The organism is Dyella sp. GSA-30 (genome assembly GCF_027924605.1).
Lineage (GTDB): Bacteria > Pseudomonadota > Gammaproteobacteria > Xanthomonadales > Rhodanobacteraceae > GSA-30.
Genome location: NZ_AP027042.1, coordinates 2,868,875 through 2,984,217 on the forward strand (window position 1 = coordinate 2,868,875; position 115,343 = coordinate 2,984,217).

The following is a 115,343-nucleotide window of genomic DNA, read 5'->3' on the forward strand; positions in this document are numbered from 1 at the left end:
CTCAGGTCGATGGCGGGTCGTTCAGGATCTGGCCTACATCGATGACATAGAGCCCCCCTTGCGGAAGAGCATCGTTCTGAGCATGCAACCAGGGCGGCGACGCCTTGGCGCCGACCAGATAGCTCTGCCATCCGTCGTGTTCAGGCGTGGTGCTCTGACCGTTCACATTGAGGTTGTAATCGAACGGCACTTCGATCGTCCACGAGCCATCGGCCGAGGTGGGCTTCGATGCCGGAGGATCGAATGTCCACTGTGCCACTGCCTGTTCCGAAGCACTTGCGAATGCCTTACGCAGCAAATCCCTGTTGACCGGATCCACGTCGTTCTTGAAATTGACCTGCTCCGTGAATGCTTCGGTCACGTGCCCGTCGGCTGCTACATGTGCGGCGACATACGTGTTTGCCGCGGTCCGATAACGCACGGCGACATCCGGGTATTGCGGCGGGACGCGTTTGCTTCCGGCGTTCTTGGAGCCGCTCTTTTCGCTGGAAAATGTAGCGTGGTCGAGATGTACTTGCAGATTGCCATCGATTTTTTGCGCGACCACCGTCAACTTCATGCGCGCCTGGACATTTTGTGCGACGCCATCGACGACGACCGGCGAGAAGCGCCACGTCTGCGAGGTTTGACGAAACAGGCTGTCGATCCCACCAGGGAGTTTTTCGGGGTTATCGAACGTATACGAGCTGATATTGCCCTTGGCGTCGACGGTAACGTGTCCGGACAGGATCAACCGGGCTTCCAGCTTGCCGTTTGCGGCAGCGACAGCGAGCGGAATAGCTAATGCCACCGCGCATGCTGCGCGCCGGAGCTGCAATCGATTCATGCTGTTTTCCCCTGTGCGGCCACTGCGGCCGCCAGCAAGTATGCCCCAGGTGACCGCCGCCGCTGCATATAGTCAGGTAGGTAGCGGGATGAGCGGCGCTCATGCTGCACTCGCACAAAGGCGCGATGCCAATCCCGCTAAAATGAGCGGCTACCCATTGATGCATTCCCTGGAGCCCCCCTCATGGATTTCAGCTTTACCGAAGACCAGCTATCGATTCAGTCCATCGCCCGCGACTTCGCGCAGAAGCGCATCGCACCCGTGGCGGCGGAGCTGGACGCCAAGGGCGAGTTTCCGCTCGACAATATCCGTGAGATGGGCCAGCTGGGCCTGATGGGTATCGAGGTGCCTGAGGAATACGGCGGCGCGGGCATGGATCCGATCGCCTATGTGCTGGCGATGATCGAGATCGCCGCGGCCGATGCGGCCACCTCGACGGTGATGTCGGTGAACAATTCGCTGTTCTGCAACGGCATCCTTAAACACGGCAACGAGGAGCAGAAGCAGAAGTACGTGCGCGCGATCGCTTCGGGCGAAGCCATCGGCGCCTATGCGTTGACCGAGCCGCAGTCCGGTTCCGATGCATCGGCCATGCACACCCGCGCCACCAAGAACGCCAAGGGCGACTGGGTGATCAACGGCAAGAAGAGCTGGATCACCTCCGGCCCCGTCGCTCGCTATATCGTGCTGTTCGCCATCACCACGCCGGGCATCGGCGCCAAGGGCGTGTCGGCCTTTATCGTCGATACGCAGTTGCCGGGTTTCCACGCTGGCAAGACCGAGCCGAAGCTGGGCATCCGCGCATCGGCCACCTGCGAGATCGAATTTTCCGATTACGTCCTGCCGAAGGAAAACCTGCTGGGCGAAGAGGGCAAGGGCTTCTCCATCGCCATGGGCGTGCTCGATGCCGGTCGTATCGGCATCGCTTCGCAGTCCGTCGGTATCGCACGCGCGGCCTATGAAGCCACGCTGCAGTGGTCGCGCGATCGCAAGGCATTCGGCCAGCCGATCGGCACCTTCCAGATGACCCAGGCCAAGATCGCCGACATGAAGTGCAAGCTCGACGCGGCGACGTTGCTGACGCTGCGCGCGGCATGGGCGAAAGGTCAGGCGGAAAAGAACGGCGGCCGTTTCGGCACCGAAGCGTCGGTGGCCAAGCTGGTCGCATCGGAAGCGGCGATGTGGATCGCCCACCAGGCCGTGCAGATTCACGGCGGCATGGGCTACTCGAAGGAGATGCCGCTGGAGCGTTATTTCCGCGATGCGAAGATCACCGAGATCTACGAGGGCACCAGCGAAATCCAGCGCATGGTGATCGCGCGCGCTGAAACTGGGCTGCGCTAAGGTTTCGATTTACTTCGACGCCCGGCCACCTTGGTGGCCGGGCGTTTTGCTGTGTGCATGTCGCGACCTCATGGAGCCTCGAACAACCTCAGCCTCCATCGTTGTCCCGGCGAAAGCCGGGACCCGGCGCCTTATGCTTCAACGTGTGGAAGACGCTGGGCCCCGGCTTTCGCCGGGGCGACGGATAGGAAAGGGTTTTTAGAGATCGACTGAAATCGCTCTCACAAAAGCGCTATTAGTGCAGCTGCACGCTAACGACCTGTTCTTGCGTGCGATAGATGTCTGGAAAATAACGCTGCAGGTTCACGACCTTCGGCGCATCGTTGACCACGATATAGCGATCGTCCGGGTGCAGGCGTGCATAGTCCTGGTGATAGGCCTCGGCCGGATAGAAGGCCTTCAACGGCACCACCTGTGTCACGATCGGATCGTCAAAGGCCTTGTCGGTGCCCAGCTGTGCGATATAGGCCTTGGCTACGCGCTCCTGTTCGGGCGTGTTGAAGAAAATCGCCGAACGGTATTGCGTGCCAACGTCGGGACCCTGGCGATTGAGCAGCGTGGGATCCGTCGCAACGGAGAAGAACACCCGCAGCAACTGACCGTAGCTCACCTGCGCCGGGTCGTAGATGATCTTCACTGATTCGGCATGGCCGGTATCGCCATCGCTGACCTGATCGTAGGTCGCGGTGGCCGCGCTGCCGCCGGAATAACCGGACCACACGCGCTTCACACCTTTGACATGCTCGAATACCGCCTCGACGCCCCAGAAGCAGCCACCCGACAGCACAGCCACTTCTTCGCTATGCGTCTTGGCCAGAGGGGTATCGGTCTGGGGGGCTAGCAAAGCGCCCGATTCATGGCTGATGGCAGGCGTGCTGCAAGCCGCGACACCTGCGGCAATCAGTAGCGCGGCCAGGGGTTTGAGCGTAAACGACATAAGCGCACTCCGGCTGGGGACGGTGGGCAGGGTTGCCCCTGTATCACCTATTCGTCGTGCACGCCGGGAAGGTTACGCCGCTTCCACCACGTAGATCGTGATGTCGCCGACCTGCACGGTCTGGCCCGCGTGGATCTTGCAGGTCTTGCGCAGTTCCTGCTCGCCATCCACGCTCACGGCGCCGCTGGCGACGATCGCTTTGCCAGCACCGCCGCTGTCGCACAGGCCGCTGAGCTTGAGCAGCTGATTGAGTTCCACGTAGTCGCGGTCCAGCTCGAAATCCAGTTCCATCAGGCGTCGGCCTCGTCAAAAGCGCTTTCGGGCAATGCGACAAACGCAAAGAAGGGGGTCTGGTTGTCGAACCAGTGTTCCGCCGCCTCGTCGAGCACGTCGAGCAAGGTATCGAAATCTTCTTCGCTGGCGTCGCGCAGGGTTTCGCCGTGCACGATCAGCAGCAGATAACCGGAGGCTTTCAGCCAGGACAGGTCGCGCAGGCTGTCGGCGAGTGCATCCCAGTTGTCGCCGAAACTCTCGGGGAAATGCAACGCATCGTTGAGATGCCGCATCAGCGAGGTCTTGTCGGTGCAGCCATGCAAATCGATGTGCAAGCTGCGCAGCGGATATTTGCCGGCCGCCTTGTCCAGCGCAGCGATGTCGTCCTGGGTAACGAAAAACACGCCGCCGCGCGCAGGATCATTCAGGTCGATGTCAAACGAAGCGCTCATGCGTGCACCTGGAAACAGCGGAAGCTGCGGTAGTGGTCGTCAGTGTAATAGTAGATCGTTGGCGGCGTGCCGCCGGTGATGATGCGTCGTGCGCCGCGATCCGGGCTGCCGGGCGTTTCCACGGTGTATTCGTGGTAGTAGCTATTGGCTTGTTGCGGCAGCAGGTTTTCGCGGTTGCCGAAGACCACGCCATCCTGGCGATGCGGGAACGGGCCGTTACTCTCGATCAGCTTGATCGTCTGATAAGCCTCCTGCGGAAGGAACATGGGCAGGACAGGGCAGGCACTCGTTTCGGCGCTGGCGGTTCGTGATGGTGGTTGCGCCGTATTGAGCTGGCTGGGGTGCCGGTTGGGCTGCAAATAAAGCCAGCCAACGACCAATACCAGGATGATCAATGGAAGAATGCGGTTGACGCGCATGGATAATCCTTATCGAGATGACTTAGGCGGCTGCATCGACGCGTTTTTGCAACGCCATCGCTGCGGCGGGGTTTCGATGTTTTGCCGCACTGATAAAAAACACGAACACATCGCGCGGCGCGGTTTTTGGCGTGGCCTCGGTCATGTGCGGAAGATCTGCATTGTCTTCGCCGCCTGCCCAGCGTTCGGCACGTGATGCCCACGCATCGAGATTGTTGTCGGCATAACCGGTAGCGATCTTGTCCTCGCTGCGCATCAGCCGTGCATAGGTGAAATCCCCGGTGATATCGGCCAGCGAAGGATAGTCGGGTGAATCGGTGAACACGGTCGGGATGCGGTGCTTGCGCGCCAACGCGACGTACGCTTCGCTGAGAAAGCTGGGGTGGCGCACTTCAAGCACGTGCCGCAACAGCTCGCCTTCGAGCTTGGCCGGGAGCAACGCCAGGAACGCGTCCAGGTCGTCGGCATCGAAGGGTCGCGAGGGTGGAAGCTGCCACAGGATCGGCCCCAGCCGGTCCCCCATTTCCGACAGGCCGCCTTCGACAAAGCCGCGAATGCCTTTCTCCGTATCGGCCAGGCGCTTGCCCTCGGTGACATAGCGTGGCGCCTTGAGCGAAAACACGAAACCCTCGGGTGTTTCCGACGCCCAGCGTGCATAGGTGGCCGGCTTTTGCGCGCCATAGAACGTGCCGTTGATTTCGATCGCGCGCAGGTGGCGGCTGGCGTACTCGAGTTCGCGCTTTTGCGTCAGGCCGTCCGGATAGAAATTCTTGCGCCAGGGTGCATAGGTCCAGCCGCCGATACCGGCGCGTATCGGGTGAGTGGCGGCAACGCTGGCGAACAGATCGCCTTTGGGGGCACGAGTAGGCATCGGAAAGGTCGTGACAAGCGGCGCACCATGATGCCACGCCCGGCCCGGCGTGACTTCAAGCACGCGCGGCAGTCGCGGGCGTGGCGCAGCTTATGGCGGGCTTGCCGTCCCCCGTCCACACGAATGAGGATCGATCATGCAGCGCATCAGGGGTGTGTTGTTGGCCGTCTTGGCATATAGCAGCGCAGCGGCAGCCGCGCAGACCGCGACGCCGGAAGTGTTCGCGCCGGGCGTCATCTCCGGGCCGGCGAGTGAGGATTCGGCCGCGTTTTCGCCCGATGGAAATACCCTCGTCTTTGATCGCAGCACGGGCCAGAACCAGATCGTTCTGGTGACCCATCGGGTGCACGGGCAATGGCAGCCGCCACAGATCGCACCGTTTTCGGGGCGCTGGCTGGACCACGATCCGGCGATGTCGCCGGATGGGACCTTCGTGGTGTTCAGCTCCAATCGGCCCGACACGCCGGATGGCAAAGCCCTGGACGCGCAGTTGTCCAACGGCAAGGTGTCGGCCGGCTGGGGCGGCCGCTTGTGGAAAGTCGAGCGGCATGGCGATCGTTGGGACGAGCCGGTGTTGTTGCCGGCAACGGTGAATCAGGGCACACGCACCTATTCGCCAAGCATTGCCGCCGATGGCAGCCTGTATTTTCAACGACCGGTCCCAGGCGGCGGGCAGGGTGCTTTCAAGTTGTATCGGTCGGTTTATCGGGATGGCGCGTATCAAGAGGCCGAGCCCTTGAAACTCGGCAACAGCGATTCGCATGAGCTCGACCCGGCCGTTGCGCCGGATCAATCCTTTATCGTGTTCGACGCCAACTATGCCGGTAAGGACGATCCGGATCGGCTGTACATAGCCTTCCGCGACGGCGACGGCTGGAGCAAGCCGATCGATCTGGGCGACGAGATCAACCGCGGTTCGCCATGGGGCTCGCATCTGGGCGCCGACCATCGCACGCTGTATTTCAGTAGCCCGCGCACGACGCGCGTGGTTTATCCGCGTGCGGTGGGTCAGGCCTCGCAGGACCTTTCGCGGATGCAGACCTGGGACAACGGTAACGACAACCTGTGGTCGGTGTCGCTCGCGCCCTGGCTGGATGCGCACGCCTCCGGGGGCTGACTTCCGGCGCTGGTGCCGGGCCGCATTTAGCGAGATAGTTCCGGCTTTGCCCAAAGCTGGAGCCAGCGATGTCCTATCGACCCTTGTCCCCGCGCCTGCTTGGCTGTTGCGCCTTGTTCGTGTTCGCCACCAACGTTTTCGCGCAGACGCCAGCCAGCCAACCCGTGTCGCCTGCTGCGACTGCCGATGCAGCATTGCCGGCACAGCTGCAGGATTTCGGTGCCTACGTGGACAGCGCGCGCAAGACCTTCGAGGTGCCCGGCATCGCCGTGGCGATCGTCAAGGACGGCAAGGTGGTCATGGAGCGGGGCTTCGGCGTGCGCGAAGTCGGCAAGCCGGAGCAGGTCGACGCGCATACGCTGTTTGCGATCGCGTCGAACACCAAGGCCTTCACCGCCGCATCGCTGCAGATGCTGGCCGAGCAAGGCAAGTTGAAGATGGACGATCGGGTCACCGATCATCTGCCCTGGTTCCAGATGTCCGATCCCTATGTCACGCACGAGATGCGTATTCGCGATCTGCTCGCGCATCGCAGCGGCCTGGGCTTGGGCGCAGGCGATCTGCTGTACTGGCCGCCGACCTCGTATACGACCAAGGAAGTGGTCGAGCGTCTGCGCAACGTGCCGCTGGCGACCAGCTTCCGTAGTGCCTACGCGTACGACAATATTCTGTTCGCGGTAGCGACGCTGGTGATCGAAAACGTCTCCGGCCAGAGTTACGCGGATTTCCTGCGCAATAACATCTTCAAACCGGTCGGCATGGACGAGACCCTGGTCGATATGACCTATCTCAAACCGGGCATGGATGTGGCGATGGGCCACGCCAAGTTCGACTTCAAGGATCTCAAGCCGGTGCCGCCGATGGCCTGGTCGAATAATCCCGGTGCAGGCGGCATCTACTCCAGCGTGCACGACCTGGCCAAGTGGATGAACGTGCAACTGGCCGGTGGCGTGCTGCCATCGGGCGACGGCAAGGAGCAGCGCCTGTTCAAGCAGAGCAGCCAGGACCAGATGTGGTCGATGCTTACGCCGATGAAGGTCAACAAGCCGCCGGTGCCGGAACTGGAAAGTCTCAAGCCGAATTTTGCCGGTTACGGTGAAGGCTGGTTCCTGTCCGATTACCACGGTCAGCGCCTGGTGTGGCACACGGGTGGCTGGCCGGGCATGGTCTCGCGCGTGACCCTGGTGCCGGAGTTGCACCTTGGTGTGGTGGTACTGACCAACCAGGAGTCGGGGGCTGCATTCAATGCGGTGACTTATCGCGCCCTCGATGCCTACATGAGCGGCAGCAAGACCGACTGGGTCGCCGCTTACGATAAGGCGGTCAAGAAGGCGGAAGGTAACGCGGACGACAGTTGGAAGAAGCACGAGAAAGAGCGTGACAAGAACGGCAAGCCGTCGCTGGCGCTGGCGAAGTATGCCGGTACCTATCGCGACCGCTGGTATGGCGATGTCATCGTCAGCAACGAGGGCGGTAAATTGCGCATGCGCTTCTCCAAGACCGCGCAACTGGTCGGCACGATGACGCCGTGGCAGCACGACAGCTTTATCGTGCGCTGGGACGATCGCGCGCTCAATGCCGATGCCTTCGTGACGTACTCGCTCGATGCCGACGGCTCGATTCGCGACGTGCGGATGGAGCCGATTTCGCCCTTGACCGACTTCAGTTTCGACTTCCAGGATCTGCGCCTGGAGCCGGTGAAGCCGGAAGCGCCCTGAGTGCCACGACGGCCATTCGCATGAACTTGCGAAATGGCCGTCTGGCGGTTGAATGACTTCTTGCGCCGCCGTGTCGGCTCGCGTGTTTTACAGGCATAGTCGCCGCCGCAAGCGTGCATCAGACACGCTTGAGTGTGACCTCGCTTCGAACGCGGCAGACCGCGTCGATAGCGTTGGCACGACAGACGAATGCGTTTGGAGGGAGTCGACATGAAATCGTTTGGATGGATGGCCGCGTTGCTCGTATGCGCTTTGGCCGGCGCACCTGCATTTGCCCAACAATCCGCGGCGCCTGCCGGTTCCACCGGCCAGTGCAACGACGGCACGTATACCGATCACAACGGCAAGCGTGGTGCCTGCGCCGGTCACAAGGGCGTCAAGGAGTGGTACACCGCAGCGGCTGCTGCGGCCCCGGCAGCTGCGGCTCCCGCGCCGACAGCGGCCCCCGCGCCAACGCCTGCGCCGGCAGCTGCCCCCGCCCCGGCTCCGGCACCCAAGGCGGCCGCAACGCCGCACGCGCCGGCAGCTCCCGCCGGTGCCGCTGCACCGGGCGGTGGTCCGGGCATGGTGTGGGTCAACGACAGCAGCAAGGTTTATCACTGTCCTGCTGACAAGTGGTATGGCCGTACCAAGAAGGGCGAGTACATGAGCGAATCGGACGCGAAGGCCAAGGGCTTTCATGCCGATCATGGAAAGGCTTGTAGTTGATTGAGTGGGGCTAAGAGCCCCCTCACTCCAACCCTCTCCCCCGGCAAAGCCAGGGGAGAGGGGGCAAAAGCACGTAGTACTGAAGACTTGCCTCATTCGACCCCCTCTCCCCTGGCTTTGCCGGGGGAGAGGGCTGGGGTGAGGGGGCGCAAAGCGCGATGCGAAGCGAGCCGTCAGCGAACCTGCCACGGATCGTAACTACCAAACCACCACAAATGACCTTCCGGGTCGCTGCACGCGTAACCGGCGCCGCCGTATTCCTGCTCGGCGTATTCATCGATGATGACCGCGCCGACCGACCTGGCCTGTTCGTAGTGCGCCTTGACGTCCTTGACGATGACGCAGGCGCATTGCGTTTCGCGTCCGGCCACCTGATCGGGCTGCACAAAGTGACGGCCAAAAGGATTGTCGCGAACCTCACTGAGCATGATCATGCCGCTGCCATAAATGAGCTGTGCGTGCACGATGACGCCGTCTTCTTCATACACGGCGTTTTTCTCGAAACCGAACGCCTTGCATAGCCACTCGATCATGGCCCGCGCGTCGCGGTAGCGCATGGAAGGAATGATGGTGCTGCCTTGGCTGGTCATGAGCACGCTCCGGTCTGAAGAATCAGGTTTTCTTGCTGTCGTCCCCTGGCGCATCGTCAGTGCCGACGACCGTTGACGCTTCGGATTTCTCGACGGTCTGTCGCACGGTGTGAATCACCATGTCCTGCGGACTGCTCAAGGGAATCGCCGCTTCGCGCAGCTTGTTCAACAGCTCGAACAGAATGTCGCTCTTGACGCCACCGGCATCGCGCGGGCTTTTTACATAGCCGGTGCACACGAAGGTCATCGTGCCGCCGTCGAGATTGTCCAGCGTGACGCTGGGCGAGGGTGTTTCGAGCGTGGCCGGATGATGGCGAAATACGTCCAGAACAAGCGTTCGCGCTTTGCTGGCATCGGTGCTGAGCGGTAACGACAGCTGCAGCTGCACGCGGCCCTGCGCATGCCCCAGCGTCACGTTGCGCACGTTCTGGCTGATGAACTGCGAGTTGGGCACGATCATCGTCGAGCGGTCGCTCATCTGGATTTCTGTGGCACGCACATTGATGCGCCGGACATCGCCTTCGACACCGCCGCCAAGGCTGACCCAATCGCCCACTTTCACCGGTCGCTCGGCCAACAGGATCAGGCCGGAAATAAAGTTCTGCACGATGGCCTGCAAGCCAAAGCCGATACCCACCGACAGCGCGCTGGCGACCCAGGCGATGCTTTGCAGGTTGAACTTGAGCGCAGCCAGGGCAAGCAGGAAAACCAGGATGCCGCCGACATAACCCAGCAGGGTCACGATCGAATTCTGCATGCCCAGTTCGAGCGACGTCTTGGGCAGCAACTGGTTGCTCAACCATTGCTTGATGCCGCGGACTACCAGCATTCCGAAGAACACCACCAGCACGGCGTTGAAGATGTCTCCGGGAACGATCGGCAACGAACCAATATTGTTTGCGCCGCTAAACAGCTGCAGCACGCGCCCGCTCAGCTCGGAAGGGCCGGCACCGTAGCGGGAGAACACCAGCGAGATCGCTAGCAGCAAAAGCAGGGCGCGGCATATGCCCGAAAGAATCGTCGCGGTCTGTTCCAGTCGCTCGGCCGAGAGGCCAAAGGCTTCCTGCATGCGCTGGCCGGTGCGTTCGGTCGGCGAAAACAGCGTTTCGAACACATCGTGGAGCAGGTGCGAAAACAGATACAGCGACAGGACGATGACGCTGGTCCAGACGATCTGTCGCGCTACCACCCACGACAGTGCGAAGTAGCCGCTGAGCACTGCCAACCAGCACACCAGTACGCCCGCAAAGGCGGCAAAGACCAGCAGGCCAACCCATAGGGGACGTCTGGCCGGCGTATCGCCGGCGGCCAGCATGACGCGGCGGGCGTGGCCCATGCGCAACAGCACCGCACCAATCAGCGAAGCGATGATCAGCGACAGCGTGCCGTTAGTGATGACCACGGCAGCCAGACCGGCGCCGATGTCCTTGTTGATCTGGTCGACCGTGCCCATGACAAAGACGGCCGCTGCCAGCAGCCACGGGAACGGGCGCAAATGTTCGGCGGTGTCGTCAGACACCTGCGGCATGCGCCACGATGGACGCTTCACGCTTAGCAGTGCACGCCCCAGCCCCGCGACGTATGCGCAGAAGCAGACCAATCGCACCAGGGCATGCAGGAGATTCTGTAGATCCTCGCTCAGCAGATGGTTCCAGTTGAGCGAGAGATAGGCCAGATAGGCGGCAAAACCGACGCAGGCCAGTGTGATCAGGGTAATGATCGTAGCCAGCGTGCTGCGGCGGAGATGGCCTTGCGGGAGGTGCTTGGCGCCAAGGCGAATGAACAGTTTCTCGATCAGGCGGCGGGCGACCAGCAAGCCGATCGCGGCCAGCAGGCACAGTACGAAAGGCAAGCGGTTGGGTGGCTGCCACGCCTGACGTATGGCCGCGCCGAGGTCACGGCCGAGTTGGCCCAGTTCGGCCATGTCGCTGGGGAGGTCGTGGGCCAGGCTCGACCAGAAACTGCCAGTGAGCGGCGACGCGGTGCGTTGCGACAGCTGTGCCTCGAAAGCGTCGCGCTGCAACGCCGAGATCGTGTTGAGCACTTGCACGCTGTCCAGGCTGGCTGTATTGGCCTGCTTGATCTGGCCGTCGACATCGGCCTTGGCGGTGTTCAGATCCTTGCGCTGGCTGGCGATCTCCGGAGCTTCGGGCGGTGAGCCCTTGGCCGGCGGCGCACCGAGCACGGTGAGCTTGGCCTGCAGGCTGTTGCTTTGCGGAGTCAGTGTGCTGGTCAGGTCGGTCGACTGCTTCTGGATCGTCTGTACCTTGTTGCGCAGCTCGATCAAGGTTGCATCGTCGGGGCGTTCCTTCGCCGACAGCTGCTGCTGGATATCGGCCAGTTGATCGTTCAATTGATCGGCCGTCGGCGGCGCGGGCGTGCTCGCGGACGCGGCGGGAGCATCCGCAGCCAGGGCGTTCTCGACCAAGGCCGTGGGGGCGGCCAGGATGAGCGTGAAGACGAGCAGGAATCGAAGTAGCAGGCGCATTTCGGGGATGATCCCGGGCTCGGTGGATGGGGTCAATCGTCACGGACGATTTATGCCGGTCCTGTACGATGCTGCGTTCAGTCTACGGCCCCTGCACGGAAGAATATGTCTTCGATTCCATGGCCCGAATGGGATGGCGATGTCGCCAAGGCGCGTGCCCTGCAAACCCAATTGGCAACCCAGGTCGTTATCGAAGACGATTTTGGGCCGCTGAAACACATTGCCGGAGTCGACGTCGGTTTCGAAGCCGGCGGCGCCATCACGCGCGCTGCGGCGGTGCTGCTGGACGCGGCCAGCCTCAAGCCGGTGGCTAATGTGGTGGCGCGCCTGCCCACGCGGATGCCGTATATCCCCGGGCTGTTATCGTTTCGCGAGTTGCCTGCAGTGCTCGACGCACTGGCCGGCCTGCCGCAGACGCCGGACATGGTCTTTGTCGACGGGCAGGGTATTGCCCACCCTCGCGGCCTGGGCATTGCGGCGCACCTTGGCGTCACCATCGGATTGCCAACGATCGGGGTAGCCAAAAGCATCCTGGTGGGCAGTCACGGTGAGCTGGGCGAGCAGCGTGGGGCGCGTGCCGACCTGGTCTATCGCGGCAAGCTGATCGGGACGGTGCTGCGCAGCAAGCAGAAGGTGAAGCCGTTGATTGTTTCGCCCGGGTATCGGGTAAGCATGGCTACGGCTGCCGATCTGGTTCTGAAATGTTGCACGACGTATCGGCTACCCGAACCGACGCGCTGGGCGGACAAGTTGGCGTCGCGGCGTTAGAAAGCCTTGTAGGAGCAACTTCCGGAAACCTCGAATAACCTCCGTTTTTCCTATCGTCATCCCGGCGCAGGCCGGGACCCAGTGGCATCAGTTTTCGGTTTTCGCGATAGAGCTGTCTTTTGCGGGTTCTCGCGACAACCGACCGCAAGGCCACTGGGTTCCGGCCTGCGCCGGAATGACGAGTAGGAGGGGTTATTCGAGGTTCCAGGAAGTCGCTCCTACGGGTTCCCTCTACACTACGCCTTCCCCGACACCAGGCCTCCCCCATGATTTTCCGCTGGTTCGAATCCCTCATCGACGCCTTCAAGGAACCCGTCGACGCCATGCCGCCCAAGTCGGTATGGCGTTTCTATGCGTTCTATCTGCGCCAGGTGTGGCCGATCTTCGCGGCCACGATCGTGGTGGGCTTTGGTGTGGCGTTGGTCGAAGTATCGTTGTTCGGTTTTATCGGCAACATCGTCGACATGGCCAAGGGCGTGCCGAGCAAGGATTTCTTCCGCCTGCATGGCAACCAGCTGCTGTGGATGGGTTTTGTTGCGCTGATAGCACGGCCCGTATTGATTGCCCTGCATGATCTGCTGGTCAATCAGACCATTCTGCCGAACCTCACCGCGCGCATCCGTTGGCAGAACCACCGCTATGTGATGCGGCAGAGCCTGGGCTTTTTCCAGAACGACTATGCTGGACGCATCGCCAACCGCATCATGCAGACGGGTGCATCGCTGCGCGAATCGGCGGTGCAGATCGTCGACGCGATCTGGTACGTGGCCATCTATACCGGCAGCGCATTGGTCATGTTTGCGCAGGCGGATATCTGGCTGGCCCTGCCGCTGCTGCTTTGGCTGTTTGCCTATGTCGGCACACTGGCATATTTCATTCCGCGTACCAAGGAACGCTCCTGGAAGCAGTCCGAGGCACGTTCCAAGTTGATGGGCCGCATTGTTGACGGCTACAGCAATATCCTTACGCTGAAGCTGTTTGCGCATACCGAGCGCGAGGAAGGCTACGTCGCCGATGCGATGCGCGAGCAGATGGAGAAGCTGCGCCGCATGACGCGGTTGACCACGGCTATGGACAGCACCATCACCACCTTGAACGGTTTTCTGATCGTCGGTACCTCGGCTCTGGCTATTTGGCTGTGGAGCGAGGGCAAGGTGACGGTGGGTGCGATTGCGCTGTCGACCGGCCTGGTGATCCGCATCAACAACATGTCCGGCTGGATCATGTGGGTGGTCAACGGCATTTTCGAAAATGTCGGCACCGTACAGGACGGCCTGGAAACCATTTCGCAGCCGCGCGCCGTACAGGACCGCGCGGATGCCGTGCCGCTCACGGTCAGTCAGGGCAGCGTGCGTTTTGAAGAGATCCATTTTCACTACGGCAAAGCGTCGGGCGTGATGGCCGGTCTCGACCTGGCCGTGCGTCCCGGTGAAAAGATCGGCCTGGTCGGCCCTTCGGGTGCGGGCAAGTCGACCCTGGTCAATATCCTGTTGCGGCTTTACGACCTCGAAGACGGGCGCATCCTGATCGATGACCAGGACATCGCCGGCGTGACTCAGGAAAGTTTGCGTTCGCAAATTGGCGTGGTTACCCAGGACACCTCGCTGCTGCATCGCTCCATCCGCGACAACTTGCTCTATGGCCGGCCCAATGCCAGCGAGGAGCAGATCATGGACGCGGTGCGCAAGGCACGAGCGGACGAATTCATCCCGCAACTGGTCGATGGCGAGGGCCGCACTGGTTTCGACGCCCACGTGGGCGAGCGTGGCGTAAAGCTCAGCGGTGGTCAGCGCCAACGCATCGCGATCGCACGCGTGCTGCTGAAGGACGCACCGATCCTGATTCTGGACGAGGCGACTTCGGCGCTCGATTCGGAGTCCGAAGCGGCCATCCAGGAGAGCCTGGAGGTGCTCATGCGCGGCAAGACGGTGATTGCCATCGCACATCGCCTGTCGACCATCGCGCGTATGGATCGACTTGTCGTGATGGACAAGGGCATCGTGGTGGAGAGCGGCACGCATGCGCAGCTGCTTGCCCACGGCGGTCTGTATGCCCGGCTATGGGCACGGCAGACCGGTGGTTTCGTGGCCGCGGTGGACGACGTCATCGCCTGAGCGCGCGTGCATCGCGTTGAGTTTTTCTTGCCCGCTGCTTCACGTGGCGCGGCGCACTGTGCGGCTACGTCCGATATAGCGGAGAGTCGTTATGCCCGAGAAGAGAACCGTCAAGCGTGCCCAGGCCGCCAAGCGCGCGGGCAAGGCACCCAGCACCCAGGCTGGGGAATTCGTGCATGAGGAAATCGAACACATTCGCGAGGGCAAGCACGGTGCGCGATCGGCAAAGCAGGCGATCGCCATCGGCTTGTCCAAGGCGCGCCGTGCAGGCGTAAAGATACCCAAGAAGGGGGCAGCAGCTAAAAAGACGTCGGCGCGCAAGCGTCCGGCGACAAAAAAAGCCGCACGCACATCGTCCGAGTCCACGGCAACGCGTAAACGGGCAGCCACCAAGGCCTTGAAGCGCGAGGGCAGCAGCAGTGTTTCAAAGACAGCGCTTTCAAGGCAGGCACGCAGCGCCGCCAGCAAGCAAACCGCGAGCAGTCGTTCGGCTGCGGCCAGGAAGGCCGCGCGTACAAAAGGCAGTGCAGGCCGTTCGGCCGCGGCGAAGAAAGCGGCGCGCACAAGAAAGCGTGCTTGATCAAATCGCGGTGTTACGGGCGTTATGAGGGCAGGACGCCTACAATGGCCACCTTGAATCCCAGGCCACCGCCATGACCGAACCCGTCCGCCTCGCCAAACGCATCGCCGCGATGACCCAGTGCTCCCGGCGCGAAGCGGAGATGTATATCGAAGGCGGCTGGGTGCGTGTCGATGGCGAGACGGTCGAAGAGCCGCAGTTCATGATCGGCGACCAGCGTGTCGAGATCGACCCGAATGCCGAGCTGGTTCCGCCGGAACCCGCCACACTGGTGCTGCACAAGCCCGCGGACATGGCGGCGGACCAGGCGCGTGCCTTGATAACCCTAGACAGTCATGCCGAAGACGACGCATCGGGCGTGCGCCTGTTGAAGCGTCATTTTGCGCGGCTGGAGTCGCCCCTGCCGTTGCCGGACAGTGCCAGCGGCTTGCTGGTATTTACCCAGGACTGGCGGGTCAAACGGCGTTTGGAAGAAGACTCCGAGCGTATCGAGCAGGAGGTGATCGTCGAGGTGGCCGGCACATTGGCACCCGAGGGTCTGGCACGACTCAACCACGGCCTCAGTTTCAACAATTACGCGTTGCCACCGATCAAGGTGAGCTGGCAGAACGAACGGCATCTGCGTTTTGCGTTGAAGCGTATTGCGCCGAGCATGGTCGAACGCATGTGCCAGGCCGTTGGCTTGCAGGTGTTGTCGCTCAAGCGTATTCGCATCGGCCGTATTCCGATGGCGCGGCTGCAGCCGGGACAGTGGCGGTATCTGGCGAGTACGGATCGGTTTTGAGTGCATGAAGATGGGACTACTGCGGCAGCTTTCCTACTCGTCATCCCGGCGAAGGCCGGGATGACGAGTAGGAAGTGGTTTTCCGAGGTTCTTACAAGACGCAAGGTATGATTGCCGCGGGTTTGTATGCGATCTTCAGCTCGCTCACTGCCGGAGGGGTTGTCCATGACATTCGTACTTGCTGCCTTGTTGATAGGTATGGTCGCCGGCCTGCGCGCCATGACTGCGCCCGCCGTAGTGAGCTGGGCCGTGCATCTGGGATGGCTGTCGGTAGGCGATAGCTGGACCGCCTTCATGGGCTGGCGCTTTACGCCGTGGATATTCACCGTATTGGCGGCGGCAGAACTGGTGACCGACAAACTGCCCACGACACCCAGCCGTAAATTGCCGGTCCCGTTTGCGGCGCGACTTGTATCGGGAGCGCTGTGCGGTGCCACGGTCGGCGCGGCCGGCAACATGATGCTCGCCGGCCTGGTGGCCGGCATCGTCGGCGCCGCGATCGGCACCTATGGTGGCGCATGGGCAAGAGCGCGTCTGGCAGCTACTTTCGGTAAGGATTTCCCCGCGGCGATCCTCGAAGACATCGTCGCCATCGGTGGCGGCCTCCTGATCGTGGCGATGCCGGCATGAGCCGCGCGTTCGACGCCATCATCGTCGGGGCTGGCCAGGCCGGACCGCCGCTGGCCGGACGTTTGACAGCGGCAGGCATGAAGGTCGCGTTGATCGAGCGACACCTGTTCGGCGGTACCTGCGTCAACACCGGCTGCATGCCGACCAAGACCCTCGTGGCGAGTGCGCGCGCCGCGTATGTGGCGCGCCGCGCGGCGGAATATGGCGTTGTTATTCAGGGCGATATCGGGATCGATATCCAGCGCGTCATCGGTCGCGGACAGACGGTGGCCACGCATGCGCGCGGCAATGTCGAACGCTGGCTCGAAGGCATGCAGGGCCTGACCGTGTTGCGCGGACATGCCCGTTTCGAAAGCGCCGACAGCTTGCGGGTGGGCGATGAGCTGCTGACCGCGCCACACATTTTCCTCAATGTCGGCGGCCGCGCATCCGTGCCGGACATGCCTGGGGTAGGCGAGATCGACTACCTCACCAATACGTCGATTCTGCAACTGGCGACCTTGCCCAGACATCTGGCGATCGTCGGCGGCAGTTACATCGGCCTGGAATTCGCGCAAATGTTCCGCCGCTTTGGTTCCGAAGTGACGGTCGTCGAACGCGAGTCGCGGCTGATCCCTCGCGAGGACGAAGACGTTTCCACGGCCATACGCGAGATTCTCGAAGGCGAGGGCATCCATATACGTACGGACGCCAACTGCATCGCGTTCGCGCAGCGCAGCGATGGTGTCGCCGTGCGCGTGGATTGCACCGCGGGAGCTCCTGAGGTGATCGCCGACCGCGTGCTGTTGGCAATGGGGCGACGACCGAATACGGACGACCTCGCGCTGGAGCGCGCCGGCGTCAAGACCAACGAAAGAGGCTATATCGAGGTCGACGACGAGCTTCGCACCAACGTGGCGGGCATCTGGGCGATGGGCGATTGCAACGGGCGCGGCGCGTTTACGCATACGGCGTACAACGATTTCGAGATCATCGCGGCGAACTTGCTCGATGGGCAGCACCGCCGTGTGTCGCAACGTATTCTCGGCTACGCGCTTTATATCGACCCGCCACTGGGCCGCGTGGGCATGACCGAAAGCCAGGCGCGCAAGAGCGGCAGGCCGTTGTTGGTTTCGAAACGGCCGATGTCGCGCGTGGGGCGAGCGGTTGAGCGTGGAGAGACGGCCGGTTTTATGAAACTGATCGCCGACGCGCAGACACAACGCATACTCGGCGCGGCCATTCTCGGTGTGGAGGGCGATGAGTCCATTCATGGCGTGCTCGACCTGATGAATGCCGATCAGCCGATCAGTACGTTGCAATGGGCGGTGCCGATTCATCCGACCGTGTCGGAGCTTTGGCCGACGGTTGCGAATGATTTGAAGCCGATCAAATAGCCTCGCCACCACAATCTAACCCCGCCATCACAATCATCGTCATCCCGGAGCAGGGCTTTACCACTCAAATCTAAATGAGATATATTCTCATTTAGATTTTCGCGGACCGGCATCTCCCGGTCCTGATTCGGCCGCCAGCCACCGATGCCTCGAGCGTCCTTGCCAGCAAGCCGCGTGCAGCTCCACACACGCCAGGGTAAAGGACCTTTTCTTTCATGCGTATCGCTCCGCTGGCCGCCATCATTGGCGCGCTGTTGTCATCTTCCGTCACTGCCTGGGCCGCTGAGCCGGCCGGGTTGTCCACGAGTCCCGATCAAGCTTCCAACCTGCCGCGCGTGCAGGTCACTGCCACCACGCCAAGCTTGCAACTCAATACGCCGGGCACGGTATCGATGATCGATCGCGTGCAGATGGATCGTCATCTGGTGCTGACCATTCGCGACTTGGTGAAGTACGAGCCGGGTGTGTCGGTGATCGGTACGGCGGGGCGCTTCGGTCTGGACAGCTTCAACATCCGCGGGCTGTCGGGCAACCGCACGCGCATCGAGATCGACGGCGTATCGCAACCGGCATCGTTCGGTGCGGATGTTGCCGGCGGCAGTTTTCGTGCCGGCCGCAACTTTATCGATCTGGACGATATCAAGCAGGTCGACATCATTCGTGGCCCGGCGTCGGCGCTGTATCCCTCCGATGCGCTCGGCGGCGTCGTCAGCTTGCGTACGAAAGATCCGGCCGACTATCTGCGTCCGGGGCGCGATCCGTATGTGTCGCTCAAGGAGCAGTACGACAGCAGCGATCGCAGCCTGACCAGTACGGCAACGTTGGCCGGCGGCGATGCGAAGAACGGCATCCTGTTTATCGCCAATCATCGCGAAGGCCACGAAACAGCGAACGAGGGCGATATCGGCGGCGCAGGCGCGACACGCACGCGTCCTGATCCGCAGACATATACGCTCGATAGTTTCCTCGCCAAATACGTGCATACGGCCCAGAGCGGACGCGCCGATCGCGTGACGCTGGATGGTTCGAACACGCGCACCAACACCAATAGCTTGTCCAATATCGCGCCTGGCGTGGGTTATTACCGCTCGCAGGACGAAAACCAGCGCATGCGTGCCAGTATCGGGCAGTGGTATCCGCATCTGGATAGCGCTGTTGCCGATACGCTGGAGTGGAATGCGTACTGGCAGAAAACGCGCACACGTACGGATACGCAAACCGACACCGCCGCCTATGCGCGCTTCTATGAAAACTTGCCTCTGCAGGAGAAAGTTTCCGGCGGCAAGCTGGTTGCCGTAAAGCAGCTGGGTGAGGGCAGTGCCGTCACCCAGACCATCAGTTACGGCGTTGAGTTATCGCGTACCGATGCAGAGTCGACAGCCGGCGGTTACGCTATCAGCAAGCGCACTGGCGCGATAAGCAGCAGCAAGCCGGCCATGCCCGGCAACTATCCGTTACACCTGATCCCATCCAGTCGCACCGATCGTTATGCCGCGTTCGGCCAGGACGAGCTGGGGTTCTTCGACGGCCACCTGACCGTAACACCAGGCGTGCGACTGGAACGCTACGAATACAAGCCCGAACAGGATGCGCTGTACGCCGCTTACAATCCCAGTTACGTCAAACGTGATTATGAAAAGAGCTATGCCTCGCCCAAGCTCGGCGTGGTCTGGCGCTTTACCGATGCATTGAGTGCGTACTTTGACTATGCGCGCGGTTTTCGGCCGCCGCTATACAGCGAAATCGCGGGTGCCTGGAACGAGCAGCCGTTTCCCGGTTTCAATATCGCGTTCCTGCCCAACGACAAGCTGAAAGCGGAAACCAGCAACAACTTCGAACTTGGCGTGCGCGGCAAGGGCGATATCGGCTGGTTCAGCGTTGGCGGCTACTACAACAAGTACCGCAATTTCATCTGGTCCGGCTTCGCCTTGCCGCCCTCGCAGATACCGTCGTGGTACCAGGCGCCGCCGGGGCAGAATCTACTGTTCCAGGCAGTCAATACGCGTCGTGCCTTCATCAAGGGCCTGGAGGCCAGCGGCAGCTTGCGGCTCGGCCATTTCAGCGACGCGTTGGACGGCTGGGCCGTGCGCGGCAGCGCATCGGTGGCAACGGGGCGCCTGATCGAGTCGGGCGATACGGGTTATAGCCCGCTCAATACCGTCGATCCGGCCAAGTTTGTCGTCGGCATCAGCTACGACACCGCTAAATGGGGTGCCGAACTCACCGGCACCGCCGTGCGTCGTCATACCCAGCTAAGCGACCCGACCGCATTCCGGCCGGCGGGCTACGGCACGCTCGATCTGTACGCGCACTACTCGCCGTTCGGCGAGGGCGCGATGACGAGCCTGGAGATCTATGCCGGCATCACCAACCTCACCGACCGAAAGTATTGGGACTGGGGCAATTTGAACGGCGGCGTGCTGGGCAATCTGGTCAGCGGCAATGGCTTCAACGATAGCGGTACCGGCGGCTTGCCCGCCGATCGCCTCACCATGCCGGGGCGTGCACTCAGCCTCGCCGCGAAAATCGCCTTTTAAGGATCGTCGATATGTTGAATGCATCCAGCAATACCTCATCGGGCGCCATGCTGCCGCCGAAACTCCGCGACGAATGGATGCGCTTGCGCGAACTGGAGCCGAACCTGCGCGCACGCGATCTGGCCGAGCGTCTGGGCGTGAGCGAAGCGGAGCTGGTCGCCATTCGCTGCGGCGATGGTGTCACCCGTCTGGAAGGGCCATGGAAGGACCTGATTCTTGCGCTGCCGGAACTCGGCCACGTGATGGTGCTCACGCGCAACGACAGTTGCGTGCATGAGAAGAAAGGCACGTTCGGGCATATCGATATCGGCGCGTCGATGGGCGTGGTGCTCGACGAAGCGATCGATCTGCGTTTGTTCCTGAAGCACTGGATATACGGCTTTGCCGTGCGCGAGGAGTCGCGTGGACGTTGGCTGCAGAGCCTGCAGTTCTTCGATGCCGACGGTTGCGCGGTGCATAAGATCTATCTGACCGATCAAAGCCATCGCGAAGCATGGAGCGGTCTGGTCGGCCGCTTCGCCGCGGGTGTGCAGTCGCCGTTGTTGGACCGACAGGCGGTCGCGGAACCGCTACCGCTGTTGCTCGACGATACACAGGTCGATGTCGCTTCGCTGCGCGATGCGTGGCGAGCGATGCGTGATCCGCATGATTTCTTCGCCTTGCTGAAAAAGCACAAGGTGACACGTACGCAGGCGTTGCGTCTGGTTGGCCCGGAGTTTGCGCGCCCTGTGGTCAATGCATCGATTCGCCATGCGCTCGAAACGGTGGCTGCAAGTGGTTTGCCGATCATGGTGTTCGTCGGCTCGCCGGGTGTCGTGCAGATCCATACCGGACCCGTGCACAACATCAAGCCGATGGGGCCGTGGCTCAACGTGCTCGACGAAGACTTCAACCTGCACCTGCGTGAAGATCACATCGTCGAAAGCTGGGTCGTCAAAAAGCCTTCGCCTGAAGGCGCCGTGACATCGCTGGAGCTATATGACGCCCGGGGTGGACAGATCGTGCAACTGTTCGGCAAGCGCAAGCCCGGCGTGCCGGAGCTGACCGAATGGCGCGAACTGGCCGACGGTCTGCCTGCCACGGAGGACGAGCATGTTTAAGCCATCGCTTTTGCTTGCGTTCGCCGTTGCCTTGCCGAGTATTGCATCCGCCGCTTCGCCCGGGCGTATCGTGTCGCTTGGTGGCGATATCACCGAAACGATCTATGCGCTCGATGCGCAGTCGTCGCTGGTCGGTGTGGATAGTACGAGCGAATGGCCTGCGGCGGCGCGGACACTTCCCGATGTGGGTTATGTACGCCAGTTGGCTGCCGAGGGTGTGCTGTCCCTGCGCCCGGAGCTGATCATCGCAACCCACGATGCCGGTCCGCCGCCAGTACTTGCGCAGCTACGCAGCGCGGGCGTTCGGATCGACACACTTCCCGTGACTTATGCGCCTGCCGAGGTGATCGCCAAGGTGCGCACCATTGGGCACCTGCTTGGCAAGGACAGTGCAGCGAGTCAGCTGGCTGACAAGATTCAGATCCAGTACGGCGAACTGGCGAAGGCAGTAGCCGGCATGCCCAGGCATCCACGCGCGATCTTCATGATGTCCGCCGGTGGCGGCAGTCCCTTGCTGGCCGGCAACGAGACTGCTGCGACACACGCGATCGTGCTCGCCGGCGGCGTGAATGCCGTCGATGGCTTTACCGGTTACAAACCGGTCTCCGCCGAGGCGATGGCCGCATTGGCACCTGACGTAATCGTGTTGATGCGCGAGCGCGCCGAAGCGCTCGGCGGCGTCGAAGGTGTGTTGAAACTTCCCGGGGTTGCGCTGACGCCAGCAGGCAAGGCACACCGCGTCATCCTGGTCGATGGTCAGGCGCTGCTCGGTTTCGGTCCGCGTAATGCGGGACAGGAACTCGTGCTGCAACGCGAACTGGCTGCGCTGAGCCGATGAGCAGCGTGGCCTTGCCGCACCTGCGTGTGGACCGTGGCCGCGCGCTCGCGTTGCCCGCGCTGAGTCTGCTGTTGCTTGCTACGGCGGTGATCGGCCTTGGCACCGGTGCGATTCGCATACCGGCATCGGGGGTGCTTGGCGCCTTGATGCGCGGCGTCGATGGCAGTGCATCGCAAGGCGACGATCAGATTGTCCTGATGTTGCGGCTGCCGCGCGTATTGATGGCAGCCCTGGTTGGCGCGTCGCTGGCATGTAGTGGCGCGGCCATGCAGGGCTTGTTTCGCAATCCCCTGGTCGAACCAGGATTGATCGGTGTGTCGGCAGGAGCGGCGCTGGGTGCGATCGGCATGATGGTGCTCGGCACACCACTACTGGCTGTGCTGCCTGCGTTTGCAGGTTCGCTGAGTGTGGCCGCTACTGCTTTCGTGGGCGGCCTTACCGCAACGATGTTGGTTTATGTGTTGGGGCGTCGTCGTGCCGGCATGGCTACCTTGTTGCTCGCGGGTGTGGCCATCAATGCCATTGCGATGGCCGGCGTGGGTTTGTTGACCTTCATGGCCAACGAGCGGCAGTTGCGCGATCTGAGCTTCTGGACGTTGGGCAGCCTGGGCGGCACGGATTGGCGACGTCTGGCCGCGGTCGCCTTGCCGATGCTGTTGCCGGTGTTGTGGTTGCCACGTTATGCCCGTGCCTTGAACGCTTTGTTGCTGGGCGAGACCGAAGCGGCGTTGCTCGGCTTTCATCCGCAACGTGTGCGTGTACGCCTGATCGTTCTGGTGGCACTGGCAACCAGTGCGGCGGTCGCGATGTGCGGTGTGATCGGTTTCGTCGGCCTGCTGGTGCCGCATGTCCTGCGGCTGGTCTGGGGGCCCGATCATCGGCTGCTGATGCCGGGATCGGCGCTGGCCGGAGCCAGTCTGCTGATTGCTGCCGATGCGGTGGCACGCATCGTGGTCGTGCCGGCGGAGTTGCCGATCGGCGTGTTGACTGCGTTGCTTGGCGGCCCTTTCTTCCTTTGGCTATTGATGCGCACGCGTATCGGCGAGGCACAGGCATGAACATGCCATGGGATTGGGGCGCCAACGAAGCGGCCGAGCAGGGCAGTGGGGTGATCGCCGTGCGCGGCGTGCATCTTTCGATCGGCGGCCGGCGTGTATTGCACGATGTTCATCTCAAGGCGCGTCCCGGTCGCCTGCTTGCCCTGGTCGGCCCTAATGGCGCAGGCAAGAGCAGCCTGCTAAGCGTCATGGCGGGTTTGCGTCGGCCGTCATTGGGCGAAGTGACTCTCGACGGCCGCTCGTTGCAGGCATGGCCCGCGCAAATCCTGGCGCGGCGGCGTGCGATGTTGTCGCAGAAGGTGCAGCTCGGTTTTGGATTCCGTGTCGACGAAGTGGTGATGATCGGACGCAGTCCTTTCGGCGAAAAGACGGGTGCGATGGATTGCCATCTGGTGGATGCCGCCTTGGGCGCGGTGCAGGCCAGTCATCTGCGCGAACGCAATTACCTCGAACTTTCCGGCGGTGAGCAGCAACGCGTGCAGTTGGCGCGCGTGCTGGCACAGGTAAGCGAACCGTCCGCTGCGCCGGCGTGGCTGCTGCTCGACGAACCCGAAGCCAGCCTGGACATAGCGCATCAACACCTGGTGCTCGGTCACGCGCGACGATTGGCGCAACGTGGTTACGGTGTCATCGCCGTGCTGCACGATCTCAATCTTGCCGCGCGTTACGCCGATGACGTTGCCTTGCTGGCACAGGGGCAACTCGTGCGTCATGGCAAACCGGAAGATGCGCTCGATTCGGCGGCGCTGTCGCGCATCTATGGCTTGCCGCTGCGCCGCTCCGAAGTGGCCGATATGCATGGCTGGTTGATCCATCCGGCCTGACCAGTTATTCGGAAACGGCTTTGTGTAGGGCTTTGAGGTGCAGACCAGTTTTTGTGCTGCGGCAGGGGTAGAATGGTCGGGATATCAAGGAGTTGAACATGAGCAACGGCAACACTGATCTCAACAAGCCCGGCCCTACCGAGGCCGTGCCGCCGACTACCCCGCATACCTCGCACAATGTGCTCGACACGATCGAGACGGCTGCGCTCGATGAGGTGCAGCACGAGGCTGCCTTGCGCGATTCCGCGTTGCGCGTGCCGCGCTGAAAAAGCCCCCCTCACCCCAACCCTCTCCCCCGGCAAAGCCAGGGGAGAGGGGGCACACTGAGGCAAGTTTGAATCGTGCGCGCTCTTTGCTCCCTCTCCCCTGGCTTTGCCGGGGGAGAGGGTTGGGGTGAGGGGGAGGCAAGAGGCGGTGCGAAGCGAGCCTGCATAAGCGCTATAAAAAACGCGAAGCTTCGGCACACTGAATCTCCAGTCCCCCAGATACGGATAGCAGTCACCGATGCGCAGCAACGCTCTTGCCGCCATAGGGCTCGCGTTATGCGCGGCCCTGTTCTTCACCATGACCTACGTACTCAACCGCAGTCTGGTAGCTGGCGGCGGTCATTGGGCGTGGGCGGTGATCCTGCGCTATCTCATTACGCTGCCGCTGCTTGCCCTGGTCATACCCTGGCAGGGCGGTATGGGCGATTTACCGAAAGAGTTGAAGCGCCATCCGCGCTCGTGGCTGCTGTGGAGTTCGATCGGTTTCGTGCTGTTCGGCATACCGCTGACCTGGGCGGCCAATAGCGGACCATCGTGGCTCGTGGCAGGCAGCTTCCAGACCACGGTGCTTGCCGGTCCCTTGCTTGCGCCTTTTATTTATCGTGACGAACGGCGTCGCCTGGCCTGGTCCAGTCTGGCGATTGGCGGCCTGATCGTGGCTGGCGTGTTTGCGTTGCAATGGGGTTATGCCGGTGGTTCGCTGAGCGCGAGCGACTGGCTCGCCATTGCCGCTGTCGTGCTATCGGCTTTTGCGTATCCCTTGGGCAATCGCATGCTGTTATTGCATCTCGAGCGAACTGGGACGCGGCTCAATGCGGTGCAGCGCGTCTTCGGCATGACGCTATGCAGTTGGCCGTTATGGCTCCTGTTTACGGTCGTCGCGTGGTTCGCCATCGGGCCGCCGACGGGGCGTGAAATCGTTCTGGCCGGCGGTGTGGCTCTGTCTTCAGGCGTGATCGCCACGGTACTGTTCTTCGGGGCTACCGACAAAGTACGCAGCGAGCCCACCGCGTTGGCAGCGGTCGAAGCGATGCAGGCCGCCGAGCTGCTGTTCGCCACGGTGATCGGTGCGACGTTTCTCCACGAAGCGTGGCCACATGGTTACTCGGCGATCGGAGCCGTCGCGATCATTATTGGCATTGCCCTGTTCAGCTGGATAAGTGGCCGCGATGCTGCCGGGCACGATCGCGAGGTGCGCGAATTGCGCAGCGATCGCGGGGCTTGATTTCGGCAGGGTAATCTTTAAATTAGCTGGCCAGCCGCTGCACAAAGAACGCGAGAATTTCATCGCGCGCCTTGCGGGTGGGTTCGCCTTCCTTGTCGATGAGGTGAACCGTCACGACGTTGTGCGGTGTCTGCACCACCTTTTCGAAAAAGGCCGGTACATCCTTGTTGGCGGCACTGTCGGGGAGAACGCGGCCGATAAAACGATCGCCCAAGGCTTCCTGGTAAGCAGCGAAGCGCTGCGCCTTGCAGAAACGATCTCCCTCGAAGCGATAGGCCATCACGGTGAGATCTTCCTTGTCCAGGCGCGCCTTCACGGCGTTCAGTTCGTCAGGGGCAATCTCCAAGCCTCCCGCATCGTCGAGCGGTAATGCCGGCTGCGATAGGACCGGCGCAAGCATCGAAGGCTCAAGCATCATGCTGAGCGCGAAGTTGCCGGAAAAGCACATCCCGATCGCGCCCACGCCACGCCCGCCGCACTCGTCATGCGCCAAGTTGGCCAAGGCTCGAAGCCATCGGGTTACCGGGCTCGAGCCGCCGGCACCAAATGCCCTGAACTCCGCGCTTACGCAAATACGCTTGAAGATGGCCTGGCCGACGTCCAGATCGATCGGCTCACCATCGCGACCATAGAGCGATGGCATGTAGACGGTGAATCCAGCTTCGCGTACCCAGCGTGCGAATCTCGCCACGTGCGGGCTGATACCCGGTATTTCCGGAATGACGATCACGGCCGGCCCGCTGCCCGAAACGTGGACCATCTTGGTGATGTCGTTCAGCGTGATCTTGCGTGGCGTGAAATCTTCGAGCGGATCGTAGGCATCCAACGGTCGTGTCTGCATGGCTTTCTACCTTGGTCAGGGGCTTGCATTTGACCGGTAAAGAGCGTTTGCTGGCAGTGTCCAATATGACTTCTTTCGAGCTAAATCAGCCAATGTTCGATTTCACGATACTTGTTCTCCCAGGGGCTTTCGCTTCGGGTGTGGGAGCGACACTGGACATTCTTTCGAGCGCGGCAGTGCTCGCGAATCGCGCCGGCTGCGCCGCTCCTCGATGGCGTGTCTGCTCCACGGAAAAGACAGTCCTGCTCAGCAACGGCCTCAGGATCGACGCGGCCGTTTTGCCGAAGAGGCCCCGGCCGGATAGTTCGATCTGGTTGGTGCCTGGCCTTGGCCTTAATGACGCCGATGCTGTGCTTAGCCGCTTCCTGGCGCCGCAAGTCGCCACGGCGATCAAGGCGTTGCGTGCTCAGGCCAACGCTGGTGGGACCATTGCGGCCTCGTGTTCGGCCGTCTTCCTCTTGCGTGAAGCCGACCTGTTGCCGGGCAAAAGGGTAACGACGACCTGGTGGCTCGGCAGTCTGCTGCAACAGCTGGAGCCGCGCTGCATGGTCGATGTCGATCAGATGGTCGTCGCCGACGGGACGATCGTTACCGCCGGTTCCGCCTTTGCGCACATCGATCTCATGTTTCATCTGCTTCGTACGAGATTCAATCCGTCGCTCGCCGATGCGGTGTCGCGTGCGATGCTTATCGACGGGCGACAGTCCCAGGCGCAGTACATCGTGCCGGCTGTACTTGCCCATGGCAACGATCTCGCAGGTAGGCTGGTCGCGCGTTTTGAGGCGGGGCTGCCGAACCCGCCCAGCGTGGAGGCGCTCGCTGCGGAGTTGCGCATGTCCAGCCGTACGCTTTCCCGTCACGTAAAAGAATCGACCGGGCGCAGCGTATCCGCGTTGTTGCAGAGTGTGCGCATCCATCGCGCACGCATGCTCCTGGAGACCAGTCATTTGTCGGTCGAACAGGTTGCCGAGCAGGTCGGCTATGCCGATGCCACCGCGCTGCGGCGCCTTATGCGGAAGATGACGCAGGCAACGCCAAGACAGTTCAGGCCCGTGGTATTTGACCACAAGCAAAAGGCCAGGCATGAATAGGCGGTGAGCCAGTTTTCACAGCCATGGGGATTATCTCAGGTGCTGTGGATATTTGGATCGAGTTAATCGCGGTGAATCGAATGGCCGTATATCGATATCACGCATTGTTTTAAACAAATCTCTGCCGGGTGCGCCGTGCTGCTTGCCGGACCCTTGTCTTTTTGTGCCATGATGCGGCGGCTAGGGGATACCACGTGAGGTGTTGTTCGAAGCATGACCAACAAGGGTGACAGCGCGCCGAATCTCCGGTTGCCACAGTTGGCGGCCGCCGAGCCGCGCGAGAATGCCCACGGCTTCGATGCCTTCCTGCGCGAGCATTACCGCAACCTGGTGACGTTTTTGCGGCGCCGCACGGCCAGCGAGCAGGACGCCGAAGACGCCGCACAGGAAAGCATGACCAAGCTGCTGCGCTACCGCGAGTCCGAGCCGTCCTCGGCCTGGAAGCAGTTGCTCTACCGGATCGCGGTCAACGTGGCGCATGACCAGTTTCGGGTTTCCTTGACGCATTACAGCAAAGACCATGTCACGCTGGATGGCCAGGATATCGCCGATACCGAGCATTCGCCGGAAGAGCGCGTGGCCTACCAGCAACAGGTGGCGCGGTTGAGCCAGGCCATCCTGGAGCTGCCGCCCAAGTGCCAACGGGTTTATCTGCTCAAACGTGTGCATGGCCTGAGCCGTGCGCAAATTGCCGATCGCTGCGGTATTTCGGTCAAAATGGTCGAAAAGCACCTCGCTACCGCGCTAGTCCTGTTGAAGCGCAAGGTAGGCGATTCCTCGGCACGCACGTTTGAGTGAACATGGAAGAAAGAATTTCCGACGACCAGCATCCCTCGACGGGCTCGCAGGACGAGGCCGAGCGCTGGTTCGTGCGCCTTTTGGAAAGGGACTGTCCTGACGGCTTGCGCGCGGACTTTGAGCGCTGGCGCGCGGCCGACCCGGCCCACGCCGCGGCCTATCGGGAAGTGGAATACCTGTGGAAGCAAAGCGGTGACGCCGTCCAGGATGCCGCGGTAGCCGCAGCAGCCCGCCGGGCGTTGCACCGCACGCCTTCCGAATCCTGGTTTGCGGGCCGCCGCTGGCTGTTTCCGGCGGTGGGCTTGAGTTTTGCCATCGTGCTGGCCCTGGTCGCCATACCTCGCTTCTCCGCTCCGTCCGAGCCGGCCGGGACCCACTACGCCGCCCTCGCCGGACAGCAGCGGACGGTGCAGCTGAGCGATGGTTCGACCATCCTGCTCAATACCGACACCGAGATTGTCGAGCGCTATGGCACCCAGGCGCGGCGCATCGATCTGCTGCATGGCCAGGCGCAGTTCCAGGTACAGGGCAACAAGGCGTGGCCGTTCGTGGTGCATGCCGAACACGGTACGGTAACGGCGGTGGGCACGCAGTTTCAGGTGCGTATCGATGGCGACACGACCGGTGTGATCCTGCTCAAGGGCAAGGTCGACGTGGCCACGCAGGCACCCAATGCCTCGCCGCAGGTCGTGTCCCTGTTGGCCGGGCAGCAGGTCGCGTTCGACCGTTCGGGGCGAATCGATACCGTGAAGCCGGCCGATACCGAGCTGGCCAAAGGCTGGACGCAGGGCAAGTTGTTCGCGCATGACTGGCGTCTGCCGGATCTGCTGGCGGAAATGAATCGTTACAGCGCCACGCAATTGAGCATCGGCGACCCGTCATTGCGGGACCTGCGAGTCAGCGGGGCATTCCGTACGGGCGATCAGGAGAATTTGATTCTCGCCCTGCAGGCGGGCTGGCAAATCCGTGCCGATCGCAGTAAATCGGGCCAGGTCGTATTGCGCAGTACGCGATAAAACCTGCCGCAATTCTCATTTTTCAACCAAAGCGGCCATCGGCCGCTTTTGTTTTTTAATCCAAGGTAGGCGTTTGGTTTTCTCGTCCGTCTTATCCTCATGTGACGCTGAGTACGCCAATGGCAATGGAGGGCAGGGGGACATTGGCGTAAGGGTTTCAGGGAGTCGCTGGATAGTTTTTTTGCGGTGGAGGGGTCGCACTAACGCGACAAAAAAAGCGATCGAGGCATGTGGCCGACATAGGCCGCATCGGTCTTGTTCGTCTCAAAAAATCCAAATGGGAGTTCACTGATGTCGAGCAGTCTTCGTATGTCGGGGTATCGCAAGGCACTGTTGCCGGCGGCGCTGTCGTTGGCCATGTTCACGATGTCGGCGCATGCCGCCGAGTCGTGGGTCGGCACGAACACGCACGCCAGCTTGCAGAACAACAGCAGCAAGGTATCCACGCTGGTCATGACGGGTCACCCGACCGTCGACGCCACGCAGATCATGCCGCTGGAAGCGAGCAAGCAATTGCACGTGATTGTCAGCTTGAACCACCGTAACGCCGACCAGCTGCAGAGCTTCCTGCAGGAAGTGAACCTGCCGGGCAGCCCCAACTATCACAAGTTTCTGACGCCGGCGCAGTTCAAGGCCAAGTACGCGCCGACCGATGCACAGGTGCAGGCTGTCGTGGCGCACCTGCAGAAGAACGGCTTCACCAACATCAGCGTGTCGCCGAACAACGCGTTGATCGAAGCCGACGGTACGCCGCTGAGCGCGAGCGCCGCCTTCAACACCAGCCTGAAGACCTTCCAGTTCAAGGGTGAGCAGCATTTTGCCAATGACACCGACGCCATGGTTCCGCAGTCGCTCGGCGGCATCGTCGGTGGCGTGCTAGGCCTGCAGGACGTCAACAAGCCGCACGTGATGTCGCACCGCCTGAGCGCGGATGCGATCAAGACCTTCGCTGCAGCCGGTCAGGTTGGCCACCAGCCGACCGACTTCGCGCAGATCTACAACGCCGGCAGCACGCCGACGGCTTCCAACACCGTGGTCGGCATCATCACCTGGGGTGACATGACCCAGACCATCGCCGACCTGAAGACCTTCACCACGGCCCACAGCTTGCCGACCGTCAACACCCTGACCGTCAAGGGCAGCACCGGTACGCTCGCCAACGACGGCGACGACGGCGAATGGGCGCTGGACAGCCAGGACATCATCGGTACCTCCGGTGGCGTCAAGCAGCTGATCTTCTACGCCGCCATCAACGGCGACAGCAACGATAGCGGCCTGACCGACGCCAACATCACCGCGGCCTACAACAAGGCCGTGTCCGATAACGTCGCCAAGGTCATCAACGTCTCGCTGGGCGAAGACGAAACCGCCGCGCACAACTCCGGTACCCAGGCCGCCGACGACCAGGCCTTCGCGCAGGCTGCCTCGCAGGGCCAGACCTTCTCGATCGCTTCGGGCGATGCCGGCGTGTACCAGTGGTCCAGCGACCCGTCGACCGGTGCGCCGGGCTACATCGCCAACTCCAGCGGCACGGTGAAGATCGACCTGACTCACTACAGCGTGAGCGAGCCGGCCACGTCGCCGAACGTCATCGCGGTGGGCGGCACCACGCTTTCCACCACCGGTACCACGGTGTGGGCCGGCGAAACGGTGTGGAACGAAGGCCTTGCACACGTGACCTCGAGCGCCAGCTCGAACGAGCGCCTGTGGGCGACCGGCGGCGGCGTGAGCTTGTTCGAAACCGCTCCGGCCTGGCAGACCGCCGCGCTCGGTTCGTCGGTGACCAAGCGCCAGGTGCCTGACCTCGCGTTCGATGCGGCGTCCGCCACCGGTGCCATCATCGTCGCCAACGGCCAGTCCGGCCAGCAGTACGGCGGCACCAGCCTGGCCTCGCCGATCTTCGTCGGCATCTGGGCACGTATCCAGTCGGCCAACAACAACTCGCTGGGCCTGCCGGCGCAGGACATGTACACCAACTTCGTCAACGACAGCACCCCGCTGCATGACGTGACCTCGGGTAACAACGGTTACCAGGGCCACGGCTACAACGCGGCTGCCGGCTTCGACAACACCACCGGTTGGGGCAGCCTGGATATCACCAAGTTCAACGCCTATGTGACCCAGTACTTCGGCGGCGGCAGCACGCCGCCCCCGGGTAGCCCGGTGGCGAACTTCTCCGATACCACCAGCGGCCTGACCGCGACCTTCACCAACACCTCGACCGATACCGGCGGCACGATCACCTCGTACGCCTGGACCTTCGGCGATGGCGGCACCTCGACGGTAGCCAGCCCCAGCCATACCTATACGGCGGCCGGCACCTATACGGTCACGCTGAAGGTCACCGACAGCACCGGTGCGACCAACACCAAGACCGGTTCGGTCACGGTGACCAGCTCGGGCGGTGGCGGTTCGACGCAGCTGTTGACCAACAGCGGTTTCGAGAGCTCGGCTTCGCCCTGGACGGTGAGCTCGGGTGCGTATTGCACCAACAGCACCTGCTCGGGTGAAACGGCTCATGGCGGTACCGGCTTCCTGTGGTTGGACGGCTATGGCTCGACCCACACCGACACCGCTTCGCAGAGCGTTGCGATTCCGAGCGGCAAGACCTCGGCCACGTTGTCCTACTACCTGCATATCGACACGGCCGAGACCACCACGTCGACCCAGTACGACAAGCTCACGGTGCAGGTGTTGAACAGCTCGGGCACGGTGCTGGCCACCCTGGCCACGTTCTCGAACCTCAATGCCGCCTCTGGCTACACGGTGCACACGGCCAATCTGACCCCGTATATCGGTCAGACCGTGACCATCAAGTTCACCGGTAAGGAAGATTCGTCGGCGCAGACCTCGTTCGTTCTGGACGATGTCACCCTGACGGTTCAGTAATTAGGATGGCTTGAATGCCGCCGGCGCACAGGGATGCGTGCCGGCCAAGGATGGATTTAAGCCCGGCCCCGATTGGCCGGGCTTTTTTATGGGTCCGCGCCATTCGCCCTGGATTATCTGGTATGGGGTAGGGCGGACGTGAGTCGGCCGCTGTTTTTGCCCCTGAGTCCATGCTCTACTTGGGTTGTTTCGACTCAAGTCATGGCATAGGTTGGTGAACGCGCAAGCAATCCCATGCATTGTTGGCTACGGCTATCCGGCAGGCTCCGCCGCTTGTCGTGCCATGGTGCTATGCGCGTTATAAACGGTCTGCGTGCCCTCCCGATCGCCTTGAGCTACGCCCTGATGCTGGGCGTCCCCTCGGCGGGATATGCCGCGTCCACGCAAACCCGCATTTACACGATTGCCCCCAGCAGTCTGCGTGGTGCGCTGGACACGTTGGCCGCACAAAGCGACGTGGAAATCGTCTATTCGCCCGAACTGGTGGCCGGCAAGACCACGCAAGGTATTTCGGGTCGCCTGACGACCGACGACGCATTGAGGCAACTGCTGGTCGGTACCGGCTTGAGCTGGAAAGCGGTCAACGAATCCACCATCGTGCTGCAGTTTGCATCCGCGCCGCACCACAATCTACCGCCGGCCAAGGCCGAAGTCGTCAAGCAGGAAGCGCCGCGCACGCTCGAGGTGTTCAATGTCAGCGGGTCGCTGATCAACAACGCGCAGATCCAGACCGCGACGCCGACCTACAGCATGAGCGCCGAAGCGATCAGCGCGCGTGGCTTCAACAGCATCGCCGAAGCGTTGCAGAACATTGTTCTGGCGACCGGTTCCGTGCAAGGTCCGCAGACCTCGGGCTCGTTCACGCAGGGTGCGCAAGCGGTCAGCTTGAACGGCTTCGGTCCCGGGTTCACCTCCATCTTGATCGATGGCAAGCCGATCGCGAGTTTTGGCCGTCTATACGACGGTACCAACAACTTCACCAGTATTTCGAATATCCCAATCTCGATGGTCGAACGCATCGACGTCATGCCCGGTGGCGCATCGTCGATCTATGGATCGCAGGCGGTCGCCGGTGTGATCAATATCATCACGCGACAGCATATCGACGGCGCGGAAGTATCGGTACGCGCTGGTGGCTATACCGGCGGTGGCGGTGCGAGTCAGCGGGTGTCCTTCGGCTATGGCCATGATTTCGACAAGCTCGACGTGCTGGCCATGTTCGAGTTCGACAACAGCCTGCCGATCTGGGGCTATCAACGCGCCTTGACCTCGGGCACGCGCGCCAATCCGAGCGGTTCGAGCACGGCCAGCCTGCAGGCGGGCATTCTCGACTACGGTACGCTCGATACGTTTACCGGTCGTGCGCAGGGTTTTCTCGATCCACCCGCGGGCTGTGCCGGCAACCTGTTCGGTGGCAGCAATATGCTGGCGAGCCATAACGGCAACGCAGGTCATTACTGCGGCTCGACCGATCTGTATGGCTATACGACCTACAGCAACAAGAGCCGTAGTTACGACGGCATGCTCAAGCTCAAATACGACGTCAGCCCGACGTTGCGTCTGTATGGCGACGTGCTGCTCGATTGGCAGGAACAGAAGTGGTTTACCGGCGTGGACGGCTGGTTTCCCGATGACTTGCCGGGCGGTGCGATCGAGGATGCCGATACCGGGCACATCCTTTATCCTGAAAAGATCTACGCACCGGAAGAAATGCCGCATGGCGCCACCGGCCAAATGGTTCGTCAGCGGGACTTGATGTACCAGGCGGACATCGGCGCGAATGGCCAATTCGGCGAATCGAATTGGGATTGGGATATTTACTACCTGCGTTCAAGCGACCGCACCCAGATCGTCGAGCGCCTGGGTATCGCGTCGCGCGTCGACGGATTTTTTGACAACCTGCTCAATCCCGTGGGCGTCGATCCTGATACGGGTTTTGGTTTGTATCGTCCCAACTACCCGGCATTCTTTGCGCCGTTGACACCGGCGCAATATGCAAGCTTTACCCAGGGCGTTGGCGAGTTCAGCAAAACCTGGGTCAACGATACGCGTGTCACCATCAGCAATACCCGATTGTTCCAGCTGCCCGGCGGCGATGCCGGCTTTGCCGTGCTGGCCGAAGGTGGCAACGAGGCGTGGTACGAACCGGTCAACCCATTGTTCGCCGATGACGAAATTTTCGAGCATGCCGCGACCGGCGGTGGTGGCAGGCGTTCGCATAGCGCGGCCGCGTTCGAATTGAATCTGCCAATGTTTCGGCAACTCACTGTCGATCTTTCGGGGCGTTACGATTACTACTCGTCGGATGACGCGGCAAGCAACAGCAAATTCACCTACAAGGCAGGCGTCGAATATCGGCCATTCGATAGCCTGTTGTTGCGTGGCAACTACACCACCGCATTCAAGGCACCCGATCTCTCGGCCATCTATCTGGGGCCATCCAACTATTACACCCAGGTCACAGACTACTATCGCTGCGCGCTTGCCGGCAGCCAGAGCTGCGATCGATTTACTACCGACGTGATGGGGCAGTCGCGCGCCAACCGTAATTTGCAGCCGACGACGGCGCAGAGCTGGAGCACGGGTGCGGTATGGTCGCCGATCGAGCGTTTCAGCCTGAGCATGGATTATCTGCATACGGCGGTGAAGGATGAGGTGATTGCGCAGGACACCGACATTCTTGTGCGGCAGGATGCGCAGTGCCTGCTCGGCCAGCTCGACAACAACTCGGCACAATGCCAGGCCATTACCAATCCGGTCGATGGCCAGGTTCAGCGCGGCGTCTTGAACGCTAATCTTCGCAACGCCGTGAGCATGTTGGCGGCGCCGCCGATCACCGGCATCACGACCTATTACGCCAACCTGGCCAACGAGGTCGTCGATTCGGTCGTGGCGACGGGGCGTTATCAATTCGTGCCTACGGGCTGGGGCAAGTTCGACGTGCAGCTGGCCTATAGCGACATGCTCAAGCACGACTACCAGATTGCTCCGGGGCAGCTCCCCATCGATGAGTTGACCAATCCCTTGTACAACGCCGGATTCAAAAGCATCGTCAACGGCACGCTGAGCTGGGTCAGTGTGGACAATCGCTGGAAAAGCACCTTGTACGGACGCCGTTACGGTGCGACACCGAATTTCAAGGCACAAAACAGTGGAGCGAACGCAAACGGCGCCAGCCGTCTGCATCCGTGGATCACCTTCAACTGGACGCTGGCCTACGAGCCGACCGACGATCTGTCGTTATCGCTATTGGTCAACAACATTGCCAACAAGATGCCGCCCAAGGATCGCAGCGACACGACGTATCCGTATTTCAACGTCGAGGATTACAACGTGTACGGGCGCGAGGTCCTGTTGCAGGCGACCTACCGGTTTGCCCGAGGCAGTCGTTAGCAGCGAAAACGCACTGTAGTTGCCATGTCATGAGCTCCGCTTCACGCGTGCATCGATAGTGTCGATCGTGCGTGAGGTCTTTCAGGATGCGAAAGTTCATTCGATTGCTGGGTCGTACCTTTCATGTCGCCATCGACGGCTTCGCCGACGACGAGCTGATGACGCGTGCCTCGGCGTTGGCGTTCTGGTCGGCGCTCTCGTTCGCACCGATCCTGGTGCTGACTTTGTGGAGCCTGTCGGTGCTCAAGCCGTCGTCGCAGGATCAGCTGGTCGCCATGCTGGCCGGCGTGCTGGGCAAAGAAGGTGCCGGTGCGATCAAGCTGGTCATGGACAACGCCAAGCAGCAGCCGCGGCTGGGTAATATCCTTGGCTTGATCGGTATTGGTGTGACGGTCTTCAGCGCATCGACGGTGTTCGCGCAATTGCAGTCGACCCTGAATCGTATTTTTGGCGTGCAGATCAAGGGCGGCACCCGCGAGGCGGTACTTAGTTGGCTGAGCATGCGTGCGCGTGCGATCGGTTTGCTGATAGGTATCTTCTTTTTGTTGATCGTTTCTTTCGTCGTCACGGCCATCATCCAGACCTTGCTGCCAGGCGACACGCTCGCCTGGCAGTCGATCGAGATCTGCGCCTCGCTGGTGGTGTTCGTACTGGCTTTTGGCGCCATGTACAAAGTGCTGCCCGATGCGAGCATTCCGTGGAAGGATGCTGCACGTGGCGCTGTGCTGACTGCGGTGTTGTTCGTTGCCGGCCAGTTTGTCATCGGGCTTTATCTGGATCACGCCAAAGTCGGCGGTGCCTACGGGCCGGCCGGCGCCGTGGTAGTGCTGTTGACCTGGATGTACTACGCCTCGGTGATCGTGCTGCTTGGCGCCGAGCTGACCCATGGCCTGGCCGTGGCACGAGGGACGCACATCGAGCCGAATCGCTATGCGGAGCGCATCGATGAACCGGAGGATCGGCAGCCTACCCAGGGCGACAACAAGGATGTCGATCGGCCGACGTAGCGAAGCGTCAAACTCAGTGGTGTAAACATGGCGGCCCTTTGCAATCCGGTTTTGCCGCGTGGGCTCGTCCTGCCACGAGAATCGCCGATAAAACGATAACGGAGCGGTGGAGTATCTTCATGAATTGATGGCCTTGATTCGGATGGTCATGTTTGTGTATGGACAGCCGTTTTACCTGGAATTATGACGATTTTTTGTCAGTGCATTTTGAGTTGAGTTTTATGCTTGTGCTGAAAACGATTTCGCGCTTAAAACAGTTCATTGGGCGCATCAACAAAATATTGCGAATCAAAAAATGTTATCTGGTTGGCCTTCTGTGTGAACTAATTTTCGCCGATGAATGGTTGCCGTAATGTTTATTATCTATATTCATGGGAGGGGGTAATTAATCATGAGGGATAGTGATGAAATTTCGTTTCCTTTCGTTAGGATTAGTAGGGACTTTGGCGCTGTGTTCGGCGGCTTCGCAGGCGCAGGATACGGGGGAGATCGCCGGCTTCTCGAAAACGGCCACGTATCCGTGCAACAACGCGCAGTTCTTGCAGGACCAGCAAAACTTCGAGAATGGTGAAATCTCCGCGGATCAGTTCGTTGACGTTTGCGGCGTAGTCACCGCGGTGCTTCCCGCCAAGCACACCCGCAGTGGCAATCACGGTTATTTCTACGTGCAGGTTGCCCAGGGTGTGACGATCGAAATCGTTTCCGACCTGGACCAGATGAACGCGCCGAAGTGGCCGTGGGTCATGGTGGGCGACAACACCTATGTGCAGGGTCGCTACTACTACGATAACGACTCGAGCCAGGGTATCGACTGGACCCATCACGGCACCAGCAGCTCCTGGCCGCATGCCGGTTACGTGGTCGTAAACGGTACCAAATACCAGTAAGCGTTCGGTCGAACCGCAAGGCGCCTGGGCTGCCTTGCGGTTCGATCACGATTCGTTGCCGATCGAAGTATGGATACCGCGGACTCGCTACGGTGCTGCCTTTCGGGCTGACCGCGCGGGTGCTACATGCTGTCGATGGTTGCGTTGAGTTGGGTATCCGCGCTTCTGGTGGGGACTGCCGTAGCCCCGATGGATACGACGTATCTGGCGTTGCCGCATGCATCCGGCCAGCGCGTGGCGTTGCATTGCATGGCGCCTGCGAAGCCGACCGGGCGGGGCGTACTTTTTATTCATGGTTCGAGTTTCCCGACCGGGCTTGCCGCCGGATTCGAATTCGCGCCCGGCGATTCGTGGATGCATTTCATGGCCGAGCGGGGTTTTCTGGCCTGTGGCTTGGATTTCCTGGGCTTTGGCGCATCGAGTCGTCCGCCGGCGATGTTGGATGTGGCGGAACATGCGCAGCCGGTCTTGCGAGCACAGGAGGCTGCGGACGATATAGCGCTTGCTGTCGCGCACATGAAAAGCGCCCGTGGCGTGCGCGAGCTTCATGTCATTGCGCATTCCTGGGGCACGATCCCCGCTGCGACTTACGCTGCGCAACACCTGACGGCGCTGAAGTCGCTAACCCTTTTCGGCCCGGTCGTTCCCGTGGCATCGCCCGAGAAAGAGGGGAGCCATGGGGCCTGGTTTTCGCTGACGGCGCAGCAGCGGTTGGCACAGCTTCGATTTGCCGACGTGGTTCCCAAGGGCAAGCACTTGCTCGAAACGGCCGTCGAGCAGCGCTGGGCCGCGGCCTATGCGGCGTCGAGCCCGCACGTGTCGGGCGATGAGCCGGACCTGATACGTATCCCGGAAGGGCCCAATGTGGATATCGCCGCGGCCATGTGCGGCGTCTATCCTTATGCAGCCGCCGACATCGATGTACCCGTATTCGTGGTGTATGGGAACTACGATGTCATCGTCGATGATGCCGGCGCGTCGGCATTCCTGGCGCGGTTTACCGCAAGCCCGATGAAGTGGCAGTTGCGCATCGACGATGGCACGCATGTGATGCATCTCGAACACAACCGTCGTTCCCTGTATGAAAGCGTCAATGCGTTTATCCAGGCGGCAGAAGCAACGCCGCCGTGAACGAACCTGCGAGGTAGCCGCCATGGACATCGAAGATCACGAGACCGGCCTGGCCCGCGTCGCATCGGCGATGGCCGAGCCCGCGCGCAGCCGCATGCTTTGCTGCCTGATGGACGGTTGTGCGCGTACGAGCACCGAGCTTGCCGTCGTCGCGGGTGTCGGGGCGCCGACGGCAAGCGCGCATCTACAGCGAATGAAGCGGCTGGGCCTGGTCGAGGTATGGGTGCAGGGGCGCCATCGTTACTATCGGTTGGCCAATCATGACGTGGCCCAGGCGCTGGAGGCCTTGATGGTGGTGGCCAATCCAGCAACTCCGCGTTTCGTGCCATCGACGCCTGCGCCGCTGCGCATGGCGCGCACTTGTTACGACCATCTGGCCGGAACCTTGGGCGTAGCGTGGCATGACCGCTTGCTGGCGATGGCCTGGATCGCCCCCGGCGCGGATGCGATCGACTATGTGCTTACCGATCTGGGCGTGCGCAAGGTAGCCGAGCTCGGCATGGACTCGGAGCTGTCGCCACGCCGCCGCTTCGCTTACCCATGCATGGACTGGAGCATGCGTCGTCCGCACGTGGGTGGCGCCTTGGGTGCCGCGCTGCTTGAGCTCGGGATCAGGCGCGGCTGGCTGCAGCGACAACTCGACAGTCGCGCATTGACGGTAACGAACAAGGGGCTGCGCGAACTGGAGTCGATCTTTGGAATAACGCAGCTGGCGGTTATGCCAGCGTAGCGCGTCGCTTACGGGATCTCACTTGGGGCGACGTATGGCTCGGAGTTTGCTGTTGGCGCCGTCGCCGCAGAAGAATCGGTTCGCGCCATCGGATTCGACGCCGGATACGCCGACGCCGGCCGGCATCTCCAGGATGTCGAGCGTTTCGCCGGTGAGCGGGTCGATGCGCCTCACGTCGCTCTGATCATCCTCCCAGCTGCCATGCCAAAGCTCGCCGTCGACCCAGGTGACGCCGGTGACGAAGCGATTGGATTGAACCGTGCGAAGGATTGCGCCGGTCTGCGGATCGATCTGATGGATCTTGCGCTCCCGATACTGCCCCACCCACAGCGTGCCTTCGGCCCATGCAAGTCCCGAGTCGGCGCCGCCGCCCGGTGCCGGAATGGTGGTCAGTACGCGACCGGTGGCAGGGTCGATCTTCTGGATGCGGTCTTCGGCGATCTGAAATAGATGCTCGCCATCGAAGGCGGTGCCCGCGTGCGCGGGAACATCGATCGAGCGCAGGGTCTTTCCGCTGGCGGGGTCCATGGCTTTCAAGCTGTCGCCGGTAGCAAACCACACGTGCTGACCGTCATAGGTCACGCCGTGCACGCGTTCGACACCCGGGAAGGGGCCGTACTCCTGGATGATGTTGGCTGGCGATCGTTTCATGGGTGTCTCGAGAACCTTTGGATGTGAGAGGACTTCTGAGGGCTGGTTTAATGTGCAAATGCGACTTCAGGGAACCTCCAAAAACCTCAACCTCTTCTAGTCGTCATCCCGGCGTAGGCCGGGATCCAGTGGCTTCGGTTTCTGGTTTTTGCGATAGAGCCGATGCTTGTTGGCTCTTGCGATAACCGATCACAAAGTCACTGGGTCCCGGCCTGCGCCGGGATGACGACTAGGAGGGCTTTTCAAGAATTCCTGCAGTCGCTCCTACAAGGTAGCCGGTCATTCGGGCTTCCCGTGCAACGCCATCCTAGTCGCCCGGTAGCGGAGCCGGGAGTAACAAGGTCGTCGCGAATCCTGGCAGGGGTGGCGTCATCCATCGGCGTGCACGTCCATGGCCGAACGACTGCACTTTGCCGGCTGCGGCCAGCGTATCGAGCGCTCGCTGCACCGTGCGCTGGCTGGCGCCGAGCGCGAGCGCCAAGGCCGAGCTCGACCAGGACTCGCCATCAGCCAGGAAAGCGAGCACAGCGGCGTGTTTTTCCTCGACCGGTCGCGCCAGCAAGACAACATCGCGTGCATGCCGCGGTGCCAACGCAAACCCTCGCTTTGTCGCGTTGATATTGGCCAGTGGCTCCAACATGCCGCGAAGCCTTCCGATTTCGACACGCAAGCGTACGCGATGCGTTTCATCGATGAGTTTTGCGCGAAAGGCCTGCTCTATAAGCGTCTCCCGCGACACGTCGCCCGGCCACGCTTCGCCCAGCATCTGGGCCAGCGCGAATAACACCGGGCGCGTGGCGAGCGACACCACGTTATGCGCATCGCGCACGATATAGCGGCATGCATCGACGACGAATGCTTTCGACGCCAGCAAGGTCTCGACCTCGTCGAGTAGTACGAGCCGCTGTTCGCCATCTGCGATCAGGCGCGCGGCGGGTGTATTCAGAACCAGTCGAGCGCTATCGACCTCTGCTGCCAGCGCGGGAATACCGGCGCGACGCGCGGCATGCGTCGCCCGATCGAGCGCGGCACGCGCGGCCTGAGCCTGTACGCGTCGCATGGCGATGCCTGCCAGGACCAGTTCGTGCGCGGCCATCAACGCGGGCGGGAAGGGCGTTGTATCCAGGCCGGCGAGCACGCGCTCGACTTCGTCGAGTTGGCCGATCAGCAAAAGCCGCCGCACCTGAAGATACTGCGCATGTGCGGCATTGACCCGATCGCCATGCTGTTCGAGTGTCACCCGCGCGGCATCGAGGGTTTTCGCCGGCCAACCAAGCTCACGTGAAGCCAGTGCAATCTCCGCCTCGGCCACGACACAGCGTGCGCGGGCCACCGGCTCTTTCGGGCCGAATGCGCGCGCGGCGCTACGCAGGAGTGTCTTCGCGCGCGTGAGATCGCCCAGTTGCGCCATCGCAATGCCGCGCAGCGCGAGTGCCGGCGCATCGTCACGCAGGGCGACGCGGTTCAGTGCGCCTAGTGGATCACCCGAGGCCAGTGCGCGCGCCGCGGCCGTGATCAGCGAGTCCATCGAAATCCCGACACACTTGTCACTCCCACTGTTCGATTGCCCGGGTTCAGTCTATCTCACGACCACCACCGCATTAACAGAGGAGAAGGCTATGACGACACATACGACCGGGACGCGTGAAGAATGGCTGGCGGCGCGATTGGAGCTGCTTGACGCCGAAAAGGAGCTTACGCGCCGCAATGACACGCTGGCGCAGCAGCGACAGGCGTTGCCTTGGGTGCGCATCGACAAGTCCTATCGATTCGAGACCGACCAAGGTGGCGCCTCGCTGGCGGACCTGTTCGGCGGCCGCTCGCAGCTCATCGTATATCACTTCATGTTCGGCCCCGACTACAAGGCCGGCTGCCCGTCGTGTTCGTCGATTGCCGACAGCTTCAATGGCATCGTGACCCACTTGCAGCATCACGATGTCGCGTTCTGGACGATGTCGCGGGCGCCCCTGGAAAAATTGCAGGCCTACAAGAAGCGCATGGGATGGACCTTTCCCTGGGCGTCGTCGAGCAGCGGTGATTTCAACTTCGACTTCAATGTGTCCTTCACCGAACAACAACAGCGCGACGGCGAGATCGAATACAACTACCAGCGCGGCGGGCACGCGATGGATGCCGCACCGGTGCCCGAACCGGTCGTGCAGTTCGCCGATACCTGTGGCACCGATCCAAGCACCTATGCACGCGACCGTCCCGGCATAAGCACCTTCGTGATGGAGGAGGGCGTCATCTATCACACGTATTCCACGTACGCGCGCGGCGTCGACGGTATCTGGGGCATGTATCAATGGCTCGATCGCGCGCCCAAGGGCCGCAACGAGACGGGTGTCTGGTGGCGGCGCCACGACGAATACGGCAACGGCTGAGCAGCGATGTCGGCCCGGCGCGATGAAAGCATGTTTTGGGCGGCGTGCGTGCTGCTGTTTGCCGCAAGCACGGCCGTCACGATTGCCGGGTGCACGGCGATGTCGGGCATGGGCACGATGCCGATGCCCGGCGAGTGGACGATGTCGATGACGTGGATGCCGATGAGCGGGCAGGGCTGGCCGGCGCTTGCCGCGTCATTCCTGGGTATGTGGACAGCGATGATGGCGGCGATGATGCTGCCGTCGCTCATGCCTGTCCTGTGGCGTTACCGTGGCTTGCATTCCAACCGACTTGCCGCGCTGGTCGGCATGGGCTATTTCCTGGTGTGGATCGTGCTCGGCGTGGTTGTGTTTCTGCTGGGTGCAGGGTTTGCAGCGCTCGCGATGCACCAGTCGACGGTGTCCAGAGTCGTGCCGGTCGCCACGGGTGTTGTCGTGGCGATGGCCGGCGCGCTTCAGTTCACCGCCTGGAAGGCGCACCTGTTGGCTTGTTGCCGTGACGTTCCGGCATGCGCGCGCGATATGCCGACGAACGCCGGCAGCGCGTGGCGAGACGGCCTGCGCCGCGGCATTCATTGCTGCTTATGCTGCGCTGGCTTCACCGCGGTGCTGGTCGTCAACGGCGTGATGGACCTTGGCGTGATGGCCGCCGTGACGGTGGCCATCACGGTCGAACGGCTCTGGCCGGCCGGCATGCGCGTTGCGCGAGCGGTCGGCGTCATCGTCATGGCCGCAGGGTTCGGCTTGATTGTGCGTGGCGTCGGCTGAGCCGGATTTGGCGACTTGCCAGGTGTAGTTGATCAGATCGCTTCGCTCAGATCAGCTGAACAGCTCTTCGAGCCAATCGTCGACAGCCTGGTAATAGCGAACCGTATGCTCCTGCGGCGGTGACGGCCTGGGATGGGTGGCGCGAGCACCTTGCTGGCGAGCTTCCCTGGGCGTTATCGCGAAGCGGCGTTGAAACGCGCGCGCGAATTGGCTGCTGTTGGAAAAGCCCAGTCGCAGCGCGATATCGGTAATCGATTTTCCGCCAGCGTTTACGCCCAGGGCAATTTCGCGATAGGCAGCATCAAGCCGCTTGTCGCGAATGATCTTGGCGATGCCGCCATCGGCGGCGAATATCCGATACAAGTGTGCTCGCGAAACTTGATGGCGTTGCATCAGTAGGGCAGGGCCGAGTTCGCGCTCGTAGAGGTTGGCTTCGATGAATTCAAGCAACTGCTGGCGCAGCATCTGCATCATCGGCGTGCTGACTTCGGGTGTTACCGCATAGCTATCCTGGGCCAGCCCCGCGATCAGCAGGCTGAGCAGCGACTGTTCGACGGCAAAGGCTTCTTGGTCGTTGAGATCGGATGCCGCTCGACACACGCTCAGAACAAAATCGGCAAGGATCCGTGTCAGCGGTCGCTCCGCCGGCATGATCACGCCATGCAGGCTCTTGCCGCGGTTTGCCTGATTCAGCGGCCCCCTTGGAAGTACCAACGATACGGTGGAACCATCCGTTGCAACGGTGGAAAAAGGCCGAGCCAGATCGAACAGGCAGATATCGCCCGAGCGCAGAAAGATCGGACGCCCATCGCACGTGCTCTCGTTCGAGCCGACCAGATACAACTGCAGCAGGTATTGATCGAACCCGATCTGCTGAGCCAGCTTGCGGTCGCGTTGGTACTGCGGTTGGTTAAATCTCGACGAGCCGACGATCATGCGGTCGGCCAGCAGCGAGCACGCGGCGTTTCAACCTGCTTCGTCGACACACGTATCCCTTGTCTCACTACTTTCCCCTGTCGCACACGCTCGAGACAGCGGCGGAGTTTATCCAAGCCGCTTACAGGAATAGTGATCGGCGACCTGTTTTGTAAATAACTGTCGCGTGACTAATGGCATATGTACGAGTTATATCTGATATTCAAATCAGGAATGCCGGAGACAAAATGACGAATCTGATGAGACAAGTCGGATATCGTCGTTACGCACCATCCCCATAAACTTTCCGAAAGATTGACGTCAGGAACGGGGGCGTAGCAATTCCGCGTGGTGAGGGCTTGCTTGGCAGCCAGCGCCCGCAGGCGTTCGCGCATGATCTTGGCTTTCTACTCGACAACAGCGATGCATGTCGCGTTGCCTGGGTAGGGAGCTGGCGTCCCCAGGGAATCGGGAGGCACAGGGTGCGGCGTTCTATTGCGTTTGTCTACGTAAGTTTTTACAGAATACCTGCCGTGCGGCAGCTCGCCGCCATATTCCGCGCAATCGCCTTCGCACACCTGTCGGGTGTCATTTGCCTGCGCGATGCACGCATCCGTCGCATGCCGCATTCGTGGTCCCTACACACCGCTTGCCTTGCATGAGCCGCTCCCGGGCGGATCTTCATGCAGCCATGTCTCCAGCCAAGTCCGTATTCGTTTGATATCCACAGGGGAAAGTGATGAACCGAGTATTCCGCATCGTCTGGTCCACAGCACTCAATACATGGGTGGTGGCGTCGGAACTGACGGGCAGGCACGGCAAAGGACGCGGACGTTCCAGTGCAGGCGGCACGGATGATCGCTCTTCATCGCGACTCGCACCGTTGACGTTGCGCCTGGGTATGTTGGCGGCGCTCGCGGCGTTGTACGCGCCCGCGACGTTGGCGACCGACCGTTACTGGGACGTCAATGGTGGCTCGGCGGGCAGTGGCGGTACCGGCACCTGGGATACGCTGTCGGCGTATTGGAATGCCGCGAACGATGGCGTCGCCGGTCCTTTTACCGCGTGGAACAACGCGGCGCTCGATAACGCCATCTTCGCCGGCACGGCCGGTACGGTGACGTTGTCGACGCCGATCACCGTCAATGCGCTCACTTTCTCGGTGAACGGTTACATTCTCAACGGCAGCACGCTCACGCTGGCCGGTACGACGCCCAGCATTTCGGGCAACGCTACGATCAACTCCGTCATTGCCGGCAATGCAGGGCTCACCAAGAACGCGGGTGGCATACTGCAATTGGGTGGAACCAACACTTTCAGCGGTGGCGTCAATGTCAATCTCGGCCAGCTGACTGTCGCCAGTGACGCTGCCCTCGGCAATGCAAGCAACGGCGTTGCCCTGGCCACTGGAACGACCCTCACCGCTACCGCACCGCTGGCCAGTAGCCGCGTGGTGACGCTGGGCGGCACTAACGCTTTCATTGCGGGTACCGGTGTCGGGTACGCCCGGTTTACGGGCGCTGGCGTGCTGGACGCCAGTAGTGGCGTCACCATGAGGAACGCTGCCAACGATTACACCGGTCAGACGGTGTTTTATAGCGGCGGTACCTATGGCTTCACGTCCATCGGCAATCTGGGTCAGGCCAGCTCACTGGGAGCGCCGACCACGGCAGCCAACGGTATCGTAGTCGTGAACGCTGGCGGTGGTCTGGGCGGCACCTTGAACTATGGCGGCACCGGCGACACGTCCAACCGAGGCTTCACCTTCGGCAACACGTCCAGCGGCGGTACGGCGCTGGTCAACATCGGTACCGGCACGCTGATCCTTAATGGCGACATCCTGCTGAGTGGCGCCAATACAACGGGCCAGAATTTCTCCGCCAACACGGCCGACATGGAACTGCTTGGGGTGATCAGTGCTCCCACGTCGTCGCGTCCAGTCACCTATACCGGTACGGCCGGGCACGCCATTACGCTAGGTGGCGCCAATACCTACGGTGGTCCCAACTTCATCACCACCATCACCGTGTACGCGCCCGTATTGGCCGATGGTGGCACAGCCAGCTCGCTGGGCACCGGAACTGCTGGCAACATCGTGTTGCAGAATGGCACGCTGCGTTATACGGGAGGCGTAACGTCCACCAATCGCATCTACAGCCTGGTTGGCGCCAGCACCATCGCCAACGATGGTACAGGCGGGTTATCGCTTACGGGCGCAGGTGTTTTCACGACAGGCGCCACGATAACCCTGGGTGGTAGCTATACCGGTACCAACAACTATGCCGGTGCCATCAGCGGCACCGGCAATGTGGTGATGAACGGCTCCGGCAACTGGGTCCTCGGCGGTGCCAATACCTACGTCGGCACGACCACGGTGCAAAGCGGCACGCTGACTGCAGGCAGTGCCAATGCGTTCGGTGCATCGAAAGGCCTGGTCGTCAACGGCGGCACGCTCGACATCAATGATCAGTCCATTATCGTGCCTACGCTGGCGGGCACCGGCGGCAGTGTGGATCTGGGCAATGGTTCGCTCACCGTCAATGCCACGTCGGGCAGTACGTCGTATGCCGGTAGCATTGGCGGTACCGGCAGTTTCACCAAGCTTGGCGCGAGTACGCAGACGCTGACGGGAGCCAACACCTACACCGGCGCCACCACCATCGGCGGCGGTACGTTGGCGCTGGACTTTTCCGTGGCAGGTGCGCCGGCGAGCAACATCATCAGCGGTAGTTCCACGCTCAATCTGAGTGGTGGCACGCTTTCCATCAAGGGCGGTACGGCAGCCAATACGCAGGCTTTCAATGGCCTCAACGTCACCGCAGGCAACAACCGCATCAGCGCGACCGCAGGCGCCGGCGGCATGGGAGTCTCGCTGGGCGCGATCAATCGCAGTGGCGGTCTGGTCGATTTCGGCTTCAATACCGGCACCACCATGACCACTACGCATGCGGACGGTGCGCTTGGTGGCTGGGCTACGGTCAACGGAACCGACTACGCGCAGGTGACCGGTGGCGTCATTACTGCTTTCACCAACTATGCGAACAAGGACGACGCCAGTCAGTGGGTAGGCGGCGACATCGTCAGCGATCAGGGCGGCAACCCCAACACACCGTATTTCGGGACGGTGAACGGTAGCGTCGCGCTGGGTGGCCTCAAATATGCCGCGGCCGCTGGCTCGATCGTGAATGTGAGCGCTGGCAATACGCTCAGCGTGGACGGCAGCATCATTGTGGCGCCTTCCACCAGCACCGCTTCGCAGACAATTCAGGGTGGATCCGTCACCGGTGGCGCGGGCGGCAGCCCGCTCGGAGTGCTGCAGAACAGCTCCGGCACCTTCAATATCAGTTCGACGGTGGTCGACAACGGCGGCGCTACCAGCTTTATCGTGGGCGGCCAAGGTACCGGCGCAGTGGCGCTCCTGGGCGCCAACACGTATAGCGGTTCGACCACGGTGAGCGGTGCCGTGCTGGCATTTAACTCCGTCGCCAATGGCGGCGCGGCAAGTGCGATCGGTGCATCGAGCAACGACTCGTCCAACCTGATTATCGAGAACGGCACGCTGCATTACACTGGCGCCACGGCCAGTACGGATCGCGGTTTCACCCTGGTCAACGGCGGTCCGTCGCGGACGATCCAGGTAGATGGCACCACTAACCTTACCTTCAGTGGCGTGGTTACCAGCCCGGACGATGCCGGCTTCACCAAGTCAGGTACTGGCACGCTGACGCTGTCCAATGCGGCCAATGATTTCGTCGGCCCAGTCACGGTCAGCAATGGGCTGCTGTCAACCGGCATATTGGCCCTCGGCGGCCAGACGAGCGGCATCGGCGCGGGCAGCAACGCCCCTTCCAGCTTGATTCTGCAAACCGGAGGCGGGCTGGAATACACCGGCGCCACGATGACGACCGATCGCGGTTTCACGCTCGCTGGGGGCACCGGTCATGTCGATGTCGACACTGCAGGCACCACGCTGACCGATAGTGGCACCGTGGTGGGTACAGGCAATTTATCCAAGGATGGTGCAGGCACTCTCGTGCTTTCCGGCGCTAACACATACAGCGGCGGCACCACCGTTGCGGCAGGCGTCTTGCAGGCCGGTTCCAATCAGGCTTTTGGCGTCGGTCCCATGACCGTCAATGCCGGTGCCACGCTGAACGTATCCACCTTTCAGCCCCAGGTAGCGGGGCTGAATGGCGCTGGCAACGTCGCGGTAGGCGCCGGCGGTCTACTGCAGATCAACGGCAACGGTACATTCTCGGGCAGCATCAGTGGCGTGGGTGGCGTGTCGGTCATCGCTGGCCACGCGCAGACCATGAACGGTTGTGGCAACAGCTATACCGGCCCAACCACGCTTGTGAACAGCACCATCACCACCGATTGCCTGGCGAACGGTGGCCAGCCCAGCGGCATCGGTGCGTCCAGCAGTTTGTCTTCCAATCTCATGATGTCCGGCTCGCTGATCTATACCGGTGCCAGCGTCAACATCGACCGCGGAATTCAGCTTACTGGCATCGCCGGAATCAACGTCAGCAATGCCACCACCACGCTGGGAATCAGCGGAGCGATCGTGGGTTCCCAGCAGTTGCAGAAGACAGGATTGGGTACGCTGGTCTTGAGCGGTACCAATGCGAATGCGAACAGTACTTACATTCGCGGCGGCACCCTGGTTGCTGGGACAACCAATGCCTTTGGCAGCGGTTACATGCTCCTGGACAACACCGCCGGCGTACAGTTGGACCTCAACGATTTCAATACCCAGGTCAGCTACCTTTCCGGCGGTGGTACCACGGGTGGCAACATTGACCTAGGCAACCTCAGCAGCACCACGCTCACCGTGACGAGCGGCAGCAATGCGGTGACCAGTGCCACCTACGCCGGCACCATTACCGGCAGTGGCAATCTGGTGAAAAGTGGCGCGGCCATCCAGTACTTGTCCGGTGCGGGCAGCACTTATACCGGCACCACTACCGTTAACGGCGGCACGCTCGAGATGAACGTACTTGCCGACGGAGGCGCTGCCAGTTCCATCGGCGCGTCAAGCAATACCGCTGGCAACCTCGTGCTCAACGGGGGCACGCTGCAATACGTGGGCGCAGGCAATACCACCAATCGCCTGTTCACTCTTGGAGCGGCCGCCAGTGCGCTGAATGCTTCTGGCACGGGTGCGGTGCAGTTCACCAATACCGCGGCAATCGCGTTCAGCGGCGCCGCCAACTCGGCGCAGACGGTTACGCTCACCGGCACCAGTGCCGACAATAACAGTCTGGCCTTGCAGATCACCGACAATGGCACGGGCAAAACGTCGCTCAGCAAGACCGGCACCGGCACATGGATCCTGCGCAACGCGGCCAGCACATATACCGGCGTCACTACCATCACCGGCGGTGTGCTTGGCGTGGATCATCTCAACAATGGCGGCCAGGCAAGCAGTATCGGCTCCTCGTCGAATGCCGCTGCCAATCTGGTGATCGGCAGCGGCGCGACGTTGCGCTACACCGGCACCGGCGACACGACCGACCGTCTGTTTACGTTGTCGACGGGGAGCAGCGTGATCGAATCGTCCGGTACGGGCGCGATCGTTTTCAGCAATACCGGTTCGGCAGCCTATGCCGGCAACGGCAATCGTACGCTCGGCCTCGGTGGCACCAATACCGGCAACAACACGATGGGTGGCACGATCATCGACGGTTCGGGTGGCATTACCACGTTGGCCAAGAACGATGCGGGCACCTGGTTGCTGACCGGTACCAATACCTACAGCGGCAACACCGTGGTTAATAACGGTCTGCTGCAGTTGGGTAACGGCGGCACCACCGGCTCGATTGCCAGCGCGACCATCATCGTCGACACGGCCGGCACGCTGGGCTTCGATCGCTCCGACACGATGACGCTGGCCGGCACCATTTCCGGCGCCGGCGACGTGGTGCAGTCCGGTACCGGTACGACGGTGCTGACTTCTACCGAAACCTATACCGGAGGCACGACGATCAGCGCGGGTACGCTGCAGCTGGGCAATGGCGGTGCGAACGGCTCCATCGTGGGTAACGTGGTCGACAACGGCACGTTGGCGGTCGATCGTTCGGACGTCTATACGTTTGCCGGCTCGATTTCGGGTAACGGCGGCGTGACACAGAGCGGTAGCGGCACGACGGTGTTGACGGCGGCCAACAGCTACAAGGGCTCGTCGACAGTGCAGTCCGGCATGCTGCTGATCGACGGCGATCAATCGGCCGCGACCGGCGCCACCGTGGCACAGATCGGCGGCACGCTGGGCGGCAAGGGTACGATCGGCGGCGATGTGGCGATTGCCGATGGCGGCACGCTGAGTCCCGGCGATACGGGAGCCGCCGGTACGCTGACCATCAACGGTAGCTTGGCGCTGAGCGGCGGTTCGGCGATGAACTACCAGTTCGGCCAGGCCAACGTGGTCGGCGGCACGCTCAACGATCTGACCGTGGTGCATGGCAACCTTACGCTGGATGGCACGCTCAATGTATCGGCCACGCCGGGCGGCAGTTTTGGCCCCGGTCTGTATCGCATCATCAGTTACGACGGATCGCTCAATGACGAGGGCCTGACGCTCGGCAGCACGCCGGCCGGCAGCTTCCAGGTGCAGACGTCGGTGGCCAATCAGGTCAACCTGCTCAACAGCAATGGCCTGTCGCTCAACTTCTGGGATGGCCCCAACGGCCACGCGAACAACACCGTCGATGGCGGCACCGGTGTCTGGCAGAGCGCTGCGGGCAATGACAACTGGACCGACCAGACGGGACAGTTCAATGCGCCCTATGCCAATGGCCAGTTTGGCATCTTCATGGGTACGGCCGGTACGGTGACGGTCGATGGCAGCCTGGGTGCGGTGACTAGTTCGGGCATGCAGTTTGCGGTGAGCGGTTACAACGTCATCGGCGATGCCATCACGCTCAACAGCGGAACGGCGATCATCCGCGTGGGCGACGGTACTGCGGCGGGTGCGAACATGACGGCGGTCATCGGCTCGGCGCTGATCGGCACGGGTGGATTGGAGAAAGACGATCTCGGTACGCTGGTGCTCGAGGGCACCAATACCTATACCGGTGGTACCGCGATCAATGGCGGTGTGCTGCAGGTATCGCGCAATTCCAGTCTTGGTTTTGCCGCGGGCACGCTCAGCTTCGATGGCGGCACGCTGCGCAATACCGGGGCATTCCTTATCGCGCGCGACATCACGATCAATCAAGGCGGTGCGACGTTCGATACCCAGGATGACCTGAATCTCACACACGCCATTGTGGGCGCCGGTGCGCTTACCAAGATTGGCTCCAGTACGTTGACCTTGGGTGGCGCCAATACGTACGCCGGCGGCACGGCCATCGATGGCGGTACGGTTTCGGTATCCAGCGATGCCAACCTCGGTGATGCCTCCGGTGCGCTATCGCTCGATGGCGGCACCCTGCTGAACACCGCGGCGTTCACGTCCGCACGCAATGTGACACTGGGCAACGGAGGCGGCACGTTCAATACGCAGGGCGACTTGACGCTGTCCAGCGCGATCGGCGGTACGGGCGCATTGACCAAGAATGGCGGCAGCGCGCTGGTTCTTGCCGCCAACAACACTTACACCGGTGGCACGACGATCTCGGGCGGCGTCTTGCAGCTAGGCAACGGTGGCACGGCCGGTTCGGTGATCGGCAATATCGTCGACAACGGTACGTTGGTTTTCGATCGGAGCGATACGTCAGCGTTTGCAGGGGCGATTTCCGGTAGCGGCTCATTGGAGCAACAGGGCAGCGGTACCACGGTGCTGTCGGGCGCCAATACGTATACCGGTCCGACGGCCGTTCGTGCCGGTAGCCTGATCGTCAATGGCGACCAGACGGCGGCAACGGGCGCGACATCGGTTGATGCCGGCGGCACGCTGGGTGGCATGGGCGTTATCGGTGGTGACGTCAATCTAGCCGATGGCGCCACGCTCAGTCCCGGCAATGTCGGCACGGCTCCGGGTACGCTGTCCATCAAGGGCAGCCTCGCCATGAGCGGCGCGTCTAACCTCAACGTCGACTTCGGTCAGGCCAATGTCGTGGGCGGTCCGCTCAATGACCTGGTGCAGGTGGGCGGCGATCTCACGCTCGACGGCAACCTCAACGTGTCAGTGTCCTCGGGCGGTTCGTTCGATCCGGGTATCTATCGGATCATGAGCTACGGCGGCACGTTGACCGATAACGGCCTGAGCATCGGTTCGGTGCCTTCGCCGGACTATTTCCTGCAAACTTCAATCGCGCAGCAGGTGAATCTGGTCAATACCAACGGCCTGAGCGTTAATTTCTGGGATGGCAACGGTGCGCGCGGCGACGGTCAAGTGCAGGGTGGCGACGGCGTTTGGCAGAACACCGCAGGTAACGACAACTGGACGAACCTCAATGGTTCGATCAACGCCTCGTACCAGGACAGCACCTTTGCAATCTTCGCTGGCGCGGCCGGCACGGTGACGGTCGATACCAGTTTGGGTGCGATCAACACCTCGGGTATGCAGTTTGCGACCGACGGCTACCGCGTGGAAGGCGACCCGATTGCGTTGGTAGGTACCGGCGGTAACGCGCCGGTGATTCGCGTAGGCGATGGCACGACGCTCGGCGCGAGCATGACGGCAACGATCGCCTCCGAGCTGCAGGGAACCGATGGTCTGACGAAGACGGACCTGGGCACCCTGGTGCTGGCCGGTGACAACACCTACACCGGCAATACGACCATCAGCGGCGGCACGTTGCAGTTGGGCGAGGGTGGTACGACCGGCTCGATACTCGGCGATGTCGCCGACAACGGTACGCTGGCCTTCAATCGTTCGGACGTCCATGCGTTCGACGGCCAGATCTCCGGCACGGGCGGTTTGACGCAGGTTGGCAGCGGTACGACGGTGCTGACCGGAGTTAACACCTATACCGGTGCAACCACGGTGCAGGGCGGCACGTTGTTGATCAATGGCGATCAGACGGCCGCTACCGGCGCGACGACGGTGCAGAGCGGCGGCACGATTGGCGGCACGGGCATCATCGGCGGCGACGTGACGATTGCCGATGGGGGCACGCTGAGCCCGGGTGCAGCAGCGGGAGCGGCCGGTACGCTCACCATCAATGGCAACCTGGCGCTTGGAGCGAACTCGACGCTCAACTACGAGCTCGGTCAGGCCGGCACGCCGGGCGGTGCATCGAACGACCTCACCGTGGTGCATGGCAATCTCACCCTGGACGGCACGCTCAATGTGGCGACTACGGCAGGTGGCAGCTTCGGTGCCGGTGTGTACCGAATCTTCAGCTATGACGGCACGCTGACCGACAACGGGCTTTCGCTGGGCACGCTGCCCGGCACGGATGTGTTCGTGCAGACTTCGTTGGCCAATCAGGTCAATCTGGTGAGCACGCAAGGACTGACGCTCAGCTTCTGGGATGGCCCAGGTCACGCCAACGATGGCGCGATCAATGGTGGCGACGGCACATGGCGACTGGCGGACAACGACTCCTGGACCGAGGCAACCGGCACCATCAATGCGCCGTATTCCAACGGATCGTTTGCCGTCTTCGGCGGTACCGCGGGTACGGTGACGGTGGATGACGCCAACGGGCAGGTGAGCGCATCGGGCATGCAGTTCCAGACCGATGGCTATCACCTCACAGGCGGCTCCATCGAACTGACGGGCAGCGCCGCTACCATTCGTGTGGGCGACGGCACTGCTGCTGGAACCGGCATGACTGCCACCATCGACTCTGCACTGACTGGCAGCGCCATGTTGGTGAAGGACGACCTGGGTACTCTCGTACTCACCGGCGCCAACACATACAGCGGCGGCACCGATGTCCACGCCGGTACGCTGCAGGTGGCAAACGACGGCAACCTCGGTCTGGCATCGGGCAGTCTCTCGATCGACGATGCAACGCTGCACACTACTGGCAGCTTTGCGACGAGCCGCACGATAGGACTGGGTGGCGCGGCCACCATCGACACCGATGACGGCACCACGCTCACGTTCAATAGCGGCATCGGTGGCATCGGCAGCCTCACCAAGACTGGCGCCGGTACGCTGGTATTGGGTGGCGCGTCGAGTTACAGCGGTGCCACCACGGTAAGCGCAGGTAGCTTGAGTGCGGCGGTGGATGGCGCGTTCAATGCATCGTCTGCATTTACGGTGCAACAGGCCGGCACGCTGGACCTGGGCGGCCATGCACAGACGGTGGCTTCGCTTACCCATGCGGGTACGGTGAATTTCGGCACCGCGCCTGGCACCACCTTGACGGTGAAGGGCGACTACGTCGGGCAGGGCGGTACGTTGAATTTCAACACTGCGCTTGGCGACGACAGCTCGGCCACGGATCAGTTGGTAGTTGCCGGCAGCACCTCGGGCAACACCACGGTGCACGTGAACAACGTCGGTGGTGCAGGTGCACAGACCACGCAAGGCATCAAGCTGATCGATGTGCAGGGCGCGTCCAACGGCAGCTTTGCATTGCAGGGCGACTACGTGTTCCAGGGCGACCAGGCGGTGGTTGCAGGCGCCTATGCGTATCGTCTCTACAAGGGTACGGATGCGAACCCGAGCGATGGCGACTGGTATCTACGTTCGGCCTTGCTCGACGGTTCGGGCACCACAACCACGCCGCCGCTGTATCAGCCCGGTGTGCCGTTGTACGAGGCCTATGCCGGCATCCTGCAGCAGATCAATGCACCGGAGAGCCTGTTCCAGCGCACCGGCAACCGCGTCTGGGCAGGTGACGAAGTCGCGGACAATATGAGTCCCGGCGAAGGCCTGTGGATGCGCGTGGAAAGTGGCGACCAGACGATCAAGCCGGACATCACCACCAGCGGTACGAACTACGACATCTCGGCCTGGAAGTCCGAGGCGGGTATCGACGCCACGGTGAGCGAAGGCGAAAGCGGCAAGCTGGTTGCCGGCGGCACGCTGCAATACGGTCGCTATCAGTCGAATGCGAGTTCCATCTACGGGCAAGGCCGGCTCAAGACCAATGCCTATGGCGTAGGCGGCTCGCTCACGTGGTATGGCGAGAACAACTTCTATGTCGACGGCCAGGTTCGCTGGACGAGCTTCGATACCGACCTGCGTTCAACCACGCTCGCGCAGCTGCTGAAGGACGACAACAAGGGCAGCGGCTACGTCGCGGGTGTGGAAGTGGGGCAGCGGTTGCGCCTGGGCGATCAATGGTCGCTCGTGCCGCAGGCGCAGGTGAGCTATGGCAATGCCGAGTTCGACAACTTCACCGATGCCTTCGGCGCACAGGTGTCGCAGAAGCAGAGCGGCACGACGACCGGGCGCCTCGGCGTGACGATCGATTATCGCCAAGCCCACCAGGGCTCGTACGGCTCAGTCGCGACGCACTTGTACGCCATTGCCAACTTGTACCGGACTCTCGGCGATGGTTCGCGCGTGGCCGTGGCCGGCACCGACTTCACCACCCGCAACGAGCGGCTTTGGGGCGGCTTTGGTCTGGGCGGCTCGCTGGATTGGGCCGACGGTCGTTACTCCGTGTATGGCGAAGTGCAGGCGCAGACGGGGCTGGATAACTTCGGCGACAGCCATGCGTTGAATGGCACGCTCGGGTTCCGCATGCGCTGGTAATGCAAGCGGTGGGAGCTGCGTATCGGCAGGTTGCGTCTGGCGGAGATCCGAATGGGCCGCCAGACGCAATCTGCCAGGGTAGCGATGTTGCCCGCAGATGAGGCCTTTATTCGCAACCGGGATATATTCCGTCTCACATGGCATGCCAGCCATGACGTGGGAATACATCATGATGAAAGGGATCGCGCTGGCCCTGGGGCTGGCATTCGTTGTGTGCGGATCATTTTCGATGTCCGCCGATGCGCCTGCACACAGTGCGGCACGCAACGAAAGCCTTTCGCCCTCGTGCAGGGGCAAGCCGGCCAAGGTCGACGATGCTGGCTTTGTCGTCATCGGCGGCATCGAGCAGTGGGTGACGGCCAAGGGAGATAGCTGCGCCAACCCGGTTCTTCTCTTCATCAGCGGCGGCCCCGGCAATCCCCTCAGCGGCATTTCCGATAGCGTCTACGGCGCTGGCCAGCGTGACTTCATCGTCGTTCAGTGGGATCAGCGCGGATCGGGCATGACCTATGGCCGCAGTCCGCCGGCGCCAGATGAAAAACTGACCATCGAGCGGATGGCGCAAGACGGCAACGAACTGGCTGCCTACCTTGCCAAGCGATACGGAAAGCGCAAGGTCATCTTGTGGGGCAGCTCCTGGGGCTCGATCCTTGCCGTGCACATGGTCAAGGCGCATCCGGAACTGTTTTACGCGTACGTGGGTACGTCCCAGGTAGTCAATTCGGTAGCGACCCAGGCGGCGAGCTATAAAAAGCTCATGGCGCTAGCTACAAAAGAAAACGACAAAGATTCGCTCGCCGTGCTCAACCAGGTCGGATCGCCGCCGTGGACCGATCCACGCAGTTTCGGGAAAGTGCGCCGGATCATTCGAAAATACGAAGCAAAGGTCACCTTGCCGCCGCCTGATAGTTGGCATCGAGCACCGGCCTACACGACCGCCAAGGCCGAAGAAGACTACGCTGCCGGCGAAGATTATTCCTTCTTGAATTTCGTCGGGATGCACGGCGACGGCATGCTGTCACACGTCGACCTACCGAAGCTGGGCACGGATTTCGCTATTCCGATGTTCTTTGTCGAAGGCGCACACGATCTGCTGGCACCGCCGGAGATGGCTGGTCAGTATTACGAGAGCATCAAAGCGCCAGAGAAAGGCTGGGTGCTGCTGGAGCATTCCGGGCATGACCCGAACCAGGAAGTGGTGGATGCCGAGTACAAGGTGCTTCGCGAGCGAGTTTTGCCGCTGACTCAAGGTAAATAGCGCGGGCGTTCTCGAATGGGGAAGGGGTTGACTCTGGACCTTGATCAATGGTCTAGACTTGGCTCCATGAACGCAAACCCCACTCTCACCATCGGTGCCGTCGCCAAGCGCGTCGGCGTGGCTATCGACACCATCCGCTACTACGAGCGCGAGGGCTTGTTGCCCGAGCCGGAGCGGAGGGCGTCGGGTTATCGCAGTTACGACGAGGGCGCGGTGCGGCAGCTGCGCTTTATTCGTCGCGCCAAGGATCTGGGTTTTACCCTGGAGGAAATTCGCGATCTGCTGGCCTTGTCCGCCGACCGTCATCGCGGAGTCAAGGCGGTAAAGCAGCGCGCGGAACAGCGTCTGGCGGCGATCGATGCACGGATCGCCGAGCTGACGCGTGTGCGCAACGGTCTGGAGCAATTGGTCGATGCCTGCCCGGGACATGGTTCGCCGGACAAGTGTCCGATCCTGCGTGCGCTGGTCGATGAGGACGTTGCCGAATGAGCGCTACGCACAGTTGCTGTGGTGCTCATCAACATGTTCCAGCGCAGGCGACCGATCCGATCTGCGGCATGACCGTCGATATAGCGACGGCCAAGCATACGGCTGATCACGCCGGCCAGACGTTCTATTTCTGTTGCGCGCGCTGCAAGGAAAAGTTCGTCGCCGAGCCGGATCGTTATCTGCAGCCCAAGCAAGATGAGGCCGAGTCCGCGCCTCCGGGCGCCATCTACACCTGCCCGATGCACCCCGAAATCGAGCAGGAGGGGCCGGGGCATTGTCCGATCTGCGGCATGGCGCTCGAACCGATGCTGCCAAGCGCGGATGCCGGTGACGATGGCGAAGCAGTGGCGATGATGCGTCGCCTGTGGATATTGATCGGCTTGACGCTGCCGGTAGTGGCCGTGTCGATGGGGCCGCATCTGTTCGGTTGGCACTGGCCCTCGCCGTGGGATATCGGTGCGAGTTGGGGCGAGGCGTTGCTGGCAAGTATGGTCGTGCTGTGGGGTGGTGCAAGCTTCTTCGCGCGGGGCTGGCACTCGCTGCGCCCATGGCGACCGAATATGTACACTTTGATTGCGTTGGGAACGGGCGTGGCCTGGGTCTACAGCGTGGTTGCATTGTGTCTTCCCGGTTTGTTTCCGCCGGGTACGCTCGATGCGCATGGTCGCGCACCGGTGTATTTCGAGTCCGCCGCGGTCATCGTCACGCTGGTGACATTGGGTGACGTGCTGGAAGCGCGCGCGCGTCGCCGCAGTAGCGATGCCTTGAAGGCTCTCCTGGGTCTTGCACCCAAGACCGCGCGACGCATCGATGCGCATGGCGAGCATGATGTGCCGCTCGATCAGGTGCGCCAGGGTGATCGGTTGCGCGTGCGCCCCGGTGAGAAACTGCCGGTCGACGGCGTCGTGCTCGAAGGGGCCAGTCATGTCGACGAATCGATGCTGACCGGTGAGCCCTTGCCGGTCGTCAAGGCGGTGGGCGATGGGTTGACCGGTGGTACGGTCAACCAGGAAGGCGCCCTGGTCATGCGTGCAGAAAAGGTGGGTGCGCAAACTCTGCTGGCGCAGATCGTCGCGCAAGTCGCGCAGGCACAGCGAAGCAAGGCGCCGTCGCAGCGCCTGGCCGACAAGGTGGCAGCCTGGTTCGTGCCGCTCGTGATCGTCGCAGCGTTACTGGCATTCGCGAGTTGGTGGTGGCTTGGGCCCTCGCCACGCTTCGTCCATGCGATGTTGGCTGCGGTCTCCGTGCTGATCATTGCTTGTCCCTGTGCGCTGGGCTTGGCTACGCCGATTTCGATCATGGTGGCCAGCGGCCGAGCAGCACGCGAAGGCGTATTGTTCAAGGACGCCGCGGCGATCGAAGCCTTGCGTGGCATCGATACGCTGGTGCTGGACAAGACCGGTACTTTGACCGAGGGCAAGCCGTCACTCGATCGCATAGTGACCTTGGGCCAGGAGACGAGAGACAACGTACTGGCCATGGCCGCGGCGCTCGAGCGTTCCAGCGAACACCCGCTGGCGCATGCCTTGTTGGCTGCCGCAGAACAGGCGAACTTGAGCTTGCCGGACGTGCAGGATTTCGAGGCGGTGGCCGGTGGCGGTGTACGCGGCAAGATCGACGGTCGTGTGGTTGCGCTTGGAAGCACGGCCTGGGTCGAGACGCTAGGTGCTGTGTTCAGTGATGACGCGCGTGCACAGGTCCAGGCATGTCGCGATGGTGACGCAACGGTCGTGGTGCTCGTTCGGGATGGGCAGGCGAATGCCTTGCTTGCGATCACCGATCGCATTCGCAAGAACGCTGTCGAGGCGCTCGCCTCGTTGCGTGATCGTGGCTTGCACCTGGTCATGTTGAGCGGCGATCACCTTGCGACGGCGCAGGCGGTAGCACGTCAACTCGGTATCGACGATGTGCATGCCCAGGTATCTCCAACGGGCAAGGCCGAAGTGATCGATCAATTGCGCAAGCAGGGACGTCGCGTCGCCATGGCTGGCGATGGCATCAACGATGCGCCGGCCCTCGCGGTGGCGGATATCGGCATCGCCATGGGCAGTGGAACGGACATCGCCATGCATAGTGCGCAGTTGACCTTGATGAAGGCGGATATTGGGGCGATCGGGCGTGCATTGACCCTGTCGCAAGCTACGGTGCGAAACATTCGCCAGAACCTTTTCTTCGCTTTTGTCTACAACGCCGTGGGTGTGCCGTTGGCCGCGGGTGTGCTGTATCCGTGGTTGGGTGTGACGTTGTCACCGATGTTTGCTGCCTTGGCGATGAGCTTGTCGTCTGTTTCGGTTGTCAGCAATGCGCTGCGGTTGAATCGGCAGCAGTAACCGCGATTGAAAAGAAGTTCTGGAGTGAACCTCCGTATCCATCGTCATCCCGGCGCAGGCCGGGATCCATTCCTCGACTCCTGCTTGTCAGGCGACATATGGCAAGCATCTGCGCAGAGGAATAGATCCCGGCCTGCGCCGGGATGACGAGTAGGAAAGGTTTTTAGGCTCCTTGAAGCCGGGTTTGCAGAAAAGACGCTTTTCCAGACTAGCCAGGCATGACGCCTGTCACTCCCAACACTTGACGTCCGCCGCTGCCGCCGCTCCCGCGAATTTCGCATCATTCTCCCAGCACCATGGGGGTGCGGGAGATACCGTCATGCAAACCGTCAACGACACACGCAGCACGTTCGATAAATACCTGCCGCTGCTGCTCGGCGTACTGGCCGCGCTCCTGGCCGGGCGTATGCTGAAGAAGATGTTCTGGACTGCATTTGGGATGTACTGGGCGCTGCGCGCAACGGGCATCCACTGGTAAGCGCCCGATGGCTTAAACTGCGCGCTTGGAGTCCATAGGGAAGCGCGCCGATGTCCGATACGCAAACGTTGATCGCCCAGTATTACGCCGCATTCAACAGCGGCGACTGGGCCGGGATGCTCCAATGCCTGAGCGACGATGTGGCCCACGATATCAATCAGGGGCCGCGCGAGCATGGCCGCGACACATTCGAGGCATTTCTCGCGCGTATGCAGCGCAGCTATCGGGAACAGCTCAAGGACATCGTGATCATGGTATCGGCCGATGGCCGCCGTGCTGCGACCGAATACGTGGTGCACGGCGAGTATCTTGCCGATGACGAGGGGTTGCCGCCGGCCAGGGGGCAGCGTTATGTGCTGCCCGGTGGCGCGTTCTTCGACATCGACGGCGGCCGCATCACGCGCGTGACCAATTACTACAATCTCAACGACTGGATTGCCCAGGTCGGCGGAGCATGAGCGTTCGCGTCGTCACCTGCGTCGGCTCGGCGGTGGCGCCGTATGTCGACGACCTGGCGCGCCTGCGCATCGAAGTGTTTCGCGATTATCCCTATCTCTACGAAGGCGATGACGCCTATGAGCGGCGTTATCTGGAGGCCTATGCGGCCTCGTCGCGCAGCGTGTTCGTGCTGGCGCTGGACGGTGCCAAGGTGGTGGGCGCGTCGACGGGTATCCCTCTATCGGACGATGGCGAGGCATTTCATCAGCCATTTCGAGCGCGGGGCATCGCAGTGGATGACGTTTATTACTTCGGCGAGTCCGTCTTGCAGCCGGCGTATCGTGGGCAAGGTCTGGGGCATCGCTTTTTCGACGAACGCGAGGCCCATGCGCAACATCTGGGTGGCTATGCGATGACCGCCTTTTGCGCGATCGAGCGTCCCATTGACGATCCTCGCCGGCCAACGGACTATCGCAGCAACGACATGTTTTGGCACAAGCGCGGCTACGAGCGGCAGGACGCGATGTTTTGCACGCTAAAATGGACCGAGCTGGGCGACAGCGAGCAGAGCGAACACCGGTTACGTTTCTGGCTGCGCCCGTTAACGGTTTGACGCAGAGAAGGCTACATGTCACGCACGCTTGCTCAATGGCTGGAGTATCAGGAACGCGTCAACGTACGCAGCATCGAGCTGGGTCTGGACCGGGTCAGCGAGGTATGGCGCCGTATGGGCGCGCCGCGCGTGGCGCGTCATGTCATTACCGTGGGCGGGACCAACGGCAAAGGGTCCACCGTGGCTTTCCTGGAGGCCATGCTGCGAGCGGCCGGCTTGCAGGTCGGCTGCTACACCTCGCCGCACCTGCTGCATTACAACGAGCGCATCCGTGTCGACGGCGCGGACGCCAGCGATGAGCGGCTGGTGGCCAGCTTCGAGCGGATCGAGCAGGCGCGCGGCGAACTGCCGCTGACCTATTTCGAGTTCGGCACGCTGGCCGCGCTGGATATCTTTGCCCGCGCCGGGCTGGATGTCGCCGTACTGGAAGTGGGGCTGGGCGGTCGTCTGGACGCCATCAATATCGTCGACGCCGATGTTGCGGTGATTACCACGGTCGATCTCGATCATATGGACTGGCTGGGTAACGACCGCGACAGCATCGGCCGGGAGAAGGCCGGTATTGCGCGGGCAGGGCGCCCGGCTATCGTCGGTGAGGATGCACCGCCCGCGGGCCTGCTCGATACGCTGCACGCTCTAGGCGCGCAGGTGCAGCGTGCGGGGATCGATTTTCGTGTACAGCGCGATGCAGACGGTTGGCGCTGGATCCACAGCGATGGCACGGTGCTGAACCTGCCCGATCCCGCACTGGCCGCGCCCGTGCAATACGCCAATGCCGCGTCCTCCATCGCTGCCCTGTACGCGCTGCCGGGCAACGAGCCGTGGCAGCACAGGGAAGTTTTTGCCGATATCGCGGCCAAGGGCCTTCGCCAGGTACAGATCGCCGCGCGGCTGCAATCGCTGGGTGGCGACCCGGAGCTGATCGTCGACGTGGGCCACAACCCGCAGGCCGCGCGCGCACTGGCGCAGTGGCTGAACCGTAGCCGGGGTGGTCGCGTGCATGCGGTCTATGGTGCATTGGCGGATAAGGATGTCGACGGCGTCATCGCCGCACTGGGCGAGCGCATCGCACATTGGCATGTGGCCGGGCTGGATCGGGACACGCCGCGCGGCCTTTCGGCCGACGCGGTGGCCGACCGTGTTCGTACCGTCCTGCCCGACGCAAAGGTCGACCGACACGAGAGTGTGGGTGAGGCGCTGGCTGCGGCGCGTTCGGTCGCGCAGCCGGGCGATCGGGTGCTCGCTTTTGGCTCGTTTTTCGTGGCTAGTGCAGTGCTGGCTGAATCCGCGTAACGGGCCACGGGCGGGGCCGGCGTGCATCCGGCTATAATCGCGCCCGTTGTGTGCCGGTTGCATTGGAGTCCGACTTGAAAACACGCCTGCTGGGAGCCGCCGTCCTGTTTGCCTTGGCGGTGATATTTGTTCCGATGTTTTTCTCCAGCAACCCGCCGGCGACCGGCGGCGACAAAGCGGTGGACCTGGCTATCCCGCCTGCGCCCGATCGCGACATGCAGACCAAGACCATGAGCCTGACGCCTGGCGTGGCGCCCGGCAGCAGTGCAGCGGCGGCGCCCAAGCCGGCGGTGTCCGGTACGGCCGTGCCGGCCAGCTCCGACCAGTTGGCTACCGTGAATATCGGTTCCAACCGCCCGCGCGATGTGGAAACCGACCCGCAGGCCGGACAGAAGCCCGAGCCCACCACGGTGACCCGTCCCGGTTCCGCGCAGCCGGTGATCCCGGCACAGACCAAGCCGGCCAATGAGCCGGCGGTCAAGATTCAGAAGCCAGGTGCGCCGGCCGCAGCCGCACCAAAGCCGGCCGCGCAGGCGCCGGTGATCCCGGCGGCGACGCAGCAGGAGGCGCCGGCGACCGCGGCACATGGTCATTTCATGCTCAACCTCAGCGCTTACAGCTCCAGTGCCAGCGCGCAGAGCCTGATGCAACGTGTACGTGGCTTGGGTTATCCAGTGACCAGCAAGCCGATCAACCAGGCGGGCAAGTCGCTGACCTTGGTCACCGCCGGTCCGTTCGAATCGCGCGCCGCGGCCGAAGCGGCGCGTCTGAAGATCACCCAGGCCATTCCGGGGGCGCCGGCGCGCCTGGAAGCAGGAGCCAGCACGCCGTCCCAGGATGAGGCCGCTCCAGCTCCCGCCGCTGCCGCACCGGCCAAGGCCGCCGCGCCGCGAGCCGGCGGTTGGGCGGTACAAGTGGCCGCGATGGGCAGCCAGGGCGATGCCAATGCGTTGCGCGATAAACTGCGTGCCAATGGTTTCGACGGCTACGTGGATACGGTCAATGCTGGCGGCAAGCAGCTATGGCGCGTACGTGCCGGCCCGCAGACACAGCGTGACGACGCCGTGCGGATTCGTGACCAGATCAAAACCAAGCTCGGCATCAGCGGCAACGTGGTCAGCGCGCCCTGAACGCCGAATCGCCAAGGACAGGGGGTAGCGGCGGATGAATTGGGTCGACTGGATCATTCTGAGCATTCTGGGCATCTCAGTCTTGATAGGACTGTTTCGAGGCCTCATTTCAGAGATGTTGGGGCTGGTGATCTGGGCAACCGCGTTCTGGGCTTCCTGGGCTTTCGGTCCGTCCGTGGCAGCGTGGCTTGGCCAGTATCTGTCGATGCCGACGGCGCGGCTGTTCATCGGCTACGGCGGCGTGCTGATGAGTGTGCTGATCGTTGGCGCTATCATTCGCGCCATCATCAGCCGAATCATGTGGCGTACCGGCCTTTCGGGCATGGATCGCATGCTGGGCATGGTGTTCGGTTTTGCGCGTGGTGCGCTGATCGTGGCATTTATGGTGTTCCTGTTCAGTTTGACAGCGCTGGTGCATGAATCCTGGTGGCGACAGTCCAATCTGGTGCCGCAGTTCCAGGGGTTGGCAGGTTGGCTTGGCGCTCGGGTGCCGGCGAACGTCAACCACTATGTGGCGCAGTCGGGCGAGTTGCTGGACAAGGTGCAGGTGCCGCAGATCGACATGAAGAATTTTCAGCTGCCCAAGGACTTTCAGCTGCCTAAGCAGATGCCCAATCAATTGCCCAACAACTGGATGGAAAAGCTGAAGCAGGGTTCGCCGTTTGGCGCCCAGACATTCCAACCCCAGGCCCAGCCGTATCCGCAGCAACAGAATTCGGCACAACCCGTTCCCGCGACGCCAAATTCGGACGGCGCGAGCAATCGACCCGACCCTCTTCAAGTTCAATAGTAGGCAACAACCATGTGCGGAATCATCGGCATAGTCGGTACCACCGAGGTGGCATCGTCGCTCTATGACGGATTGACGGTGCTGCAGCACCGTGGCCAGGACGCCGCCGGCATCGCCACCGTGGACGGTGCGCGACTGCGTTTGCACAAGGGCAATGGCCTGGTGCGTGACGTGTTCAGTCAGACCACGATGATGCCGCTGCGCGGCCGCATCGGCATTGGTCACTGCCGTTATCCCACGGCCGGTTCGGAAGGCTCTTCCGAAGCGCAGCCGTTCTACGTCAATTCGCCTTATGGCATTGCGTTCGCGCACAACGGCAACCTGGTCAATACCGAGGCCCTGCGCCGCGAGATGTTCGAAGACGATCGCCGCCACATCAACACCGATTCGGATTCGGAAGTGCTGCTCAACGTGCTCGCGCACGAGCTGCAGATCCAGGACCGCATGGCATTGACGCCCGATCACATGTTCAAGGCCGTCGCCGGTGTGCATGCACGCGCACGCGGTGGCTATGCGTGCATTGCGCTAGTGCTGGGCTACGGCCTGCTGGCGTTCCGCGACCCGAATGGCATTCGCCCGCTGGTGCTGGGTGAGCGCGTCACCGCGGAAGGTCGCGAATACGCGGTGACCTCCGAGTCGGTGGCGCTCGATATCCTCGGCTTCAAGCGCCTGCGCGACGTGGCGCCGGGCGAAGCGGTGTTCATTACCGAAGACGGCCAGCTGTTCACGCGTATGTGCGCCGATGGTGCGACGCATGCGCCGTGCATTTTCGAGTACGTCTACCTGGCCCGTCCCGATTCGATGATCGAAAACGTGTCGGTGTACAAGGCGCGCCTGCGCATGGGCCAGAAGCTGGCCGAGAAGATCCTGCGCGAGCGCCCCGATCATGGTATCGAGGCGGTGATCCCGATTCCCGACACAGCCCGCACTGCTGCCAGCGCCCTGGCCGAAACATTGGGTGTGCCGTTCCGCGAGGGCTTCGTCAAGAATCGTTACATCGGGCGTACCTTCATCATGCCGGGGCAGGGCGAGCGCGTGAAATCCGTGCGCCGCAAGCTCAATCCGGTCGAGCTGGAGTTCCGCAAGAAGAACGTGTTGCTGGTGGACGACTCGATCGTGCGTGGCACCACATCGCGCCAGATCATCCAGATGGCACGCGATGCCGGCGCGAAGAACGTCTACTTCGCCTCTGCCGCGCCGCCGGTACGCTACCCGAACGTGTACGGCATCGACATGCCGGCCGCATCGGAGCTGGTGGCTTCCGGCCACAGCGAGAAAGAAGTGGAAAAGATGCTTGGCGCCGACTGGCTGATCTACCAGGATCTGGCCGATCTGGTCTGGGCCGTGCAGGACGGCAACGAGAAGATCAAGCACTTCGACACGTCCTGCTTCTCCGGCGAGTACGTCACCGGTCTGGACCGCAGCTACCTGCAGCAGATCGAAATGCTGCGCTCGGACGACGCCAAGGCAGCCCGCCGCACGGCATAAGCTCTGCTCCTTCTCCCCTGGCTCTGCCGGGGGAGAAGGCTTCAGATGAGGGGGGCTCTTGATCTCATCGACCAACGACCTGCACACGGCCGCGAAGCGCTGCCTCGATGCAACGGATCCAACCGAAAAACTGCGACTGACCCGCGAAACCTGGGCCGCGTTGCAGGCTGGCGCGTTGCGTGCCGATCCTCATTCGCCGCCGCCCGAGCCGATTGGTCCGCCTGGTCGTCCGGCGCGCCCACTGCTGGTCCCGCAGCGCCAGGTGCCGCATCGCGGCCTGGGCAGCGAAGAAGGGCGCGCCGCATTGGTCCATGCCGTCGCGCATATCGAATTCAACGCGATCAACCTGGCCTGGGACGCGGTCTATCGCTTCCGTGACAAACCCGATGCGTACTACGTCGACTGGGCCAGCTGTGCCAACGACGAGGCGCGACACTTTGCGATGCTCAGCGAGCGCCTTGCCGAGATGGGGCACAGCTACGGCGATTTCGACGCGCATAACGGCTTGTGGGAAATGGCCGAGAAAACCGCGCATGACGATACGGCGCGCATGGCGCTGGTACCGCGCGTGCTCGAAGCACGCGGCCTGGATGTAACGCCGGGCATGATCGAGCGGCTACGTGGCGTGGGCGACGAGCGCACGATTGCGATACTCGAAGTGATTCTGCGTGAAGAGGTGGCGCATGTCGCAGCGGGTAGTCGCTGGTACCGGCATTGCTGCGAACGCGATGGAGTCGACCCGCGGGAGACGTTCCTGGACTTGTTGCGCGACTACATGGGGCGCAATCTTCGCGGGCCGTTCAATGTGGCTGCGCGACTGGAAGCGGGGTTTGATGAAGGGGAAATGGCTGCGCTTGCGCAATTGGCGCTGATTACCTGAGAGTGCGCCTTGGCTCGCGGCCTTGGTAAATGCGACCAGGAGATATCTCGAAGCGCCCCCTCGGCGAATCTCCGAGGGGGCGCGGAGAAGTGCTGGCGAATTGCTGTGCCCTGAAATGAACCAGGAGGTGACTATGGATCCGGTTGTCGACCTTGCGCTGAAACCCTTTTTTCGCTACCTGCACCCCCAGACGCACGATTACTTTTACACGTTGAACCCTAACGGGGAGGGCGCGCCGGCAGCGGGCTATCGGTTCGAGCGCATTGCGTGCTTTGTTTTTGATCAGCCGCAACCCGGCATGACGAAGCCGCTCTATCGATGGGTCAAGGAAAACCCATTGATGCATTTCTATACGACCGACCCCAACGGCGAAAGGGCGGTCGCCGCCGGCTTTCGCAAGGACGATCCGCACTATATCGCCTGCCACGTGCTGGAAGTGGCTCCTCGTGGCACCGTGCGGCCCGTCAAGTTGCAGCGCTGGTATGCGACCGCTCTCAACGGTTCGCACTTCTACACGACCGATGAGCAGAGCCCTGGCCCCCTCTACGTTCGTGAGCACGTGGATATGGGTGATGTGTTTGCTTTCGATCAAAAGCGGTGGATGCATTACATCGATGGCAGCAAGAGCCTGGCCGCCTTGACGATTCCCGGAACTCACGACACGGCCACCTATCTTTACCCCGACTACGGCTACACCCGCTGCCAGGACCTGCCGCTGATGCAGCAGGTCGAGGAAGGGATTCGTTTTATCGATATCCGTCTCAAGTACGCCGACAAGAAGGGGAGCCGAGAATCGAAAAGCCGCGACGATCTGTGGTTGTTCCACGGCAACGTGTTTCTGGAGCGCAACTTCCAGCTCGTTCTCGATGCATGCAGTCAGTTCCTGGAGCGGCACGCTTCGGAATGCATCGTGATGCAGGTAAAGAACGAGGCAAAGACCTACCACCGCGACGATCAGTTCGAGGCGCGGATGCGCCAATACGTTGCGAGCAAGCCCGGCCTGTTTTCGTTAAGCGAGAATGTACCGACCCTGGATCAGGCACGGGGGCGCATCGTCCTGGTGCGTCGCTTCAAGAAGGCGGGAACTGGCCCATTCGGTATCGACCTGACCCAGTGGCCCGACAACCAGACGTTTCAGCGGACGGCGCCGGGAGGACCGATCTACACGGTGCAGGACAAGTACGAGTCCTATACGGTGGGGTTCAAGTCGTACAAGTTCGATCATCACGTCAAGCCGTTCTTCGAGGAGAAGGTGGTCAGGTACAACCGGCTTGGCGATCTGTTCATCAATTTTACCAGCGGGACCGGCGGCGTGTGGCCGCGCACGCTGGCGACCGGCATCGAATCGGGCGACAGCTTTCAAGGCACGAACCAGTTGCTGTTCGATTACCTCGCGCGCATGCCGCTTGGCCGCTATGGCATCGTCCCCATGGACTTTCCTAGCTATCCCTATGGAGGCGCGTTGATAAGACGACTCGTGTCCCTCAATGCGTTTTCCTTCCGGCGATAAAGAAAAGGCGTGGCGGAACATCCAGCTATTCGAACGGATGAAAAATGATCCGGCGGCCAGGCGCGGATCGACGTCGTGCTGCGGGCGCAAGCGCTGGCTTCGGATCTTGGGTACGCAGTCGAGAAGCTCAAAGAAAAAGGCCCTGGAACCAGTCGATTCCAGGGCCTTTTCTTATTTGGTCGGGGAGACATGATTCGAACATGCGACTTCTACGTCCCGAACGTAGCGCTCTACCAGGCTGAGCTACACCCCGCGGGAGCCGCATATCTTAATGGCGCTTTGGGGCCTTGGCAACTGGTTGGGCCGGGTCTTTTTTCCGGACCCGGCCGCACGGGCTTCGGGACGGTCTTCTGGTAACCTAAGCGGCTGCGCCAAACCCCTTTGTGGCGCGCTTTAACACGTGAAAAAGAGGATTCCATGGCGCTTACCCCGGCCCGTACCATGCCTGGCGTACTCGAGCTGTTGCCGCTCGATCAGATTGCTTTTCAGCGCATGCTGGACACGATTCGCCGCAACTATGAGCGCTTTGGGTTCTTGCCGGTGGAAACGCCGGTGATCGAGTTTTCCGATGTGCTGCTGACCAAGACCGGCGGCGAAACCGAGCGCCAGGTCTATTTCGTGCAGTCCACCGGTGCCTTGAACGCGTCGGAGAAGGGCGAGGAAGGCAAGCCGGAACTGGCGCTGCGCTTCGACCTGACGGTGCCGCTGGCGCGCTATGTCGCCGAGCACGAGCACGACCTGTCGTTCCCGTTCCGTCGTTACCAGATGCAGCGCGTGTATCGCGGCGAGCGGGCGCAGCGCGGTCGTTTCCGCGAGTTCTATCAGTGCGATATCGATGTGATCGGCAAGGACAGCTTGTCGGTGCGTTACGACGCGGAAATTCCGGCCGTCATTTATAGCGTGTTCCGCGAGCTGAACATCGGTCCGTTCACGATCCAGCTCAATAACCGCAAGCTGATGCGTGGCTTTTTCGAAAGCCTCGGCGTGGCCGATGGCGAGCAGCAGACGCTGGTGCTGCGTGAAGTGGACAAGCTCGATAAGCGCGGCGCCGACTATGTGCGCGAGACGCTGGTCGGTGAGCAGTTTGGTCTGAGCGCGGATGTCGCCAACAAGATCCTCGATTTCGTGCAGGTGCGCTCGACCTCGTTGCAGGACGCGTTCGACAAGCTCGATGCGCTGGGCGCAGGCCCGGAGGCGATGGAGCAGGGGCGTACCGAATTGAAGGAAGTGCTCGGCCTGATCCGTGATTTTGGCGTGCCCGAGTCGCATTTCGTGCTGAACTTGTCGATCGCACGTGGCCTGGACTATTACACCGGCACGGTCTACGAGACCACGCTCAACGATCACCCGCAGATTGGCTCGATCTGCTCGGGCGGCCGTTACGAAAACCTCGCCGGTCAGTACACCAAGTCGCATCTGCCGGGCGTTGGCATTTCCATTGGCCTGACCCGTCTTTATTGGCAGCTGCGCGATGCCGGTCTGATCAATACCGCGCAGAGCACGGTCGACGTGCTGGTGACGCAGATGGATGCCGCGCAGATGCCGGCGTATCTGGCGTTAGCCAGCGAGCTGCGTGGTGCGGGTATCGCCACCGAGGTGGTGCTTGACGGCGGCAAGCTCGGCAAGCAGTTCAAGTACGCCGATCGCGCAGGTATCCGCTTTGTGATCGTGCTGGGCGAGGACGAAATCGCCAATAACGTGGTCACGGTGAAGGACCTGCGTCGCGAAGACCAGTTCCAGGTGGCGCGCGGCGAACTGATCAAGACGCTGCGTGTCGAACTGGCGCAAGCAGCCATTCAATCCTGAGCCGACCTGGCGGCGTGAGATGGCGAAGGCCGCTCACGCTACAGACCGGTGCGGGTTTCCCAGAATATTTGTAGCGGTGCAGGCATGACGGCAAAAACGGTTCTTCTCGATGGCAGCAGCCTGACGCGTGAGCAGCTGGTGGCGGTCGCACGCCATGGCGTGAGCGTGGCGCTGGATCAGTCCCAACTGGTGCGCGTGCAGCGCGCGGCGGATTTTCTCGCCGACAAGGTGAGCTGCGGCGAGCCGACTTATGGCGTCACCACGGGTTTTGGCAGCAACGCCGACAAATTGCTCGGTGCGCATCGTCTGCGCGACGAACTGCCGGGTGGGCATCCCGACAAGCCCGAAGGCACGCTGCTCGAAGAGCTGCAGCACAACCTGATCATTACCCATGCGGTCTGCGTCGGTAAGCCGTTTGCCGCCGATGTCGTGCGCGCCATGCTGGTGATCCGCATCAACACCTTGATGCGTGGACATTCGGGTATTCGCGTGCAGACGCTCGAAGCGCTGACCGCGTTGCTCAACAGCGGCGTGGTGCCGGTAGTGCCGGAGAAGGGCTCGGTCGGTGCCAGCGGCGATCTTGCGCCGCTCTCGCATCTGGCGATCGTGCTGCTCGGCGGTGGCGAGGCCTTCTATCAGGGCAAGCGCATGTCGGGTGCCGAGGCGCTGAAGCTCGCGGGCCTGGAACCGATCCGTCTGTCGTTCAAGGAAGGCCTGGCGCTCAACAACGGCACGGCGCAGATGCTTGCTACGGCGGCGCTGACTCTGCATTCGTTGGAATATTTGCTCGACCTCGCCGATCTCGCTGCCGCGACGACGCTGGATGCCTTTGCCGGCCGCAGCGGTGCCTTGCGTCCGGAAGTGCATGCGTTGCGGCCGCATCCGGGTCAGGTCGACACGGCTGCGCACGTGCGCGAGCTGCTTGCTGGCTCCACCCTGGTCGATATTCCGTATCACCTCGTACCGCGCTTCAAGTCGTGGACGGCCGAGGCATGGAGTACGCCCGAAGACCAGGCGCTGAGTTTCGATATCGGTTGGGACTGGGTCCCGGCCAATCAGCGTCATGGGCGCGAGGCGTTCTACGCCCGTTTCCTGCCTTTTAAGGGTGGCAAGAAGCACCAGCCGCAGGACGCGTATTGCCTGCGCTGCATGCCGCAGGTTCACGGTGCGGTACGCGATGCGTGGGCACAGGCTTGCCGGGTGATCGATATCGAACTGAATTCGGTCACGGACAATCCGCTGATCTTCCCCGATGCGGAAAATCCGCAGTTCATCGAAGAGCAGGTGATTTCCGCCGGTCACTTCCATGGCATGCCGTTGGCGTTGGCGATGAGCTACGTCAAGGCCGCTATTCCCGTGCTTGCCTCGATCTCCGAGCGCCGCCTGAACAAGCTGGTCGATCCGGCCACCAACGATGGTCTGCCGGCTTTCCTCACCGGCAATGAAGACGGCACCGATTCGGGTTTCATGATCGTGCAGTACACCGCTGCCGCCCTGGTCAATGACCTGGCCACGCGTGCGCACCCGGCCAGTGTTTACTCCGTACCGACCAGCGCGAATGCGGAAGACCATGTTTCCATGGGTGCCAATGAGGCGCGTCATGTGCTGGAGATGATCGACGACCTGGGTCATGTGCTGGCGCTGGAGCTGTACACCGCGGCGCAGGCATTGGATTTCCGTCAGGCGATGCTCAATGCCGCACGCCGGGTTGCCGCTCGCGGTGACTGGAAGGCCATTGCAGGCAAGATCGCCAATGCGCCGCGTGAGGACAGTCCGCACTACGCGCAGTTTGTCGAAGAGGTGAAGCAGTTGATGGCGGCGTTGGCCGAGGTCGGCGACTTCCATGCTGGCGAGGCGGTGCGCGATGCGCATGCGGTATTGCGCCAGCAGATCGGGTTCATGGCGCGGGATCGGGCGATGGATTCGGATGTGCGGGTGGTTTGTGAGTTGGTTCGGGATCGGGCGTTTGGGTAGTTGTTGTTTTTGATATCGCCATTGCGCCGCACGCCCGCACGACTCCCGTAGCACCACAACTTCGTCATCCCCGCGTAGGCGGGAAGCGCTTTACAACAGCGAAGCTGGTCATCCAGTGCCTTCGGTGTTGGGTTGTCGCGAGAGCGTTGGACGCTCTAACTAGAAAGTCGCCTTCGGCGTGTTTCGCCGACCTGCCGGTCGCCGAGTTACTTTCTTTGCTTGTCCACGCACGCAGTGCGAACGGCGTTAGCCGGCCCGAAGGGCGGAGGGCCGTAAGGCCCGGAGTAAAGAAAGATAACCAAAGAAACGACACCTCTAGTCCGCCGTCGCTGCGCGACTGTGAGGTTTGGCCGGGCTTTTCGACAGAGCCTGTCCCGGACTTGATCCGGGAACATCCTTGTCCTGTCGAAAAGGACTCGGCGTCCATGCCGAGTCCCCCCTTCGGGGGCCTTATCGTCCAAACCTCACTCGGCTCCCGAGGGGGCCCGAAGAGCTGACCGCTCGCTGCGCATCGCTTGCCAAGGGCAAAGCTGCGCTGTGGGGATGTTCCCGCGAGCACCCGGCCCCCTCACCCCAACCCTCCCCCCCGGCAAAGCCAGGGGAGAGGGAGCAGGTAGCGAGAAGACGCAACACTTAGGTTCCCTCAGTCAGTCCCCTCTCCCCTGGCTCCGCCGGGGGAGAGGGCTAGGGTGAGGGGGAACGCTTTAAGTCCTCACTGCCACGACGCCTCGCGCACAAATCCGGCGCACCTCAGAAGCGCCAGAAGTGTCCCCTGCCGATTCGAGTAGACGGCACGAACGGTTTTATCTCTCAATGCTGCTCAGAGCCTTGGCTCTAAAGGCCATTCTCTCTTTGGTTACTTTCTCTTTACTCCGGACCTAAAGGTCCTCCGCCCTCCGGGCCGGCTTCGCCGTTCGCATGCGCTACGCGCAAGCGTGGGCCAGCAAAGAGAAAGTGACTCGGACGCCGGCAGGCGTTCGAAACGCCCGCTGCGTAAGCGGCCAGGTCGCCCGAACACACAGGCAAGGACCAAACACTGACACCACTGGATGACCAGCTTCGCTGTTGAAAAGCGCTTCCGGCCTGCGCCGGAATGACGAAGTAGGGGAGGCTGCGCAAGCGACCAGGTCGCCCGAACACCCAGGCAAGAACCGAGCACTGGCGCCACCGGGTTCCAGCCTACGCCAGAATGACGACATAAGGTTGTGTAGAAGGAATGCGCATCAACAAAAAAGAGGCGCACCAAAGTGCGCCTCTCTCCGATCGATCACTACCGATCAACCCACATCAAGTCCCGCGATGCGGATCCGAATCAAACGAAGCCGGCGGCTGATGATCTCCGCCACCATGATGCGGCAGCTTGCCCGACGGCTCGTCGAGCTTATCGCCCAGCAAGCGACGCACGCTCACATAGAACACCGGAATCAGCAGCAGGCCGAGGAAGGTGGCGAACAGCATGCCGCCGATCACGCCCGTACCGATCGCATGGCGGGAGTTCGCACCTGCGCCGGTGGAGACCGCCAGCGGGAACACGCCCAGGATGAACGCCATTGAGGTCATCAGGATCGGGCGCAGTCGCAAGCGAGAGGCCGTCACTACCGCGTCGAACAGCGACTTGCCTTGTTGCTGCTGTTCCACCGCGAATTCCACGATCAGAATCGCGTTCTTCGCCGCCAGGCCGATCACCGTGATCATGCCGATCTTGAAGTACATATCGTTCGGCAGGCCACGCAGCATGGAGAAGACCACCGTACCCAGCAGGCCCAGCGGTACTACCAGCAACACGGCGACCGGGATCGACCAGCTTTCGTACAGCGCCGCCAAGCACAGGAACACGATGACGATCGACAGCACCAGCAACAGCGTGGCCGAGTTGCCTGCCAGGATTTCCTGGTAGGACTGGCCGGTCCAGTCGGAGCCGAAGCCCTTGGGCAGGTCGTTGTCCACGATGCTCTGCAGCGCGCCCATGGCCTGGCCGGTGGAGTATCCCTTGCCTTCGCTGGCGACGATTTCCACCGCGGCATAGCCGTTGTAGCGGGTCAGTGCCGGCGAGCCCGTGCTCCAATCGGATTTCACCACGCTGGAGATCGGAATCATGTTGTACGGATTGACCGCCGAGCTGGTGTTGTTGTTGGCCAGCGAGCTGGGCGTGAACACGTGCTGCAGTGCGTCCGGACCCATGCGGTAGGCCTGGTCGGCCTGGATGTAGACGCGCTTCACGCGGCCGCCGTAGACGAAGTCGTTGACGTAGATCGGCGCCAGGGTGAGCTGGATGGCCGTATACACGTCGCTGACCGACAAGCCCATCGACTGGGCCTGCACGCGGTCCACCTTGATGTCCCACAACGGTGCATCGGGCAGGGAGTTCGGACGCGTGCCCAGCAGGGCCGGGTTGCCCTGGGACTTGCCCAGCACCATGCCCATGGCTTGCATCAGTTCGCCATGCGTCTGGCCTGCGCGAGCCTGCAGGTACATGTCGATGCCGCCGAACTGGCTGAGGCCGCGGATGGTGGGCAGGTTGACCACGAAGATCTGCGCGTCGCGAATGCCGTGCAGCACGCCGTTGGCCTGCATGATCAGCTCGTCCGCAGTGATCTTGCGCTCACTCCAGTCCTTGAGCTTGATGAAGGCCATGCCCGCACTTTCGCTCTGACCGACGAAGCTGAAGCCGCTGATCTGGTACATGCCGACGATATCGTCGTTCAGCGGGCTGTTCTTGATGCGCTCGCGCATCTCGGCCATCACCTGTTCGCTGCGCTTGAGGGTGGCGCCCGGCGGAAGGTTCACGATGGCCAGCGCAAAGCCCTGGTCTTCGCTCGGCACGAAGCTGGTCGGCAACTTGGTGTACAGGAAACCGGCCAGCACGGCGACCAGTGCGAATATGACCATCCAGCGTGGTGCATGACGCGTGGCGCTGCCGATGTGGCCGCTGTACGTATGCGTGACCCAGTCGAACACCTTGTTGAAGCCGCGGTACACCGCGTTCTTCTTCTCGTGGTGCGTTTCCTTGAGCATGGTGGCGCACAGCGCCGGCGTGAACGACAGGGCCAGGAAGGCCGAGAAGCCCATCGACACGGCAATGGTCAGCGCGAACTGCTTGTAGATCACGCCAGAAGCGCCGGCCTGCAAGGCCGAAGGCACGAACACCGCCGCCAGCACCACCGTGATCGCAACCACGGCGCCGGTGATCTGGCCCATCGCCTTGCGGGTAGCTTCCTTGGGTGGGAGGTGCTCCTCGGTCATGATGCGTTCGACGTTTTCGATCACCACGATCGCGTCGTCCACCACGATACCGATCGCCAGCACCATACCGAACAAGGTCAGCTGGTTGATGGTGAAACCCAGCGCGATCAAGCCGATGAAGGTACCCATCAGCGCGACCGGGATCACCAGGGTGGGGATGATCGTGGCGCGGATGTTCTGCAGGAAGATCAGCATCACCAGGAAGACGAGGATGATCGCCTCGATCAGGGTATGCACCACTTCGTTGATCGACACCGTCACGAACGGGGTGGTGTCGTACGGTGCGAACCAGCTGACGCCCTGCGGGAAGTCCTTCGCCAGTTCGTCCATCTTGGCGCGCACGGCGGTCGCCACGTCGAGCGCGTTGGCGCCCGGCAGCAGCTGTACGCCCAGGCCGCCCACCGGCTGACCGTTCCAGGTGGAGGTCAGGCCGTAGGTCTGCGGACCGAAGGACACGCGGGCCACGTCACTGAGACGTACCACCGTGCCATCGCTGTTGGCGCGCAGGATGATGTTGCCGAACTCCTCGGGCGTGGAGAAACGTCCTTCAGCCGACACCGTGGCAGTGAATGCCTGGTCATCCGGCGCCGGGTCGGCACCCAGCGAACCGGCAGCGAACTGCACGTTCTGGGTGGAAACGGCATTGAGCACCGTGCTGGCCGACAGGCCATAGCCTTGCAGCTTGTCGGGGTTCAACCAGATGCGTACCGCGTATTCGGCACCGATCACGCGAGTGCTGCCTACGCCCGGAATACGGCCAACCTGATCGGCGACCTGCGAGGCAATGATGTCGGCCAGGCGGTTGCCGTCGATCTCCGGGTTGGTGGACACCAACGACACGAACATCAGGAAGTCGGGGTTGTTCTTGGCCACCACCACACCCTGCTGGGTGACGGCGGTAGGCAAGCGTGGCTGGGCCAGCGAGACTTTGTTCTGCACCTGCACCTGCGCGATGTCGGGGTTGGTGCCCGTCTCGAAGGTGAGCGTGATGGTCCCCGAACCATTGGAGTTGGAGGAGGAGCTGAAGTAGAGCAGGTGATCGATACCGGTGAGCTGCTGCTCGATCACCTGGGTAACGTTCTTCTCCACCGTATCCGCGTTGGCGCCAGGGAAGGTCGCCGACACCACCACCTGTGGCGGGGCGATGTTGGGGTAGGACTCGATACCCATGTTCAGCATGGCGATACAGCCGACCATGGTGATGAGGATCGCTACCACCCACGCGAAAATCGGGCGGTCAATGAAAAAACTCGGCATATCGGTCGACTCCCGTTACTGCTTGCCGGCCGCAGGCTTGGCGCCCTGCGTACCGTTGGGCGGGCCGGCGTCCTTGCCCGGCTGCCAGGGCGCCGCCTTGGCGGGGGCACCCGGCTGGACGGACTGCAGGCCCGACACGATGATCTGGTCGCCGGCGGCGAGGCCTGCGGTGACGATCCAGTTGCCGCTGCTCAAGTCGTTGGCGGTGATGTTCTTGCGCTCGACCTTGCCCTCCTGGTTCACCACCAGCACGTAGCCGCCGGCGACATCGCGCGCCACGGCCGGCTGCGGCACCAGGTACACGTTGTTCTGCTGGCCGAGGTTCGCCTTGATGGTGACGTAGGTGCCCGGCAGCAGGCGCTTGTCCGGGTTGGCCAACTGCGCACGCAGATTGATCGTGCCGGTGGTCGGGTCGACTGTGGCGCCGGAGAAGTCGAGCAAGCCTTGCTGGTCGTACTTGCTGCCGTCCGGCAACACGACCTGCACGGTGGTCTTGGTCGGATCGCTGAGGCTGACGTTGCCGGCGGTCTGGGCGCGACGCAGGCGATCCAGGTCGGCGGCGCCGACCGTGAAGTTCACGTACAGCGGATCGAGCTGGTCGACCGTGGTCAGCAGGGTGGAGCTGACGCCGCTGTCGGCGTTGCCGTTACCCACGATGGCGCCTTCGGTGACCTGCTGCTGGCCGGCGCGACCGTCGATCGGCGCGGTAACGCGGGTGAAGCCGAGGCTGATGCGCGCACTTTGTACGGCGGCCTGGGACTGCTTCACCGCGGCAGCCGAGCTGCGCTCGCTGGCCTCGGCGGCATCCAGGTCCGATTGCGAGACATAGCCCTTCGGACGCAACGAACGGGCGCGTTCGGCGGCGTTGTGCGCGTTGACGTAGGTCGCCTGGGCCGAGGCGAGGTTGGCCTGGGCGGATTCCACATTGGCCTGGTAGACCGCAGGATCGATCTCGAACAGCACCTGGCCCTTCTTCACGTCCGTGCCTTCCTCGTACACGCGCTTGAGCAACACGCCGGAAACACGGGCGCGTACATCGGCGCTGCGGAAGGCGGAAAGGCGTCCCACCAGGTCCTTGCTGAGCGGGGCGCTCACGGGCTGGGCCTTGACGACGCCGACCTCCGGGGTGGGCATCTGGGGCGGACCTTGTTCCTTCTTGCCGCCGCATGCGGCCAGCGAGAGCAGGCCAAGGCACAGCAGGGGTGTGCGCAGTGACGAGGACTTCATGGGGACTCCATTCTTATTACGTAAACTTGGGGCGCCACCCCTCGCGGGGCGATGTTTAAATCGGACAGCTTACTGCGGCGCAACACGTTGCCCAGTGCCGTTGGTCGGGTGAACCATGGCGTGGGCGCACGGCATCGTGCCGTCCGGTTCGCTAGACGGTAGTAGACTACACCGTACAGTTTATAATTTGCCACGGATCGCGGTCTAGCCCCAGATAGGGGGGCAGCGCGGTTTTTCTGCGTATCGATGGCAGCAAGCATCCGCGGCTTCCGGCTGGGGAAGGGTGGGGCTAGGCATCGGCCCACCAGGGTGTGAGACGGATTCTGACGCAAATCAGTCCTGTGGGTAAGCGCCAAATGACTTGATATCGATCGATATCGATCTTTTTTTGCACTAACTGCCAAGAAAGCACACAGTCGACTGCGCTGTCCTTGGCTTCGCGCATCATCGTTTGTGTCATGCCTTCGTCGCATACATCGACAAATCTACCTGCATGAAGCCACAACATTGATGCAGCACAGCACGCATCACGGTGGATTCGCTTTCTTGCGAGGCGTATTCTTTTCCGGCTTTTTTCGTCTCCACTGACCAGTAGATGCCATGAATGCGATGCGTGCGTCCGGCGACCGTCTAATCCAGACCGTCGTACTCGAAGAACTCAAGAAGAATGGATTTTCAACGACGCGCCTTGAAGAGGCGCAATTTTTTATCGACGCTTTCTTCGCGCGCATTGGCGCCACCGACCTTGACCTGCATTCCAGTGCCGAATGGGCCACGCTGGTCGCCGGCCTGATCGACTTCATGCAGCAGCGCCAGCCGGGGCGTGCCTCGGTGCGTGTCGTCAACCCGGAAACCGGCTTCGCCGGCCGCAGCCTGGTACAGGTGGTGACCGACGACATGCCGTTCCTGGTCGATACGGTGACCATGAGCGTATCGCAGTGGCCGATCCATGCCGTGATCCATCCGGTCGTCAAGGTGACCCGCGATGCCGCCGGCAAGCTGCAACGCCTGGGCGACGACGGCGATGCTTCCGAATCGGTGATGCATTTCGAGATCGACCGCGTGGCCACCGAGGCCGAACTGGTGCAGCTTCGCACCCAGCTTGAAGGTGCGCTCGACGATGTGCGCGACGCCGTCCGCGACTGGGCGACGATGCGCGACAAGGCGCTGGCGATCGCCGCGGATCTGCCGCAGCGCAAACTGCCGCTGGATGCCGCCGGGGTCAAGGAGGGAACCGAGTTCCTGCACTGGCTGGCCGACGACAACTTCACCTTCCTCGGCTATCGCGAATACGAGGTCAAGCAGGCTGACGGCGAACAGGTGCTGTGCGCCGTCGAGGGCTCGGGCCTGGGCATCCTGCACAAGCGCGAGCGCTCGATTGCCCCGCGCTCGTTGCGCACCCTGGTCGCCAGCGAGCTGCCGCAGTCCGGTTCGACCGATGCGATCATCCTGACCAAGACCAATGCCCGTTCGGTCGTGCATCGTCCCGGTTACATGGATTACGTGGGCGTGCTGAAGTTCGACGACAGCGGCCGCCCGATCGCCGAGCAGCGTTTCCTGGGCCTGTTCTCGTCCAACGCCTATATGGCGCGCCCGCAGGACGTGCCGATGGTGCGTCAGAAGGTCGAGACGGTGCTGGCGCGTTCGGGCCTGAAGCGCGACTCCTATTCCGGCAAGTCGCTGCGCCACATTCTCGAAACGCTGCCGCGCGACGAGCTGTTCCAGAGCAGCGAAGACGAGCTCAACACCACTTCCAGCGGCATTCTCGAACTGCGCCAGCGCGCACGTACGCGTCTGTTCATTCGCCGCGACCGTTATGGTCGTTTCTTTACCTGCATCGTCTATATTCCGCGCGACCGCTTCAACACCGCGGTGCGCGAGCGCGTGGAAACCTTGTTGCGTGACGCGCTGCACGGCGAGACGGTCGATTCGGCCGTGCTGATGGGCGAGGCCGCACTGGCCCGCCTGCATGTCGTGGTGCGCCCGAAGATCGGTGACCACGCCGTGTACGACGCGCAGCAGCTGGAGCAGCAGGTCGCCGTGATCGTGCGCAACTGGCACGATGAACTACGCGACATGCTGATCCGCGATCGCGGTGAGCATGACGGTGTCGTGCTTGCCAACCGTTACGGCAAGGCCTTGCCGGCCGGTTATGTGGAAGACGTTTCGCCCAGCGTGGCGGCCGAAGACGTGTATCAGCTGTCGCAGCTCAAGGGCGACGACGCTATTCGGATGTCGTTCTACCATCCCGAGCATCGCCCGGAGGCGCTGCGCTTCAAGGTCTACCGTAGCGGTTCGGATCTGCCGCTGTCGGAAATCCTGCCGCAGCTGGAAAATCTCGGCCTGCGCGTGCTCACCGAGCATCTGTACGACCTGCCGATGGGTGATGGCACGCTGTATATCCAGGATTTCGAAGTGCAACCGGTCGGCAACCTCGCCTTTGGCGTGGAGCAGGTCGGCAGCCTGTTCGAAGACGCGTTCGAGCAGATCTGGCGCGGCAATGCCGAAAACGACGGCTTCAATCGCCTGGTGCTCGGTGCCAAGTTGAACTGGCGCCAGGTCGCCATGCTGCGCGGCTACTGCAAATATGTGTTGCAGACCGGCGTGGCGTTCTCGCAGTCGTATATGGAAGACGCGCTCAACCGCTATCCGGCGATTGCCGGCTTGCTGGTCGAGTTGTTCCTGGCCAAGTTCGATCCGCGTCGCGAGCAGCTGACCGTCGATGAATTGAAAGCCGCCGGCAACACCTTCACGGCCGAGATGCATGCGCTGATCCCCGAATCGATCCGTGCCGCCCAGCCGGCGCTGATCGACGGCATGATCGGTGCCATGGCGCGTCCGCGCGCCGAGCAGATCGCCGTGCTCGAAGAAGCCATCGGTACGCTGCTCGAAACCGTCTCCAGCCTCGACGAAGACCGCATCCTGCGCAGCTTCATGTCGTTGATCCGCGCCACGTTGCGCACCAGCTTCTTCCAGCAGTGGGATGGCGCGCATCGCGGCTACATCAGCTACAAGTTCGATTCGCGTCGCGTGCCGGATCTGCCCAAACCGGTGCCGTATCGCGAGATCTTCGTCAGCGCACCGCGCGTGGAAGGCATCCACCTGCGCTTCGGTGCGGTGGCGCGTGGTGGCCTGCGCTGGTCCGATCGTCGCGAAGACTTCCGTACCGAAGTACTGGGCCTGGTGAAGGCGCAGATGGTGAAGAACACCGTGATCGTGCCGGTCGGCTCGAAGGGCGGTTTCTTCGTCAAGCGTCCGCCGGTCAACGGCGATCGCGACGCGCAGCTGGCCGAAGGCATTGCCTGCTATCGCATGTTCATCAGCGGCCTGCTCGACATCACCGACAACCTGGTCGAGGGCAAGGTCGTGCCACCGCACGACGTCGTGCGCCATGACCAGGACGATCCATACCTGGTAGTGGCTGCCGACAAGGGCACTGCGACGTTCTCGGATATCGCCAATGCGATTTCGGTGGAGCACGGGTTCTGGCTGGGCGACGCATTCGCATCGGGCGGCTCGAACGGCTACGACCACAAGGGCATGGGCATCACCGCGCGCGGTGCGTGGGAATCGGTGAAACGCCATTTCCGTGCGCTCGGCCGCGACAGCCAGAGCCAGGATTTCACCTGTGTCGGCATCGGCGACATGTCCGGCGACGTGTTCGGCAACGGCATGCTGTTGTCCAAGCATATCCGCCTGCTGGCCGCGTTCGATCACCGCCATGTGTTCCTCGACCCCCATCCTGATACGGCGCGCTCCTTCGCCGAGCGCGAGCGCATGTTCAAGCTGCCGCGCTCGAGCTGGGACGATTACGACAAGTCGCTGATCTCCGCTGGTGGTGGCGTGTATTCGCGCACGCTCAAGTCGATTCCGATTTCGCCGGAAGTGCGTGCGGTGCTGGGCCTCAAGCCCGAAGTCACGCAGCTGGCGCCGAGCGACCTGCTGAGCGCGATCCTGAAGGCGCCGGTCGACCTGTTGTGGAACGGCGGCATCGGTACCTATGTGAAGGCATCGAGCGAAACGCATGCGGATGTGGGCGACCGCGCCAACAACGCGCTGCGCGTCAACGGTGGCGAACTGCGCTGCAAGATGGTGGGCGAGGGCGGCAACCTGGGTCTGACCCAGAAGGGCCGTATCGAAGCCGCCCAGCATGGCGTGCTGCTCAATACCGACTTCATCGACAACTCGGCCGGCGTGGATACCTCCGATCACGAGGTGAACATCAAGATTCTGCTCGACGATGCTGTGCAGCGTAACGAGATCACCGTCGAGGGTCGCAACAAGCAACTGGCGGTGATGACCGATGAGGTCGGCGACCTCGTGCTGTGGGACAACTATCGCCAGAACCAGGCGATTACCCTGATGGAGCATCAGTCGGTGCGTCGCCTGGGTTCGATGGCGCATTTCATCCGCATTCTCGAGAGCGAAGGCACGCTCGACCGTCAGGTCGAGAACCTGCCCAGCGAATCGGAGCTGACCGAGCGCAAGGCGCGCAGCCAGGGCCTGACCCGTCCGGAGCTGTCGGTACTGCTGTCCTACGACAAACTGCGCCTATATCAGCAACTGCTCGAATCGGACGTGCCGGAAGATCCGTACCTGTCCAAGGAACTGGTGCGCTACTTCCCGGCGCCCTTGCACGAGAAGTACGCCGAGCACATGCAGCGCCATCGCTTGAAGCGCGAGATCATCGCCACCGCGGTGACCAACTCGACCATCAACCGCATGGGCGCCACCTTCATGATGCGCATGCAGGAAGACACGGGGCAGGGCCCGGCGGCGATCGCCAAGGCCTATACCGCCGCGCGTGAAATCCTCGGCGCCCGCGACCTGTGGGCACAGATCGAAGCGTTGGACAGCAAGGTGGCCGAAGACACCCAGATCGACGCGATCATGCAGATCTGGTCGCTGCTGCGTCATCTGACACGCTGGCTGCTCAACCGTCCGGGCGGCACGCTGGATATCGCTGCCAACGTCGAGCGCTATCACGCCGGGGTGAGCGTGCTGAGCAGCGCATTGCCCGGCGTGTTGACCGCCACCGGTAATGCCGACTTCTCCACCAGCCAGGAAAAGTGGGAAGGCCTGGGTCTGCCGCCCGAGTTGGCGCTACGCCTGTCGCGTCTGCCGGTGCAGCGTCCGATGCTGGACATTGTCGAGGTGGCCCAGCAGAGCGGCCAGCCGATCGATCAGGTGGCCGGCGTGTTCTACGAACTGGGTGAGGCGCTGGATCTGGAATGGTTGCGCGACCAGATCGAGGCGTTGCCGGTGGACGGACACTGGCATGCACAGGCGCGCGGTTCGCTGCTGGACGAGCTGACCCATCAGCATCGCGCGCTCGCCTTGCAGGTGCTTGCCCTGGCGGGCAACAGCAAGGACGTGTCGCCGGTGCAGGCATGGCTCAACCGTGACGATGCCACGCTGAAGTACACCCGCAGCATGCTGGCGGAAATCCTGACGCAGAATGCCGACTATCCGATCGCCTCCGTGGCGGTGCGTCGTCTGGCACAGCTGGCGCAGGTGCCGCTCGGCTGATCGCCGCCGGCCCGTTCCAGGGGCCGGGCGATAAAGTGTGAAGGCGTAAGATCATTCCGGTCTTGCGCCTTCATGCTATCTGGGCTCAACTGAGCACTTCGATCAAGGATGGCTAGCCGCCCATGCGTTTTGCCTTTGTCGCCAGCGAGACTACGGTTGCCCAACAGGCCCGGCGCAAGTTTGTCGATCGCTACAAGGACGTCGCGCCGACCGAGGCCGACGTGATCGTCGCCTTGGGCGGCGACGGTTTCATGTTGCGCACGCTACATACCTACCGCGAAACGGCGGCGCCGGTGTACGGCATGAAGCTCGGTCGCGTCGGCTTTCTGATGAACAAGCACCGGACCGACGACCTGGCCGAGCGCGTCGAGCGCGCGCATGCTGCCTTGCTGTATCCGCTGGAAATGCGGGTGACCTGTGGCGGCGGCGACGTGCATCAGGCGTTGGCGTTCAATGAGGTGTCGCTATTGCGTCAGACCAACCAGGCGGCGCATCTCGAAGTCAAATTGAACGACGCGGTCAAACTGGAAACCCTGGTCTGCGACGGCATCCTGGTCTCCACACCTGCCGGCTCGACCGCCTACAACCTGTCGGCGCACGGCCCGATTCTGCCGCTTGACAGCAATGTGCTGGCGCTGACGCCGATCAGTCCGTTCCGTCCGCGCCGTTGGCGTGGCGCGATCCTGCCGCACCGGACGGTGGTCAGCCTGCGGGTGCTCGACGCGGGCAAGCGCCCGGTCAGTGCGACGGCGGATTTTCATGAAGTGCGCGACGTGCGACTGGTCGAAATCCGTCAGCAAACCGAACACGGCGTACGCTTGCTGTTCGATCCGGAACATAACCTCGAGCAGCGTATTCTCGACGAGCAATTCGCTCCGGACTGACTTGCCGACAACCTCGTCTGCTAGATTGCTTGCCATGACACGCTCAACTTCCGACGCTCACGATCCCAAGGCCGCTGCCGACAATCGACTGGTCGTGGCTATCTCTTCGCGCGCATTGTTCGATCTTGGCGACAGCCACGATTTGTTCGAGCGCGACGGGCTGGATGCCTATCGGGCATTCCAGATCGAGCACGAGAATGAGATTCTGCAACCGGGCGTAGCGTTTCCGCTGGTGCAGAAACTACTGGGCTTGAACAAGCTCGCTGGCGACCTGCCGCCCGTCGAAGTCATCTTGCTGTCGCGCAACTCAGGCGATACGGGGCTACGCATCTTCAACGCGATTCAGCACTACGGCCTGGAGATCAGCCGCGCGGCGTTTACCAGTGGCGCGCCAACCTCGGACTACATCGCGCCGTTCAAGGCCGACCTCTTTCTTTCCGCCAATGCCGAAGATGTTGGCCGTGCACTAGCCGCCGGCGTTGCTGCCGCAACCATTCTGCCCTCAGTCGCGCCGCCGCGCGCGACCGAGCAGCTGCGTATCGCGTTCGACGGCGATGCTGTCATTTTCGGTGACGAAGGCGAACGTGTGTCACGCGAGGAAGGGCTCGAGGCATTTCATCGCAACGAGCGCGAACAGGCCGATACGCCCTTGTCGGTAGGCCCGTTTCGCGGGTTTCTTACCGCGTTGCATCGCCTGCAGACGGCGTTTCCCGCCGAGAATTCGCCCATCCGCACGGCCCTGGTCACGGCGCGTTCCGCACCGGCGCACAAACGCGTGATCTTGACCCTGCGGCGCTGGGGCGTACGCATCGATGAGGCGCTTTTTCTGGGAGGCCGCGACAAAGGGCCATTCCTGGACGCCTTCGGCGCGGATATCTTCTTCGACGATTCGCCAGCGAATGTCGAGTCCGCACGCAGGCATGTTGCGACGGGTCATGTGCCGCATGGCGTCAGCAACAACTGATAGCCCATCTTCTTGGGAAATATCTTTCTAATTCATGTGGCTAGCCGGCTTACTCCACGCGGCTCTTTGGCCTTGCCTGGAACGTAAGGCATTTTTCTCCGATTGAATCTTCGATTTAATCGGTTGCGCCAAGACGCCGACCCTTCTAATTTTGTTGTCGACCCCAGCACACTTTCGCAGCTCGATATCGACGGGTAGCGTTGTGTCGGGAACAGCTCATGAAAGGATTCAGAGCTATGGACATCGACGACCCGCGGCATCCTTGCCAAAGGCGTTCAAGTTTCGCAAACAGTCTTTCGTCGGACAGGCGAACCAGTAACGGCGCTTAAGAGAGCGTGAGCGATTTTGATGTTGCGATAGCCGAGTCGATGCTCATCTGAGTAACTGTGTTGACACAACCTGTGTTGACACGGCGGGTGCTGCCCCAAGGACAAGGACGTGTCCTCAAGGCAGTAATGGTAGACCTTCGAGCTTCGTTGACATGGAAGCGTCGAAAACATTGCAAGGAGAGCCGGCGATGAAACGGAAGATGCCACCGCTCAATTCGCTCAAGGCATTTGAAGTAGCTGGTACGACGGGTAATTTCACCCGGGCAGCGGAGATGTTGAACGTTACCCAGAGTGCCGTCAGTCGGCAGGTGCGCCAGTTGGAGATCCAGCTGGGCGAGCCGCTTCTGCTGCGGCGTCATCATCATTTGCAACTCACCGATGCGGGGCGTTTGTTACTGCGCGCGCTGAAGCAGTCCTTCGACAAGATCGAACTCACGGTACGCGATATTCGAGACCGACGGCATGTGAGTCGACTGCGTGTCAATGCACCGCCGACGTTTTCGGGCCGCTGGCTGCTCCCTAGGCTTTCAAGCCTGCGCGAACTGCATCCCGATATCGAGATCACCCTGACCAATTTTGCGAGAGATAACCTCTCGGGCTCGGGAGGGATCGATTGCGCCATTCGGTGGGGCGACGGAGAGTGGAGCGAGCTCGACAGCACCTTTCTCATGCGCGAGCGAAGCATTGCCGTATGTTCACCAAGTCTGTTGTGTGCAGGCGGTAACGACGTACCTGACTTCTCTCGCGTTCCGCTGCTGCATGTGCTTTCGGCCGACGGTCAGCGGCAGCGTAGCTGGGCGCGTTGGCTGGAGGCGGCGGGGATTACCGGGGTCAACGTCGATGCAGGTTACGAGTTCGATCAATCCGATATGGCGATTCGTGCGGCGGTGGACGGGTTGGGTATAGCCATTGCCGACTGGCGGATGGTTGCCCGTGAGCTGCAGGAGGGCCCGTTGGTCCAGGTGCTCGATGTCCACGTAGAGGGGCATCAGTCCTATTGGTTTGTCACGCGCTCCGATCCGGCTCCGGCAAAGTCATTGCAGGCGTTTCGACAATGGCTCCAGCAAGAAGCAGGCGCCCCGCCTTCCTCCTCCGCCAACGGGACCATGCCAGGTCACATCGACAAGGCTATGGCCGAGCCCTATCGCTCAAAACCAAGCTAGTGCCCTGTCTCCAGGCTGACGATCCCCGGATGGCAGTCAGGTGGCACGCCGTAGACGTCACGCTGCCTTCTTTTGGCCGTAGGTTCAGGCAATGCGGGGTGGGGAACGCTTGAAATGCCCTCTGGGGCTCGTTTTCGAGGGGACTTGCCCAGGGTTGCTACGCGTCATGACCGGCGGGTAAGGGACAGCTAGAATAGGGGGCTTGTCCATTGCCTTTTCGGAAGCTGAAGCATGTCCGCTCGTTTGAACCCGTTCGACCTGTATGACGTCCGTTCGATGCTCTCTGACGAGGAGCGCATGGTGCAGGACACCGTGGCGCGATTTGTCGACGAGAAAGTCCTTCCGATCATCGGCGACTGCTTTGACCAGGCGCGCTTCCCGAAGGAACTGGTCCCCGAGATCGCCAATATGGGCCTGCTCGGTGCCACTCTTCCCGAGGAATATGGTTGCGCGGGCATGAACGGCGTCAGCTACGGCCTGATCTGCCAGGAGCTGGAGCGTGGCGATTCGGGCTTGCGCAGCTTTGCCTCCGTGCAGAGCTCGCTGTGCATGTACCCCATCTACGCCTACGGCAGCGAAGAACAGAAAAAGAACTATCTGCCGCGCATGGCTGCGGGTGAAGTCATCGGTTGTTTCGGTCTGACAGAGCCGCATGGCGGTTCCGATCCGGCGAACATGAAGACCCATGCCAAGAAAGACGGTGGCGACTGGGTTATCAATGGCGCCAAGATGTGGATCACCAACGGCAACCTGGCGCATATCGCGATCGTCTGGGCACAGACCGAGGACGGCATCCAGGGCTTTATCGTGCCGACCGACACCAAGGGTTTCACCGCGCAGGAAGTGCACAAGAAAATGAGCCTGCGCGCGTCCGTGACGTCGGCGCTGTTCTTCGACAATGTGCGCGTGCCTGATAGCGCCCGTCTGCCCAACGTCAAGGGTTTGAAGGGGCCGCTTGGCTGCCTTACCCAGGCGCGTTATGGCATTACCTGGGGGCCGATCGGCGCCGCCATCGCCTGCCTGCAGGAAGTACGCGACTACACCCAGGAGCGCATCCTGTTCGGTCGCCCGTTGGCCGCCAATCAGGCGATCCAGTTGAAGATGGCCGATATGGCCCGTCGCATCACCACCGCCCAGTTGCTGTCGCTGCAGTTGGGCCGGCTGAAGGACGCCGGTGCGATGCAGCCCACCCAGGTATCCCTTGCCAAGTGGAACAACTGCCGCATGGCCATCGATATCGCGCGCGAATGCCGTGACATCCTCGGTGGCGCGGGCATCACCACCGAGCACTCGGCCATCCGCCACGCCTTGAACCTGGAGTCGGTCATCACCTATGAGGGCACCGAGACGGTGCATCAGCTGGTGGTCGGCCGCGAATTGACCGGTATCAACGCGTTCTGAGCGCATGCCTCCGGCCTGTCGGAGGCATAAGTGTTGGGAGGAAGGCTGCAGTGGACTGGCAGAGTATCCGTATCGAAACCGAGCGCTTGATCCTCCGGCCGCCAAGGCTTGAGGATTTCGATGGCTGGGCCGCCAACATGGCTGACGAAGAAGCCGCGCGTTTCATCGGCGGCTATCAGCCGCGTGCGGCCGCGTGGCGCAATTTTCTGGTGATGGCCGGTGCCTGGCAGATGCAGGGCTTCGCCATGTTCTCGGTCATCGAGAAGGCGACCGGCCGGTGGATCGGACGGCTCGGCCCCTGGCAGCCGGAAGGCTGGCCGGGCACCGAAGTGGGCTGGGGTCTGGCGCGCGAAGCCTGGGGCAAGGGTTACGCGTTGGAGGGTGCATCGGCGAGCATCGACTGGGCTTTCGACAACTTGGGCTGGACCGAGGTCATCCACAGTATCGATCGCGACAACGACGCTTCGCAGGCGCTGGCGCGTCGGCTGGGCTCGACCAATCTTGGACCGGGGCAGTTACCTGCGCCGTACGAGCACGTGCAGATCGATATCTGGGGTCAGACGCGCGAGCAATGGCGCAGCCGCCGCGCATGAACGACCCGTTGCAGCAAACCCTGCAGGAGGCCTTGCCGGATCTGCAACGGCTATGCGTTGACCCGTGGGTGCTTATCGGCAGTGCGGCGGCACGCCTGGTTGGCGCCGACGTCGGCGTGGCCGATATCGATGTGCTGACCAGCGTCGCTGATGCCGACCGCCTGGTCGAGCATTGGCAGGCACGCCGCGAATCGCTGTTCGAGCCAGCTGGCGCTGAGCGGTTTCGTTCGCGTTTTGCGCGGTTTCGTTTTACGGGACTGCCGCTTGAAGTGATGGGCGGACTGCAACTGCATGACACGCGCGAATGGGTGCCTGTGATTGCCGGCGAAACCATGCTGGTGGCTTTTGGCGGCATGCAGATACCGGTGCCGCGGGTCGTCGAGCAGATTCGCATCCTGGAAAGTTTTGGACGTCCCAAAGATTTGCAACGCGCGGCATTGCTACGCGCCTTGAGCTAGTTACGACATACGTTTTCGCGCGATGACATCGCGCAACCTAAATCCCTGGATACCGACATGTCTGTTCCGTTTGCCATTACCGCTCGCCACAAAGGTTTCAACCGCGCCGAGATCGTCGATCAGAATTTCACCGAGTTCGTGCAGTTCTGGCAGGGCGACGTGCGCGACACGCCCGATGACGACGCGCCGGTATTGCCGGGCAGTGAGTTGAACGCACAAGGCTTTCGCGAGTTGCTCGAATCGCAGCTGATTTCGCGGCATCTGGACCTGATGGCCCGCGTGTTGCGTGTGCAGAACAAGGTGTTCTACACGATCGGTTCGTCGGGCCACGAAGGCAATGCGATGGTCGCACGGCTGACGCGCCATACCGATCCGGCCTTCCTGCATTACCGCTCCGGCGGTTTCATGGCCGAGCGTTTCCGCAAGCTGCCGGGCATGGACCCGGTGATGGATTCGGCGCTGTCCTTTGCCGCCAGCAGCGAAGATCCCGCCTCCGGTGGTCGCCACAAGGTGTGGGGCAGCAAACCGTTATGGGTATTGCCGCAGACTTCGACGATCGCCTCGCATCTCCCCAAGGCGCTGGGCACGGCCGTGGCGATCGAACAGGCACGTCGCATCGGCCATACCTTGCCGATTCCGGCGGACTCGATCGCGATCTGTTCGTTTGGCGATGCATCGAGCAACCACGCCACCGCGCAAACCGCGTTCAATGCGGCCGGTTGGACGGCCTATCAAAAGCTGCCGGCACCCGTGCTGTTCGTTTGCGAAGACAACGGCATCGGTATTTCGGTGAAGACACCGACGGGTTGGGTGGCAAGCAATTTTCAGCAGCGCTCCAATCTCGATTACTTCTTTGCCGACGGCCTGGATCTGGCCGAAGGCTATGCGCAGGTGCAGCGCGCGGTGGAGCATTGCCGTACCACGCGTCGCCCGACATTCCTGCATTTGAAAACCACGCGCGTGATGGGCCATGCCGGCACGGATTTCGAAATCGAATGGCGCAGTATCGAAGAGCTGGTATCGGTGGAATCCACCGATCCCTTGCTGCGTTCGGCGGCGATCGCACTGGAGTCCGGGCTCTATAGCAAGGACAGTCTGCTGTCCCTATACGAAGCCACCCGCAAGCGTTGCTTCGCCGCGGCCGAAGAGGCTGACCGCCGCCCCAGGCTGACCAGCCTGGCCGACGTGTTGAAGCCATTGGCGCCTTACACTCCAGACGCAGTCAAGCGCGAAGCGGAGCGGACCGATTACGCCGAGCGCCGTGTCGCCGCGTTCGGCAGCGAGGACAAGCTGCCCGAGAAGCAGGCGCCGCGTCATCTGGCGATTCAGATCGGTCAGGCCTTGCACGACCTGATGGCCAAGTATCCGCAGTCCTTGCTGTTCGGTGAAGACGTAGCGCAGAAAGGCGGCGTCTATACCGTCACCAAGGGGCTGCATAAGGCCTTCAAGAACAGCCGCGTGTTCAATACGCTGCTGGACGAAACGATGATTCTCGGTCTGGCCCAGGGCTTTGCCAGCATGGGCATGCTGCCGATTCCGGAAATCCAGTATCTGGCGTATTTCCATAACGCCTGCGACCAGATTCGTGGCGAAGCATGCAGCCTGCAGTTTTTCTCCAACGATCAATATCGCAACCCGATCCTGATGCGCGTGGCTTCGCTCGGTTATCAGAAAGGCTTCGGCGGCCATTTCCACAACGACAACTCGATCACCGCGCTGCGCGATATTCCCGGCCTGGTGGTCGGTTGCCCGAGTCGCGGCGACGATGCGGCGACCATGCTGCGTACCCTGTCCGCACTGGCGCAGGTCGATGGACGTGTCTGCGCGTTTCTGGAGCCGATCGCCTTGTACATGACCAAGGATTTGTACGAAGCCGGCGACGGTCAGTGGCAGTTCGACTATCCGGCACCGGGCTCGGCCATGACGTTGGGCGAGGGCCGCATCTACCACCCCGAGGCCAACGACCTGGTGGTCTTCACCTTCGGCAACGGCGTGCCGATGGCCTTGCGTGCCGCGCGCCAGATCGAAGCGGCGCATGGGTGGAAGACGCGCGTCGTCGATCTTCGCTGGCTAGCGCCGTTGAACAACGCCTTCATTGCCGAACAGGCACGTGATGCCAAGCGGATCATCGTGCTCGACGAGGGGCGTCGCAGCGCGGGCGTCGGCGAGGGGGTCATCACGGCGATCGTCGAAGGCGGTTTTGGCAAGACGCCGCTGCGTCGTGTGGTCGGCGAGGACACCTATACGCCGCTGGCAGGTGCTGCGCTTCTGGTGCTGCCGGGCGAATCGGATGTCGTTTCGGCAGCCGCGGAGCTGGCTTAGGACTTGCGTGCCGAGGCTCTTGCCCTCGGCACGCTGGGCGTCAGGCGCACATCGAGCTGTACCCGATTGCGCCCGTTGACCTTCGCGCCATACATCGCCTGATCGGCACGCTCGACGATCGACTCCACGGTGTCGCCTGGCGAACGCATGGCGACACCGATACTGACGCTGAGCGCAAGGTGCTTGCCATCGACCGGTATCTCGAGTCGATGCACGCGTCGACACAGTCGCGTGGCTACCTGCATCGCGAGTTCCTGATCGATGTCATAGAGCATGGCTACAAATTCTTCGCCACCATAGCGACCCAACAGGTCGGCAGGGCGCAGCTCATGGCGTAGCGCCGCCGCCACGGCTATCAGCGCACGATCGCCGGCCGCGTGCCCTTGCTTGTCGTTCAAGGTCTTGAAGTTATCCAGATCGAGAAACAGCAGTGCAAGCGGCTGTCCTGGCGTCGTGGCGAATATTTCCCGCACGCCTTCGGTCCAGGCCCGGCGATTGAGGATATTGGTCAGCGCGTCGTTGTCGGCCAGCACGCGGACCATGTCGCGGTCGCGCCGCACATTGAGCGCGCGATCGGCCAGGCCGAGCGAAAGGACAATCGCCTCGAACGCGCCGGCAGCAAGGCTGGCATCGTTGAGCCACAGGACATGGGGCAGGGCGCCGCCGATCTGGCTGCTGCACAGCGCGGTCAACACGAGCAGGGGCGTCCAGCCCAGCAGAAAGAACCAGGCGTGCCGCGAACCGCGCGCGACGGCCACGACCGCCGCTAGGAGCAGCAACAACGCGCCGAGAATCAACAACGGGTTGATGAGCACTTGCGCGGTGTGTTCCAGCACGTCGATGTGGCTGCTGCGCAATAACAGGATCAGGGGCATGCCGATCGCCAGTGCGATCACCGGCGGATGCAGCCAAGGCGCATAACGGCGCAACTCGCAGAAGCGCGCCATGAAAAGCGCGGCAAACGCCACGGACAAGGCAACCGCGAAGGTCGCCAGCGTCATCGCCGACCCGACCAGGAATTCCGCATCCAAGGGGTGAAACAGATAACCCGTCTGCACGCTCTGGATCAGCATGTAGCAAACGATGTATCCGGCGTACCAGGCAAACGTCGGATCGCGCAGCAAGGTCGCGAAACACAACGCCATCAAGGCCATCGCCAGCATCACGGCGAAGCATGCACTGGCGAAGGCCAGCCAGCTCGCATCGTCGCGCTCGTACTCGATGCGGTTTTGCAGGATGAAACTGACCGGAGCTGCGATGGTCGATGTCGGTTCGAACCTCAACAGCAACGGCTGCGAAGCCGGTATCTCGGCACCGATCCGAAACGTCACGCGTCCATGGCCATGCATCGCCGCGGAGAAATCGTTCAATGCGTTGGTCTGGCTCGCCCCGTTCGCGTCGTACAGCGTGATCTTGCCCAGGGAAGGCGGGTACACCGATAGCTGGCGCTCCACATCGATCCAGGGTCGATCGGCCTGCAGGACGACCCAGCTGCCGTCCTGTGGCAAGCGTTCCAGCACACCTGGGTCGAACGGGTGGAAATCGCCGTGTCGATAGGCGGCGAGTACGGTCTGCGGGGTGTCGCCAGCACGCACGTCGCGCCAGCCTCCCTGCAAGGTATCGGCGGCATGGCAGGGCCCGAGCAACGCGGCCAGTAGCCACGCTACGTTTTGCCACCGTCGGCGGCGTCTGGCCTTTTCGACCGACTCTCCGTCCATCCCCTATCCCCTGTGTCGCCAGTTTGTCCTGTCGACGTATCCCCGGCCGCCCGCCGGAGGGCATCCGGTGAGGGTCAGGTGATCTTGCCCACAGAATAGGCTAACGGGATAAAAATGTGCCGTAATTCACAAAAATTAACCTGTGGCAGTCGTCACGTGCCCTGAATCCGCAGCGCGCCAGACTCGCCTGCGGCGCCAGCAGGGCGCGACCCATCCGAGGAGCGGTTATGAGCAAGGTGAATGTGGCGGTATTCGTTGGCAGCCTGCGCAAGGACTCGTTCAACCGCTGCCTGGCCCGCGCGGTCGAACGGCTGGCGCCCACGGATTTCGCCTTCAACCACATCCGCATCGACGATCTGCCGCTCTACAGCCAGGATTTCGATCACGACTACCCGGCCAACGCCACGCGCCTGAAGCAGCAGGTCGAGGCTGCCGACGCCCTGTTATTCGTCACGCCCGAATACAACCGTTCGATCCCCGGCGTGCTCAAGAACGCGCTGGATATCGGTTCGCGGCCGTGGGGTACCAATTCGTTCGCCGGCAAACCGGGCGCGGTGATCGGCACCTCGATCGCCACCACCGGTTCGGCCATGTCGCAGCAGCATTTGCGCAATGTGCTGGCCTACCTCGATGTCTCCCTGCTGGCGCAGCCGGAAGTGTTTGTCCACTTCAAGGACGGCCTGTTCGACATCGATGGCAATATCGGCGTGGAAAGCACGCAGAAGTTTCTGCAAGGTTTTGTCGACCGCTATGTCGCGTGGGTGCGGCGCTTCAAGCCGTAGCCACGGCAAAAGAGGCCATCAGGCCTCGTTGGAGGCACCGACGCCGCAGATCTTTTCCAGTAGTTGCGCCTGCACGTTGCGCTGGCCAGTGCTCGATGGGCGCAGGTATTGACCGTCCGACTGCAGCTGCCATGCGCTCGTGTTGTCGCTCAGATAAAGGTCGAGCTCCTTGCGTACGCGCTGCTGCAGCTTCTTGCCCTCGATCGGAAAACCGGTTTCGATACGGCGGTCGAGATTGCGTTCCATCAGGTCGGCGCTGGCCAGGTAGAAACGCTCCTCGCCATCGTTGGCAAACCAGTACACGCGGCTGTGTTCCAGGAAGCGGCCGACGATCGAGCGCACACGGATATTCTGCGACACACCCGGCACACCGGGGCGCAGGCAGCACATGCCGCGTACGATCAGGTCGATCTTCACGCCGGCCATACTGGCTTTATAGAGCGCGCGAATGATCTTGGGATCGGTGATGGCGTTGACCTTGGCGATGATCTGCGCCGGTTTGCCGGCCGCCGCATTGGCGGTCTCGGTGGCGATCAATTCCAGCAGGGTCTTTTTCAGCGTGAACGGCGCATGCAGCAGTTTCTTCATGTGCTGCACCTTGCCCATGCCGGTGAGCTGGCTGAAAAGCTTGTGCACGTCTTCGCACAGGGCCTCATCGGAGGTCAGCAAGCTGTAGTCGGTGTAGAGGCGCGCATTGCCGGTGTGATAATTGCCGGTACCCAGGTGGGCATAGCGCACCAGTTCGCTGCCTTCGCGGCGCTGGATCAGCATCAGCTTGGCATGCGTCTTCACGCCGACCACGCCGTAGATCACTACGGCGCCGGCCTGCTGCAGGCGCGAGGCCAGCGTCAGGTTGGATTCCTCGTCGAAGCGTGCGCGCAGCTCGACCACGGCGGTCACTTCCTTGCCGGAGCGGGCCGCATCGACCAGTGCGTCGACGATTTCCGAATTCGCACCGCTGCGATAGAGCGTCTGCTTGATCGCCAGCACGCTCGGGTCCTTGGCGGCCTGATGCAACAGGTCGACCACCGGCGCGAACGACTCATAGGGATGCAGCAGCAGCACGTCCTGCTTGGCGATGACCTGGAACAGGTCTTCGGCCTTCTTGAGCGACTTGGGGATCGCCGGCGTGAACGGCGGATAGTTCAGCTGCGGACGCAGCGTCTTGCTGGCCAGGCCGAACAGGCGCGCCAGATTGACCGGCCCGTTGACCTCGTACATTTCAGCCGCGGTCAGGCCGAATTGCTTGAGCAGGTAATCGGTGAGGTTCTTGGGGCAGTTGTCGGCCACTTCCAAGCGTACCGCATCGCCGAACCGGCGCGAATACAGCTCGCCGCGCAGCGCACGCGCGAGATCCTCGACGTCTTCCGGATCGATGGTGAGGTCGGCGTTGCGGGTCAGGCGGAACTGATAGCAGCCCAGCACCGACATGCCGGGAAACAGCTCGTCGGCATGTTCGTGAATGATCGACGACAGCAGTACGAAGTTGTCGCCGCCTTCGCATACCTCATCGGGCAGGCGAATCAGGCGCGGCAGCACGCGCGGCGCCGGCACGATCGCCAGGCCCGAGTCGCGACCGAAGGCATCGATGCCTTCCAGTTGCACGATGAAGTTCAGGCTCTTGTTGACCAGCAGCGGAAACGGATGCGTGGGATCGAGGCCGATCGGCGTGACCAGCGGCGCGACCTCGTGGCGGAAATAGCGACGCACCCACAGCTTCTGCTTATGCGACCACTGGTTGCGGCGCACGATGCGCATGCCTTGCTTGTCGAGCTCGGGCAGGATGGCGTCGTTGAGGATCGAATACTGTCGCTCTATCTGCTTGTGCGCGATTTCGCTGATCTCGGCCAACGCCCGCTTCGGGGGAATGCCGTCCGGCCCGACGATTTCATGATCGAACGCGATCTGACTCTTCAGGCCCGCCACGCGGATCTCGAAGAATTCGTCCATGTTGGTGGAAAAGATCAGCAGGAACTTCAAGCGCTCGAGGATCGGCTTGCTTTCGTCCAGCGCCTGATCCAGCACGCGGATGTTGAACTGCAGCTGTGAAATCTCGCGATGGATATACAGGCTGGCGTCGTTCAGATCGGGCGCTGCCACCGCCACTGTTTCGACTGCGGTGGTTTCCGTCGTTACCTTCTCGGGGCGCGGAAGCGGAGCGGGCGTGGGGCTGTCGACGCTAGTATTCATTGAGATGCCATCGCGTTAGTCGGGTTGTCGTCGTGGGGCGAACAACACGAGTCCAAGGACAAAGCTAACCTATTAAGGCCGTTGGAGTGTTACAGACGTATGATGCTGCGGGCTGTTCTATGTGGCGCTAGACGGGCCGTTGTTGGCAAGAAAACGGCTGGGCGGCGCACCGAGCACGCGACGAAACACCGCCGACAGCGCACTGGAACTGTTATAGCCGAGCTCCATCGCCACCTGCGTGACCGGCTCGCCATTACCCAGTCGCGTCAGCGCAGCCAGCAGGCATGCCTGCTGGCGCCACGCGGCGAAGCTCATGCCGGTCTGTTCGCGAAACATGCGGGTGAAGTTGCGGCGGCTCATGCCGGCGCTCATCGCCATATCGTCGATTTTCACCTCTTGCGACGGATGCTCGAGCAGATGTCGGCACAACGCCGCCAGCCGCCGCTCGCGCGGTAGCGGGGTATTGAGCGCAAGTGTCGGCATGCGCCTGATTTCTTCCAGCAGCAGGCGCATGACCATGCCGTCACGGCCATCGAGCTCGTAAAGAGCGGGCAGATCCACCGCCTCGATAAGCAGCTCGTGCAACAAGGGTGAGACGGCGAGGACTTCGCAGTGCGTGGGCAGCCCGGTCGCCTGGGCAACATGCTCGAGTACAAAAGCGCTGCGCGTGGACGTCGGGCCACCCAGATGGACTTCGTGCATTACCCCCGACGGAATCCACAGCGCGCGGCGCGGCGGAATCACCCAGCTGCCTTCCTCGGTGATGACCGTCATGACGCCAGTCATCGCGTAAAGCAGCTGGCAACGACGATGCGAGTGCGGGCTCAGCACGTAGTGCGCCGCGTACTCGTTGCCGGTGGTCACGACGTCTCGCGGAATGTCCTCATAGCGGTCGATACGTGCGTTGCGCATGACTTGGCCCAAATTCGCTGATAGTTGACCCGATAACGTGTGCGGGCCGTCCGGCTTGACTCTAAGGTGTCGATCCATGGCGACGCAACCCACGCCATTCCCCGTCCCCCAGCCATCCGGTCACCATGCAAGCTCAAGTCGAGTCACCTCTAAGTCCCGTGGCGCCTCCGGTATTGCCCAGCGCTGCTCCGGCAGAGCATGCCGAGCCGAAAACCGAGTTCAGCATCATCGGTGCGATCAGTTTCTCGCATCTGCTCAACGACATGATCCAGTCGTTGATCCTGGCGATCTACCCGATCCTGAAAGGCGATTTCCACCTGAGTTTCGGCCAGATCGGCCTGATTACCCTGACGTATCAGCTCACCGCGTCATTGCTGCAGCCCCTGGTCGGCATGGTGACCGATCGCAAGCCGATGCCGTTTTCGCTGCCGATCGGCATGGGGTTCACCTTGTTCGGCTTGCTGCTGCTGTCGGTCGCGCCCAGCTTTCCGGTGCTCTTGTTGGCTGCTGCCCTGGTCGGTACGGGGTCGTCGGTGTTTCATCCCGAGTCGTCGCGCGTGGCGCGCATGGCCTCCGGTGGCCGGCATGGTCTGGCGCAGTCCCTGTTTCAGGTGGGCGGTAACGCCGGCTCCTCGCTCGGCCCGTTGCTGGCGGCCTGGATCATCGTGCCGCACGGCCGCGGCAGCGTGGCCTGGTTCGCGCTCGCAGCCTTGCTTGCCATGGCCGTACTGCTCCAGGTCAGCCGTTGGTACAGCGCGCACCACGCGGTGCGAGGCAAGAGCCGGGCAGGGCATGCCTCGGCGATCACGCTGACCCGCGGCAAGGTGGCCGCGTCGTTGGCCATCCTTGGCCTGCTGATCTTCTCCAAGTACTTCTACCTGGCCAGCATCAGCAGCTATTACACCTTTTTCCTGATCCACAAATTCGGCGTGTCGGTGCAGAGTGCCCAGACGCATCTGTTCGTGTTCCTGTTTGCCGTCGCGGCCGGCTCCCTGTTTGGTGGCCCGATCGGCGATCGCATCGGGCGCAAATGGGTGATCTGGGTATCGATCCTGGGCGTGGCGCCGTTCACCCTGATGCTGCCGTACGCCAACCTGTTCTGGACCGGCGTGCTGACCGTGGTGATTGGCCTGATCCTGGCTTCCGCGTTCTCGGCGATCCTGGTCTATGCGCAGGAGTTGATCCCGGGACGCGTCGGTATGATCTCTGGGTTGTTCTTCGGTTTTGCGTTTGGCATGGGCGGCATTGGCGCGGCAGTACTGGGCCACGTTGCCGATGCGCGTGGCATCGACTACGTGTATCACCTGTGCGCGTTCCTGCCGTTGATCGGGGTGATTACGGTGTTTTTGCCGAATCTGGATGTGGCAAAAAAGGTGGCTCTCGCCAAGAGCTAGAGGCCAACGCTGTAGCCTCGAACAACCTCTGTTTTTCCTATCGTCATCCCGGCCTTCGCCGGGATGACGAGTAGGGTGGGTTTTCAGGAGTTCCCTTCATTCATTACGGCTGCGCCATCGGAAGGTGGCAACGTCACCGCCGTAAATTGGTTATCGCCAGATCGATCAACTCATCGCCACGCCCGTTCATCACCGTGCGCAACGCCCACAAGCTGAAGCCCTTGACCTGTTCCAGCTGAATCTTCGGCGGCATGGACAACTCCTGCCGGTTGGTAACCACATCGACCAACGCCGGCCCCTTGTGCGCAAAGGCTTCGCGCACCGCGTCTTCCAGCCCACCGGCATCTTCCACGCGTATCCCGTGAATGCCCGCCGCGCGTGCCATCGCTGCGAAGTCCGGGTTATCCAGCGTAACGCCGACCGGTAGAAAACCCGACGCTTTCATTTCCAGCTCGACAAAGCCCAGCGTGCCGTTGTTGATGATCACGATCTTGACCGGTAGCTTGTGCTGTACGAGCGTGAGCAGATCGCCCATCAACATGGCGAAGCCACCATCGCCCGAGAGGCTGACGACTTGCCGTTTCGGATACGCCGTCTGCGCGCCAATAGCCTGCGGCATCGCGTTGGCCATGGAGCCGTGATTGAACGAGCCGAGCAGACGGCGTTTGCCGTTCATATGTAGATAGCGCGCCGCCCAGACGGTCGGCGTGCCGACATCGCACGTGAATACCGCATCGTCGTCGGCCAGGTCGCTGACCACGCGTGCGACATGCTGCGGATGGATCGGCTTGCTGCTGCCTTTGCCGGAGGCAAGTTCATCCAGGCCCTCGCGTGCCTTCTTGTAGTTGGCCAGGCTGGCTTTCAGATGGGTTTCGTCGCCGGTCGGCTTGAGCCGCGGTAACAAGGCATCGATGGTCGCCTTGACGTCGCCGACCAGGCCAAGATCGAGCTTGCAACGGCGGCCGAGATTTTCGGCGCGCAGATCGACCTGGCAGATCTTTGCATCCGTAGGGAAGAACTGGCGATACGGAAAATCGGTGCCCAGCATGAGCAAGGTGTCGCAGCTCATCATTGCTTCATAGCCGGAGCTGAAGCCGATCAGGCCCGTCATGCCCACATCGTACGGGTTGTCCCATTCGACATGTTCCTTGCCGCCGAGTGCGTGGACCACGGGGGCCTTCAAGGTCTCGGCGAGACGCACGACTTCATCGTGCGCACCGGCGCAGCCACGACCGCAGAACAGCGTCACCTTGCGACCTTTGCCGAGCAAGGCAGCGAGACGATCGAGATCTTCGGGCGTCGGTGTGACGACCGGCCTGGATGGCAACAAGCCTTCCTCGATCGCGGAAATGGCCGTGGCGTCGGATAAGGCGACATCGCCGGGCAACACAATGACCGCTACACCGCGCTGCCCGACGGCGGCACGAATCGCGTTTCCGACCACGCGCCGAATCTGCGACGGGCTGCTGACCAGCTCGCAGTAATGGCTGCATTCCTGAAACAGATTCTGCGGATGGGTTTCCTGGAAATAGCCGCCGCCGATTTCCGCCGACGGTATGTGCGCGGCGATCGCCAGCACCGGCGTACGGGTGCGCTGCGCATCGTAAAGGCCGTTGATCAGGTGCAGATTGCCTGGCCCGCACGATCCCGCGCACACCGCCAACGTGCCGGTCAGTTGCGATTCGGCGCAGGCGGCGAAGGCGGCAGCTTCTTCGTGTCGGTAGTGGATCCAGTCGATGTCCTTGCGTTGGCGCAAGGATTCGGTAATGCCGTTGAGGCTGTCACCGACTACCCCGTGAAAGCGTTTGATCGATGCCTGGGCAAGCATCTCGGTCAGGACGTCGGCGACTTTTACCGTGCTCATGCGATGGCTCCTTTCCTTGCGTCATAGGAAAGAGGCCATCGTGTCAGGGACGAGCTTTCAAAAGCGTGAAAGCCGAGCTCGCTTCAGGAAATCCCTCAAAGCTATTTCCTACTCGTCATTCCGGCGAAGGCCGGAATCCATTCCTCGATGTAGAGGCTTGCCCCATGTCGCCTGACAGGCGAGGACTGAGGAATGGATCCCGGCCTTCGCCGGGATGACGATAAAAATTGGGGTTGTTCGAAGCTCGCTTCAGACCTGTCCGACGATGATCGGTTCGGGCTCCAGCGTCACGCCGAAACGTTCGTGCACTCCGGCAACGACCTGTTGCGCCAGTGCCCACAGCTCGGTACCACTGGCCTTGCCATGGTTGACCAATACGAGCGCATGGCGATGCGATATGCCCGCATCGCCTTCGCGCAGCCCTTTGAATCCGGCGGCCTCGATCAACCAGGCAGCCGACAGTTTGGTCTTGCCGTCCTGGCCGGGCCATGCGGCAAGTTCCGGCTGCGACTGTTTGAGTGCATCGGCTAGGGCGGTATCGACGATGGGATTCTTGAAGAAACTCCCCGCATTGCCGATAACCGCCGGGTCGGGCAGCTTACGCGAACGCAGGTGCACGACCGCTTCGGCGACATGAAACGGCGCAGGCTTTTCGATGCCCATGCGCGCAAGCTCTTCGCGGATACCTGCATAGTCGAGCCGAAGTTCGCGCTGACGCGGCAGTACGAAGCGTACGGCGGTCACGATGTAGCGGCCCGGTTCGCGCTTGAATACCGAGTCGCGATACGCGAAGGCGCAATCGTGCTTGCTCAGCACGGCGACACGGCGCTCGCGCGTATCCCAGGCTTCGACGCTCTCGATGAACTCGGCGACTTCCGTACCATACGCGCCGATGTTCTGAATCGGCGCCGCGCCGACAGTGCCGGGAATCAGAATCAGGTTTTCCAGGCCGGCCAGACCCTGGCCCAACGTCCAACGCACGAAGTCGTCCCAGCGTTCGCCCGCGGCCACGGCGATACGCACGACTTCGCCATCCTGCTCCAGTTGCACGCCACGCGTGCCCATCGCCAGCACGGTGCCGTCGAAATTACCGGTGAAAAGCATATTGCTGCCTTCGCCCAGCACCAGCAACGGTCGCCGGCGGATGGCGGGAAAGTCGAGCAGCTCGGGTAGCTTGGCAGCGTCGTGTATATCGGCCAGCAATGACGCGCGCGCATCGACACGCATGGTATTGCGGCCCAACAACGGGGCATTTTCGGTCAGCGTATAACCGCCCATATCGGTAACTTCAGCCCGCATGCGCAGCTCCATGCTGGCGGCGAATTTCTTCGACGCATTCGCCGATCAGATGCGGGCCGCGATAGACCAGGCCAGAGTAGAGCTGGACCAGGTTGGCGCCGGCAGCGATTTTTTCCGACGCATTGTCGCCGTCGAGAATGCCGCCCACGCCGACGATGCCGATGTCCTTGCCCAGTCGCTGACGCATGCCGCGCAGAACTTCGGTAGAACGCGCAAACAAGGGTTTGCCGGAAAGGCCGCCGGCTTGCTGTGCATTCGGGTCGCCAGTCACCGCGCTACGATCGATCGTGGTGTTGGTGCAGATCACGCCGTCGACCTTGGCCTGCAGCAGCACGTCGGCGATGGCGTCGAGTTCGGTTTCGGACAGATCGGGTGCGATTTTCAACAGCATCGGCTTGCGTGTGCCACTTTGCGAGCCGAGCTTTTCCTGCGCTTCGCGCAGCGTTTCGATAAAGCGGCGCAGTGTGGCTTCTTCCTGCAGATCGCGCAGGCCTTGCGTATTCGGCGACGAGATATTCACCGTGATGTAGCTGGCGTGCGCATAGACGCGCTCCAGGCAGAACAGGTAGTCGTCGACCGCGCGTTCGTTCGGCGTGTCCTTGTTCTTACCGATATTGATGCCCAGCACGCCGCGATAGCTCGACCGCTGCACGTTGCGCACCAGGGCATCGACGCCGTCGTTATTGAAGCCGAGGCGGTTGATCACGGCTTCGTGGTTGGGCAGGCGGAACATGCGCGGCTTGTCGTTGCCGGGCTGTGGCCGCGGCGTGGTAGTCCCGACTTCGATAAAGCCGAAGCCGAGCGTGCCCAGCGCATCGATGTAGTCGGCGTTCTTGTCCAGTCCGGCGGCAAGCCCGACCGGATGTGGGAACCGTATGCCGAAAGCCGTCGTCGGCAACTCTGCCGGCGGCTTGGCGATCAGATGGGCAAGGTTGCTTCGCTGGGCTACGCCCAGACCGTACATCGTCAGATGATGCGCGGCTTCCGGATCGAGCATGAACAGCAGGGGGCGTAGTTTTTCGTACATGTCGTTACTCGAAGCTGCCGATGTAGACGCGGGTGTCGTAGTCGAAACTGACGCGGCCATCGTCCGCGCAAGCATCGAACAGCTCGCGCAAGGCGACCATCATCGGTTCGTGGTTGATATGTCCCGGCTTGGGCGCATACGACGAAGACATCAGACGGCCACTCAGCTGGTCGAAATCCACCCGCTGACCGTGATCGAAATGCGCCGTGCCACGGTAGCCGCTGCCGAACCACGCGCGCATGAAAGCATCGTCGGCATAGCGTTCGGCGACGGTGACGTAGTCGGTGCCATAGGTCTTCAGCAAACGCTCGTAGCCTTCGCGAAACGGCGTGCCGACGAGCAGGCGGGAATTCCAATAGATCGCCACCAGCCCGTCGGGACGCAGGACGCGCTTGAACTCGGTGCGTGTCGCTTCCGGCTCGAACCAATGAAAGGCTTGTGCGACCGAAATCAGATCGACGCTATGGCTATCGAGCTTGCTGGCATCGGCCTGACCGTCGGTGGTGCTGAAGCCGGGATAGTCGGCCAGCCAGCGTTCGGCGGCGCCACGCATCGAAGCATTCGGCTCGACCGCGACGACACGGTGGCCGGCATCGAGAAACATCTTGCTGGAGATGCCGGTGCCGGCACCGATATCGGCGACCTGCCAGCTGGCGGTGACGCCTTGCGTCTTGTGCAGCCAGTCGAGCAGAGCAGGCGGATAGTCCGGCCGATAACGCACATAGTCGTCGACGCGGTCGCTGAAACGTTCGGTGGCGTTGAGATGGGACATGCTCGTTACCCGGTAAGCAATTGGCCGCCATCGACGCATAGCGTCTGGCCGGTAATCCAGCCCGCCCAGGGCGAAGCGAGAAACAGCACCGCATGGGCGATATCTTCCGGTCGACCGTAACGGCCGAACGGAATCTTCGCCAGGATGCTGCGATAAAGCTCCGGCGCTTCGGTCTTGCGCTTGTCCCACAGGCCGTCGGGGAATTCGATCGAGCCGGATGCGACCGCGTTGACCCGGATGCGGTCCGGTGCCAACGCGAGCGCCTGCGACGTGGTGTATTGATTGAGCGCGGCCTTGACCGCGGCATACGCCGGCCCGCGTACGCCCGGATGGAAGGCGGCGATCGACGAGGTATGCACGATGCTCGCGTGCGGTGAGGCTTTCAGATACGGCAGCGCGTAACGCGACGCGCGCACGGCCGCCATCAGGTCGACGTTGAATCCGGCGGCCCAGCCTTCGTCGTCGTCGCTGAAACCGTATCCGCTGGCGTTGTTGATCAACACATCGATCCCACCCAGCGTTGCGGCGGCTTGTTCGATATAGCCCTCGATGGCCTTGCCATCGGCCAGGTCGCAGGACGCTGCGTGCGCTACGGCGCCCGTTGCGGCGATGGCGGTGCGTGTTTCATCGAGTGCCGTTTGTCCGCGTGCGCAAATCGACACGGCCGCGCCGGCGTGGGCAAATGCCAAGGCGATGCTGCGACCGATACCACGACTGCCGCCGGCAACTACGATGCGGTAGTTGCGGAAATCGAAAGCTGCGGGGGAGGTGGGTGACATGCGGCCTCAATGGATCGGCTTTCCTTCCTATTCGTCATCCCGGCGTAGGCCGGGACCCAGTGGCGTTATAAGTCGGTTGTCGCACCAACGCGAACGCTTCAGCCTGTTCGCAAAAACTGATAACCGAAGTCACTGGGTCCCGGCCTGCGCCGGGATGACGAGTAGGAAAGGCTATGCGTGTTTATGGACTCAAAGATCGAACTTGATGCCCTGCGCCAGCGGCAGCGAATTGGAGTAATTGATCGTGTTGGTCTGGCGACGCATATAGACCTTCCACGCATCCGAACCCGACTCGCGACCACCGCCAGTTTCCTTCTCGCCACCGAACGCGCCGCCGATTTCCGCACCCGAGGTGCCGATATTGACGTTGGCGATACCGCAATCCGAACCGGCTGACGACAGATACTGCTCGGCCGACTTCAGGTTCTGCGTGAAGATCGACGAGGACAGACCCTGTGGCACGCCGTTCTGCAGTTCGATCGCTTCGTCGAGCGTCTTGAACGGCATGACGTAGAGAATCGGCGCGAAGGTTTCGGTCTGCACGACTTCGTCGGCGTTCTTGACGCCGGTGACGATGGTCGGCAGCACGAAGTTACCCTTGCGGTCGCTTAACGCAGCGCCGCCGGTACGCACGGTGCCGCCCGTCGCCTTGGCCTTTTCGACTGCAGCCAGATAGGCCTTGACTGCGTCCTGGCTATTGAGCGGACCCATCAGCGTGGTGGCCAGGGTCGGGTCGCCGATCTTGCCTTCGACCTGCTTGTACGCCGTGACCAGCTTTTCGGTGACGTCGTCGATGATCGACTCGTGCACGAACAGGCGGCGCGTAGTGGTGCAGCGCTGGCCGGCGGTGCCGACGGCGCCGAACACGATCGCCGGGATCGCCAGTTTCAGGTCGGCGGTTTCGTCCACGATGATGGCGTTGTTGCCGCCCAGCTCAAGCAGCGAGCGACCCATGCGCTTGGCAACGCGCTCACCGACCTGGCGGCCGACCTTGGTCGAGCCGGTAAAGCTGATCAGCGGAATGCGCTTGTCGTCGACGAAGGTCTGGGACAGATCGGTACCGGCATCGTTGAACAGGAAGAACAGATCCGGATAACCGGCGGCCTTCAGGGCATCGTTGCAGATCTTCAGCGTGGCGATGGCCGACAACGGGGTCTTGGGCGACGGCTTCCAGATGCAGATGTCGCCACAGATGGCGGCCAGCATGGCGTTCCAGGCCCATACCGCTACCGGGAAATTGAAGGCGCTGATGATGCCGACCAGGCCGAGCGGCTGGTACTGCTCGTACATGCGGTGGCCCGGACGCTCCGAATGCATCGTGTAGCCGTACAGCATGCGGCTCTGGCCCACGGCGAAATCGGCGATATCGATCATTTCCTGCACTTCGCCATCGCCCTCGGGCTTGATCTTGCCCATTTCCAGGGCGACCAGCGAGCCGAGTGCGTCCTTGTGCTTGCGCAGCGCTTCGCCGCACAGGCGGACCGCTTCGCCGCGCTGCGGGGCGGGCGTGACGCGCCAGACCTTGAAGGCCTCCTGGGCGCGCTTGACGATCACTTCGTAGTCGGCGGCGCTGGAGGCGTGGACGCTGGCGATAACCTCGCCCGTGGCCGGATTGACCGGCTGCAGGTGGCCGGCGTCGGTGGTCTTGGACCACTCGCCCTGGCCGAGATACGTACCGGACTGCTCGCTGCCCAGACCGAGCGCTTTGAGGATTTCGTGCGACATGCCTACTCCTGAAGCCGACAAGGCGCCGTTCGGCGCCGGGGAAACGCCAATTCTAGCAGGCCGGCCTGTTCAGGAATGGGGCTAACCGGCGGTGCCAGGGGGCCCGCTATCCAGAAACACCATCCGCGGCGGGGGATGCATCAGGAAATTCTGGTGCGAGATATTCCAGGCATAGGCGCCGGCCAGGGAAAACGCCAGGCAGTCGCCGGGCGCCAGCGCGGCGATCGGCTGTTGCCGGGCGAGCACGTCCTTCGGGGTGCAGAGCTGCCCGACCAGGGTGACGCGCGTGTCCTGGACGACCGGCTGCTGCGTGCCGCGCAACACCACAAAGGGATGGTCGTGTCCTTGGGCAGGCGGCGTACGGAAGTGGTGGGTGCCGCCACGCGCCACCGCAAAGTACTCGCCGTGGCTGCGCTTGATATCGAGCACTTCCATGACGTACCAGCCGCAGCCGACGCTGACGTAGCGCCCCGGTTCGAAACGCAGGCGCAGTGCTTCCTGGCGTTCGCTCAACAGGCGTTTGAGGCCTTCGCAGAAGTCGAGCCAGTCGAACGAACGGGCCGGCTCGGCATAGTCCACGCCAAAACCACCGCCGGCATTCACGATCTGCACCTTGATCCCGTATGCCTCTTGCAAGCGGTGCACGATATCCAGATAGGCGCGGACCAGCATGAGCTGCGCGCCGGCATCGCGCTGGTGCGACATCAGATGAAAGTGGAAGCCCTCCAGATGCAGTTGCGGGTAGCCGCGCAAGGCTTCCAGAGCAGCAGGGAGGTCGGCCTCGTCCAGCCCGAAGGGTGTGGGCTTGCCGCCCATCATCAGCCGCGTATCGCCCATGCCCGGCACGCCGATATTCATGCGCAGGAAGATCGATGCCTTGCAGCCAAGGCGTTCGGCGATGGCGGCCAGCCGATGAAGTTCGCCCAGGCTTTCCACATGCAAGGTGCAGCCGGGTTGGTCGAGTGCCAGTTCGAGCTCGCTATCGAGCTTGCCGGGGCCGCCGAACAATAGCGGCTTGCCGGGCTGGGCTTGGCGCAACCAGCGCAATTCGCCGCCGGATGCCGCTTCGAAACCGTCGACCCACGGCGCCAATGTGTCCAGGATCGGCGCTTCGGCATTGGCCTTGGCCGCGTAGTAAAGCTCGCAGCCCTCGGGAAGCGCCGCGCGCATCCAGCGGACATGGCGTTGCAAGGCGTCGAGATCGTAAACGTAGGCACAAACGGGCTCGCCCGATTCGACACGTAGTCGGTCGACGGCGGCACGCACGCGCGGCAGCGAATCGCTGGTATTCATGCGGCCACTCGTGTGCGGGCGGAGCGGAGCATCGGATTGGGCAACCCGGTGTAATCGGAGTCGCGATCGGCGCGCTTGAACAGTCGCGTACGCAGATTGTTCTTGCTCGGCAGCGCGTCGCCCTCGATCAAACCCTGCAGCAAGGCCTGGTAACCATGGCGCTGCTGCCAGCGTTCGGCGATGTCGGCGATCGATTGCCATAGGCGCTGTTCGAGTGCGTCATCGCAACCGGCGAGATGAAAGATCGCTTCGGCGAGATTGTTGACCAGGGCGCAATAAGCCACGCGTTTCCAGCCGAGCGCGGCCGAGTAATGCACCGAGGCGCGTGCCCGCGGCGAAAGTTCGCCCAAGCGATGGTTCGGCCAGAAACTGTCGACCAGCTTGGTGCCTTCCAGATCGCGCACCCATACGCGGGCCGGCATGCCACGTTCGAAACCAACGAGGGTGTTCTGCAAGTGAGGCTCCAGAATGATGCCGTGCCCGAAAAACGCCAGCCAGATGCCATCGAGCAACAACGACGCATAGGCTTCGAACCATGCCTGGGCCATGCTCGCGTAGTGGCCGCCCAGACTTTCCACGTGCTGGCGGCAGACACTCTTGCCATGGCGATCGGTAGTGAACAACGCACCGGCGACCTGCGGCTGGTAGTACATGCGTTGCAGCGACGGCAGGTTTTCCCGATAGAGCATGCCGAAGCTCTCGGTCATGTCGCGCAGAGCGTCGACATCGTCCGATAGCGGACTGAAATCCAGCGTGGTCGCGGCCGGCTCCGGCATCACGTCGAAGCCGGGTACTTTCGACCTCACTTCCTGCCAGGACGGCGCGAGGAGATCGGTCAGGACCACCGCGCTTTCCAGTTCGTACCAGGCGTTCTTGCGTACGCAGTTGGTCAGGCGGACATGAATGGACAGCTTCAGGAAATAATCGAGCTCGGGGTGATACATGGTGCGCACGGACGAGGTCGGGTAAAGCGCCTTTCCGACGGCGCCCACCGGCTCGATCCAGCCGCGTTCGATGGCTTGTTGCATCAACGGTTGTGCGAGCAGGCGCTGCGCTTCCCAGGGGTGACATGGGTAGAGATGCGCTTCGCCCGCGACGTGTTCCAGCGTCGAACGCACGTCACGCCCGTAGCTGCGCAACAGGCGTGGATCGATGCGAAACCAGTACAGCGGAACGCGCGTGCGCACTTCGGGGGATGCGTCGAGCACCACAGACACCGGCAGGCCTTCGCGGCTCTTGGGCGTGGGATGCAAAGCGTGTCCCCACAACATGCCTTGTTCGGCATCGAGCAGTGCATCGCCGGATCGTGGCGCCTCCAGCGAGCGCGCGAGCAGCCGGCTTGCGATCTCGATGCTGTTGAGGGTCTGGCCGAGCAGCTCGTTGTTGAAACCGCATTCCGGCGCCAGGCGCTCCAGCAGGAAGTGCACGACCGCTGCGGCGTCGACACAACGCCATGCTTCACCCGGGCGCTTCACATACGGCGCAGACAGGTAGTCGCAACGACCCAATACGCTGACTCGCGCTACACGTATGCACAGCAGATGGCCGGCATCGGCAAAGTGAATACGCAGTACCTGACCTTCGCCAAGCAGCAAACCGGCGGGCATGTCGAGTCCGCGGTAATCCAGGTCGACCTGTTCGCGCGGTAGCGCGAATTCACGCAGATAGCAGTTAAGCCAGCAGGCGATCGCCTGCGATTCGGCTTGGGCCTGGTGCCACTGTTCACGCATCGCTTGCGGGGACATAGAGCTGCCTCTTCTGGGGACGGAAGACATAGGCGGCCGTGCACGCGGCGGCGAGACCGGCAAGCGTGGCGGCGACAAAAGGCGTGGACAGTCCGAAGCGTTGCACCAGCGCGCCGGCCATCAGGCCGCCGCAGGCGCCGGCCCATTTACCGCAGGCATCGAACAGACCGAAGATGCGACCGGCAGCGCTGCCGCCGGCACGTGCACCCAGGGCGCGATTCAAGCCGCCGATGGCCAGCAGCATGCCGGCGCCATAAAGACAGCGCGCGGGCGCAAGCCACAGCGGTTCGCTCATCCATGCCTGTGCAAGGCAGGCGATCGAGAACAGACAAAGTCCGATCAGCAGAGGACGTTGCGGCGCCAACGCCGAACTACGCCACCAGGGCAGGGCGATCAGATAGACCAGGTGCGGCAGGCTATAGAGCAGACCGGCGGCGCTGTCGTGGCCGATGCCGAGGTGTTCGCTGTAGGGAATGAAATACGGGAACGTCACCACCATGGCGAAATAGAACAGGAACTGCACCGTAAGCAGCCCGCTCCAGCTTTGCCAGGCGCGTTCGGGTAGTGCGGACTTCCGCGACGAAGATGTCGGCGTGGCCACACTATCCGTCGGCAAGCTTAGCGTCACGACAAATGCCAGCAGCGGCAACAAGGCGAGATAGCGATAGAGTTCCTGCGCCAACCCCCAGCCAGTGGCAATGCCGAGCAGGGCGGGCGCGGTCACCATCGCCAATCGCGCAGAGAACTGCGTCCAATCCAGGGCGCGCGCCAATGTGGTTTGCGTATTGCCGGCGCTGAACTGCGTCGAGAGATAGGCGTTAGCGGCCGCGAGCGAACCGCCACAGGTGCCCTGGATAACCAGGGCGAGCATGAACCAGGCCAGGTTGGGGGCGAAGCCGGCGAGCACAAAACCCAGGGCCAGTCCTGCCTGCGCACGCAATAGCGAGAGCTTGCGGCCGTAGCGGTCAGCGAGCCGCCCCCATGTCGTTGCCGTGAGCGCCGTACAGAGGGTCGGCAAGACATACAACGCACCCGCCAGCCAGTTAGGGGCGTGCGGCGCCAATTGTTCAAGTACGCGCGGCATGAATACAGGCATGCCGAGCGCGGTGAATGCCGCCAGATAATGTGCGGTCAGAACGGGGCCGAGCACGCGCATCAGCGTGCTCCGCCGCGTAGCTGTGGATTGAGCAGGAAGTTAGGGCCGCTGTCGCCATAGAACTTGTTGATGTCGGCGGCACCCGTTGCCTGCTTGCTGAGCAGGCTGCCCGCGCTGAGCAGGTATTTCACCGGCAACCGGTCGACGGCAAACAGTTGACGTGCCGGTTGTATATCGATGCCTTCGTCCTGCAGCGTGGCGAGCGTGTTGTCGAGCGTGTCGCCAAGCACTTGGTAGAACGGCAAGCGCCAGGTCGGTTCGTATGCTGCGACGCCTTCCAATACGGCCAGCAAGCAAAGTTGCAAGGTAATGGTGCAGAACATGCGGCCCAGGGCATCGTCGTCGCTCACCACGATGCGCTCATCGCGCGGCAGTCCCAGCCGTTCGAGCTCGGGCAGTTCGGCCAGCAGGCGCGGCACCAGCGTGCGCGCGGCGTCGTTGTCCTTCATGAGCAATCGTGGAGCGATGCCCGCTTGATAGATCAGCACCGCATTTTGCTGGTTGGATTCCAGTGCGACGCCGTGTCGCAACCATAGCCGCAGGTGCACGTCGCACAGCAGTGCCGCGTACTCGCGCCACCAGGCCAGTACATCGCCGTTGTAATAACGATCGGCGATGTGCGCCGCCAAGGGGCGCTGGTCCGGCATCGACGCGCAAAGTGCGGCCACCGGAAGAATGGTTTCGCTGTCCAGTGCAGGATAGGTGCGCACGATATATGCCAGGTGCCGTGCATCGTCCATGTGCCCGCCATGCGACTCGTCGACGTGGATATAACGGGAGCGCAGCTTGTCATCGTGCTCGCCAATCGCGTTGAGCACCTGTTCGAACCAGTGGCCGTCGTAGATGGTCGACGGCTTGATCAGGCGCAGGTTGAGCGCGCCGAGCGTGCGCATCAACAGCGGTAGCTTGATGTGATGGCGCGGATGGTCGACCGGCATCACCGTGCGCACGGAAAGCGTCGGTCGCACGGCCAGATATGCCTGCGGTGCGCGTACGCTGCCAGGCGGCAGGCCAAAATCGTCCAGGCGCGCCCAGTTCAATGGATGTACTGGAAGCGCGCCATGCGTGGCGTCCATGTCTGCCGATAGCCCCAGCATGGCCATCGTTGGCCAGAAGTCCGGTGGCGCGGTGGTCAAGGTCAGTACATTGCGAGGAACGGCCAGCCAGCGCAGTTCGAAGACCGGCGCGAATTCGGGCGCGTACGCGTGGAGGTCGCTTGCATCGAAGCCCGACTTGGCCCGTGCGGTCGGATAAAAAGGATGGTCGCGATGGCTGGCCACCTGGTCGCACAGCAGGGCGCGCTCGAAGGCATCGTCATGGGTCAGTGCCTGCGCCAGCTGAGCGCTGTGCCGGGCAAAGCCTTCGCGGGACAAGCTGCGGTGTGCCGCGGCACAAGCCGCCTCGTCGGCATATTGGTGATGCAGCGCGCGCGTTTGCTCGTCGAGACCTTCGCTCAGGAGGTGTAGCCATTCGGTAGCACCTTCTTCGTAGTGCGCCGTACCGTTCTGCTCGCGTATCCATCCGTGGCTGATCGCACCGATGTCCTGCATGTAGTCACTTCGCATGACAGGCATCCAGATGACGCCACCAGGCAGGTGCGCAATGCGCCACCACAAGGCGGGAAGCGCATGCGGCCATGCATCCACGATGGTGTTGTTCGGTGTCGTCGCCTGTCCAAGACGCACGATGTCGCGCAGGTTTTCGCGCAGGCAGGTATCGATGATCCGTCGCGCGATATAGGCCTCGTCGGCGTCGAGCAGGTTATCCCGCTGGGTATCGAGCTGGGCGTTCATGAACCCGCCTCAGCCGATGTCTGCTCGGCAGCAATGTCCCAATGCAGTTGCGCTTCGGCGACATGCAAGGTGTGGTGCAGAGCATCTTCGTTGTCGGCGACAACGTGCAGGATGCCCAGATAGTCCTTGTTCGAATACGACAGGCGGATGTCGTCTCCGGCCTGGCGCAGGCTGCGGTAATAGCTGTGACCCAAGGGAGCGACGTGGCTTTGATCGGTGCTGGCCGAAGCCAATCGACCTTCTCGCCGAGCGACGTAGTAACGTACCAGGGCGTGATCGCGCGTCGCCTCCGGTAGCGCAAGGCGCTCGCCGCGATGCAAGCGCAGGATGGTTTCGAACCATTGCCGTTCGAACATGCGATCGAGCATGAATTCCCGGCCGTCGCCGATGCTGCGATAGTTGATCTCCACCAGCACGGGCCCTTGTGCGGTCAGAATAAATTCGCTGTGGCAGACGCCGAAACCGATACCAAATGCCCGGACCTGCGCTAGCGCTTTCTCCTGCCCGCGTTTAACCGCATCGCCGTTCCAGCGCGCTTCCAGTTCGATGAAATGGGGCGGCTCGGACAGGGTGACGTCGAAGCCGCCGATGACATCGATACGCTCGCCGTCGCTCAGGGTTTCCAGAGTGAACAACGGCCCTTCGAGGAACGCTTCCAGCAGCACCGTGCGTCCCGGGTAACGTTGCCAGAAGGTATCGAGATACTCGCGCAAGGCCGGCTCGTCGGCACAGAGTTTTACGTCCAGGCTGGCCACGCCTTCGCGTGGCTTGGCAATCACCGGCCAGGGTATGTTTTGCGGCAGCGATTGGCCGGGTGCGAGGCTGTGAAACCACGGCGTGGGCAAGCCCAGCTCTTGCAGGCGTTCGCGCATGGCCGCTTTGTTCTTGGCCGCGTAACAGATCCGCCAATCTTTCGCGGGCAGCCCAAAGCTTGTAGCAACAAGCGCGGTAGCTGTTTGCAGATGGTCGCTATTGGAGAAAACCGCGGCCGGGCGAATACCGGCACTGCGCAAAGCGTCGATAACACTCAGCGGATTAAAAACGTCGCATTCGATTATCTGTAGCGGTGCATTATCTGTCACTGAGCTGAAATAATGCAGATGATCCAAGCGATGATCGGTAATCAGCACGACCGGCAAGCCCAATCGCTGGGCGGCGGGCAAAAAACCCTCGGTAACGGCGGCATGCCGGACGTGCGTAAGGATGACAAGCGGGGAAATATCCATAACCAGCTTCGCCTAGTGGGAGATTAAGTTGTCCTGCGCGCGGCCCATGGGGGAATGGCCGCGCGACTTTTATTCAAGATTAGAAGGTCAGCTCCACGCCGGCTGTGACCGTGCGCCCGGGAGCGGGTTCTCGGCCCCACGGACTGGTGTCGATACCGCGGAAGTAATAGCGACGATCGAACAGGTTATTCACCGCCAGTGACCCCTTGAGCGTGGTGTCGTTGACGCGCAGGAAGGTGTGCGTCACCTGGGCATTCCATACCGCGTAGGATGGCAGTTCGCCCACCGATGCAATGGCGTTTTCCAGCTTGGTATTGGCGGCATCGGTAAATGCGCTGCTGAAGTAATAGCCATTCAGTGCGAACACGGTGCGATCCAGTTCGTACGAGGCGCCCAGATTGAATTGATTGCGCGAGGTGTAGGGAACGCGCAGGCCGGCGTATTGCCCAGACTGCTGGCTGGCATCCAGATAGGCATAGCCCAGGTCGAGCTTGAGCTGGCGCAGGCCGAGCGGACTCCATTCGAATTGGGCTTCCGCACCCTGATGCCGCGTCTTGCCGAGATTGGCGTAGGTGCGCGTGGTATTGTCGAGCGCAATCTGGTTATCGAAGTCGATACGGTAGACATCGACATTGAGGCTGGTGCCTTCGCTCGGGAAATAGCGCGCGCCGGCCTCATAGTTCCATGCCAACTCCGAATTGAGATCGTCGCCGAACACGATCTGCGTCACCTGCGGCGGGCGCAGCGAGCGCTGCGCATCGGCGTAGACGTACCATTTCGGTGCAAGCTTGTAGCCGATGGTCAGACCGGGCAGGCCGTTGCGGATGTTGTTCTGCGTGGTCTTGCCGCTGACCAGATCGTGATAATTCGAATCCAGGTGCTCGTAGCGCACGCCGGGCGTCACGGTGAGGCGGTCATCGAAGAAACCGATCGCGTCGCTCACGTAAGCGGCCAGGGCGCGGTCCTTGAATTTCCAGTTGCGCACCAGCGTGTAAACGCCATTGTCCAAGCCGGTATTGCCGACGACAAAATCGATGTCTTCGCGTTCGGCACGCACGCCCACGGTCCATTGTTGCGTGACGCCACCACTCTCCATGTGCAGGGCCAAGCGCGGTTCGGTGCCATAGACGCTGAAGCCGCGCGGCGCGCTCTGCAGCAGCTGCGGCGGCAGGTCCGAGCGCCAGGTTTCGGCGGATAAACGGCGCATGCCGACGATGAAATTGCGCGAGCTTTCCGCGCCGAAGCTTGTCCAGTTGAACTGCGACTGGTCGAATGGACCCCAGGCACCGAGGTCTTGCTGATAGGTGAGCGAGCTACGTGTCGTACGCCCGGTAAAGCGATCCAAGGGACGCGTTGCCTGACGCGGATCTTGTTGATAATCGGCCACCGACAAGGCACCGGCCATATCCATATTGGCGACATAGCGGCCTATATCGGCCTTGATCACCTTGTCGTCGTCCAGCCACCATTCGGTGCGCAGCCGAACGTTCTTGACGTCGGTATCGCTGTGGTCGCGCCAGTACTGACCCTTGAGCCAGTCGGCATCCAGTTGCAGGCCAAAGTTGGGCGAGAGATAACCGCCGGTGCTGGCGGAGGTGTCCTTGAGGAAATGCCCTGCGCCGCCGCCGGTGATCTTTTCGCCGATCGTCGTCGTCCAGGTCTCGGGAATAGGCTTGCTGACCAGATTGATGACACCACCGACATTGTTCGGACCGTATTGCACGGCGGCACCGCCACGGACGATGTCGATACGATCGATCTGGTTGATGGTGACCGGGAACAACGACAGGCTGGTCTGGCCATAGGGTGCAAGCGATAGCGGAATGCCATCCTCCAGCACCTGCACGCGACCACTGCGACTTTCATACAGAC

At 62.1% G+C, this 115,343-nt stretch carries 82 protein-coding genes and 1 tRNA gene (1 of these 83 cut by a window edge); 53 read left to right on the forward strand and 30 right to left on the reverse strand.

Annotation, left to right across the window (positions count from 1 at the left end; genetic code table 11):
• Position 1 precedes the first annotated feature (1 nt).
• Positions 2-826, reverse strand: coding sequence for an energy transducer TonB (locus QMG46_RS12590; RefSeq protein WP_281848178.1), 825 nt, complete (start codon positions 824-826; stop codon positions 2-4).
• Between the two features lie 183 nt (positions 827-1,009).
• Between QMG46_RS12590 and QMG46_RS12595 the strand changes: the two genes are divergently transcribed.
• A complete protein-coding gene (locus QMG46_RS12595) occupies positions 1,010-2,170 on the forward strand; it encodes an acyl-CoA dehydrogenase family protein (RefSeq protein WP_281848179.1) in 1,161 nt (386 codons plus the stop codon).
• 235 nt (positions 2,171-2,405) lie between these two features.
• On the opposite strand, the gene msrA is transcribed toward QMG46_RS12595, so the two are convergent.
• The 5 genes from msrA to QMG46_RS12620 form a co-directional block, all read right to left on the reverse strand.
• The gene (gene msrA / locus QMG46_RS12600; RefSeq protein ID WP_281848180.1) at positions 2,406-3,107 is read right to left on the reverse strand and encodes a peptide-methionine (S)-S-oxide reductase MsrA; all 702 of its coding nucleotides are present in this window, start codon (positions 3,105-3,107) and stop codon (positions 2,406-2,408) included.
• 72 nt (positions 3,108-3,179) lie between these two features.
• Positions 3,180-3,401, reverse strand: a complete 222-nt coding sequence (locus tag QMG46_RS12605; RefSeq protein ID WP_281852885.1) for an RNA-binding S4 domain-containing protein — start codon at positions 3,399-3,401, stop codon at positions 3,180-3,182.
• The gene (locus QMG46_RS12610) at positions 3,398-3,832 is read right to left on the reverse strand and encodes a barstar family protein (protein WP_281848181.1); all 435 of its coding nucleotides are present in this window, start codon (positions 3,830-3,832) and stop codon (positions 3,398-3,400) included. The genes QMG46_RS12605 and QMG46_RS12610 overlap by 4 nt, the downstream gene beginning before the upstream one ends.
• The gene (locus tag QMG46_RS12615; protein ID WP_281848182.1) at positions 3,829-4,251 is read right to left on the reverse strand and encodes a guanyl-specific ribonuclease; all 423 of its coding nucleotides are present in this window, start codon (positions 4,249-4,251) and stop codon (positions 3,829-3,831) included. Before QMG46_RS12615 ends, QMG46_RS12610 begins: the two co-directional genes overlap by 4 nt.
• Before the next feature lie 22 nt (positions 4,252-4,273).
• Entirely contained in the window at positions 4,274-5,122 is an 849-nt protein-coding gene (locus tag QMG46_RS12620; RefSeq protein WP_281848183.1) for a DUF72 domain-containing protein, read from the reverse strand.
• A 136-nt stretch (positions 5,123-5,258) separates the two neighbouring features.
• Here QMG46_RS12620 and QMG46_RS12625 point away from each other — a divergent pair, with 136 nt between their 5' ends.
• The 3 genes from QMG46_RS12625 to QMG46_RS12635 all read left to right on the forward strand — a co-directional run bounded on the left by QMG46_RS12625 (position 5,259) and on the right by QMG46_RS12635 (position 8,665).
• The gene (locus QMG46_RS12625; protein WP_281848184.1) at positions 5,259-6,239 is read left to right on the forward strand and encodes a TolB family protein; all 981 of its coding nucleotides are present in this window, start codon (positions 5,259-5,261) and stop codon (positions 6,237-6,239) included.
• 68 nt (positions 6,240-6,307) lie between these two features.
• Positions 6,308-7,957, forward strand: coding sequence for a serine hydrolase (locus QMG46_RS12630; protein ID WP_281848185.1), 1,650 nt, complete (start codon positions 6,308-6,310; stop codon positions 7,955-7,957).
• 210 nt (positions 7,958-8,167) lie between these two features.
• Positions 8,168-8,665: a DUF3761 domain-containing protein gene (locus QMG46_RS12635; RefSeq protein WP_281848186.1), complete on the forward strand. Its 498-nt coding sequence runs from the start codon at positions 8,168-8,170 to the stop codon at positions 8,663-8,665.
• 173 nt (positions 8,666-8,838) lie between these two features.
• Here the strand turns inward: QMG46_RS12635 and QMG46_RS12640 are convergent, their stop codons facing one another.
• The gene (locus tag QMG46_RS12640) at positions 8,839-9,255 is read right to left on the reverse strand and encodes a VOC family protein (RefSeq protein ID WP_281848187.1); all 417 of its coding nucleotides are present in this window, start codon (positions 9,253-9,255) and stop codon (positions 8,839-8,841) included.
• A gap of 22 nt (positions 9,256-9,277) precedes the next feature.
• Positions 9,278-11,743 (reverse strand): DUF3772 domain-containing protein, encoded by a 2,466-nt coding sequence (locus tag QMG46_RS12645; protein WP_281848188.1) that lies wholly within the window; start codon positions 11,741-11,743, stop codon positions 9,278-9,280.
• Positions 11,744-11,848: 105 nt separating this feature from the next.
• On the opposite strand from QMG46_RS12645, the gene nfi reads away from it, so the two are divergent.
• From nfi to QMG46_RS12710, 13 genes are all read left to right on the forward strand, one after another.
• Complete coding sequence (gene nfi, locus QMG46_RS12650; protein ID WP_281848189.1) at positions 11,849-12,511, forward strand: deoxyribonuclease V; 663 nt, start codon at positions 11,849-11,851, stop codon at positions 12,509-12,511.
• Between the two features lie 269 nt (positions 12,512-12,780).
• On the forward strand, positions 12,781-14,625 hold the full coding sequence (locus tag QMG46_RS12655; protein WP_281852886.1) for an ABC transporter ATP-binding protein: 1,845 nt from the start codon (positions 12,781-12,783) through the stop codon (positions 14,623-14,625).
• A 91-nt stretch (positions 14,626-14,716) separates the two neighbouring features.
• On the forward strand, positions 14,717-15,205 hold the full coding sequence (locus tag QMG46_RS12660; RefSeq protein WP_281848190.1) for a DUF6496 domain-containing protein: 489 nt from the start codon (positions 14,717-14,719) through the stop codon (positions 15,203-15,205).
• 73 nt (positions 15,206-15,278) lie between these two features.
• Positions 15,279-15,989, forward strand: coding sequence for an rRNA pseudouridine synthase (locus QMG46_RS12665; RefSeq protein ID WP_281848191.1), 711 nt, complete (start codon positions 15,279-15,281; stop codon positions 15,987-15,989).
• 165 nt (positions 15,990-16,154) lie between these two features.
• On the forward strand, positions 16,155-16,619 hold the full coding sequence (locus QMG46_RS12670; protein ID WP_281848192.1) for a DUF4126 family protein: 465 nt from the start codon (positions 16,155-16,157) through the stop codon (positions 16,617-16,619).
• Entirely contained in the window at positions 16,616-17,995 is a 1,380-nt protein-coding gene (locus tag QMG46_RS12675; protein WP_281848193.1) for an FAD-containing oxidoreductase, read from the forward strand. The genes QMG46_RS12670 and QMG46_RS12675 overlap by 4 nt, the downstream gene beginning before the upstream one ends.
• Before the next feature lie 215 nt (positions 17,996-18,210).
• Entirely contained in the window at positions 18,211-20,532 is a 2,322-nt protein-coding gene (locus QMG46_RS12680; RefSeq protein ID WP_281848194.1) for a TonB-dependent hemoglobin/transferrin/lactoferrin family receptor, read from the forward strand.
• Positions 20,533-20,543: 11 nt separating this feature from the next.
• Positions 20,544-21,632: a hemin-degrading factor gene (locus tag QMG46_RS12685; RefSeq protein WP_281848195.1), complete on the forward strand. Its 1,089-nt coding sequence runs from the start codon at positions 20,544-20,546 to the stop codon at positions 21,630-21,632.
• Positions 21,625-22,470 (forward strand): heme/hemin ABC transporter substrate-binding protein, encoded by an 846-nt coding sequence (locus tag QMG46_RS12690; RefSeq protein WP_281848196.1) that lies wholly within the window; start codon positions 21,625-21,627, stop codon positions 22,468-22,470. The genes QMG46_RS12685 and QMG46_RS12690 overlap by 8 nt, the downstream gene beginning before the upstream one ends.
• A complete protein-coding gene (locus QMG46_RS12695) occupies positions 22,467-23,528 on the forward strand; it encodes a FecCD family ABC transporter permease (RefSeq protein ID WP_281848197.1) in 1,062 nt (353 codons plus the stop codon). The genes QMG46_RS12690 and QMG46_RS12695 overlap by 4 nt, the downstream gene beginning before the upstream one ends.
• On the forward strand, positions 23,525-24,352 hold the full coding sequence (locus QMG46_RS12700; RefSeq protein WP_281848198.1) for a heme ABC transporter ATP-binding protein: 828 nt from the start codon (positions 23,525-23,527) through the stop codon (positions 24,350-24,352). The genes QMG46_RS12695 and QMG46_RS12700 overlap by 4 nt, the downstream gene beginning before the upstream one ends.
• A 98-nt stretch (positions 24,353-24,450) precedes the next feature.
• The gene (locus QMG46_RS12705) at positions 24,451-24,618 is read left to right on the forward strand and encodes a hypothetical protein (RefSeq protein WP_281848199.1); all 168 of its coding nucleotides are present in this window, start codon (positions 24,451-24,453) and stop codon (positions 24,616-24,618) included.
• Positions 24,619-24,856: 238 nt separating this feature from the next.
• Positions 24,857-25,843, forward strand: a complete 987-nt coding sequence (locus tag QMG46_RS12710) for a multidrug resistance efflux transporter family protein (protein WP_281848200.1) — start codon at positions 24,857-24,859, stop codon at positions 25,841-25,843.
• Between the two features lie 22 nt (positions 25,844-25,865).
• On the opposite strand, the gene QMG46_RS12715 is transcribed toward QMG46_RS12710, so the two are convergent.
• Entirely contained in the window at positions 25,866-26,684 is an 819-nt protein-coding gene (locus QMG46_RS12715) for a dienelactone hydrolase family protein (RefSeq protein ID WP_281848201.1), read from the reverse strand.
• A gap of 278 nt (positions 26,685-26,962) precedes the next feature.
• On the opposite strand from QMG46_RS12715, the gene QMG46_RS12720 reads away from it, so the two are divergent.
• From QMG46_RS12720 to QMG46_RS12760, 9 genes are all read left to right on the forward strand, one after another.
• Positions 26,963-27,775 (forward strand): GlxA family transcriptional regulator, encoded by an 813-nt coding sequence (locus QMG46_RS12720; protein WP_281848202.1) that lies wholly within the window; start codon positions 26,963-26,965, stop codon positions 27,773-27,775.
• 213 nt (positions 27,776-27,988) lie between these two features.
• Positions 27,989-28,573 carry an RNA polymerase sigma factor gene (locus tag QMG46_RS12725; protein WP_281848203.1) on the forward strand — a complete coding sequence of 195 codons (585 nt, stop codon included), beginning with the start codon at positions 27,989-27,991 and terminating at the stop codon, positions 28,571-28,573.
• Between the two features lie 2 nt (positions 28,574-28,575).
• Positions 28,576-29,589, forward strand: coding sequence for a FecR family protein (locus tag QMG46_RS12730; protein WP_281848204.1), 1,014 nt, complete (start codon positions 28,576-28,578; stop codon positions 29,587-29,589).
• Positions 29,590-29,880: 291 nt separating this feature from the next.
• On the forward strand, positions 29,881-32,478 hold the full coding sequence (locus QMG46_RS12735; protein ID WP_281848205.1) for a protease pro-enzyme activation domain-containing protein: 2,598 nt from the start codon (positions 29,881-29,883) through the stop codon (positions 32,476-32,478).
• Between the two features lie 291 nt (positions 32,479-32,769).
• Positions 32,770-35,871 carry a TonB-dependent receptor gene (locus QMG46_RS12740; RefSeq protein WP_281848206.1) on the forward strand — a complete coding sequence of 1,034 codons (3,102 nt, stop codon included), beginning with the start codon at positions 32,770-32,772 and terminating at the stop codon, positions 35,869-35,871.
• A gap of 86 nt (positions 35,872-35,957) precedes the next feature.
• Positions 35,958-36,878 (forward strand): YihY/virulence factor BrkB family protein, encoded by a 921-nt coding sequence (locus tag QMG46_RS12745; RefSeq protein WP_281848207.1) that lies wholly within the window; start codon positions 35,958-35,960, stop codon positions 36,876-36,878.
• A gap of 404 nt (positions 36,879-37,282) precedes the next feature.
• The gene (locus tag QMG46_RS12750) at positions 37,283-37,765 is read left to right on the forward strand and encodes a hypothetical protein (protein ID WP_281848208.1); all 483 of its coding nucleotides are present in this window, start codon (positions 37,283-37,285) and stop codon (positions 37,763-37,765) included.
• Positions 37,766-37,891: 126 nt separating this feature from the next.
• Positions 37,892-38,896, forward strand: coding sequence for an alpha/beta hydrolase (locus tag QMG46_RS12755; protein WP_281848209.1), 1,005 nt, complete (start codon positions 37,892-37,894; stop codon positions 38,894-38,896).
• 22 nt (positions 38,897-38,918) lie between these two features.
• Positions 38,919-39,626, forward strand: coding sequence for an ArsR/SmtB family transcription factor (locus QMG46_RS12760; protein ID WP_281848210.1), 708 nt, complete (start codon positions 38,919-38,921; stop codon positions 39,624-39,626).
• Between the two features lie 18 nt (positions 39,627-39,644).
• On the opposite strand, the gene QMG46_RS12765 is transcribed toward QMG46_RS12760, so the two are convergent.
• Entirely contained in the window at positions 39,645-40,277 is a 633-nt protein-coding gene (locus QMG46_RS12765) for a Vgb family protein (RefSeq protein ID WP_281848211.1), read from the reverse strand.
• Positions 40,278-40,584: 307 nt separating this feature from the next.
• On the reverse strand, positions 40,585-41,805 hold the full coding sequence (locus QMG46_RS12770; protein WP_281848212.1) for a helix-turn-helix domain-containing protein: 1,221 nt from the start codon (positions 41,803-41,805) through the stop codon (positions 40,585-40,587).
• A gap of 91 nt (positions 41,806-41,896) precedes the next feature.
• On the opposite strand from QMG46_RS12770, the gene QMG46_RS12775 reads away from it, so the two are divergent.
• Together QMG46_RS12775 and QMG46_RS12780 are read left to right on the forward strand one after the other, a co-directional pair.
• On the forward strand, positions 41,897-42,661 hold the full coding sequence (locus QMG46_RS12775) for a DUF899 domain-containing protein (RefSeq protein ID WP_281848213.1): 765 nt from the start codon (positions 41,897-41,899) through the stop codon (positions 42,659-42,661).
• A gap of 30 nt (positions 42,662-42,691) precedes the next feature.
• On the forward strand, positions 42,692-43,429 hold the full coding sequence (locus QMG46_RS12780; protein WP_281848214.1) for a DUF2182 domain-containing protein: 738 nt from the start codon (positions 42,692-42,694) through the stop codon (positions 43,427-43,429).
• A gap of 51 nt (positions 43,430-43,480) precedes the next feature.
• On the opposite strand, the gene QMG46_RS12785 is transcribed toward QMG46_RS12780, so the two are convergent.
• Positions 43,481-44,365, reverse strand: coding sequence for a helix-turn-helix domain-containing protein (locus QMG46_RS12785; protein WP_281848215.1), 885 nt, complete (start codon positions 44,363-44,365; stop codon positions 43,481-43,483).
• 718 nt (positions 44,366-45,083) lie between these two features.
• Between QMG46_RS12785 and QMG46_RS12790 the strand changes: the two genes are divergently transcribed.
• The 13 genes from QMG46_RS12790 to QMG46_RS12850 all read left to right on the forward strand — a co-directional run bounded on the left by QMG46_RS12790 (position 45,084) and on the right by QMG46_RS12850 (position 68,646).
• Positions 45,084-55,949, forward strand: coding sequence for an autotransporter-associated beta strand repeat-containing protein (locus QMG46_RS12790; RefSeq protein ID WP_281848216.1), 10,866 nt, complete (start codon positions 45,084-45,086; stop codon positions 55,947-55,949).
• Positions 55,950-56,118: 169 nt separating this feature from the next.
• Positions 56,119-57,207, forward strand: a complete 1,089-nt coding sequence (locus tag QMG46_RS12795; protein ID WP_281848217.1) for an alpha/beta fold hydrolase — start codon at positions 56,119-56,121, stop codon at positions 57,205-57,207.
• Between the two features lie 66 nt (positions 57,208-57,273).
• Positions 57,274-57,696, forward strand: coding sequence for a heavy metal-responsive transcriptional regulator (locus QMG46_RS12800; RefSeq protein WP_281848218.1), 423 nt, complete (start codon positions 57,274-57,276; stop codon positions 57,694-57,696).
• The gene (locus QMG46_RS12805; protein ID WP_281848219.1) at positions 57,693-60,026 is read left to right on the forward strand and encodes a heavy metal translocating P-type ATPase; all 2,334 of its coding nucleotides are present in this window, start codon (positions 57,693-57,695) and stop codon (positions 60,024-60,026) included. Before QMG46_RS12800 ends, QMG46_RS12805 begins: the two co-directional genes overlap by 4 nt.
• Positions 60,027-60,345: 319 nt before the next feature.
• Complete coding sequence (locus QMG46_RS12810) at positions 60,346-60,504, forward strand: hypothetical protein (protein WP_281848220.1); 159 nt, start codon at positions 60,346-60,348, stop codon at positions 60,502-60,504.
• A gap of 50 nt (positions 60,505-60,554) precedes the next feature.
• Positions 60,555-60,962, forward strand: a complete 408-nt coding sequence (locus tag QMG46_RS12815) for a ketosteroid isomerase-related protein (RefSeq protein ID WP_281848221.1) — start codon at positions 60,555-60,557, stop codon at positions 60,960-60,962.
• Positions 60,959-61,555 carry a GNAT family N-acetyltransferase gene (locus QMG46_RS12820; protein ID WP_281848222.1) on the forward strand — a complete coding sequence of 199 codons (597 nt, stop codon included), beginning with the start codon at positions 60,959-60,961 and terminating at the stop codon, positions 61,553-61,555. Before QMG46_RS12815 ends, QMG46_RS12820 begins: the two co-directional genes overlap by 4 nt.
• Positions 61,556-61,570: 15 nt before the next feature.
• Complete coding sequence (gene folC / locus QMG46_RS12825; RefSeq protein WP_281848223.1) at positions 61,571-62,848, forward strand: bifunctional tetrahydrofolate synthase/dihydrofolate synthase; 1,278 nt, start codon at positions 61,571-61,573, stop codon at positions 62,846-62,848.
• A gap of 74 nt (positions 62,849-62,922) precedes the next feature.
• Positions 62,923-63,978 carry an SPOR domain-containing protein gene (locus QMG46_RS12830; protein ID WP_281848224.1) on the forward strand — a complete coding sequence of 352 codons (1,056 nt, stop codon included), beginning with the start codon at positions 62,923-62,925 and terminating at the stop codon, positions 63,976-63,978.
• 34 nt (positions 63,979-64,012) lie between these two features.
• A complete protein-coding gene (locus QMG46_RS12835) occupies positions 64,013-64,768 on the forward strand; it encodes a CvpA family protein (protein WP_281848225.1) in 756 nt (251 codons plus the stop codon).
• Between the two features lie 12 nt (positions 64,769-64,780).
• A complete protein-coding gene (gene purF, locus QMG46_RS12840) occupies positions 64,781-66,256 on the forward strand; it encodes an amidophosphoribosyltransferase (protein ID WP_281848226.1) in 1,476 nt (491 codons plus the stop codon).
• Positions 66,257-66,314: 58 nt separating this feature from the next.
• Positions 66,315-67,136 (forward strand): ferritin-like domain-containing protein, encoded by an 822-nt coding sequence (locus tag QMG46_RS12845; RefSeq protein WP_281848227.1) that lies wholly within the window; start codon positions 66,315-66,317, stop codon positions 67,134-67,136.
• Positions 67,137-67,269: 133 nt separating this feature from the next.
• On the forward strand, positions 67,270-68,646 hold the full coding sequence (locus QMG46_RS12850) for a phosphatidylinositol-specific phospholipase C (protein ID WP_281848228.1): 1,377 nt from the start codon (positions 67,270-67,272) through the stop codon (positions 68,644-68,646).
• 176 nt (positions 68,647-68,822) lie between these two features.
• On the opposite strand, the gene QMG46_RS12855 is transcribed toward QMG46_RS12850, so the two are convergent.
• Positions 68,823-68,899: transfer RNA gene (locus tag QMG46_RS12855), tRNA-Pro, on the reverse strand.
• Positions 68,900-69,063: 164 nt separating this feature from the next.
• On the opposite strand from QMG46_RS12855, the gene hisS reads away from it, so the two are divergent.
• Together hisS and QMG46_RS12865 are read left to right on the forward strand one after the other, a co-directional pair.
• Positions 69,064-70,452, forward strand: a complete 1,389-nt coding sequence (gene hisS / locus QMG46_RS12860; RefSeq protein ID WP_281848229.1) for a histidine--tRNA ligase — start codon at positions 69,064-69,066, stop codon at positions 70,450-70,452.
• A gap of 84 nt (positions 70,453-70,536) precedes the next feature.
• Positions 70,537-72,426 carry an HAL/PAL/TAL family ammonia-lyase gene (locus tag QMG46_RS12865; RefSeq protein WP_281848230.1) on the forward strand — a complete coding sequence of 630 codons (1,890 nt, stop codon included), beginning with the start codon at positions 70,537-70,539 and terminating at the stop codon, positions 72,424-72,426.
• Positions 72,427-73,713: 1,287 nt separating this feature from the next.
• Here QMG46_RS12865 and QMG46_RS12870 read toward each other — a convergent pair.
• Together QMG46_RS12870 and QMG46_RS12875 are read right to left on the reverse strand one after the other, a co-directional pair.
• Positions 73,714-76,926, reverse strand: coding sequence for an efflux RND transporter permease subunit (locus QMG46_RS12870; RefSeq protein WP_281848231.1), 3,213 nt, complete (start codon positions 76,924-76,926; stop codon positions 73,714-73,716).
• Positions 76,927-76,941: 15 nt separating this feature from the next.
• A complete protein-coding gene (locus tag QMG46_RS12875) occupies positions 76,942-78,153 on the reverse strand; it encodes an efflux RND transporter periplasmic adaptor subunit (RefSeq protein ID WP_281848232.1) in 1,212 nt (403 codons plus the stop codon).
• Positions 78,154-78,753: 600 nt separating this feature from the next.
• On the opposite strand from QMG46_RS12875, the gene QMG46_RS12880 reads away from it, so the two are divergent.
• From QMG46_RS12880 to QMG46_RS12915, 8 genes are all read left to right on the forward strand, one after another.
• Positions 78,754-83,682 carry an NAD-glutamate dehydrogenase gene (locus QMG46_RS12880; RefSeq protein WP_281848233.1) on the forward strand — a complete coding sequence of 1,643 codons (4,929 nt, stop codon included), beginning with the start codon at positions 78,754-78,756 and terminating at the stop codon, positions 83,680-83,682.
• Between the two features lie 122 nt (positions 83,683-83,804).
• Complete coding sequence (locus tag QMG46_RS12885; protein WP_281848234.1) at positions 83,805-84,566, forward strand: NAD kinase; 762 nt, start codon at positions 83,805-83,807, stop codon at positions 84,564-84,566.
• A 34-nt stretch (positions 84,567-84,600) separates the two neighbouring features.
• Complete coding sequence (locus tag QMG46_RS12890; RefSeq protein ID WP_281848235.1) at positions 84,601-85,530, forward strand: 5'-nucleotidase; 930 nt, start codon at positions 84,601-84,603, stop codon at positions 85,528-85,530.
• Positions 85,531-86,011: 481 nt separating this feature from the next.
• Positions 86,012-87,022, forward strand: coding sequence for a LysR substrate-binding domain-containing protein (locus tag QMG46_RS12895; protein WP_281848236.1), 1,011 nt, complete (start codon positions 86,012-86,014; stop codon positions 87,020-87,022).
• A 231-nt stretch (positions 87,023-87,253) separates the two neighbouring features.
• A complete protein-coding gene (locus QMG46_RS12900) occupies positions 87,254-88,423 on the forward strand; it encodes an acyl-CoA dehydrogenase family protein (RefSeq protein ID WP_281848237.1) in 1,170 nt (389 codons plus the stop codon).
• A 50-nt stretch (positions 88,424-88,473) separates the two neighbouring features.
• Entirely contained in the window at positions 88,474-89,016 is a 543-nt protein-coding gene (locus tag QMG46_RS12905) for a GNAT family N-acetyltransferase (protein ID WP_281848238.1), read from the forward strand.
• Positions 89,013-89,474: a hypothetical protein gene (locus QMG46_RS12910; RefSeq protein WP_281848239.1), complete on the forward strand. Its 462-nt coding sequence runs from the start codon at positions 89,013-89,015 to the stop codon at positions 89,472-89,474. The genes QMG46_RS12905 and QMG46_RS12910 overlap by 4 nt, the downstream gene beginning before the upstream one ends.
• Before the next feature lie 57 nt (positions 89,475-89,531).
• Positions 89,532-91,796 carry a thiamine pyrophosphate-dependent enzyme gene (locus QMG46_RS12915; protein ID WP_281848240.1) on the forward strand — a complete coding sequence of 755 codons (2,265 nt, stop codon included), beginning with the start codon at positions 89,532-89,534 and terminating at the stop codon, positions 91,794-91,796.
• Here QMG46_RS12915 and QMG46_RS12920 read toward each other — a convergent pair.
• A complete protein-coding gene (locus tag QMG46_RS12920; protein ID WP_281848241.1) occupies positions 91,793-93,514 on the reverse strand; it encodes a sensor domain-containing diguanylate cyclase in 1,722 nt (573 codons plus the stop codon). The genes QMG46_RS12915 and QMG46_RS12920 overlap by 4 nt on opposite strands.
• A gap of 227 nt (positions 93,515-93,741) precedes the next feature.
• Here QMG46_RS12920 and QMG46_RS12925 point away from each other — a divergent pair, with 227 nt between their 5' ends.
• A complete protein-coding gene (locus QMG46_RS12925) occupies positions 93,742-94,296 on the forward strand; it encodes an NADPH-dependent FMN reductase (protein WP_281848242.1) in 555 nt (184 codons plus the stop codon).
• 18 nt (positions 94,297-94,314) lie between these two features.
• On the opposite strand, the gene ppk1 is transcribed toward QMG46_RS12925, so the two are convergent.
• Both ppk1 and QMG46_RS12935 read right to left on the reverse strand, forming a co-directional pair.
• Positions 94,315-96,486, reverse strand: coding sequence for a polyphosphate kinase 1 (gene ppk1 / locus QMG46_RS12930; RefSeq protein WP_281848243.1), 2,172 nt, complete (start codon positions 96,484-96,486; stop codon positions 94,315-94,317).
• Positions 96,487-96,603: 117 nt separating this feature from the next.
• Entirely contained in the window at positions 96,604-97,398 is a 795-nt protein-coding gene (locus QMG46_RS12935) for an AraC family transcriptional regulator (protein WP_281848244.1), read from the reverse strand.
• A gap of 125 nt (positions 97,399-97,523) precedes the next feature.
• On the opposite strand from QMG46_RS12935, the gene QMG46_RS12940 reads away from it, so the two are divergent.
• Positions 97,524-98,792: an MFS transporter gene (locus QMG46_RS12940; protein WP_345781769.1), complete on the forward strand. Its 1,269-nt coding sequence runs from the start codon at positions 97,524-97,526 to the stop codon at positions 98,790-98,792.
• Positions 98,793-98,925: 133 nt separating this feature from the next.
• On the opposite strand, the gene poxB is transcribed toward QMG46_RS12940, so the two are convergent.
• From poxB to QMG46_RS13000, 12 genes are all read right to left on the reverse strand, one after another.
• The gene (gene poxB / locus QMG46_RS12945; RefSeq protein WP_281848245.1) at positions 98,926-100,656 is read right to left on the reverse strand and encodes a ubiquinone-dependent pyruvate dehydrogenase; all 1,731 of its coding nucleotides are present in this window, start codon (positions 100,654-100,656) and stop codon (positions 98,926-98,928) included.
• Positions 100,657-100,905: 249 nt separating this feature from the next.
• On the reverse strand, positions 100,906-101,934 hold the full coding sequence (gene murB, locus QMG46_RS12950) for a UDP-N-acetylmuramate dehydrogenase (RefSeq protein ID WP_281852888.1): 1,029 nt from the start codon (positions 101,932-101,934) through the stop codon (positions 100,906-100,908).
• A 10-nt stretch (positions 101,935-101,944) separates the two neighbouring features.
• Positions 101,945-102,982 carry a quinone-dependent dihydroorotate dehydrogenase gene (locus tag QMG46_RS12955; protein ID WP_281848246.1) on the reverse strand — a complete coding sequence of 346 codons (1,038 nt, stop codon included), beginning with the start codon at positions 102,980-102,982 and terminating at the stop codon, positions 101,945-101,947.
• Positions 102,983-102,986: 4 nt separating this feature from the next.
• Complete coding sequence (locus QMG46_RS12960; protein WP_281848247.1) at positions 102,987-103,754, reverse strand: class I SAM-dependent methyltransferase; 768 nt, start codon at positions 103,752-103,754, stop codon at positions 102,987-102,989.
• Between the two features lie 5 nt (positions 103,755-103,759).
• Positions 103,760-104,533 carry an SDR family NAD(P)-dependent oxidoreductase gene (locus QMG46_RS12965; protein WP_281848248.1) on the reverse strand — a complete coding sequence of 258 codons (774 nt, stop codon included), beginning with the start codon at positions 104,531-104,533 and terminating at the stop codon, positions 103,760-103,762.
• A gap of 189 nt (positions 104,534-104,722) precedes the next feature.
• A complete protein-coding gene (locus tag QMG46_RS12970) occupies positions 104,723-106,258 on the reverse strand; it encodes an L-piperidine-6-carboxylate dehydrogenase (protein ID WP_281848249.1) in 1,536 nt (511 codons plus the stop codon).
• Positions 106,259-106,339: 81 nt separating this feature from the next.
• On the reverse strand, positions 106,340-107,551 hold the full coding sequence (locus QMG46_RS12975) for a type III PLP-dependent enzyme (RefSeq protein WP_281848250.1): 1,212 nt from the start codon (positions 107,549-107,551) through the stop codon (positions 106,340-106,342).
• A complete protein-coding gene (locus tag QMG46_RS12980; protein ID WP_281848251.1) occupies positions 107,548-109,296 on the reverse strand; it encodes an IucA/IucC family protein in 1,749 nt (582 codons plus the stop codon). The genes QMG46_RS12975 and QMG46_RS12980 overlap by 4 nt, the downstream gene beginning before the upstream one ends.
• Positions 109,274-110,455 (reverse strand): MFS transporter, encoded by a 1,182-nt coding sequence (locus QMG46_RS12985; protein WP_281852889.1) that lies wholly within the window; start codon positions 110,453-110,455, stop codon positions 109,274-109,276. Before QMG46_RS12985 ends, QMG46_RS12980 begins: the two co-directional genes overlap by 23 nt.
• Positions 110,452-112,245 carry an IucA/IucC family protein gene (locus QMG46_RS12990; protein WP_281848252.1) on the reverse strand — a complete coding sequence of 598 codons (1,794 nt, stop codon included), beginning with the start codon at positions 112,243-112,245 and terminating at the stop codon, positions 110,452-110,454. The genes QMG46_RS12985 and QMG46_RS12990 overlap by 4 nt, the downstream gene beginning before the upstream one ends.
• Complete coding sequence (locus QMG46_RS12995) at positions 112,242-113,471, reverse strand: ATP-grasp domain-containing protein (RefSeq protein WP_281848253.1); 1,230 nt, start codon at positions 113,469-113,471, stop codon at positions 112,242-112,244. The genes QMG46_RS12990 and QMG46_RS12995 overlap by 4 nt, the downstream gene beginning before the upstream one ends.
• 79 nt (positions 113,472-113,550) lie before the next feature.
• Positions 113,551-115,343: the 3' portion of a TonB-dependent receptor family protein gene (locus QMG46_RS13000; RefSeq protein WP_281848254.1), read on the reverse strand. Its footprint extends 316 nt past the window's final position; the window shows 1,793 of its 2,109 coding nt (coding positions 317-2,109); its start codon lies beyond the right edge, outside the window; the stop codon is at positions 113,551-113,553.

Bases quoted from the DNA above. Each gene is read 5' to 3' on its own strand.
- QMG46_RS12680 (WP_281848194.1), top strand. From the start codon at position 18,211: ATGCGTATCGCTCCGCTGGCCGCCATCATTGGCGCGCTGTTGTCATCT.
- QMG46_RS12865 (WP_281848230.1), top strand. From the start codon at position 70,537: ATGACGGCAAAAACGGTTCTTCTCGATGGCAGCAGCCTGACGCGTGAG.
- QMG46_RS12810 (WP_281848220.1), top strand. From the start codon at position 60,346: ATGCAAACCGTCAACGACACACGCAGCACGTTCGATAAATACCTGCCG.
- QMG46_RS12785 (WP_281848215.1), bottom strand. From the start codon at position 44,365: ATGATCGTCGGCTCGTCGAGATTTAACCAACCGCAGTACCAACGCGAC.
- QMG46_RS12990 (WP_281848252.1), bottom strand. From the start codon at position 112,245: ATGAACGCCCAGCTCGATACCCAGCGGGATAACCTGCTCGACGCCGAC.
- QMG46_RS12700 (WP_281848198.1), top strand. From the start codon at position 23,525: ATGAACATGCCATGGGATTGGGGCGCCAACGAAGCGGCCGAGCAGGGC.
- QMG46_RS12935 (WP_281848244.1), bottom strand. From the start codon at position 97,398: ATGCGCAACGCACGTATCGACCGCTATGAGGACATTCCGCGAGACGTC.
- msrA (WP_281848180.1), bottom strand. From the start codon at position 3,107: ATGTCGTTTACGCTCAAACCCCTGGCCGCGCTACTGATTGCCGCAGGT.
- QMG46_RS12770 (WP_281848212.1), bottom strand. From the start codon at position 41,805: ATGGACTCGCTGATCACGGCCGCGGCGCGCGCACTGGCCTCGGGTGAT.
- QMG46_RS12705 (WP_281848199.1), top strand. From the start codon at position 24,451: ATGAGCAACGGCAACACTGATCTCAACAAGCCCGGCCCTACCGAGGCC.
- QMG46_RS12675 (WP_281848193.1), top strand. From the start codon at position 16,616: ATGAGCCGCGCGTTCGACGCCATCATCGTCGGGGCTGGCCAGGCCGGA.
- QMG46_RS12625 (WP_281848184.1), top strand. From the start codon at position 5,259: ATGCAGCGCATCAGGGGTGTGTTGTTGGCCGTCTTGGCATATAGCAGC.
- QMG46_RS12715 (WP_281848201.1), bottom strand. From the start codon at position 26,684: ATGCAGACACGACCGTTGGATGCCTACGATCCGCTCGAAGATTTCACG.
- QMG46_RS12820 (WP_281848222.1), top strand. From the start codon at position 60,959: ATGAGCGTTCGCGTCGTCACCTGCGTCGGCTCGGCGGTGGCGCCGTAT.
- QMG46_RS12735 (WP_281848205.1), top strand. From the start codon at position 29,881: ATGTCGAGCAGTCTTCGTATGTCGGGGTATCGCAAGGCACTGTTGCCG.
- QMG46_RS12635 (WP_281848186.1), top strand. From the start codon at position 8,168: ATGAAATCGTTTGGATGGATGGCCGCGTTGCTCGTATGCGCTTTGGCC.
- QMG46_RS12645 (WP_281848188.1), bottom strand. From the start codon at position 11,743: ATGCGCCTGCTACTTCGATTCCTGCTCGTCTTCACGCTCATCCTGGCC.
- QMG46_RS12695 (WP_281848197.1), top strand. From the start codon at position 22,467: ATGAGCAGCGTGGCCTTGCCGCACCTGCGTGTGGACCGTGGCCGCGCG.
- QMG46_RS12875 (WP_281848232.1), bottom strand. From the start codon at position 78,153: ATGAAGTCCTCGTCACTGCGCACACCCCTGCTGTGCCTTGGCCTGCTC.
- QMG46_RS12870 (WP_281848231.1), bottom strand. From the start codon at position 76,926: ATGCCGAGTTTTTTCATTGACCGCCCGATTTTCGCGTGGGTGGTAGCG.
- nfi (WP_281848189.1), top strand. From the start codon at position 11,849: ATGTCTTCGATTCCATGGCCCGAATGGGATGGCGATGTCGCCAAGGCG.
- QMG46_RS12835 (WP_281848225.1), top strand. From the start codon at position 64,013: ATGAATTGGGTCGACTGGATCATTCTGAGCATTCTGGGCATCTCAGTC.
- QMG46_RS12795 (WP_281848217.1), top strand. From the start codon at position 56,119: ATGATGAAAGGGATCGCGCTGGCCCTGGGGCTGGCATTCGTTGTGTGC.
- QMG46_RS12755 (WP_281848209.1), top strand. From the start codon at position 37,892: ATGCTGTCGATGGTTGCGTTGAGTTGGGTATCCGCGCTTCTGGTGGGG.
- QMG46_RS12775 (WP_281848213.1), top strand. From the start codon at position 41,897: ATGACGACACATACGACCGGGACGCGTGAAGAATGGCTGGCGGCGCGA.
- QMG46_RS12885 (WP_281848234.1), top strand. From the start codon at position 83,805: ATGCGTTTTGCCTTTGTCGCCAGCGAGACTACGGTTGCCCAACAGGCC.
- hisS (WP_281848229.1), top strand. From the start codon at position 69,064: ATGGCGCTTACCCCGGCCCGTACCATGCCTGGCGTACTCGAGCTGTTG.
- QMG46_RS12690 (WP_281848196.1), top strand. From the start codon at position 21,625: ATGTTTAAGCCATCGCTTTTGCTTGCGTTCGCCGTTGCCTTGCCGAGT.
- QMG46_RS12595 (WP_281848179.1), top strand. From the start codon at position 1,010: ATGGATTTCAGCTTTACCGAAGACCAGCTATCGATTCAGTCCATCGCC.
- QMG46_RS12940 (WP_345781769.1), top strand. From the start codon at position 97,524: ATGCAAGCTCAAGTCGAGTCACCTCTAAGTCCCGTGGCGCCTCCGGTA.
- QMG46_RS12610 (WP_281848181.1), bottom strand. From the start codon at position 3,832: ATGAGCGCTTCGTTTGACATCGACCTGAATGATCCTGCGCGCGGCGGC.
- QMG46_RS12800 (WP_281848218.1), top strand. From the start codon at position 57,274: ATGAACGCAAACCCCACTCTCACCATCGGTGCCGTCGCCAAGCGCGTC.
- QMG46_RS12730 (WP_281848204.1), top strand. From the start codon at position 28,576: ATGGAAGAAAGAATTTCCGACGACCAGCATCCCTCGACGGGCTCGCAG.
- QMG46_RS12665 (WP_281848191.1), top strand. From the start codon at position 15,279: ATGACCGAACCCGTCCGCCTCGCCAAACGCATCGCCGCGATGACCCAG.
- QMG46_RS12790 (WP_281848216.1), top strand. From the start codon at position 45,084: ATGAACCGAGTATTCCGCATCGTCTGGTCCACAGCACTCAATACATGG.
- QMG46_RS12900 (WP_281848237.1), top strand. From the start codon at position 87,254: ATGTCCGCTCGTTTGAACCCGTTCGACCTGTATGACGTCCGTTCGATG.
- QMG46_RS12725 (WP_281848203.1), top strand. From the start codon at position 27,989: ATGACCAACAAGGGTGACAGCGCGCCGAATCTCCGGTTGCCACAGTTG.
- QMG46_RS12925 (WP_281848242.1), top strand. From the start codon at position 93,742: ATGAGCAAGGTGAATGTGGCGGTATTCGTTGGCAGCCTGCGCAAGGAC.
- folC (WP_281848223.1), top strand. From the start codon at position 61,571: ATGTCACGCACGCTTGCTCAATGGCTGGAGTATCAGGAACGCGTCAAC.
- murB (WP_281852888.1), bottom strand. From the start codon at position 101,934: ATGGGCGGTTATACGCTGACCGAAAATGCCCCGTTGTTGGGCCGCAAT.
- QMG46_RS12850 (WP_281848228.1), top strand. From the start codon at position 67,270: ATGGATCCGGTTGTCGACCTTGCGCTGAAACCCTTTTTTCGCTACCTG.
- QMG46_RS12615 (WP_281848182.1), bottom strand. From the start codon at position 4,251: ATGCGCGTCAACCGCATTCTTCCATTGATCATCCTGGTATTGGTCGTT.
- QMG46_RS12920 (WP_281848241.1), bottom strand. From the start codon at position 93,514: ATGGACGGAGAGTCGGTCGAAAAGGCCAGACGCCGCCGACGGTGGCAA.
- poxB (WP_281848245.1), bottom strand. From the start codon at position 100,656: ATGAGCACGGTAAAAGTCGCCGACGTCCTGACCGAGATGCTTGCCCAG.
- QMG46_RS12910 (WP_281848239.1), top strand. From the start codon at position 89,013: ATGAACGACCCGTTGCAGCAAACCCTGCAGGAGGCCTTGCCGGATCTG.
- QMG46_RS12880 (WP_281848233.1), top strand. From the start codon at position 78,754: ATGAATGCGATGCGTGCGTCCGGCGACCGTCTAATCCAGACCGTCGTA.
- QMG46_RS12960 (WP_281848247.1), bottom strand. From the start codon at position 103,754: ATGTCCCATCTCAACGCCACCGAACGTTTCAGCGACCGCGTCGACGAC.
- QMG46_RS12710 (WP_281848200.1), top strand. From the start codon at position 24,857: ATGCGCAGCAACGCTCTTGCCGCCATAGGGCTCGCGTTATGCGCGGCC.
- QMG46_RS12660 (WP_281848190.1), top strand. From the start codon at position 14,717: ATGCCCGAGAAGAGAACCGTCAAGCGTGCCCAGGCCGCCAAGCGCGCG.
- QMG46_RS12780 (WP_281848214.1), top strand. From the start codon at position 42,692: ATGTTTTGGGCGGCGTGCGTGCTGCTGTTTGCCGCAAGCACGGCCGTC.
- QMG46_RS12620 (WP_281848183.1), bottom strand. From the start codon at position 5,122: ATGCCTACTCGTGCCCCCAAAGGCGATCTGTTCGCCAGCGTTGCCGCC.
- QMG46_RS12980 (WP_281848251.1), bottom strand. From the start codon at position 109,296: ATGTCCCCGCAAGCGATGCGTGAACAGTGGCACCAGGCCCAAGCCGAA.
- QMG46_RS12745 (WP_281848207.1), top strand. From the start codon at position 35,958: ATGCGAAAGTTCATTCGATTGCTGGGTCGTACCTTTCATGTCGCCATC.
- QMG46_RS12965 (WP_281848248.1), bottom strand. From the start codon at position 104,533: ATGTCACCCACCTCCCCCGCAGCTTTCGATTTCCGCAACTACCGCATC.
- QMG46_RS12995 (WP_281848253.1), bottom strand. From the start codon at position 113,471: ATGGATATTTCCCCGCTTGTCATCCTTACGCACGTCCGGCATGCCGCC.
- QMG46_RS12805 (WP_281848219.1), top strand. From the start codon at position 57,693: ATGAGCGCTACGCACAGTTGCTGTGGTGCTCATCAACATGTTCCAGCG.
- ppk1 (WP_281848243.1), bottom strand. From the start codon at position 96,486: ATGAATACTAGCGTCGACAGCCCCACGCCCGCTCCGCTTCCGCGCCCC.
- purF (WP_281848226.1), top strand. From the start codon at position 64,781: ATGTGCGGAATCATCGGCATAGTCGGTACCACCGAGGTGGCATCGTCG.
- QMG46_RS12815 (WP_281848221.1), top strand. From the start codon at position 60,555: ATGTCCGATACGCAAACGTTGATCGCCCAGTATTACGCCGCATTCAAC.
- QMG46_RS12640 (WP_281848187.1), bottom strand. From the start codon at position 9,255: ATGACCAGCCAAGGCAGCACCATCATTCCTTCCATGCGCTACCGCGAC.
- QMG46_RS12915 (WP_281848240.1), top strand. From the start codon at position 89,532: ATGTCTGTTCCGTTTGCCATTACCGCTCGCCACAAAGGTTTCAACCGC.
- QMG46_RS12760 (WP_281848210.1), top strand. From the start codon at position 38,919: ATGGACATCGAAGATCACGAGACCGGCCTGGCCCGCGTCGCATCGGCG.
- QMG46_RS12590 (WP_281848178.1), bottom strand. From the start codon at position 826: ATGAATCGATTGCAGCTCCGGCGCGCAGCATGCGCGGTGGCATTAGCT.
- QMG46_RS12970 (WP_281848249.1), bottom strand. From the start codon at position 106,258: ATGTCGCACGAAATCCTCAAAGCGCTCGGTCTGGGCAGCGAGCAGTCC.
- QMG46_RS12975 (WP_281848250.1), bottom strand. From the start codon at position 107,551: ATGAATACCAGCGATTCGCTGCCGCGCGTGCGTGCCGCCGTCGACCGA.
- QMG46_RS12765 (WP_281848211.1), bottom strand. From the start codon at position 40,277: ATGAAACGATCGCCAGCCAACATCATCCAGGAGTACGGCCCCTTCCCG.
- QMG46_RS12895 (WP_281848236.1), top strand. From the start codon at position 86,012: ATGGAAGCGTCGAAAACATTGCAAGGAGAGCCGGCGATGAAACGGAAG.
- QMG46_RS12670 (WP_281848192.1), top strand. From the start codon at position 16,155: ATGACATTCGTACTTGCTGCCTTGTTGATAGGTATGGTCGCCGGCCTG.
- QMG46_RS12750 (WP_281848208.1), top strand. From the start codon at position 37,283: ATGAAATTTCGTTTCCTTTCGTTAGGATTAGTAGGGACTTTGGCGCTG.
- QMG46_RS12890 (WP_281848235.1), top strand. From the start codon at position 84,601: ATGACACGCTCAACTTCCGACGCTCACGATCCCAAGGCCGCTGCCGAC.
- QMG46_RS12740 (WP_281848206.1), top strand. From the start codon at position 32,770: ATGCGCGTTATAAACGGTCTGCGTGCCCTCCCGATCGCCTTGAGCTAC.
- QMG46_RS12955 (WP_281848246.1), bottom strand. From the start codon at position 102,982: ATGTACGAAAAACTACGCCCCCTGCTGTTCATGCTCGATCCGGAAGCC.
- QMG46_RS12630 (WP_281848185.1), top strand. From the start codon at position 6,308: ATGTCCTATCGACCCTTGTCCCCGCGCCTGCTTGGCTGTTGCGCCTTG.
- QMG46_RS12685 (WP_281848195.1), top strand. From the start codon at position 20,544: ATGTTGAATGCATCCAGCAATACCTCATCGGGCGCCATGCTGCCGCCG.